Genomic DNA, 113,909 nt, shown 5'->3' on the forward strand with positions numbered 1-113,909 from the left:
CAGGCTGATACCGACGTCGAACAGCACGGTGCGACCCAGGTTGCGACGCAGGAATTCCGGCGCGTCGCGATGGGCGAACAGCACCCGTGCGTAGTTGGGGCCAACCAGTGATAGCGAGCGCCAGCCCTGACGCAGGTATTCACTCGGGGGTGGAAAGGAGCTGTTGAGGTCTAGCATCTCACGCTTGAGGCTGATGTAGGCGAGTAGGTCCAGTTCGCCCAGATCGAGGCCGCGTTCGAGGTAGTTGTGCGCCTTCTTGCGCAGTGTTGGTCCTAGGCGTGCCTGAAGTTCCGAGGCTGGAATGCGTCTGGGACGAGGCTCGCGACGTAGCAGTTGACTGAGCGAGAGCGCGCTGCGCCTGCGTTGCAGTTCTTCTTTCCACTCGTCGTTGAGGCGGCGTCCCTTGTCGAGGACGAAGAACACCTCGAAGCTGGCATCGTGAAACAGAACGTCTGGCGGCTCGTTGCCGGTGCTGAACTCTTCCAGGCGATGGCGCAGGTTGAGCGCCGTCAGCAAGCGCTGACAGACCCAGCGCTCGCGTTCCCACTTGCGTGCATTGGACAGGAAGTCATTGGCCTGTTCCGCCTGGCGAGTGAGCAGGCGCAGATAGTCGGAGTCGTCCATGGGCGCAGCATAGCGTAAAAGCCCTCGCGGACTGGCCGGTGTAGACTGCGCCTGTCAGACATGAGGGCTCCATGCAGATACGTGCCATCACTCCTGCCGATCACGCGGCGCTGCTCGATCTGTGGCGACGTACACCGGGTATTCAGCTGCGTACCGATGACGAGTACGAGCCGTTCTGCCGCTATCTGGCGCGGAACCCCGAATTGAGCCTGTTGGTCGAGAGCAAGGGTGCCGTTGTCGCCAGCCTGCTGGTTGGTCACGATGGGCGCCGCGGTTACTTGCAGCATCTGGCGGTGGATTTGCCCTGGCGCGGCCGGGGCCTGGCCAGCGCTTTGCTGGATGAGGCGTTGCAGCGCCTGCAAGCACTTGGTGTGGGCAAATCCCATGTCTTTGTGCTCGGTGCCGCGCCTGAGGCGCTTGCCTTCTGGCGCAATCGTCCGGGCTGGAGCGAGCGCGAGGATATCGAAGTGTTTTCCACGAGGAGCGAATGAACATGAGGCAATGGCGCTGGTGGCTGGTGCCCTTGTTGTGCGGTTGGCTGGGCACGGCCCTGGCGCTCGAGAACGGCGAGCATCTGGCACCCTGGACCCTGCTGGACCAGCACGACAATGCCTACACCCTCGATGGCAATCTTCAGGTCCTGCTGGTGGCGCGCGGGATGGAGGCTGCCGATCTATTGCAGGTGGCGCTGAGCGAGCTTGAGCCAGGTTACTTGGAGGCACACCGAGTGGTCTTCCTTGCTGACATCAGTGGCATGCCGGCGCCAATCGCCAGCTTGTTCGCCATTCCTGCAATGCGTGACTACGGCTATCGGGTCATGCTCGATCGCACGGGGCGTGTTGCATCACGTTATCCGGGCGCCAAGGCCCAGTTGCTCTGGTTGCAGCTGGATGCCGGTCGGTTGCAGGGGCAGCGCCGCTTTGCCAATGCAGATGAGTTGCGCCTGGCATTGGAGGGGCTGGCACGTTGATCGCCGCTGATCTGCTGCAGCCTCTTAGTCATTGGCTGGGCTGGATTCTTTATGCCTCCGTCCTGCTCTGGGCAGTGTGGCGTATGCCATGGGTCGAGCTGTTCAGTGATCAGCGCCGCCAGCACCTGCTGTTCGGCACGGTGCTGGCGTTGTTCCTGCTGTGGTTGGTGCGGCGCGATTTTGCCTCGGGCCTGTCCTTCCATTTCATCGGCATGACGGCGGTGACCCTGTTGCTTGACTGGCCACTGGCGCTGCTCGGTGGTTTTGCTGCCCAGCTTGGTCTGCTCGCGTTCGGTCGTCTGGATCTGGCAGCGCTTGGCGTCAATGGCCTGTTGCTGGTGGCCATTCCGGTGGCGATTGCCGAATTCTTTGCAGTGCAGGTAGAGCGCCGTCAGCCGCGCAACCTGTTTGTTTACATCTTCTGCTGCGGCTTCTTCCCTGCGGCGCTGACCGCCCTGGTCTGCCTGCTCGGGGGGCTGGCGTTGCTCTGGCACGATGGCCTCTATGTCATGCCCCCCTGGCTGGAGGATTTCATCGGCTATCTGTGGCTGGTGATGTTCCCCGAGGCTTTCATCAACGGCATGCTGGTTACCGGCCTGGTGGTGTTCTATCCGGACTGGCTGGAAACCTTCAATCGCACGCGCTACCTGTCGGCGCCCTGGAAGGACAGTGACACGGATCGACATCCATAAGCGCGACTTATCTCGGTGGCGCAACTGACCTGGGTCAAGGCTCCATGCTCTACAGACTCCATGCTGGAGAAAACACGGAGGGCATGGATATGAGTGTGCATCTATGGGCGCGGCAAGAGCTCGAAAGCAGCCTGGAGCGGGCGCAGACAAGGGGCTTCGACCCGCTGATGAGTCTGCGAGCGCTGCTTAGCGAGGCGGTGGAGCTGAATCGTCTGGAACGTGAGGTGGCAGACTTGGCGCAGGAACTGGAGTTTCTCGCTGACAATCTGGACCCAGAGCGCGACTATGCCTTCATGCGCCCCTAAGGGCGCGTGCTCAATGCTCGCGCGGTGGCAGGTCGTCGGAGAAGGGCGAATCCTCCAGCGGGTCGCCGGGAATGACGTGCGCCTCGGACGCCCACGCGCCTAGATCGATCAATTTGCAGCGCTCGCTGCAGAAGGGGCGGTTGGGGCTCTGTGGCCCCCATTCGACCGGGGCTCCGCAGGTCGGGCATTCCACTGTGGCGCTCATGGTTGGCCTCCGCGCAGGGTCAGGTAGAAGTTATGCAGTCGTTCGACCTCGCTTTTCAGCCAAGTCAGATCGCGGTCGTTGGTCAACACGTCATCGGCATGGCGCAGGCGCTCTTCGCGACTGGTCTGCGCCTTGAGGATGGCGCGGATTTGCTCTTCCGTGCTGCTATCCCGGGCCATGCTGCGTTGCAGTTGCAAGTGCTCGGGGGCATCTACGACCAACACTCGCTGGGTCATGCTGTGCTGGCCGGACTCCACCAGCAGTGGTGACACCAGAACCGCGTAGGGCGACTCGGCTCGCGCCAGTGCTTGGTTGATCTCCTGGAATATCAGCGGGTGCAGCAGGCTTTCCAGCCAGCGGCGCTGCTGTTCGTCCTGGAATACTTGTTGGCGAAGGGTCGCTCGGTCCAGGCTGCCATCGGCCTGCAGCACGTGTTCGCCGAAGCGCTCGGCAATCTTCGCGAGGGCAGGGCGCCCTGGCTCGACTACCCAGCGGGCAGCATGGTCGGCATCCACCAAGTGGATGCCGAGGTCGATGAAGTGCTGGGCGACAGCGCTCTTGCCACTACCGATGCCGCCCGTGAGGCCAAGAATCCAGGGTTTGATCATTTAAAACCGGCGAACTGTAGATAGGTCCCGGTTATTTGATCACCCCAGAGCAATGCAATCCAGCCGGCAATGGCCAGGTAGGGGCCAAAGGGGATAGGGGTACTGGTTTCCTGGTTGCGCAGGCGCAACATGATCACGCCCAGTACGGCGCCAACCAGTGACGACAGCAGGATGGTCAGTGGCAGGATCTGCCAGCCACCCCAGGCGCCGAGCATGGCCAGCAGCTTGAAGTCGCCATAGCCCATGCCTTCCTTTCCTGTCAGCAACTTGAATACCCAGTACACCGCCCAAAGGCTCAGGTAGCCCGCAGCTGCGCCCCACAGGGCATCCTCCAGGCTGGTGAGCAGGCCGTCGTGGTTGGCGATCAGGCCCAGCCAAAGCAATGGCAGCACCAGAGAATCTGGCAGCAACTGATGATCGCAATCGATCATGCTCATCGCCAGCAAGCCCCAGGTCAGTACCAATATTCCGGCGGCTTGCCAGCCAAATCCGAAGTGATAAGCCACGTAGCCGGATAGCAGGCCGCAAGCCAGTTCCACCAGCGGGTAGCGTGCGCTGATCGGTGACTTGCAGCCAGAACACTTGCCTCGCAGAAACAGGTAGCTCACTACCGGGATGTTCTCCCAGGGGCGAATCTGGTGACCGCAGTTGGGGCAGCACGAGTGAGGCAGGATGAGATTGAAGGTGCCCTGCTTGGGCTCTTCGGGCAACTCGAGAATCTCCCGTGCCTGTTGACGCCAATCACGCTGCATCATGACCGGTAGGCGATAGATCACCACATTCAGGAAACTGCCGATGAGTAGGCCGATTAGGGTGGCCAGCAAAACAAAGGCCGGCAAATTGCCGGCCAGAGTATTGATCAGTTGCATGATTAGACGACGTTGCCCAGCTGGAAGATTGGCAGGTACATCGCAATGATCAAGCCGCCAACGAGTACTCCCAGTACCGCCATGATCATCGGCTCCATCAGTGCAGTCAGGTTGTCCACCATATTGTCTACTTCGGTCTCATAGAACGTGGCTACCTTTTCCAGCATATCGTCAAGTGCCCCCGACTCCTCGCCAATGGCTGTCATCTGCAAAGCCATCGACGGGAATGCACCAGTGGTGCGCATCGAGAAGTTCAGTTGCATGCCGGTTGAAACGTCTTGCTTTATCTTGTTGACGGCATTGCGGAACACCACATTCCCAGTCGCTCCTGCTACCGAGTCCAGCGCCTCGACCAATGGAACACCCGCCGCAAATGTAGTGGATAGTGTGCGCGCATATCGAGCTACGGATGACTTGTAAACAATGTCGCCAACGATGGGAAGCTTGAGCGTGCTGCGGTCAGTCCAGTTTCTAAACTTTTCGGACCTTTTATAGGATTCTTTAAGTGCAAAAGCGGCTGCGAACATTCCAATAAGAACGATAAACCACCAGCTTTGGAGTATCTCGGAGAGATTGATCACCATCTGGGTGAAAGCAGGAAGCTCTGCGCCAAAACTACTAAAAACTTCCTGAAATTGGGGGACGACTTTAATCAATAGAATGGCAGATACTATGATTGCTACCAAGACCACTGCTATAGGATAGGTCATCGCTTTCTTGATCTTTGCCTTGAGGGCCTCGGTCTTTTCCTTGTATGTGGCAACTCGATCTAGGAGTGTCTCTAAAGCACCAGCCTGTTCGCCTGCGTCAACGAGGTTGCAGTAGAGATCGTCGAAAAAGAGAGGCTTCTTCCGTAGCGATGATGCGAAGCTGTTGCCGGCCGCTACTTCCTGCTTGATATCGTCTACCAGCTTGCGCATGTTCGGGTTGTCGAATCCCTCCGCAATGATGTCAAAAGAGCTCAGTAGTGGAACCCCGGCCTTCATCATCGTTGCCATTTGTCGTGTGAACAGTGCTATATCCATGGGCTTGATCTTCTTGCCCGCACCGAAGATCGAAGCAGATTTTTTACGCACCTTGGTGGGGTTGATGCCCTGCTTGCGCAACTGAGCTTTGATCAGCGCAGGGCTTTGACCGCCCATTTCACCCTTTACTTTGGTGCCTTTCTTGTCAGTGCCTTCCCAGCTGAACAGGCTGGTCTTCAAAGCTTTTTCCGCCATGGTGGATTAGTCCTTGGTCACGCGGTTGATTTCCTCAAGGCTGGTGACGCCTTGCATGGCCTTGGACAGGCCGGAAGTGCGCAGGTCATTGAATCCATCCCGAACCATCTGCTCGGCGATTTCAATGGAGTTGCCTTCTTCCATGATAATGCGTTGTAGCGCAGGCGTGTTTTTAACCACTTCATAAATGCCGACCCTGCCTTTGTAGCCACCTTTGCAGTTCTCGCAGCCTACGGGGCCATAAATCTTGAAGGTGCCGATCTTATCCTCGGGGAATCCTTCTTGGATCAATACATCTTTGGGAACATCCACCACCTTCTTGCAGCTATTGCAGAGTTTGCGTGCTAGTCGCTGGGCGATGATCAGGTTCACGGAGGTCGCGATATTGAACGCGGGCACACCCATGTTGCGTAAGCGGGTCAGTGTTTCCGCCGCGCTGTTGGTGTGTAGGGTAGACATCACCATGTGGCCGGTCTGCGCAGCCTTGATGGCGATCTCTGCAGTTTCAAGGTCGCGAATCTCTCCCACCATGATGATGTCAGGATCCTGGCGCAGGAACGCGCGAAGGGCCTGGGAGAAGTCCATCCCCTGCCGCGGGTTGACGTTGACCTGGTTGATGCCTTCCAGGTTTATCTCGACCGGGTCTTCGGCTGTCGAGATATTCACGTCCGCGGTATTGAGGATATTCAGGCCGGTATAGAGTGACACCGTTTTGCCGGATCCGGTGGGGCCGGTTACCAGAATCATGCCCTGAGGCTGCCTGAGTGCGTTCAGGTACAGCTCTTTCTGATCCTCTTCGTAGCCCAGTGCATCGATGCCCATCTGTGCGCTGGTGGGGTCGAGAATCCGCATCACGATCTTCTCGCCCCAGAGGGTGGGCAGGGTGTTGACGCGGAAGTCGATGGCTTTGGACTTCGATATTTGCATCTTGATGCGGCCGTCCTGAGGCTTGCGTCGCTCCGATATGTCCAGGCTAGCCATGACCTTGAGGCGGGCTGCAATCCGAGGTGCAAGCTGAATCGGTGGCTTGGCTACCTCATGCAGGATGCCATCCGTCCTGAATCGAACCCGGTAGGCGCGCTCATAAGGTTCGAAGTGAAGGTCCGAGGAGCCTCCTCTGATGGCATCCAGAAGCATCTTGTTGACGAAGCGGACGACCGGGGCATCGTCTGCATCGCCGGTTTCTTCAGTTTTTTTATTATCGGTAACTGCTTCGATACTGGTGTTATCGAGGTCCGAGTCATCAATCCCCTCCAGCCCTCCGGTGGGGTCGTCAAACAACTTGTCGATTGCGTCGCCGAGCCTGTCGTCCTCGACCAGAATCATCTCGGTGTTCAGGCCGGTACTGAACTGAACATCGGTTACGGCCTGGTGGTTGGTCGGGTCAGAGCAGGCGATGAACAGTTTGTTATTGCGCCGCCACAGGGGAAGCACCCTGTGTTGGCGGGCCAGTTTCTCACTGATCAGATCTTTGGGCTGGTTTTCCAGATCCAGTGCGGAGAGGTCCATGTAAGCGATTCCGAACTGATCCGACGCCAGCTCGACAAGCGCCTTGCTTTTCACCAGTTTGTTCTGGACCAGGTATGTCACCAGGGGCAACTGGTTACGCTGAGCCTGGAGGCTGGCTTGCTGGGCCGTCTTAGTGTCCAGCAGCTCGGCAAGCACCAGCTGCTTTGCCAGGCCGGTCAGGTTGACGATGTCGTTCATGGAGTTGGCAGCTCGCTATGGTGTCCGCTTATAAGCGGGCTTATATAGCGTGTTTGGGGGTGGCTGCCAAATGGCGCGTCGTCGCGTGTCATTTTTTGTCACTTGCGGACCTGTTATGCCGTCGCTCAGTGCAGAAGGGCGTCGTGTCGGGCAAGAGAGTAAGCGTTTTAGTAGTTGGCATGAGTTCTGCTTTCTAAATTTCAGGTCTTGAGGCCTGCCAATAGCTCTCTAGGAGAAAAGAATGAAAGCTCAACTGCAAAAGGGTTTCACCCTGATTGAATTGATGATCGTGGTTGCGATCATCGGTATCCTGGCCGCCGTTGCTCTGCCGGCATATCAGGATTACACCGCTCGCTCCCGTGTCTCTGAAGGCTTGCTGCTGGCCAGTGAGGCCAAATCGCTGGTTGCGGACAACGCTGCTAACGTGATGCCAGCTATTGCTGGTGGCTTGGCCACCGGTTACCCGGCGATTGCCACTGTTGGTGGCGCTGCTACACCGTGCAACGCGCCTGGAGTATGTGTTCAGGTCGTAGGTAATGCTACTCAGGGTTCTGTCAACGTGCTGCAGTTGTCTATCGACTCGGTAGTGGGTGAAATTGAAATTCGATACTCCCCTCGTGTTTCAGTTGCCCCTAACAACGTCGTTGTTCTCAAGCCTACCGCCAACAACGCTGCTCTGGCTGCTGGTACTCGCCCGACTGGTCCGGTCATCTGGACTTGCCACGCTGCTGGTCGTGTCGGTGGTGTTGCTCCGACTGTCTTTACCGCTACTCTGCCGCTCAACCTGGCACCGGCCGAGTGCCGCGGTTGATTCTGTAGCACTGCTTCAACACAATGCTCTCATTGTGAAACAACGCCCGCGTCATGCGGGCGTTGTCTTTTCTGGTGGTTTCGATGCCTGCTCGATTTAAAGCCTTTCTAATTCATCTCTCCCTGTCTGCGGCCGTCGCAGGCCTGGTTCTGTTGCTGGTCTTCGGTCTGTGGTATCCCGCTCCTCTGCAGGTTGCGACCGGCGTTACCGGTATCTTCATGCTGTTGCTGGCGGTTGACGTGACGCTTGGGCCGGTGCTTACCCTTATCGTTTATAAGGTGGGCAAAAAGAGTCTGTTCTTCGACATGCTGGTTATCGCCTGCCTGCAGCTTGCTGCACTGAGCTATGGTCTATGGAGCGTGGCAGATGGGCGCCCGGCCTGGTTGGTGTTCAATGTCGATCGCTTCGACCTTGTACGCGTCCCCGACATAGATGACCGCAAGTTGCAGCAGGCTGAGGAGCGCTATCGAAGTCCCTCTTGGCTTGGGCCTCAGTGGGTCGCAGCCGTTTCCCCTGTGGATATCGATGAGCGTAATGCGCTGGTACTCGAGTCCACTCGAGGTGGAAGCGATCTGCCTCATCGCCCGAACTACTATCAGCCCCTGCCGGATCTGCGGGAGAAGGTGCAGGCCCGATTGAGGTCGCTGAAGGAGCTGGAAAGCTTCAACTCCTCTGATGCTGTTGAGAAGGTTAAACGGGAGTGGCCAGACGCGGATACTTGGTTGCCATTGAAGGCCAGTGTCCAATCCATGGTTGTTCTTATGCGTAGCGATCGGGCAGAAGTGGTTTCTGTTGTGGATTTGCGTCCATGGAATTAGCGGATGGGAAATCCGGGTAAGGCTAATCAGGCTTCCTGCTTTAGGTTTCTCTTTTCTGCAGTTTGATGGTTATTGCCGGTGTAGCTCAGTTGGTAGAGCAGCGCATTCGTAATGCGAAGGTCGCAGGTTCGACTCCTGTCTCCGGCACCATTAAACAGATTCATGCAGTGCCAAGCAGTGTCATGAATCTCTCAGGAAGCCCGCCTAGTGCGGGCTTTTTGTTTCATGCGGTGCCATTCGGTCTCATCCAAGCACTTGTCTTCTGAGTACCTCCGCGAGTACCTTTGGATTGTTCAATAATCTATGGGTACTCAGCATGCCATTGACGGCTCTGCAGGTGAAGAATGCTGCACCACGCGAGAAGGACTATGGCCTTGCAGATGGCGGCGGTCTGTTCCTCTGGATTCGTGCGGCAGGTGGCAAATCCTGGCGCTTCCGATTCCGCCTGGATGGCAAGCAGTCGCACATTTCCCTTGGCACTCTCGACAAGGTGACGCTCGCACAGGCAAGGCAGCTTGCTTTTGACGCTCGCCAGCTAGTGGCGCAGGGGCGGCATCCTGGGCTTGAGCGGAAGGTTGCGCGCGCCCAGGCGGCAATATCTCGCGCCAATACATTCAAGAGCCTTGCATTGGAGTGGCATCAGCATAAGTCGTCGCGCTGGTCGGCAGGTTATGCCGGTGACGTTATGGAGGCTTTCGAGCTGGACATATTTCCCCAGGTGGGGAACTTGCCGCTAACCGAAATCAAGCCTATGCACTGGCTACAGGTTTTCCGTCGCATCGAGGCGCGCGGAGCCCTGGAGAAGCTGCGCAAGGTTCGGCAACGTTGCCAAGAGGTTTACCGTTTCGCGATTGCCACGGGACGCGCTGAGTACAACCCAATCGCGGACGTGGGAGGGGCGCTGCAGACCCCTACGTCCCGACACTACCCCTTCTTGCCCATTGCTGAAGTTCCGGAGTTGATACGCAGCATTCAGGCGTGTCCGGGGCATGACGTCGTAAAGATCGCTACCCGTCTGCTAATTCTGACAGGGGTACGAACGGCCGAGCTGAGAGGGGCACCATGGGCTGAGTTTGACCTCGATAGGGAACTCTGGCTGATCCCCGCTGCGCGTATGAAGATGCGCCGTGCTCACCTTGTCCCGCTCTCCAGGCAGGCGGTCGCCGCGTTGCGTGAACTGCAAGGCATCACTGGCGGCTACACGCTGGCATTCCCGGGCCGTAACGACCCAGCAAAACCTATGAGCGAGGCTGCCATCAACCAACTGTTGAAGCGTTCCGGCTACGACGGGCGCGCTACTGGTCATGGATTTCGCCATACGATGTCAACCACCCTGCACGAACAGGGGTACCCCAGCGAGTGGGTCGAAACCCAGTTAGCGCATGTGGACAAGAACAGTATTCGCGGCACCTACAACCATGCTCAATATCTGGAGGGGCGACGAGAGATGCTGCAATGGTATGCCAACCATCTGGATGAGCTGCATGACTAGCCCTCAAGCCGCCCCCATTAAGCGCCGGCCACTTGTCACGCGTTGTGATCCGCTTCGGCTGTGCGATTTCATTGGCTACTACAGGCAGGAGTTGGGCTGCAGCCATGAGGAGGCAGCCTTTGCGACAGCAGATATCTTTCGGAGGCTTGAGACCAAATATCCGCAACTGAGCGCTAACACATGCTGGGCTGCAGAGGTGCTCGACCCAACCGCTCGACGCAGCTCCCGGGGATTTCAGACCGCCCGGATCGTCAGGTACTTTGAGCTTCAGGCTCTTAGTAAGAGCAAACGCGAGCCGTTTATCTTGATCGAAGACGATCTGGACGAGGAGTGCCGTGCCTCTGATGCAGCTGTCTACTTTTCACCATCGGTGTTGACCAGGCTAATCGAGGAATATTGGGGCTGGGATCAGATACCTCGCTTCATTCACTCGGATGTATCAGGCAGCAAGCAAGGTGAAAACGCCCAGCCAGTAGCAAGAGCGCACCTGAACACACGAGAGCTACTCACTGTGCAGCGACTCACTGGGGCTCTCATGGCGATGCTTACTGCGAGCGCCAACCAAGAGAGTGCGCGGCGCACGATCTTGAACTCGACACTTTGCTCAAAAGGAGTCCAGAACCAGGGGCCTTTCTCAGCCGCTCAAGGCCTTACATACATTGCCGATCGACTGGGTATCAGCGACTTCCCCGACACCGATACGGTGGCGAAGTACCTTCCGACGAAACAGGGTGAGACATAGAGCATCGCATCTGTTTTCCCGAATTCGGTTTTTTCTGCCGGCGCGTGCCATTCAATCCAGAGCCATCTCAACAGGACTCATGGAGACCTCGAATGGCACTGGCATCCCCCTTAACTCCCGCACTGATACGCCTCCCCGGTGTTTGCACACAGGTTGGTTTGAGCAAGTCACAGATCTACCGACTCATCCGTAGTGGCGAGTTCCCGCCCCCGGTACGGCTTGGCCCGAATTCGGTCGCCTGGCCTGCTGAGCATGTCCATGCTTGGATCGCAGACAAGGTTCTTGCGTCAGCTGGACAAAGGCCTTGATGAGTCGTCATGAGGAGCGCATTGCAAAGATTCGTCGCGGGCCTGGGAACGCTGCCAAATCCGCGCAGGTAGCGCCCCGCTCACGCCAAGAGAGCTCTCATGACGGGAAAGGAGAAGCTGCTTCCCGCCACATGTTCTTGCCCGGTTTTGCCATCGGGGCCTTTCCAAACCACCTCAATCGGTCGAGCCTGATTGCCCCGATCGCTCGCAATAAGCGGAAAGAACACTCGAAGACCAGGATGGTGACACGCCGAGATTGCGTCCTGGAGTACAGGGGAGAGCAGCTGGATGAGGCGGATGGAGACTTAATCATGGCGTTGATCGCGTTCGCCCAGCCGTTCCCGCTTGGCGACCCCGTTCTGCTGAATCGCAAACAACTGCTCAGGAAGATCAAACGTGGAGTCATCGGCAGCTCGCAATACGAGTGGCTTTATCGAAGCATGAAGCGTTTACGCCAGGCCACGTTGTTCCTCGAGGCGCTCAAACCAGATGGGTCTACCCGATACACGGTTGGGATGATGGAGTCATTCAACATTCTTAAGAGCCTCAGCTATGACAACGAGACCTACTGCTACACGCTCGACCCGCATTGGATTCTGATGTTCGGAAATCGGGAGTACAGCCTGATTGACTGGGGAAAGCGTTTACAGATCCGCCGCGGGCTGGACATGGCCAAAACGCTGCAGCGACTGATCGCCACGTCCTCTGACCGAGTGCAACGTTACGCACTTGAGGGACTCAGGGCCCAAATGGCATATGGCGGGCGCCTAAGAGACTTCCGTGACAGCCTTGGTCGAGCTGTATGCGAGCTGGAGCGTCTGAAGATCATCGTAAGGGGCTGCATTCAGGACAGCAGCCGGGGCAAGCCACAGTTGGTTCTATGGCTGCCTCCCGAGCGTTTTGACGCAGCGGCATAGCGCCGCGCTTCTGATGGCATAGCGTCGCTCCAGGGTGGCATAGCGTCGCGCAGCAGTGGCATAGCATCGCAGAGAGCGCTTATAACAATTTGATTTTATTAATAAAAAAAGAGAAAAACTGGCTACTACCTTTTATCTACCTTACTTCTACGCACAGAGCCTGTGGATAATATCCTCCTCCTTCGGCTCACTTGCCCAAGACGCAATGAAAGGCCTCGAAGCACGCGTTTATTCGCGTCGAACCTTGTCCAGCAAAGCCACGACCTGCTCTTCCGTCATGTCTGCCAGGGCAGCTACACCGGCACGGACAACGTCCGAACGAGAGGCCCGGAATCCACGCGGAATCAGACTGAGGCGATCAATTTCCTCACTGATTTGGTCTGTCAGCGAGAAGGTGACGCGCTTAAAGACTGCTGCGCTCTGTGTTGGGGTATTCGGTTTGACCATCGTGTTGCCCCTGATTGTTATTTAAGAGCAGCAACTTACGTAAGTGAGGTGCGCTTTTCAACCTGTGAAGGCCTTAGCTCGGTTGATCGCACCGCGACAGACAGGCTTCAGGCCAAGCGGGTAGCATGTTGAAAACAACACGCTTACGTAAGTTGCTTAAGTTAAGCGGATCACCTATGATTCCTCTACAGCAGGTCGCCCCATGTCTGCTCGCCGGAATCTGCCAGCCAGGAGGCGCATCATGGTTGTTGCTGAGTTCACGCTTGATGCAGGGCTCGTCGTGTCTAACGAGTTGCCGATCCTGGATGAAGGTGAGTCGATCATGTTCCGTAGGTGCAGCTACAAGGGTCGGACCTCAATGCTCATCGAGGTACTGAGCGATGGGCGCGTAGCAGACTCAATTGTCTTTCCGGGACTGGTCGCCGGCCCGTTTCCGATAGAGCTGTCTCCGTTGTAGGCGCGTTGGCTAAGTGGAGCGGACGGTGGCCCTGAATTCGCAGTTTCACGACATCTACCTGTCCATGCCGATGGACGCCACCCTGCTGCCCGAGCTCCAAGGCCTTTCGTACTGGGGGCGGACAGTCCACGAGATTCTTCAAGAGGTTAATCCGCGCCTCATGGGTCAACTGGCAGAAGGCCAGAGGCTGCGGACGTATATCGAGCGGAAGCAGGGCTATCTCCAGATTGAGGCTGCTCGGCTTGAACGGCAGTGGCGGCGGCTGCACCCGCTGAGTGCTGATGCCGGCTACCTGGCTCGCGCCAATTGGCAGCGACACTGCAAGCTGGCTGTGCGGGAAATGCTGATCGATGAGCTCGCCAAGAGCCTGAGCGGCAGCACAGCCGATATGTAGGAATCGATCGTTCAAATCCATTGATGGCAAAGGAGTTGCGGCTATGTCGGCAGTCAGGTCTTTCCTTGGGGCGGTTTGGTCGTATGGCGTTTCACTGCCGCTGTACGTGATGTGGAGCCTCATCGTCAGTTCCGTGAGAGCAGCCTTCGATTTCTTCTACCCGCGTGGCTACAGGCCTTGCAATGAGCTGGCGGATGCGTTCGTCGAGGAATGCGCCAATCGCCCTGCCGGGCAGTCCGTCCGTTTGCCTTGGGTGGATAGCTCGGCAACCCACTCGGTGGTGATGAACAACACGGGGCGCCTGCTCTCCTATGTGGCTATCGCCCGCGGCTGGTTTGGGGTGGCAGTGAAGAATTCCGGTACCCAGTACCAGCCCAAGCGTACCTATCGCTACTACTACCGCCGCAGCCTGACCGGTAACTGGTTTGCCGAAATCTGGTCGGTGCCGAAGTCCGGCTTCATTGCTGCCGCGCTGGCCATTCCGTTCGTGGACATGGCGCGGGACGTGATGCGGGGGCGCACCTTCGTCAAGCAGGACTCCTTTTCCATCGGAGAGTGGGTGCCGCTGCCTGGATATGAGGGGCTGATGCTGTTGATGGCCGGGTTGCTGCTGGTGATCTGCTTCCTGCCTCGGGCCCTCCTGGGGCGTGGCACTCACTTCGCGGCGATAGCGCCGATCAATGGCGGTGCCTTTGGTGGTTATGGCTGTGCCCAGGTCATCAACTGGGCGGCGGCAATGGCGGGTCTTTCCTACCTGTGGCTGGCGATGGGCGCCGAGTGGGATGTGGGGGCGGTGGTGAGCTTCATCACCAGTGGCTTCTCGGCCTTCGTGAGCGAGTTCATGGCGAGCATGGTCAATCCGGGACCGCAGGTTCTGTTGATGATCCCTGTCGTGATTGCGGTGGGAATCCTGTTTGGCATGGCCTGGACGGTGATCCCGGCAGCAGCTTTCTGGTACGTCTCCCTGCGCTTTATTGCTGCACGCAACGCCAAGGCACAGCTTGAGGCTCTGCCGTTCAACTCTACCCAGGCTGCCATGTACCTGGGCAGCGACTTCGAGAAGCTCGCCGAGCTGCGTGCTCCGCAGGTAACCCTCGGCTACCTGATGTACATAGGCCTGATGGTCGGCATCATCCTCTACCCCATCCAGACTTGGGTGCGCTCGCTTTTCTGATCTCTCCAGACGCGCTATGCGATGAAAGCCCCACACAGTGGGGCTCTTCCCGGGCTCACTGGCTCGGAAAATCAGCACCTTAGCCGGTCCCGGCTACTGGCCCGAAGCTATCCAACCGGTTAAGGTGCGGCATCGATCACACATAGCTCGCAGGGAAGTGTCGCGGCGCCGCCTTCCCCGCACAGTGGAAGGAATACAGCGTGAACCAGCAAAACCTCGCCGACTTCATCTGGAACGTGGCCGACGTGCTGCGCGGCGACTTCAAACAGTCCATCTACGGCCGCATCATTCTGCCCTTCACCTTGCTGCGCCGACTGGAGTGCGTGCTGGAGCCGACCCGCGACAAGGTGCGCAGCCAGTACGAGAGCATGAAGGCCAGTGGCGTGGACATGGACCTGATCCTGCCAACCACCGCAGGTGCCACCTTCTACAATGTCTCGCAGTTCTCGTTGGCGAGCGTGGGCTCCACCAGTACCCGCGCCAACCTGGAGGACTACATCGCCAAGTTCTCCGCCAACGCCCGCCAGGTGTTCGAGCACTTCGCCTTCTCCGATTGGCTGGTTCAGCTCGACAAGGCCAACCTGCTGTACTTGGTGACGCAGAAGTTCGCCAGCATCGACCTGCACCCGGAAACCATCAGCAACCACGAGATGGGCCTGGTGTTCGAGCACCTGATCCGCAAGTTCGCCGAATCCGCCAACGATACCGCCGGGGAGTTCTTCACCCCGCGTGACGTGGTACGCCTGGCCACCACCCTGGTGTTCGCCCCGGATCATCAGGCGCTCAATGGCGAAGGCGTGGTGCGCACCGTGTACGACTGCGCCGCCGGCACCGGCGGCTTCCTGTCATCGGCCATCGAGCAGGTGGCCGAGTGGAACCCCAATGCCCGCCTGGTGCCTTACGCCCAGGAACTGAACCCCGAGACCTACGCCATCTCGGTGGCGGACAAGCTGATCCAGGGCTTCGAGACCCGCAACATCACGCTCGGCAACACCCTGTCCAACGACCAGCTGCCCCATGAGCAGTTCGACTACTGCCTGGCCAACCCGCCGTTCGGCGTGAAGTGGGAGAAGGTGCAGAAGCAGGTGCAGGGCGAGCACAGCCAGCAAGGCTACGCCGGCCGCTTCGGCCCCGGCCTGCCGCGCGTGGGCGATGGTTCGCTGCTATTCCTCATGCACCTGCTGTCCAAGCGCAAACCCATCGAGCTGGGCGGCAGCCGCATCGGCATCGTGCTGTCCGGCTCGCCGCTGTTCAATGGTGGCGCAGGCTCCGGCGAGTCGGAGATCCGTCGCTGGATTCTGGAGAACGACTGGCTGGAAGCGATCATCGCCCTGCCCACCGACCTGTTCTACAACACCGGCATCGGCACCTATATCTGGGTGCTGTCCAACCACAAGGACGCGCTGCGCAAGGGCAAGGTGCAGCTGATCGACGCATCCAGCATGCATGCCCCTATGCGCAAGAGCCTCGGTAGCAAGCGCAAGTACCTGTCGGACGAGCAGATTGCCGATATCGCCAAGCTGCACGAGGCCTTCGAGGAAGGCCCGAACTCGAAGATCTTCGCCACCACCGACTTCGGCTACCGCCGCATCACCGTCGAGCGTCCGCTACGCCTGCGTTTTTCGGTGACGCCGGACAAGCTTGCCGTTTACCGGGACACCAAGGGCGCCGATCAAGTCGAAGCCTTTGCCGCCGTGCAGGGCGAGTTCGACAACCTGCCGGCCTTCCTCAAGGCCGCCGGTATCAAAAAGCTCGGCAAGGGCGCACTGAAAGCCGCGCTGGCCTGCTTTGGCGAGCGCGACGCCAACGCCCAGTCGGTGCTGGACGACAAGGGTAATCTGCAGGCCGACTCCGACCTGCGCGAGTTCGAGAATGTGCCGCTCAGCCAGAACATCGAAGACTACTTCGCCCGCGAAGTGCTGCCCCATGTGCCGGATGCCTGGATCGACACCGGCAAGACGGACGAGAAGGACGGTCTGGTCGGCATCGTCGGCTACGAGATCAACTTCAACCGCTACTTCTACGTCTACCAGCCGCCGCGCCCGCTGGTCGAGATCGATGCCGACCTCAAAGCCGTGGAAGCCGAGATCGCCGCACTGCTGGGCGAGGTCACGGCATGAGTCATTACAAGCCCTATCCGGCCTACAAGGACTCCGGAGTGGAGTGGTTGGGGCGGGTTCCGGAGCATTGGCAGATCAAGCGCCTCAAGCACATTGCCAATGTGCAAACTGGCGTAGCCAAGGGCAAAGATAACGAAGGCAAAGACACCATCGAGGTTCCCTATCTGCGCGTCGCCAACGTGCAGGATGGATATTTGTCGCTGGATGACGTGGCCACCATCGAGATTCCTCGGGAAGACCTGACGCGCTACAGCCTGCAGCCCGGCGATGTGCTGATGAACGAGGGAGGCGACTTCGACAAGCTGGGGCGTGGCAGCGTCTGGCAGGGAGAGATCGAGCCCTGCATCCACCAGAACCATGTTTTTGCTGTAAGACCTACTGCTGTGTCATCGGCCTGGTTGAACGCCTTCACCGGATCACTAGCTGCTCAGTTCTACTTCATGGGACGCGCCAAGCAGAGCACCAATCTGGCCTCCATTTCCTCCAGCAATATCATGGAGCTGCCGGTGGCAATACCGCCTGCAAATGAAGTTGATCTGCTGCTTGCCCACCTCGACCGCGAAACCGTCCGCATCGATGCGCTGATCGAAAAGAAAACCCGCTTTATCGAACTGCTGCGTGAAAAGCGCCAGGCGCTGATCACCCATGCCGTCACCAAGGGGCTCGATCCTAACGTGAAGATGAAAGACTCCGGCGTGGAGTGGTTGGGGGAGGTGCCGGAGCATTGGCGGGTAATGGCTATCAAGCATATTGTCGCGACGCCCATTACAGACGGGCCTCATGAAACACCCGAGTTTCTCGATGAGGGGGTGCCATTCGTTTCGGCCGAGGCTGTCTCCTCTGGCAGGGTCGATTTCGCGAAGATCCGAGGCTTCATCTCCCAAAATGATCATGAACGCTATTCGCAGAAATACTGCCCTAAGCGTGGCGATATCTTCATGATCAAGTCTGGTGCGACTACTGGTGTCACTGCGATTGTGGAGACTGACGATGAATTCAACATCTGGTCGCCCCTTGCCGTCATTCGCTGCGGAGAAAGCGCTGATCCTTACTTTGTGCTGAATTTCATGCGTTCCCGAAGCTTCCAGGAGGCTGTTGCCTTGAGCTGGAGCTACGGAACACAGCAGAACATCGGTATGGGGGTCATTGGAAACTTGGCCGTAACAGTGCCTCCTCTTGACGAGCAGAAACGTATCGCTCTTTCGGTTCATGCCCAGTGCGTTCGTCTGGACGATTTGATTGATAAGACTGAATGCAGCATCGCTCTCCTGAAAGAACGCCGCTCCGCCCTTATCACCGCCGCCGTCACCGGCCAGATCGATCTGCGGGAGGCGGTATGAGCCAGGGTCGCAGTCTGCGTCTGTTTCTGGTGGACGGCACGCCCAATGGCCTGCTGACCGCCGAGATCATGAACTGGACCGGCCATGTGCTGACCGGCCCGCGCTCCAAGTTGGCCGAACTGGTGCAGCGCCCCGAATGCGCGCGTACCGGCGTGTACTTTCTGGTCGGCCCCGACCCGGACAACAGCCTGCGCTCCAGGGTGTATATCGGCGAGTCGGACGACGTAGCCAAGCGTCTGAAAACCCATAACCGCCCTGAAGAGGCTGGCGGCAAGGACTTCTGGGAGCGCGTCTGCCTAGTCACCAGCAAGGACCAGAACCTGACCAAGGCCCATGTGAAGTACTTGGAAAGCCTGCTGATCGGCATCGCCGGCAACCTCGGCCGCTGCGAGCTGGTCAACGGTACCGCGCATGAATACGTCAGCCTGCCCGAATCCGATCGCGCCGATATGGCCTTTTTTCTGGAGCAGATCCGCACCGTGCTGCCGGTGCTGGGCTTCGACTTCCTGCGTGAGCTGACCAAACCTTCCGCGCCCGCTGCTGCCAGCACGGCGGCACCGGTCAGCCGCTCCCCGCGCTTCAGTCTGGAGGTTCCACGCTACCGCTTGAGCGCCCAGGGCCAGGAAATCGACGGTGAATTCTTCGTACTCAAAGGCTCCAAGGCTCGCGCCGAGTGGGTGGGCACCGAGCGCGGCTACCAGGGCTTGTTCAAACAACTGGTCGACGAGGGTGTTCTGGTCGCCGATGGCGGTGAGCACCTGACTTTCAGCGACGACTATGCCTTTAGTAGTCCCAGCGCGGCAGCGGCCGTGGTCTGTGGTCGCGCCGCGAACGGGCGTACTTCCTGGGTGGTTGAGGAAACCGGGCAGACTTATGCTGCCTGGCAAGAGCAGCAGTTGAATATCTCAGAGCTGCCGGCGGGGGCTGAAGCCTGTGAATGAAGCCAGACTGCAACAGTACCTGCTTGAGCATTTCCCCAAGGAAAATGCCGCCTGCGAGTGGAAGGAGTTCAAGAACCTGCGCCATGCCCTTACGGGCGCCGAAGGTAAGGATGTAATCAGCTACCTGTCGGCTATCGCCAATATGGAGGGCGGGCATCTGGTGATCGGTGTGGAGGACGCCACGCTGCGCATCGTGGGCATTCAAGACTTCAACAACCAGACGGTCGATAATGTTCGCCAGCGGCTGCTGGAGCGCTGCCGCGCACTCGACTCGGAAGCCTTCCGCGTCGAGCCCTTTACCACGGACGACACCGGCAAGACGGTGTGGGTGTTCCATATCCCCAAGCACCGGCCGCGTATGCCGGTGTATGCCCATGACAAAGCCTGGCAGCGCCTGGATGACTCCTTGGTGGAAATGCGCCAGGAACGCCTGGAGGCCATTCTGCACGAGCCGCTGGATACCAGCGACTGGTCTGCGCAGATTGTAGAAGGGGCAACGCTGAACGATCTGGACCCTGCCGCGCTTGCTCTTGCCTGCGAGAAATTCGCCGAGAAACACCGTAATACGGCTTTCGCCCAGGATATAGCCGGCTGGGATGTGGCCACCTTTCTCGACAAAGCCAAACTCACCATACAGGGCGGTGTAACCCGTACGGCTCTGTTGCTGCTGGGCAAGCCAGAGGCCAGCCATTTCCTGCCGGCACTGGCGCAAATCACCTGGAAACTGATGGGTGAGGAGCAGGCTTACGAACACTTTGGGCCGCCGTTTCTGCTGAGCACCACTCAGGTGCTGCACCGCATCCGCAATATCGGCTACAAGCTCTTCCCGCAGAATCAGCTACTGGCCACTGAGGTCAGCAAGTACGACACTCGGGTGATTCTGGAGGCTCTGCATAACTGCATCGCGCACCAGGACTACCAGTTGCGCTCGCGCATCCTGGTGACCGAGCGGGTGGACCGGCTGGTGTTCGAGAATGCCGGTGGCTTTTTCGAGGGTAAGCCTGAGGACTACTTCAGTGGTGAGGTCACACCGAGTCGCTACCGTAACCCCTGGTTGGCACAGGCCATGGTCAGCCTGAGCATGATCGATACCATGGGCTTTGGTATCAGCACCATGACCCAGTCCCAGCGCAAGCGCTATTTCCCGCTGCCCGACTACAGCAAGTCGGGGCCAGACAAGGTGGTGCTGGAGATCTACGGGCATGTGATCGACGAGAACTACACCCGCCTGCTGCTGGAACGACAGGATCTGCCGTTGAACACGGTAATGCTGCTGGACCGGGTGCAGAAGAAGCTGCCGATCACCGACGACGCCGCGGCGCTGTTGCGCAAGCAGGGGCTGATCGAGGGGCGCAAGCCCAACTACTACCCGGCTGCGCAAGTGGCTCAGGCCACCGGAAACAAGGGCGAATACATCCGCAATAGAGCCTTTGATAACGCTTACTACAAGGATCTGATCCTCGACTACCTGCGCAAGTTTGGCTCTGCCAGCCCGGATGACTTGAAAGTACTTGTTTTAGACAAGCTTTCGGATGCCTTAGACGAGAAGCAGAAGCAGAACAAGTTCCGTAACCTGCTGAATGCCATGTCGCAGCGTGATCAAACCATTGAAAAACAAGGCAGTCGGCAAACGGGGCGATGGGTGCTGTCCGGCTCCGATCAAGACAAGGTTTAGACAAGGTTTAGACAAGCTCCGCACTATTGGGCCTCATGATTTATTTGACGGGTATTTGATCGGAGGCCTGCCGCAAGGTGCATTGCTCCAGCGTAAGCCTTCTGTCTCGCGGGTTTGCGGTCTTGGCAGGAGCTGTTTTTTATTTGATGGGTATTTGACTGGCCGCCCGGCAGCTTCGATTACGCTGCTTTGCCAGGTCGGTAATACCCCGCAGTCCAAAGGAATGACCATGAGCCACATCCACCACGAATGCGAACTGGAACGCCATATCGTCGAGCAGCTTGAGGCTGCCGGCTGGCGGGTGGGTAAGTCTGCCGACTATGACCAGGGAAGGGCGCTATTTCCCGAGGATGTGCTGGGTTGGCTGGAAGACAGCCAGCCGCAGGCTATGGCCAAGATCCTTGCCATGAATGGCGTCGGAACTCGTGATGTGGTGCTGGATCGCCTGGCCAAGCAGCTGGAGAACAAGGTCGATGGCGGCACGGTGAATGTGCTGCGTTATGGCTTTGCCGTGGCGGGTGGCGGCACTCTGGCTATGAGCCAAGCACTGCCTGAGGACGAGCGCAACGACACTGTCATTGCCCGCTATGCGGCCAACCGCCTGCGTGTGGTGCCGCAGCTGCGCTACTCGCTGGATAAGGCTGACGAGATCGACCTGGCCTTTTTTATCAACGGCATCCCGGTGGCTACGGTGGAGCTGAAGACCGATTTCACCCAGTCGGTGCAGGCTGCTATGCAGCAGTACCGCATGGATCGCCGACCTGAGCGCAAGAGTGGCGGCCTGGAGCCGCTGCTGACTTTCAAGCGAGGCGCGGTGGTGCACTTCGCCATGAGCGACAGCGACATCCGCATGACCACCAAGCTGGCCGGGGATTCGACCTTCTTCCTGCCGTTCAACCGGGGTAACGATGGCGCTGCTGGCAACCCGCCGGGCGAGAACGGCCACTACCCGGTGAGCTATTTCTGGGAGCGGGTGCTGCAAAAGGACAACTGGCTGCACATCTTCCACCGCTTCGTGCTGCAGGAGCGCAAGGAAGCCCAGGACGTCAACGGCAAGACCTATTTCAAGGAAGGCCTGATCTTTCCGCGCTTCCATCAGTGGGAAGGCGTGACCAAGATGATCGACGCGGTGCGGGTTGAGGGGGCCGGGCAACCGTACCTGATCCAGCACAGTGCCGGCTCGGGTAAGACCAATACCATCGCCTGGACCGCGCATTCGCTGATTCGCGTGCGCCGCCCGGATGGCGAGCCGTATTTCCACAGCGTGATTGTGGTGACCGATCGGCAGGTGCTGGACCAGCAGCTGCAGGACGCCATCCAGCAGATCGAGCACCAGGCCGGCGTGGTCTGCGCCATCGACCGCCAGCAATCGAGCCTGCCCAAGAGCCAGCAACTCGCCAAGGCCATGCTGGATGGCGTGCCGATCATCGTCTGTACCCTGCAGACCTTCCCTTATGCGCAGAAGGCCATCCTTGGCGAACAGAGCCTGCGTAACCGCCGCTTCGCCATCATCATCGACGAGGCGCACAGCTCTACCGGGGGCAGCACAGCGGACGATCTGCGCTATGTGCTAACCGGGCAGAGCGAGGCGGAGTGGGAGAAGCTTTCCAAGGAGGAGCGACTGTCCGTATGGCAGAGCTCGCGTTCGCGTCCCGGAAATGCCAGCTATTTCGCCTTCACCGCCACGCCCAAGCATTCGACGCTGAGCCTGTTCGGCCGCCCGCGCAATCCGGCGCAGCCCGTCAGCACAGACAACCCGCCGGCACCGTTTCACCTCTACACCATGCAGCAGGCCATCGATGAAGGCTTCATCCTCGATGTGCTGAAGAACTACACCAGCTACGAGGTGGCGTTCAAAATCGGCAGCGAGATGGTTGATGACAAGCGCGTGGATGAGAAGAGCGCCGGGCGCAAGCTGGCCAAGTGGCTCTCGCTCAACCCGGTGAATGTGGGGCAGAAGGTCGAGCTGGTCGTCGAGCATTTCCGCAAGAACGTGGCGCACCTGCTCGGTGGCCAGGCCAAGGCCATGGTGGTGACCAGCTCGCGTGCGGCGGCTGTGAAGTACCACCTGGCGCTGGAGGATTACTGCAAGCGCAAGGGCTACGACAACGTGCAGGCGATGGTGGCCTTCTCCGGTGAGGTGCGCAACACGGATGTGCAAGCACCTAGTCTGCCGGCGGATCACCAGTTCAGTGAAACCAACCTGAACCCCGGCCTGCATGGCCGCGATATGCGCAAGGTGTTCGACACCCCGGATTACCGGGTGATGATCGTTGCCAACAAGTACCAGACTGGCTTCGACCAGCCCAAGCTGGTGGCCATGTACCTGGATAAGAAGATATCCGGCGTGGAGGCGGTGCAGACGCTGTCGCGCCTGAACCGCACCTTCCCCGGCAAGGACAAGACCTTCGTCATCGACTTCGCCAACAAAGCCGAAGAGATTCTCGCGTCGTTCAAGACCTTTTACCGCGATGCCCAGGTGGCGGACATCCAGGATCCGAACATCGTCTACGACATCAAGCAGCGTCTGGATGGCATGTTCATCTACGAGCAGGCCGAAGTGGAGGCCTTCGGCGATGCCATCGTCGATCCGAAGGTGACGCACCAGAAGCTGTTCTCGCTGACCCAGGCACCCACCGACCGCTTCAACGGAAAGCTGAAGACGCTCAACGACGCCATCGACCAGTGGGAAAAGGCCTGGGAGAAGGCCCACGACGAGGGCAACGACAAGGACATGGAGTACGCCGACGTCCAGTGCTCGGAGTACTGCAAGGCCCGCGACGAGCTGATGATCTTCAGCGAGAGCCTGACCAAGTTCGTGCGCAGCTACGAGTACATCGCCCAGCTCATCGATTTAGGCGACCCGAGCCTGGAGGCCTTCGCCAGCTATGCCCGCCTGCTGCGTAAGCGGCTCAAGGGCATTACGGCGGAGCAGGTGGATCTCGGCGACCTCAAGCTCAGCCACTACAAGATCAAGAAGGGCGGCAACCTCAGTGGCGTTGGTGTGCAGGCGGAAACGCCTGGACTCTACGGCATGACCGACAACGGCCTGCGCGATGCCCGTGACCGCGAGAAGAAGTACCTCACCGAGTTGATCGAGAAGCTCAACAACGCCTTCGGCAAGGACATCACCGACACCGACCAGGTGGCGTTTGCCGTGCACGTTTCCGAGAAGCTACGCGCCGACAGCATGGTGATGGCCCAGGTGCAGAACAACACCATGGAGCAGGCCATGAAGGCCGACCTGCCCACGAAAGCCATCTCCGCCATCGCCGCCGCCATGAACAGCCACACCAGCATGGCGACCAAGCTGCTCAGCGACGAGTCGACGCGGGATGTGTTCTTGACGGTTGTCTACGAGTTGCTGAAGAAGGATGCGGGAACGGATTTGCTGGGTGCTGCGCGAGATTGATTGCGTACGCACTCGCTCTGCTAGGGAAGGATGGCTCTTCGTTCTTAGAGATCAGCTCACCCATGACATCTGTGTCCGCAAGCCTACTGTCACGCGCTGTGTGAATCAGTCTCTCGCGGCCTGTACTCGCCCACCCCTTAGCGTCGCCATCGATAGCTAGGTGGTACTCCGTCGAACTCGGGGATCAGCAGTCGCTTCAAGAATGAGGTAATGCACGGCGGGATTTCATAGTGTTACGGAGATAACCTGCCAATCATTGCCATTTAATGGCAATGATTGGCAGGTTATGGCGCAATTGTGGATCTTCAGGAAGTAATTAGATGGCAATCATTGGCAATGATTGGCTTTCATTGCCAATGATTGCCATCAATTCGGCTGCCAGCAGCTGTCTTGCTCGCGCCTGAGCGCGGCTCTTCGCTTACCAGGGCTGCTCTGTCGATAAATGTCTTCGAGGCTGGCCGAATTGCCGTGTTTAGGCGGCATAAATGCCGCTGTATCACAGGCTGAACGCTGTTGGTGTATCACACGTTGCACGCGGTCCCTGTATCACACGCTGCACGCTCAAAAATCAGTGCGAGACTATTACGGGTAGACAAATAGGGTGATACACCGAGACCTGAAAATGGCCGCTCAGCGTAGGAATGAGATCGGGTTTACGTGTCGATCCCGGCTGTAGAGTTTGTGTTGTCGGCAGTGAAGCGAAATCCGCGTCTTGGTGTGTCATCCATCGATCCACGGCCGGCCGCACTGACTACAAAACGAAACCCTCGGCCAGCTGTGTCAGCAGTTCCTCGACGAGCCAGGCCCCTGCCGTAGATTTCAGCATCTGAATTGGCGAGTTGCCGGAGAACCTGTCTTGGGGCTTCGAGAGCCAGCGCTGCGCCTTATCACGAGAGCCAAAAAGGATCTCGGCCACCACGGTCGTATGCACGACGCGAAAGAGTCGGTCGCTCTCATCTGCAGACAGTCGATTATCTGGTGAAGCGTCCGGAACCGTAATTCTGTCTATTGGGCGTTGCTTTTGCCCAAGGGCTGGCGTGACTTGCTCACACGCATGGGCATTGATGTCACCGTTCCTGAGCAGCGTTGCCAAGTGAGCTACAGGGATGCCGTTGATGATGTGCGAATGCACGTCTACATCAGTTGCGTGCTCTGGTAGGCCTAGCAGCCTCGCCCTGCGTTGGCGGTAATCCTCCGCCTGGATTCCTAAAAGCATGGAGCACCTCAGATGGCAGAAATCACGCGTCCTACGTAAGCCAGCTCGTTGAGCTGGATATCAAGAGGCTCGTGCAAATCGGGCAGTAGCGGGTGCAGTAGCTGCTGAGACTCACCCGGATGCTCGACCCTGCCGATATAGGCTGTGCCAGCCTTGTGGCTGAAGTAGCAATGGATCTGATCCCGCCGCTCGTAGAAGTCGTCGACGTTCATCGCGTACACATCGGTGCTGATCAAGAACAGCATCGCCGTGTGATGTACTCGATAACCAGGCCTCAGCCAGAATCCGCGCTTGCGTACGACCTTGCCAGGCGGCACCTCCAGATATTCCGCGAAGCTCGGGACGGCCCCTTGATCCAGATAGGGCCCAATCTGTGTCGCCATCAGCACAGGGCATCCGCTATAGGTGCGCTCTCGGTTTCGCATGAGTCCCTCACTATCGGAGCTTTCGGTGAAAGGCTAAAGCGTTGCTATTCGCTCACAGCTCGGTGTTTTGGTCGCCCCCCAAGCCCCCGTGAACAGTCTTATCACTGGGGACGAGAGACGTTGCTTTCATCCAGGCAATCACGCCACCGATGATGAGGCTGGCGATCGCCGCCAAAGGAAAAGGAATCATCCTGGTGAGCAGAACGAGGGCGAGCGCGCCGGCAGTGCCGCCCCCGGCAATTGCCCCAAGCACAGGGGTTCTGCGAAACGCAGCGATGAGGCAACAAATGCAGTCAACCAAGAGCAGCAGCGCGCCAAGATAGAGCACCTCCAGTTCGGTTTCGATCACGCTTTGCTGGCCTGTTGGCGATACTTGTAGAGGGTGCTTCGGCTGATCTTCAGTGCCTTGCATATCTCGTCGGGCGTACGATTCTGATCACCTGCCAGGGCTTGTATCGCAGCAATCGTTTCTGGCGGCACACCAGGCCGCCCGCCTTGCCGCCCCCTGGCACGTGCCGCTTCGAGGCCGGCAAATGTGCGTTCTCGAATCAGGTTTCTCTCGAACTCCGCCATCGCAGCGAAAACATGGAAAACCAGGCGGCCGGCAGCGCTGGTGGTGTCGATCTGTTCCTTCAGGCTTTCCAGGCCCACGCCAGTGGATTCGAGGTTGGCAGTGAGGCGCAGCAACTCGGACATCGAGCGGCCCAGGCGGTCAAGCCGCCAGACAACCAAAACATCGCCCGGCCTGGCAAATGCCAGCGCTTCATCAAGACCGGGGCGCGATGCTTTGGCACCACTCATCTTGTCGCTGAAGATCCGCTCGCAACCGGCAGCGGTCAGCGCGTCATGCTGAAGATCGAGCTGCTGATCATCCCGTGATACTCGCGCGTACCCAATCTTCATTGTCCGAATTCTCGTCAGCATGGAAGGTTTACGTATTTTGATTTAAAGACGAGTTTAAATCAATCGTAAGCGCTGACTATTGGGCGCCGAGAGAGGTAGCTGTACGTGTCCGTAAAACAACCGTTTTGAGGACTTGGGGTTCCCACCTTTGACCGAATTCAAGGAATGCTATCGGCCAAAAGCAGCAGCTCGGACGCCTCTACAAAGGGGGCGATTCAACCTTGAACTGGGTGCAGTGGTATAACCATCAACGCCTGCTGAGCTCAATCGGGTATGTCCCGCATGCGGAGGCTGAGGCAAACTTCCACCTGAAACAAACAGCTCAGGCCATGACGGCCTGACTTAAGCGAAGCGACCTCCACGAAACCCGGGGCGATTCAATTTCCCTAAGAACTCGACGCGTTGTTCACTTCATTGAGGATGTTATGGGGCATCAGCTATATGCACATCCCTATCAAGACCGGTACCTAACAACAGCCAGTGGTGTGGCTCTTGTTTGGCCTTTCGTAAATATTGCGCGAGGTGATGGGCCGTATGAGTTATTTCTGGATACCAATGCTCTGACGAAGTCGAATTGGGTGACCCAACTGCCAAGGGAGGTGCGAGAGCGAGCAATTCTAAATCCGCTTCCTGCGCTCATGGAGCAATGGCTATCCAATCCTGCGTTCCAAGATCAGGCCGCATCTCGAATAGCCTCGATGACTGCTCCGCTGATCGAGGCGGGAATGCGGTTTAGGAAGGGGTTTGCCGAAAAGCAGGCTGAGCTCCTCAGGAGGAACGAAGCCCAGCTGCGAGCTCAAGCTAGCTTGCTTTTCCCCTATGTGGCCATCATGAAGTCTCTGACCCGGGAAAAAATCCGACCCGAGGAGGCGCTCGCGCGCTTGAGTGAGCTTGTGCTGGAAGAAATTCCCAGGTTCTCTGGCAGCATAATGCTTATAGCACTCGCACTACTGCTAAAGGCGCGGCAGTCATTGAGGCTTGCGGGTGATAGCAAGCCTGCGTATTCCTTCCTGGATTCGTTCCTAGCGTTTCAATCTGGCAAAAAGGACGAAACTGACCGGATCAGTATCCCCTACTTGCGAAACCGAGCTGGCGATCTCTCATTGTGGTACGTCATCCCAATGCTGCTACAGAACGGCTACAAGTTTGTTGGCGAACCCGTAGTCGTGACCGGGGATAAGGCGCTACATCGAGTCATTCTTCGAGTGCTTCCTGCTGGAGCGAGCCAAACGGGCCATGCAGCCTTCACGGTCGCTCCGGGGGAGCTGGATCAAAGTATGGAGTCTGAAATTCTTCGCATCGTAAGTGCTGTGAGGGTTCGGCAATCGATGTCTCCCGATGACCGAGAAAAGCAGGTGGAAAACCTCTTTCAGCTTGCTGAGGGTTTCTGTGAGCATGCTGAGGAGAGGGCAGCCCTGAGGGCTGCGTGGAAAGAGTGGTGTCAGCCGGGCCTTGGTAGGCGAATGGTGCTGAGCTGAGTTAAAGCTCAGGCAACGTGCAGCCTGGATTGAGGGGGCTGGTCGATGCCTTTTCGTTTGGCGCTAACCTTGCCCTGCGGTGGGCCAAAGCCCCGATCCCAAGAGGGAGCTCGGTGATCGCAAATGCGCGCGCGAAATGGCTGGGAATCCGTGACCTCTAACTCCGAGGAAATCTGTAGCTTCTCTACGCGGGCTATATCAGAGTGTGACGCCGATTTATGTCGGCACTTGGGTGTGGGCCTGCGTAGACGACGGCTATGTAATTTCTCCCGCAGTAAAGAAAGTCTTGATAGTAGATGCGAACAGCTGCCTGCGGGGTTGTATGGTCCCCTTGCTTCAGATGAACGTTTGAGGGCGTGCAACGGATTATCTCCCCGGGGCACGTGACTTCTAGAGTTGTGGTTATTCCACCTGTTTGTGCATGAGTGATACCACGCTGTCGGAAGAAGTCATCGACTCGACCCTCCGTTCCGATGCTTACCAGCTCAAGTAAGGCGTCCGCAGCATTCTTGAGGAAGGGGTATCTATGCGGCGCAACCATGTCGCAAAGATCTAGGGCGCCCTCGGTAATGATGAAGGTGTCGCAGTCTGCGCTGAGCGTGCGGAAATATTCAGATGGGAGGGTGGAGTCATTGTCCAGCAATGCTTCGCAGAGCTTTCTGTGGAGCGTGTTAAGGAAGGCGGTGTCAGGCTTCTGCCGCTTCTGAAGCTCTGGCCATCCATCTGTACCGGCTTGGGGATATTCAACATGCCCACCCAGTTCGACAAAGGTGTCTAGCTCGGTGACCAAGTCGTCGGGTAGCGGCGCGTAAGGCAAAACGATTACGCAGGCGTTTTCCAGTCCGTCGACACAGCTATTCCAAAAGCTGTTTAGCTTGAAGACCGCATGAGATGGATCTGGCTGAAGCTGGAACGTACCTTTTTTTCCGAGTCCTGCTGGAATGCTTGTTAGGCGCACGTCGTTTTGCCGCATGGCGGCTTCGGTCTTCGCGCGAAGCTCTACAGGGAGGCCTACAACACAGACGCCAGTCACTTGTTATCTCACTCAGAGGCGTGATTTCAGTAGCAGTGAGCTGAGAAGGGTTGGAATAACGATGCGAGCTATGTCCTCGTCATCCATGAGCTCAAGCAACTTGATCGCTTTATGGCGATTGAGGGCTTCCGGGGCGCGCGCTGTTTGTAGTGGCGGCGGGCTAGCTGATACTGATTGCGGTGCGCATAGATTGTCCATTGACACACTATGCGAGTCGGCCCAGGAGCGCACACGAGCAATGATGTGATTGGTACGGTAATGTCTCCAAGAGTTGCTGTGTTCCCCGAGGGCTCGAGTAAATGCTGCATTCACTCCGCTGGTGTACGTCTGCGCAGCTATTGCCTCTAGCGGTGTTTTGGTATCGTCGTTGAGCCTAAGTTGCTCTAGGAAGGCATGCATCCAATTTTGTTGTTGATCTCCGCCAATTGGGGTGATTTCTAACAGTGAATTGGTTATGCGCCCTGCAGGCTCGCCTTGGTCGCTTTCAAGATAGCTAACCACTTCTTGGGAGGCTGGGTCATAGAAGTGCTTGCGTTCTGGATTCGTGCTGGTAAAGGCCTGCCAGACGTCGCTGCGGATTGCACGGTGCTGTGACTTAACCGGTGCTTGCGAGTACTGGGATTGGGCTTTAAGGCGGACCAGGATATCCCCCGATGATGCGGGATGCTCGACAGTCACCTTCTCAGCCAGTGCGCGAGTGAGGTATTCACCGAATTTTTTGTAGCCGAAGGCGGTCTCGTCGAAGCGATTATGTCCTTCGCTGATAAGAAGCTTATTGAGTTTTTGCTTTAGACGGGCGCCTAGCTCTGGCGATTGGTCGGTAAGCAGGCGTAGGACGAATTGCTCAACCAAGCTGAGCTCAGTCATGAATCTCTCCTTGAAGCAGAAGCCATAAAATAAATAACCCGCCACATGAGTGGCGGGTATTCGCTTAAAGTGCTTCTGGTTCCCTAACTTTAGCCACGTCGTCTAACAAACAGAACCAAAACGAATGTCTGATAGCACACTGGCGCTGCTAAAGCCCTCAAGATGCGTTGCGGATTCACTTGATCCGACGGATCTCTCAGTTGCCACCTCATCCGAGGGGGCCGCTTTCATCATAGGCACTGATCCGAGCTCAGGTCAACGTGCATATGAAATCCCGCCTTAGTAGGTGGGAGGCGAGATTCTAGAGGTGTACCAGCGGTTCTGCAACCCCTGATGGATCTCCTTTTATCGTCTTAGGGGTTGAGTGCCTTAATGAGTACCTATCTCAAGACTTAAACCTAAGAATTCCCCTAATAAGATGACCTTGAGCGAGCGGGTTCGATTCCTGTCTCCGCACCATAAATGAAAAGCCCCGCATGTTCGGGGCTTTTCATTTACTGGGTGGCTACTACAGGCTCAGTCGCATCGACAGATCTACAGCCTTGATGTCCTTCGTCAGGCTGCCGATGGATATATAGTCAACACCTGTTTCGGCAATGTTGCGCAGAGTGGCTTCGCTGACTCCGCCGGAGGCCTCCAGCTTGGCTCGACCTGCTGTGATGGCTACGGCCGTTCGCATGTCGTCCAGGCTCAGCTCGTCGAGCATGACTATGTTTGCGCCGGCCGAGAGCGCTTGCTCCAGTTCTGCCAGGCTTTCAACTTCTATCTCCACCGGTTTGCCTGGGGCTATCTGGCGTGCGGCGCTGATGGCTTGAGCAACTCCACCGCAGGCTGCAATGTGGTTCTCTTTGATCAGGAAGGCGTCATAGAGACCGATGCGGTGGTTGTGGCATCCCCCGCAAGTGACGGCGTATTTCTGCGCTAGGCGCAGCCCGGGCAGGGTCTTGCGCGTATCGAGCAGTTTTACTCCGGTGTCGGCCACCTGGTCTGCAAAGTACTGGCAACGGGTGGCCACGGCGGAGAGGGTCTGCAAGAAGTTCAATGCACTACGCTCTCCACTGAGCAAAGCGCGTGCCGGACCTTCGAGATGAAATAGAGGTTGATTGGGGAGCACCCTGTCGCCGTCGCCCACCTGCCAGTGAACTGCCACTCGGGCGTCCAGTTGACGAAAAACCGACTCTACCCAGGCCGTGCCACATATGATGGCAGTGTCTCGAGTGATCACCGTGGCTCGGGCCAGGCGCTCTGCCGGGATCAGCTGTGCGGTGATGTCGCCGCTGCCGATGTCTTCGCGCAAAGCACCCCGCACGTTGGCTTCGATTTCGGCGCCAAGTTCGGCGAGGGTGAGGTTGGGCATGATGGCCTCCTTTATTAGTGGCGCGATTATAGGGAAGGCGATCAACACGGTGGAGAGAAAGCGCCGTTGGGCTGTCCGATAGGTGTCCGTCCAGCCGGCGGCGTGACCGTTCGTAACCGCACTTGCGCGCTCTGTGATCTGGGTCATGTCTTCCACAAGGGGTATTTGGTCATGCTGCGCTCGCCCCTATACTGGATTAAGCATTAACTTTGACGCCGCCCTTTTGACGTGCTGGCGTTCAGCCGATTGTGTGCAGGCCTTATCGAGATTGGATAGCCTGTGGGAGATGTGCAATGAAGACCGACGCGAAAGTGGTGCACCTGAGCAAGGTCGTTTCCGAACACTCGCAGACTCCTCCGGCAGGAAGGCTTCCCGTGGCCCTCATTTCCTTACGTGACAAAGCGGCCCAGCAACTGAAGCAGGCGATGCAAGGGCTGTTCGATAATGCGGACGACACGCTGTTCGAGATGGCTGACAGGGCCACCAGCAACGCTGAACAGAATGCGTTTTTCGAAGCTATGCGGGACCTGCGTCTTAAGCGCAAGACGATCGAGCGTGGCTTTCTGCAACGTGTCTTCGAAACCTTCGCCACTCTTAATCAGTATGAGATCGGCCGGACTCCGGCGCTTGAGGCGCTCTCGTCCGATTCATTGAGCCTGGTTCATAACGATACTCTGGAGGAAAACGTGGCGCTGGACGCCATGGTCTCCCGCGTCATGCACCGTGACGCACTGGCTTTGGGGCATCTGACTACTCGCCTGAACGCCGTCATCAGCAAGAAACTGGAGGACAAGACCAATCCTCTAGGGCCGCGGGCGCTGTGTGAGCAGTTTCTCGGTGCTTGCGAAGGGCTCGGTGTTGAGATTCGCGTCAAGCTGATCATTCTCAAGCTTTTCGAGAAGCATGTTCTGGGCGAACTCGACGAGTTGTATGCCAACGCCAACCAGCTCTTGGTGGAGGCGGGAGTCTTGCCGGAGCTGAAATCTGCTCCACCGGCACGTCGTCAGACAGGGCGGCAGCCCGCAACCGCGGCCAGGTCCGCCCGCGAAGGCTCTGCTCCTGCGAGTGTCGACGGTGGCTACAGCGGCGAGGATGTCCAGGAGGTATTTGGCGCCCTGCAGGAGTTGCTCTCTCAGGTCCGGGGCAGTTCGTTGCTGCCGCGTCGTGACATACCGGCTGATGCGATCCCGATCTCCAGCACTGATCTGATGCGCCTGCTCTCGCATATCCAGCAGCACCTGCCTACCCCTGGTGGCGCCTCGGTAGTGGATGACTTCGATCTGCGCAACCAGCTGGAAACTCTGTTGGCTCGTGCCAGTGCCCGTAGCGGTAAGGCGAGGGTGGTCGGTGAAGTCGATGAGGATGTGATCAACCTGGTTGCTATGTTGTTCGACTTCATTCTCGATGACCGTACGCTGCCCGACTCACTCAAGGCGCTAATCGGCCGTCTACAGATTCCGATGCTGAAGGTCGCGGTGCTGGACAAGGCCTTCTTCAGCCGTGGCAGCCATCCGGCTCGGAGGCTGCTCAATGAAATCGCTTCGGCCGCGCTCGGCTGGAGCGCTCAAGGAGATGAGCAGCGCGACACGCTATACCAGCGTATCGAGCAGGTGGTGCAGCGCCTGCTCAATGATTTTACCGACGATCCAGCGATCTTCTCCGATGTACTGGCTGAGTTCCTGGCATTTACGGGTGATGAGAAGCGTCGTAGCGAATTGCTCGAACAGCGCACGCGCGATGCGGAAGAAGGGCGTGCCAAGGCCGAGCTGGCTCGCCAGCAGGTTGAGCAGGCACTTAACTCGCGGCTGTTTGGTAAGACACTTCCTGAAGTAGTGGTGCGTCTTCTGCAGGAAGGGTGGAGCAAGGTTCTGCAACTGACCTGCCTGAAACATGGCGCCGAATCTCAGGAGTGGAATTCGGCCATGGCAGTGATGGATGACTTGATCTGGAGTGTAGAGCCCCACGAGTCCGCTGAAGACCGGCTGCGTCTGCTCGAGCTGGTGCCGAGCCTGCTCAAGTCGTTGCGTGACGGCCTTGCCAGCGCTGCAATCGATCCATTCGTTACCAGTGAATTCTTCAGCCAACTGGAGGCCGTGCATGTACAGGCCTTCCAGAGATTCAAGCGCGAGTCCGTGGCGCCTCTGGTTTCTCCTGCTCCGCAGGCCGAGGTCGAGGCCGGAGTTGTTACTGATGTGGCCTCGGAGGCACTGACCGCGGAGCCTCTGCTCGAACTGCCTCCATTCGAACCGGAGCCCGAAGCAGATGCTCCGGCGATGGTCGAGGTGGTGGAAGAGATCGTCCTGCTGGCACCTGGAGAGAACCGTGTTCAAGAGCCAGAAGTCAGTCTGCCGGACGACGATGAAGCCTTGGAGAAGGTCGATGGCCTGCGTGTCGGTAGCTGGGTGGAAATTCACGAGGACGAGGAGCACAAGCTGCGTGGCAAGCTGGCTGCGATCATCAAACCCACGGGCAAGTTCATCTTCGTCAACCGCACTGGCATGAAGGTGATGGAGAAGACCCGCATGGGCCTGGCCGTGGAGTTTCGCCGCGGAGCCATTCGCCTGCTCGACGATGCGCTGCTGTTCGACCGAGCGCTGGAGTCCGTGATTGGCAATCTGCGCAAGCTGAAGGGCGCCTGAGGTTCTCCAGGTAAACAAAGCGCCCGGCTCTAAGCCGGGCGTTTTCGTTCATACACTTCTGCTAGAGTGGGGCCAGTCTTCAAGGAGCCTGTGATGCGGCTGGACCCTGCCAGTGGCTGGTGTGACGAAGTTCGTCACTGCCCCTCGCCGAATTTCAATGAGCGCCCGCTGGGAGAGGTTTCCCTGCTGGTGATTCACAATATCAGCCTGCCTCCTGGGCAGTTCGGCACGGGCAAGGTGCAGCAGTTCTTCCAGAACCGCTTGCCGGTCGATGAGCATCCCTATTTCGCCGGGATCGCGCAGCTTACCGTGTCCGCCCACTTCCTGATCGAGCGTGATGGTGACGTCACCCAGTTCGTCTCCTGTAATCAGCGCGCCTGGCATGCGGGTGTGTCCTGTTTCGATGGACGGGAGAATTGCAACGACTTCTCGATCGGCATCGAACTGGAGGGCACCGACGAGCTGCCATTCAGCGAGGCTCAGTACCAGGCGCTGGTAGAAGTGACTCTGGAGCTACTGAGCGCCTACCCCGATTTGAGCGTGGAGCGTATCTGTGGCCACTGCGATATTGCTCCGGGGCGCAAGACCGATCCGGGGCCTTTTTTTGACTGGCAGCGCGTTCGCGCAGCCCTGCGATCCAAGGAGAGCGGCGAATGAATTTTCTGGTACTTCTGCTGGTGCTCTGGATCGAGAAGCTCTCATCCGGGCGCGCTCGTATTCAGCAGGACGGCCCCTGGTTGCGCTGGTTGGCTCGCAATGAGGGGCTGTCGCCCTGGCGGTCCCTGTTGCTGGTCGTGTTGCTGCCAGTCGTGCTGGTAGGCCTGGTGTTGCTGGCTCTCGAGCCTCTGGCCTACGGCTGGCTGGCCTTTCCGGTACATCTGCTGGTCCTGGTCTACAGCCTGGGACGCGGCGACGTACTGGCTGCTCTCGGGCCGTTTCGAGATGCCTGGCGCCGCGGTGACGATCAGGCGGCTCTGCATGTCGCGGAGCGGGATATGGGGGTGGCAGCCGATGGTGAGTCCGAGTTGCTTGAGCGAGTTCAAGACTACGAGCTGTGGCAGGCCTATCAGGGCTTCTTCGCCGTCATTTTCTGGTATGCGTTGCTGGGGCCGCTGCCGGCACTGGCCTATCGACTTCTCGCGCTGACGGCCGAGCACTCGGAGCGGCCTGGTGTTGCCGAGCGGGCTGCACAGCTACGCCATGCACTGGACTGGCTGCCGGCGCGAGTGCTCGCGGCCAGCTTTGCCTTGGTCGGCAATTTTGCCGCTGTCAGCCAGGCGGTTCTGCACGATCTGTTGGCCTGGGAGCTGCCTGCGGCCCGGTTGGTCGCCAGCGCTGGCCGGGCCGCCTGCGAGTTGGGCGAGCCGCAAGCGGGAGAGCAGGGGGTCATGTCTCTGGATGAGTTGTGGCAGTTGCTGATTCGCTCCGCCGTGCTTTGGTACGCCGCTTTCGCCGTGTGGATACTGCTGCTCTAGTACGATCCTGGCCACAGCCAGGCGGCGCCGCGAACTCCGCTGGAGTCCCCATGCCGGGCTTGTACCAGGCGCGTGTTGACCTGGTCCGAAAATACATGGCGAGCCAGCAGGTTGGGTACTTCCTGGTACAGCGCCGGCATGTTCGAAAGGCCCCCGCCCAGCACGATGACTTCCGGGTCGATGATGTTGATCACTGAGGCCAGTGCTCGCGCCAACTGCTCGCAGTAGCGGTGCACGGCCGAGCTGGCGGCGGGATGCCCCTCCAGTGCTGCCCTGGCCAGTTGTGACGCGTCCAGGCCCAGGTTGCTGCGCGCGGCCCAGGCAGGGCCACTGAGAAAGGTTTCGATGCAATCCTCCAGCCCGCAGTAGCAGGGTCGCGTCGGTCCGTCCGCCGGAGTGCGCCAGGGCAGAGCATTGTGTCCCCATTCGCCCGCGATGGAATTTGGGCCGCTCAGTAGTCGCCCGTGGATGACGATACCGCCGCCCACGCCCGTGCCGAGGATCACCCCAAACACGGTAGCGGCGCCGGCTCCTGCGCCGTCGGTGGCTTCCGACAGGGTGAAGCAGTCGGCATCGTTGGCCAGTCGGACCGGGCGTTCTAGCAATCGCTCCAGATCGCCCTGCAGGTCCTGGTCGATCAGGCAGGTGGAGTTGGCGTTCTTGATTCGTCCATGATCGGGCGAGCGCGTACCGGGTATACCGATGCCAACGCTCCCTGCCCCTCCCAGCTGTTGTTCGGCATCCTGCACCAATTGCACGATGACCCGCAGAGTGGCCTGGTAGTCACCCTGGGGCGTTGGCAGACGCCGGCGCAGCCGTTCGTCGGAGCCCGCGAGCGCAACGATCTCGGTCTTTGTCCCACCCAAATCAATGCCGAAGCGAAAAGGTATGCGCATTCTTAACCTTAAGTTACAAAGGCCGGGGCCGATATCCGGTATACAGGCTGTGGGGGGACTGCGCCTGGCAAATGGCCATTCCCACTAGTTACCCGGAAACACCGACATCTTGCCGTTCAATAGACCAGCCTGCTCCCGGCTGGCATACAACAATAATGGCAACAGGAGACGTCTAGTGAATAGCGTGTTGTACCCTGCCATCGCGCTGATGAACCGCCTCAGCTTCGGCATGAAATTCAGCCTGATCAGCGTGCTGTTCTTCCTGCCCATGCTGGTCACCAACTACTTCCTGGTGCGCGACTCCTACGACGCCTTCGTCGACACGCGTACCGAGCTGCAGAGCCTGACGTTGCTCAAGCAGAGCATGAAGATGCGCCAGGACCTGGAGCGTCTCAACGATCTCTACGAGATCAATGCTGTGCTGGGCCAGTCCGGTGAGGCGGACAAGCTGGCGGCGCTGATCGGTCCTCTGGAGTCTGGCATTAGCGAGACGCTGGGCGCCATCCAGTCCCCCAGCGAGGGCGCGCAGAAGACCGAGGAATTCAACGTTCAGCGCGATGCCATCAAGACTGCGCTGGATGCTGTTCAGGCCGAGAGCTCGTTACGTAGCAAGGCGGGCCTGGTGGTCAAGGCGCTGGATAACGCCGAAGTCTTCATCAAGTTCGTTGCCAGCCAGTCCGGCCTCAGCCAGGACAGCGATCTGACCGTACGGCAGATGGCCGAGCTCATGACCACCGTCACTCCGCCGGTAACCAAGGCACTGAGTACCGGTCGTGCGCTGGGCTCCTATTCTCTTGGCCAAGGTATTCTCGGCTCCTCCGACAGTACCAAGCTCGACGAACTCCTGCTGCAGCTGGAGAAGCTGCACGCCGAATATGGTTTCAAGATCCAGAATGCCCTGGAGGACAACGCCCGTGCCCAGCGCGATCTGAGCCAGCTCGCCGAGGCCAGCCGCAATAGCCTGACCGAGATCAGCTCCGTGCTCGAAGAGCAACTGCTCATGGCTGACAGCCTGGACACGCCCTGGCAGGGTTTCTTCGACCAGACCAGCGCGGCCATCGACAAGACCTACGCTTTGAACGGCGCCGTGCTCGACTTCCTCGAGCAGGAGCTGAGTGAGCGTCTGGGCGAGAAGCGCACCCAGATGGTGTTGCTGGTGGTAGCCCTGGTCGGTCTTTTCATTGCCATCGGCTATCTCTACGGCGGCTTCTACGTTTCCACCCGTGCAACCCTGAAAGGCTTCGGCAAGACCCTCAACCAGGTGGCCGGCGGTGACATGACCGTTAGCGTCAATGTGAGGAGTCAGGACGAGCTGGGCGAATTGGGCGAGGTGTTCAACGGTACCGTGGCGAAGATCCGCGACCTGATCGAGTTGGTCGGTCAGACCGTCACCGAAGTCGAGCGGCAGGCCGACCGCGTGGAGTTGGTTTCCGGTTCCAGTAGCCAGGCGGTGACTGCTCAGCGCGGTCAGATCGAGCAGGTCGCCACGGCAATGAACCAGATGTCCGCCACAGCCCTGGAGGTGGCACGCAGTGCCGCCGCCGCAGTCGGAAGTGCGCAGAGCGTCAACCAGGAGACGGTCAGTGGTCGCGAGTTGGTGGAGGCCCAGGTGGCGCGCATCCAGCGTCTGGCCAGTGAGATCGACCAGTCGGTGAGTGTCATCAACCAACTGGCTGCCGACAGCGCCGCCATCAGTCAGGTGCTGGAAGTCATCAAGGGCATCGCCGGGCAGACCAACCTGCTGGCGCTCAACGCGGCCATCGAGGCGGCGCGTGCCGGCGAGCAGGGTCGCGGCTTCGCCGTGGTCGCCGACGAGGTGCGCAACCTGGCCAAGCGTACTCACCAGTCCACCGAGGAGATCGAGCAGATGATCGGTCGCCTGCAGAACGGCGTGGGCGCCACCGTGACCGCCATGAACGGCAGCCACCAGATGGTGGAGAGCACTGTCAGCCAGTCGACCCAGGTGCAGCAGGCGCTGGAGAATATCCTCGGCGCGGTCGGCATGATCGTCGACCAGAACCAGCAGATCGCCGCCGCCGCCGAGCAGCAGACTGCCGTGGCCCATGATATCGACATGAACATCGTCGAGATCAACCAGGCCGGTGAGCGTACGGCTGAGGGGGCGGTCGAGACCGAGCAGGCCAGCCGCGAACTGTCCGACCAGGTCGCGCGTCTGAAGGAGCTGATCAGCGCCTTCCGCGTCTGATCCTCAGCCTGCAAGCAACGAGGCCCGCCAATCGGCGGGCCTCGTCGTTTCTATCAGGATCAAAGCTGCCAGCCGAACAGCTCGGCGGCGTTGCGGCTGCTGGCGCTGGCCAGCTCCTCGGGCGAAATACCGCGCAACTCGGCCAGCGCCGCGCAGATGGCCGGCAGATGCTCAGGGCTGTTGCGCAGGCCTGGGTACATGGCTGGCGCCATGTCAGGCGCGTCGGTCTCCAGCACAATGGCTTCCAGCGGTAGGCGCGGGATCACCTTGCGCAGGCGCAGGGCTTGCGGCCAGGTCGGCGCGCCGCCCAGGCCCAGCTTGAAATCCAGGCGGATGTACTCGCGGGCTTCCTCGTAGCTGCCGGCGAAGGCGTGAATCACCCCGCCGCGCGCCGGCTTGAGGCGCTTCAGCGTGGCGATGGTGGCGGCATGGGCGCGGCGCACATGCAGCAGGACCGGCAGCTCGCATTCGCCGGCCAGCTTCAACTGCGCCTCGAACAGCGTTTGCTGCTGCTCGCGGTCGAGGTTTTCCACGTAGTAGTCCAGACCGAACTCGCCCACCGCGCAGAGCTTGGGGTGGCCGGCCAGGCGTTGCAGCCAGTCGCGCAGTTCGCCCAAGTGTTCGGGGCGATGCTGCTCGAGATAGACCGGATGCAGGCCGAAGGCGGCGTACAGACCCTCTTCCTTCTGGCACAGGTCCCACAGGCGCTGCCAGTTGTCGCGGTACACGCCGAGCACCACCAGACGCTCCACGCCCAGAGCGCGGCTGCGTGTTAGCAGCTCGCCGCGGTCGGCGTCGAAGTCGGGAAAGTCCAGGTGGGTGTGGGTGTCGATCAGTTGCATGGCGGCGTCCGCATCGGGGCAGTCAGCATCGGACATTTCATTCGAGTGCGCCAGTTGGGGAGCATTCCCGCGTTTCGTCAGTCGAACCAGCATGGAGTAGATGCACGCCGGAGGTGAGGGTGCGGGTACGCAAGTGGTTGAGTGGGGCGTTCGCGGTACTGCTTCTGTCGTTGGCGGCACTGATGTTGCTGCTCGTGTTGTTCGACTGGAACCTGCTACGGCCGACTATCAATGAGAAGGTCTCGGCGGCGCTGAACCGACCGTTCGCCATAGAGGGCAACCTCAGCGTGGTGTGGCAGCGCGAACCCGAGGAGGGCGGCTGGCGCGCCTGGCTGCCGTGGCCGCACTTCGCCGCCGAACAGCTGGTGCTGGGCAATCCGGAGTGGGCCGAGGGCGACACCTTCGTCAGCCTCGACCGTGTGCGCTTCCGCCTGGCGCCGCTGCCGCTGCTGTGGAAGACCGTGAGCATCCCGCGCATCGAACTCGGTGCGCCGTTCGCCAACCTGCAGCGCCTGGCCGACGGCCGCGCCAACTGGACCTTCGACCTCGGCAGCCAGCAGCCTGACCAGACTGCGGAGCCGAGCCCCTGGACCCTGGATATCGGCACCATCGGTTTCGACCAGGGCGTGGTCAGCCTCGACGATCAGGTGTCCAAGACCCGCATCGAGGCACAGATCGACCCGCTTGGCGCGCCCATTCCCTTCGCCCAGATCGTCGGCGAGAACGCCGCCCAGCGCCTGGCCGAGGAACACACGGCGGCCCAGGACTACGCCTTCGCCTGGCGTGCCAAGGGGCGCTTCCAGGGCCAGGCGGTGAGCGGCAGCGGCAAGGTTGGTGGTCTGTTGGCGCTGCACAGCGCCAACCTGCCGTTCCCGCTGCAGGCCGATGTGCGCATCGGCGCCACGCGCATTCGCGTCGCCGGTAGCCTCACCGATCCGCAGCGCCTGGGCATCCTCGACCTGCGTCTGCGCCTGGCCGGAGCCAGCCTCAGTCAGCTCTACCCGCTGACCGGGGTGACCCTGCCGGACACGCCGCCCTATGCCACCGATGGCCGCCTGCAGGCGGACCTGCGCGATGCCGGTGGCGCCAGCTTCCGTTACCAGGACTTCAACGGCCGCATCGGCGACAGCGACATCCATGGCGACCTCACCTTCGTCACCCGTCAGCCGCGGCCCAAGCTGTCCGGCCAGCTAACTTCCAACCAGCTGCTGTTCGCCGACCTGGCGCCACTGATCGGCGCCGACTCCAATGCCGAGAAGCAGGAGCGCGGCGCTGCCGCCAGCCAGCCGGCGAACAAGGTGCTGCCGGTGGAGCAGTTCCGTACCGAACGCTGGCGCAGCATGGACGCCGACGTGCGCCTCACCGGCAAGCGCATCGTTCACTCCGATCAGTTGCCGATCAACGATCTGGATACCCACGTGGTGCTCAACGACGGCCAGCTCAGCCTGGAGCCGCTGCGTTTCGGCGTGGCCGGCGGCAGCCTGGATGCGCAGATCCGTCTCAACGGCGCGGTCGCGCCGATGCAGGGCCAGGTGCGCCTGAGCGCCCGCGAGTTGAAGTTGAAGCAGCTGTTCCCCACCTTCGCACCGATGCAGACCAGCCTCGGCGCGCTGAATGGCGACGCCAAGCTGAGCGGCACCGGCAACTCGGTGGCGGCCTTGCTCGGCACCGCCAACGGCGAGCTGAAGATGCTGATCAACGACGGCGCGGTGAGCCGTGGCCTGCTGGAGATCGCCGGGCTCAACGTCGGCAACTACCTGGTCGGCAAGCTGTTCGGCGACGACGAGGTGACCATCAACTGCGCGGCCGCCGACCTCGGCATCAAGCAGGGCCTGATGAGCACGCGGCTGTTCGTGGTCGATACCGAGAACTCGGTGATCCGCGTCGATGGCAGCGCCAACTTCGCCAGTGAGCGCCTGGACTTCGACGTGACCCCGGCGAGCAAGGGCCTGCGCATCTTCTCCCTGCGCTCGCCGCTCTATGTGCGCGGCACTTTCAAAGAGCCGAATGCCGGGGTGCAGGCCACGCCTCTGGCGCTGCGCGGTGTCGGCCTGGTGGCGCTGGGCGTGGCGGTGGCGCCGGCGGCCGGTCTGCTGGCGCTGGTAGCGCCCAGCGGTGGCGATGAGCCCAGCCAGTGCGCTCCGCTGCTGCGGCAGATGCAAAAGAGTGGTGGCAAGGGCTAACGCGCCACGCTGGCGGAGATGGCCACCGCCGCGGCGGCGGTGCGGGTCTCCACGCCGAGCTTCACATAGACGTGCTCCAGGTGCTTGTTCACCGTGCGTGGCGACAGGCCGAGGATGTCGCCGATGTCGCGGTTGGTCTTGCCGCAGGCCACCCAGCGCAGCACTTCCACCTCGCGCTCGGTGAGCTGGAAGCGCGCCGAGAGGGTCTCGAAGGTTGGCTCGTTGCTCAGGGTCAGGTCCACCGGCTGCGCGGCGGCGCGTGCCGACTGCAGGGTGCGCGCGGTGCGCAGGTGGGCGGCGACCCGCGCCAGCACCTCGTCGGTGTGGATCGGCTTGGTCACGTAGTCGCTGCCGCCGGCGGCGAAGCCTTCCACCACGTGCTCGCTGTCGGTCAGCGCGGTCATGAACAGCACCGGGATGTCGGCGCTGTCCGGCTCGGCCTTGATCCGTCGGCAGGTCTCGAAGCCATCCAGGCCAGGCATCATCGCGTCGAGCAGGATCAGGTCGGGGCGCCGACGCTGGATGCGGTTCAGCGCGCTTTGGCCGTCCAGCGCCACCAGCACCATGTAGCCCTGGGCGTCGAGGGCGTCGGAGAGCAGGGCGAGGTTGTCCGGCGTGTCGTCGACGATCAGCACGGTGCCGCGCTCAGCAAGCTGCGTGGCTGCATTCATGTTCGGCCTCCTTGAGTTGGCGGTTGAGTTCATCCAGGCGGAAGCCCTTGGCCAGGGCCCGCAGGCGTTTGGTGAAAGGCGCGCAGGCCGGGGTCTGGCGTTCGATGGCGTCGAGCTTGTCCTGGATGCCGCGCATGTAGCCGAGCGCCGCCAGCTCGCGCAGCTCGGCCAGTTCGCTGGCGCTGGGCAGTGTCTCGACCTGCGGCTGCGGCGCTTCCGGCTCGGCCGCGCGGTGCAGCCACTGCAGGTCGAGCTGCTGCTGGATGCGTTCGAGCAGCGCCGGGGTGTGCACCGGCTTGGCCAGGTAGTCGTTGCAGTAGGCGGCGATGCTGCGTTCGCGGTCGTCGGCGAAGGCGTTCGCCGAGATGACGATGATCGGTGCCTGGCACAGGGCGTTGCGGCGGATCAGGCGGCTGGTCTCGAAGCCGTCCATTTGCGGCATCGACAGGTCCATGAGGATCAGGTCGGGGCTGAGCAGCGCGGCCTGGCGGATTGCCTCCTGGCCGCTGGCCGCCTGCTCGACGCGAAAGCCCAGCGGTTCGAGCATGCCGGCCAGCACGCGGCGGTGTTCCAGGTGGTCATCGACCACCAGCACCAGGCGGCGCGGCCCCTGGTAGCCGATGATGTCGTGCGCCACGTGCACCACCGCCTGCGGCGCGCGTACCTCGGAGAGGAACAGGCGCACCTGGAAGCGCGTGCCCTTGCCCGGCTCGCTGTGCACCGACAGCTCGCCGCCCATCAGCGCGGTGAGCATGCGGGTGATGGTCAGGCCCAGGCCGACGCCGTTGTCCTGGCGCATCAGGTCGCCGCGCTCGAAGGGCTGGAAGATGCGCTCGATCTGTTGCGGGTCGATGCCGATGCCGGTGTCGACGATCTCGAAGCAGGCCGTCTCGCGCAGGTAGCTGACGCGCAGGCGCACCTCGCCCTGCTCGGTGAAGCGCACAGCATTGCCGAGCAGATTGATCAGGATCTGCCGCACGCGCTTCTCGTCGCCGCGCACCACTGCGGGAATCCGCCCGGCCGTCTCCAGGCGGAAAGCCAGGCCCTTCTCGGCAGCCTGCGGGGCGAACATGCGTTCGAGCTGGCCAACGAACTCGGGCAGGGCGATTTCCGATAGCTCCAGGTGGAGCTTGCCGGCCTCGATCTTGGCCACGTCGAGCAGGCCGTCGATCAGCGACAGCAGGTGCGAGCCGCTGCGGTAGATGGTGGCCAGGGCGTCGTGGTGGCGCTCGGGCATGGCCGCGTCGCGCTGCAGGATCTGCGTGTAGCCCAGGATGCTGTTGAGCGGCGTGCGCAGTTCGTGGGACAGGCCGGTGACGTAGCGGCTCTTCGCCGCGTTGGCACTCTCGGCCAGCACCTTGGCCTTCTGCAGCGCCTCGTCGGTCTTGCCGTGGGCCTCGATCTCCTGCATCAGCAACAGGGTCTGGCGGTCCGACTCCTGCTGCGCCACCTGGCGGCTCTCGCGGGTCAGGACGATCCACCAGGCGAGCATGCCGGCGAACAGCGAGAGGGTGAGGAAGGCCTTGAGGAAGGCCTGGTACAGCGTCTGCTGCACCTCCGGTGAGTGCGGCACCAGACCGTGGGAGACCTGGCTGTAGATCAGCGCCAGAGCGCCGAACAGCATCAGCACCAGTAGGGCGAGGAAGCCCAGGTACTGCGCCAGGCGGCTGTGCAGGCGCGGGATGCTGGCCCAGGGCAGCAGCCAGTGCAGCAGCGCGTCGACCTGCCGGCTCAGCCGCGCATGGGGTTTGCAGGCGTCGCCGCAGCGCGCGTCCAGCGAGCAGCACAGCGAGCAGATCGGCGTGCTGTAGGCCGGGCAGAAGGCCATGTCCTCGCTCTCGAAGGCGTTGTTGCACAGGCCACAGCGTGGTGCCTCGCGAGCGCCTGGCGGGTGGATCAGCACCGCCTCGCTCTGCCGCGCGATGTAGAAGCGTCCGCCGGTGAGCCAGGCCAGCAGCGGCGCGCAGATAAACGCCGAGAACAGCGCCACCAGTGGCGAGGCGGCCTGGGCCAGGGCGCCGAACAGGCCGAAGTGGGCCAGCACCGAGAGCAGCGAGGCGAACAGCATGGCGCCGACGCCAACCGGGTTGATGTCGTACAGGTGCGCGCGCTTGAACTCGATGTGCTTTGGCGACAGGCCCAGCGGCTTGTTGATCACCAGGTCGGCCACCAGCGCGCCGATCCAGGCGATGGCGATGTTGGCGTAGAGGCCGAGCACCTCCTCAATCGCCTCGAACACGCCCAGCTCCATCAGCATCAGGGCGATGGCCACGTTGAACACCAGCCACACCACGCGCCCCGGATGGCTGTGGGTGACGCGGGCGAAGAAGTTGGACCAGGCCAGCGAGCCGGCGTAGGCGTTGGTCAGGTTGATCTTCACCTGGCTGACGATGACGAACAGCACCATGGCGCCGAGCGCCCACTGCGGCGAGGCGAACACGTAATGGAAGGCCACCAGGTACATCTGCGTCGGCTCGGCGGCGCGTTCGATGGGAATCTCATGCTGCAGGGCGAGGAAGGCGAGGAAGGCGCCGGCGAGCATCTTCAGCGCGCCGGGGATGATCCAGCCGGGCCCGGCCATGAGCAGCGCGGCCCACCAGCGCTTGCGGTTCTGCGCGGTCTTCTCCGGCAGGAAGCGCAGGTAGTCGACCTGCTCGCCGATCTGCGTGACCAGGGCCAGGGCCACGGTGCAGGCGGCGCCGAAGTGCAGCAGGTTGAAGTTGCCGGCCTCGCCCTCGCGGCCGGCGAAGCTGGTCCAATCGCCGATCGCCTCGGGATTCTTGGCGATGACGAAGATGTAGGGCAGGAACAACAGAACCAGCCACACCGGCTGGGTCCAGGTCTGCAGGCGGTTGATCAGGGTGATGCCGTAGGCCACCAGGGGAATGATGATCACCGAACAGATCACGTAGGCCAGCGCCAGCGGGATGTCGAAGTACAGCTCCAGGGCCAGGGCCATGATCGCCGCCTCGAGGGCGAAGAACAAAAAGGTGAAGCTGGCGTAGATCAGCGAGGTGATGGTCGAGCCGATGTAGCCGAAGCCGGCTCCGCGGGTCAGCAGGTCCATGTCCACGCCGTAGCGCGCCGCGTAGTAGCTGATCGGCAGGCCGGTGAGGAAGATCACCAGGCTCACCGCAAGGATTGCCCACAGGGTGTTGGTGAAACCGTAGGACAGCGCCAGGGCGCCGCCGATGGCCTCCAGGGCGAGGAACGACACCGCACCGAGGGCGGTGTTGGCGATGCGCAGCTCCGACCACTTGCGGAACGCCCGCGGGGTGAAGCGCAGGGCGTAGTCCTCCATGGTCTCGTCGGCGACCCAGCTGTTGTAGTCGCGGCGAATCTTGACGATGCGCTGGGTTCCGGTGGGTTGCACGCCATGGCTCCTAGGGTCTGTTGACGTTTCGCTGCGATCGCGACGGAGCCAGTTTTGGCGCGGAGCTAGGCGCGAGACGCGAAGTTTGGTGGTCCAAATGAGCCGTCGAGTAACGACGATCCGCGCCAAAACTGGCCCGTCCCTTCGGGTTGCGTGCCAAATCGCGCCATGCGTCGTTGCAGGACTTGGCAAGGGAATGACCATTGCCTGCGTCCCGCGCCTAGCCTGGCGCGATTTTGCTCAGCAACGCGGTTCGTATCGAAACGCCAACAGACCCTAGTGGTGCTGGTCGATCTGCGAATTTGCAACATCCATGCCCCCAACTGCGGACCTCGTGCGCGTGCGCCCAGGCTTCTGTCTGGCTTCCTGCTCGGGCCCGAGAGTGCACCAGACTGGTGCCTGGCGCTGTACGTCAGATGACGTATGCGCTTACGTCATGCTGCGTATACCCCGGCGGGGAGGGCGCCCGCATTCTTGCGGCGAACCCGGAGCAGACCTGCGCAGACAGGCCGGCAACGACCCAACCGCACGAGGAGCACGACGATGGATGCACAACCGACCCGACTTCTACCCCGCCGGCTGGCGCTGGGCGCCGCCGCGCTCTCGCTGCTGGCCGCCAGCGTATTCAGCCAGGGCGTCATGGCCGATAGCGCCAACACCACCGGCCTGGCCGTGACCGACACCGAAGTGACCGTCGGCCAGCTGCACTCGGCCACCGGCACCATGGCCATCTCGGAAACCGGTTCGATCCAGGCCGAACGCCTGGCCATCGAGCAGATCAACGCCTCCGGCGGCATCCTCGGCCGGCAGATCAAGGTGATCCAGGAAGACGGCGCCTCCGACTGGCCGACCTTCGCCGAGAAGGCCAAGAAACTGCTGGTAGGTGACAAGGTCGCTGCCGTGTTCGGCTGCTGGACCTCGGCCTCGCGCAAGGCCGTGCTGCCGGTGTTCGAGAAGGAAAACGGCCTGCTCTACTACCCGACCTTCTACGAGGGCCTGGAGCAGTCGAAGAACGTCATCTACACCGGCCAGGAAGCGACCCAGCAGATCCTCGCCGGCCTCGACTGGATCGCCAAGGAGAAGGGCGCCAAGACCTTCTACCTGATCGGCTCCGACTACATCTGGCCGCGTACCTCGATGAAGATCGCGCGCAAGCACATCGAGAACGTGCTCGGCGGCAAGGTGGTGGGCGAGGAGTACTACCCGCTGGGCAACACCCAGTTCGGCTCGCTGATCAACAAGGTCAAGCTGAAGAAGCCTGACGTGGTGTTCACCGCCGTGGTCGGTGGCTCCAACGTCGCCTTCTACAAGCAGATGAAGGCCGCCGGCGTCACCGCCGCCAAGCAGAACGTGCTGACCCTGTCGGTCACCGAGGACGAACTGCTCGGCATCGGAGGCGAGAACATGGAAGGCTTCTACGCCTCCATGAAGTACTTCCAGAGCCTGGACAACCCGAACAACGCCGCCTTCGTCGAGGCCTTCAAGGCTAAGTACGGCAAGGACGCGGTCATCGGTGACGTGACCCAGGCCGCCTACCTCGGCCCGTGGCTGTGGAAGGCCGCCGTCGAGAAGGCCGGCAGCTTCGACGTCGACAAGGTCGCCGCCGCCTCGCCGGGCATCGAGCTCAACAGCGCGCCGGAAAGCTACGTGAAGGTCCACGACAACCATCACCTGTGGAGCAAGACCCGCATCGGCCAGGTGCAGAAAGACGGTCAGTTCAAGGTGGTCTACGAGTCCGGCCTGATCGAGCCGAACCCCTTCCCGAAAGGCTACCAGTAAGCCCAACCGCACCCCTCTCCAGCCACGCGGGGGAGGGGCTCCCGCATTCTTCCCGCCAGGAGACCATCAACATGGAATGGCTATCGGAATTTGGTGCCATCGCGGCCATGCAGGGCTTCAACGGCTTGTCCGTGTTCTGCGTCCTGCTGCTGATGGCTCTGGGGCTGGCGATCATCTTCGGCCAGATGGGCGTGATCAACATGGCCCACGGCGAGTTCCTCACCATCGGCGCCTACACCACCTTCGTGGTGTCCTCGCTGACCGAACAGTACGCCCCGGCCTTCGGGCCCTATTACTTCTTCTTCGCCATTGCCCTGTCCTTCCTCATCGCCGGCGCCATCGGCTGGCTGGTGGAGTGGGCGATGATCAGCAAGCTGTACCAGCGTCCGCTGGATACCCTGCTGGCCACCTGGGGCCTGTCCCTGGTGATGCAGCAGGCGTTCCGCTCGATTTTCGGTGCACGCGAGGTCAGCGCCACCCTGCCGGAGTGGCTGATGGGTTCGTGGAACCCCACCGAGGCCATCGACATCCCGCGTAACGGCCTGTTCGTCATGGGCCTGACCATCCTCCTCACCGCGACCATCTTCCTCATGCTCTACCGCTCGCGTTGGGGCCTGCAGGTGCGCGCCACCATGCAGAACCGGGTGATGAGCCGCGCGGTGGGCATCAACACCAAGCGCGTCGACCGCATGACCTTCGCCCTCGGCTGCGGCGTGGCAGGCGTGGCTGGCGCGGCCTTCACCACCATCGGCTCCACCGGCCCGACTGCCGGTTCGCTGTACATCGTCGACACCTTCCTGGTGGTGGTCTTCGGTGGCGCGGCCAGCCTGTTCGGCACCATTGCCTCGGCGTTCTCGATCGCCCAGGCCCAGTCGATCATGGAGTTCTTCATGAGCGGCTCGATGGCCAAGGTGCTGACCCTGTCGGCGGTGATCCTGATTCTGATGATGCGCCCGCAGGGGCTGTTCTCGATCAAAGTGCGTAAATGAGGAACCGCCCATGAACCCGACTCTCGACAAACTCCTGGGCGGCAAGCAGGGCGCCATCGGCATGGCGGTGCTCGCCGTGCTGATCCTGGTGGTGTTCCCGCTGCTGCTCGACGCCTTCCGCCTGAACATGGTCGGCAAGTACCTGACCTACGCCTTCGTCGCCGTCGGCCTGGTGCTGTGCTGGGGCTACGGCGGCATCCTCAGTCTCGGCCAGGGCATCTTCTTCGGCCTTGGCGGCTACTGCATGGCGATGTTCCTCAAGCTCGAGGCATCCGACCCGGAGAGCACCAAGATCCAGTCCACCCCCGGCATCCCGGACTTCATGGACTGGAACCAGATCACCGAACTGCCGATGCTCTGGCAGCCGTTCCACAGCTTCGGTTTCACCGTGCTGGCGGTGATCGCGGTGCCGGTGCTGCTGGCCCTGGTGATCGGCCTGACCATGTTCAAGCGCCGCGTCGGTGACGTGTACTTCTCCATCGTCACCCAGGCCATCGCGCTGATCCTTACCGTGCTGATCATCGGCCAGCAGGGCTACACCGGCGGGGTCAACGGCATCACCGACCTGAAGACCCTGATGGGCTGGGACATCCGCACCGACGAGGCCAAGCTGATCCTGTACTTCATCAGCGCCTTCCTGCTGTTCGGCTGCATCCTGCTGGCGCGCTTCATCATCGCCTCGAAGCTCGGCCGCCTGCTGCTGGCCATGCGCGACAAGGAGGAACGCGTGCGCTTCTCCGGCTACGACGTGGCCAGCTTCAAGATATTCGTGTTCTGCGTCGGCGCCGCCTTCGCCGCCATCGGCGGGGCGATGTTCACCCTGCAGGTCGGCTTCATGTCGCCGAGCTTCGTCGGCATCGTGCCGTCGATCGAGATGGTCATCTTCGCCGCCGTCGGCGGGCGCCTGTCGCTGCTCGGCGCGGTGTACGGCGCGCTGCTGGTCAACTTCGGCAAGACCTACTCCTCCGAGAGCTTCCCCGAACTGTGGCTGTACCTGATGGGCGGCCTGTTCATCGCCGTGGTCATGTACTTCCCCAACGGCCTCGCCGGCCTGTGGGACAGCCACGGCAAGCGCTGGCTGGCGCGCCTCAAGCCGAAGGCCAAGGCCCCGGCGAAGGCTGAACCGGTGGCCAAGCCGGTCGCCAAGGCCGCACCCACTCCCGAACTGGAGACCACCCCATGAGCCCCAATCCCGCTGGCTTTCAGATGCCCAAACCGGTGCTGGCCATCGAGGGCCTGACCGTGTCCTTCGACGGCTTCAAGGCGGTCGACGACCTCAACCTGTACATCGACCGCAACGAGGTGCGCGTGGTCATCGGCCCCAACGGCGCCGGCAAGACCACGGTGCTCGACCTGATCTGCGGCAAGACCAAGGCCACCGCCGGCAGCATCCAGTTCGAGAACCGCGAACTGACCAAGATGCGCGAGTTCGACATCGTCCGCGCCGGTGTCGGGCGCAAGTTCCAGAACCCGTCGATCTACGAGAACCTGACGGTGTTCGAGAACCTGGAAATGTCCTACCCGGCTGGGCGCAAGGTGTTCGGTGCGCTGTTCTTCAAGCGCTCGCAGGCGGTGATCGAGCGGGTCGAGCAGGTGGCCACCGAGATCATGCTCGGCGAGCATCTGCACATGCAGGCCGACCTGCTCTCGCACGGCCAGAAGCAGTGGCTGGAGATCGGCATGCTGCTGATGCAGGACCCGCAGCTGCTGATGCTCGACGAGCCGGTGGCCGGCATGAGCGTCAGCGAGCGGGTGGCCACCGCCGAACTGCTCAAGCGCATCAGCCAGGGCCGCTCGGTGCTGGTCATCGAGCACGACATGGAGTTCGTCAAGAGCATCGCGCACAAGGTCACCGTGCTGCACCAGGGCAAGGTGCTGGCCGAGGGCAGCATGGACGCGGTGCAGAGCAATCCCAAGGTCATCGAGGTGTACCTGGGGCACTGAGCCCCGGGTCAAGGAGTCCAGCATGTTCCAGATCAACAACCTCGTCTCCGGCTACGGCCAGAGCCAGATCCTCCACGAACTCAACCTCGACGTGGCGAAGAAGGAAATCGTCGCCGTGATGGGCCGCAACGGCATGGGCAAGACCACCCTGTTCAAGAGCCTGATGGGCGTGCTGCCGCAGTGGGGCGGGCAGATCAGCGTAGACGGCCAGGATATCTCCAAGCTGGAGACCCACCAGCGCGTCGAGGCCGGCATCGCCTACGTGCCGCAGGGGCGGATGATCTTCCCCAGCATGACCGTGCTGGAGAATATCCAGACCGGCCTGCCGGCGTCGGCCAAGGGCAAGGTGCCGGACGACCTCTATGCGCTGTTCCCGGTGCTGCAGGAGATGCGCCACCGCAAGGGCGGCAACCTCTCCGGCGGCCAGCAGCAACAGCTGGCCATCGCCCGCGCGCTGGCCACCAACCCCAAGGTGCTGCTGCTCGACGAGCCGACCGAGGGCATCCAGCCGTCGATCATCAAGGACATCGCCCGCACCCTGAAGGAGATCCGCAACCTGCGTGACCTGACCATCATCGTCTCCGAGCAGGTGCTGTCCTTCACCATGGAAATCGCCGACCGCTTCCTGGTCATCGAGAAGGGCAAGTTCGTCATCGAGGAGGCGCGCGACAAGGTCGACGAGGCGACCATCAGCCGCTACCTCTCGGTGTGATTTCAAGCCCTCTCCCGGCCGGGGGAGGGCAACGCTTCACCTGTTTACGGCCGGCGTGTTCTCCATGCGCCGGCCGCTTTTTCGTGTCTGCGCAAAAGCTGCCGCAAGCCGCGCCATTGCTGGCGCCACGCATACGTCATCCAACGTATTTTCGCCCTCGCTGCGCTCCCCGAGACTGGCCACCGTACCCCGGCGCATCAATGCGCCAGGCACCCACCACAGGTCCCAGGAGCACTGCCATGACCGACACCCTGATCAAGGTCGACCTCAACCAGGCCGCCACCGAGAACGAACAAGTCCACAACCGCTGGCACCCGGACATCCCGATGGCCTGCTGGGTCAAGCCGGGCGACGACTTCATCCTGGAAACCTATGACTGGACCGGCGGTGCGATCAAGAACGACGACGACGCCAGCGACGTGCGCGACGTCGACCTGTCCACCGTGCACTACCTGTCCGGCCCGGTCGGCGTGCATGGCGCCCAGCCGGGCGACCTGCTGGTCGTCGAGCTGCTCGATATCGGCGCCAAGGCCGAGTCGCAGTGGGGCTTCAACGGCTTCTTCTCGAAGAACAACGGCGGCGGCTTCCTCACCGATTACTTCCCGTCCGCGCAGAAGTCGATCTGGGACTTCGAGGGCATGTTCACCAAGAGCCGGCACATCCCCGGCGTGCGCTTCGCCGGCCTGATCCACCCCGGCCTGATCGGCTGCCTGCCGGACCCCAAGATGCTCGCCGAGTGGAACCGCCGCGAGCAGGAACTGATCGACACCAACCCGACCCGCGTACCGCCGCTGGCCAACCCGCCGTTCGCCAGCACCGCGCACATGGGCAAGATGACCGGCGCCGCGCGCGACATGGCCGCCGCCACCGGCGCGCGCACCGTGCCGCCGCGTGAGCATGGCGGCAACTGCGATATCAAGGATCTGTCGCGCGGCTCGAAGATCTTCTTCCCGGTCTACGTCGACGGCGCCGGCCTGTCGGTGGGCGACCTGCACTTCAGCCAGGGCGACGGCGAGATCACCTTCTGTGGCGCCATCGAGATGGCCGGCTGGGTGCACATGAAGGTCGAGCTGATCAAGGGCGGCATGGCCAAGTACGGCATCAAGAACCCGATCTTCAAACCCAGCCCGATCGTGCCGACCTACAACAACTTCCTGATCTTCGAAGGCATCTCGGTCGACGATGCCGGCAAGCAGCACTACCTGGACGTCAACCTGGCCTACCAGCAGGCCTGCCTCAACGCTATCAACTACCTGACCAAGTTCGGCTACTCGCCGGCCCAGGGCTACTCGCTGCTCGGCTCGGCGCCGGTGCAGGGGCATATCAGCGGCGTGGTCGACATCCCCAACGCCTGCGCCACCCTGTGGCTGCCGACCGACATCTTCGAGTTCGACATCAACCCCAGCGCGAGCGGCCCGACCAAGTACCTGGACGGCAGCATCGACATGCCCATCGCCTACGACAAGTGATGCACCTGCGCACGGCGCCGCGTGCGCCGTGCGCTCCGCTTCCCAGGAGGTCGATATGCCGATCTACGAATACGACTGCCCGCAGTGCGGCGACTTCACCGTGCTGCGGCCGATGGCCGAGCGCGACACGCCCTGCGCCTGCCCCTACTGCGAGACCACCAGCGAGCGGGTGATTCTCAGCGCTCCCGGCCTGGCCACCATGCCCGGCAGCCAGCGCCGCGTGCACGAGACCAACGAGCGCTCGCGCCACGCGCCGCAGACCCTCGAAGAGTACAAGGCCAACCGCAAGCACCCGGCCGGTTGCAGCTGCTGCGGCCCGAGCAAGCCGGTCGAGCGGACCAAGGCCAACCCCCATGGCCTCAAGGCCAGCCCCTCGGCGCGGCCGTGGATGATCAGCCACTAGTTTCCAGCCTCAACACAGGAGTTCCGTCATGCGTCACGGCGATATTTCCAGCAGCCCCGATACCGTCGGCGTCGCCGTCGTCAACTACAAGATGCCGCGCCTGCACAGCAAGGCCGAAGTGCTCGACAACGCGCGCAAGATCGCCGAGATGATCAAGGGCATGAAGCTCGGCCTGCCGGGCATGGACCTGGTGGTGTTCCCCGAGTACAGCACCATGGGCATCATGTACGACAAGGACGAGATGATGGCCACCGCCGCCACGGTGCCCGGCGAGGAGACCTCGATCTTCTCCGCCGCCTGCCGCGAGGCGAAGACCTGGGGCATCTTCTCGCTCACCGGCGAGCGCCACGAGGAGCACCCGCACAAGGCGCCGTACAACACCCTCATCCTGATCAACGACCAGGGCGAGATCGTGCAGAAGTACCGCAAGTGCATCCCCTGGTGCCCCATCGAGGGCTGGTATCCGGGCGACCGCACCTATGTCTCCGAAGGCCCCAAGGGCATGAAGATCAGCCTGATCATCTGCGACGACGGCAACTACCCGGAGATCTGGCGCGACTGCGCGATGAAGGGCGCCGAGCTGATCGTGCGCTGCCAGGGCTACATGTACCCAGCCAAGGAGCAGCAGGTGCTGATGGCCAAGACCATGGCCTGGGCCAACAACTGCTACGTGGCGGTGGCCAACGCCACCGGCTTCGACGGCGTGTACAGCTACTTCGGCCACTCCGCGCTCATCGGCTTCGACGGCCGCACCCTCGGCGAATGCGGCGAGGAGGAGATGGGCATTCAGTACGCCCAGCTGTCGGTCTCGCAGATCCGCGACGCACGCGCCAACGACCAGTCGCAGAACCACCTGTTCAAGCTGCTGCACCGTGGCTACACCGGCGTCTACAACTCCGGCGACGGCGACAAGGGCGTGGCCGACTGCCCGTTCGAGTTCTACCGCACCTGGGTGCTGGACGCGCAGAAGGCCCAGGAGGACGTGGAGAAGCTGACCCGCTCGACCATCGGCGTGGCCGATTGCACGGTGGGCGAGCTGCCGCACCCCGGCAAGGAAAAGGTCGCAGGCTGAGCCATGCCCTTCGCCAACGACCTGCTCGAGCACAACCGCCAGCGCCTGGCCGAAGCGGCGCCGGCCACCCTGCAGTCGCGCTTCCTGTTCGAGCCGGGCAAGGTCATGGTCCTGCTGCGCGAGCGCATCGTCGGCCAGGACGCGGTGCTGGAGCAGGTCGAGGCGCTGCTCAAGGTGGTCAAGGCCGACATCGGTGAGCGTGAGCGGCCGCTGTCGGTCAACCTGTTCATGGGCCCTACCGGCGTCGGCAAGACCGAGGTGGTGCGCCTGCTGGCCCAGGCCATCCACGGCCGAGCCGATGCCTTCTGCCGCATCGACATGCACACCCTGGCTCAGGAGCACTACGCCGCCGCGCTGACCGGCGCGCCGCCGGGCTATGTCGGCAGCAAGGAGGGCACCACGCTGTTCGACGCCGAGGCCATTGCCGGCACTTTCGGCCGCCCCGGCATCGTGCTGTTCGACGAGCTGGAGAAGGCCAGCCCCGAGGTGCTGCGCAGCCTGCTCGGCGTGCTGGAGAACGGTCGCCTGACCCTTACCGCCGGCAGCCGTACCCTGGATTTCCGCAACAGCCTGATCTTCATGACCAGCAACGTCGGCGCACAGCCGGTGCAGCGTTTGCGTGAGCGCTTCGCCCGCGGGTGGCGCAGCTGGCTGGGCCTGCGCGCTGACGAGGCCGGCGAGCGCGAGCGGGCGCTCACGCGCAGCTTTGACCCGGAGTTTCTCAACCGCATCGACCGCATCCTCGACTTCCAGAGCCTCGACGACGACTGGCTGGAGGCGCTGCTGGAGATCGAGCTGACCAAGCTCAGCCAGCGCCTGGGTCGCCAGGGGCGCTCGCTGTGGCTGGAGGAGGGTGCGGTGGAGTGGCTGTGCCGCGCCCACGACGCCCGCTACGGCGCCCGTGCCCTGGCACGGCGGGTGCGTACCGAGCTGGAACCGGCCATCGCCGACTGCGTGCTGCAGGACCCGGCGGCGATTCGCCTACGCGCGCAAGCCAGTGATGACGGATTGCGCGTGGTGGTCGAGCACGACTGAGCGAACGGTTAAACTTGCGTCTTTCCGTTTCTGGTTGCTCCGCCATGTCCTTCGAACCCCTCGGCCTGATCGAACCCCTGCTGCGTACCTTGGAGGCGCTCGACTATCGCGAGCCCACGCCGGTGCAGAAGCAGGCCATTCCCGCCGTGCTCAAGGGGCGTGACGTGCTCGCCGCGGCGCAGACCGGCACCGGCAAGACCGCCGGATTCGCCCTGCCGCTGCTGCAGAAACTGACCATGGAAGGCAGCCAGGTGGCCGCCAACTCGGTGCGCGCGCTGGTGCTGGTGCCGACCCGCGAGCTGGCCGAGCAGGTGGCGCAGGCGGTGCAGCAGTACGGGCAGAACCTGCCGCTGCGCACCTACACGGTGTACGGCGGGGTCAGCATCAACCCGCAGATGATGAAGCTGCGCAAGGGCATCGACCTGCTGGTGGCCACCCCCGGTCGCCTGCTCGACCTGTACCGGCAGAACGCGGTGCGCTTCGACCAGTTGCAGGCGCTGGTGCTGGACGAGGCCGACCGTATGCTCGACCTCGGCTTCGCCAAGGAGCTGGACGAGCTGTTCAGCGCGTTGCCGCGCAAGCGCCAGACCCTGCTGTTCTCCGCCACCTTCTCCGACGCGATCCGTCTGATGGCCAAGGAGCTGCTGCGCGACCCGCTGTCCATCGAAGTCAGCCCGCGCAACGCCGCGGCCAAGAGCGTCAAGCAATGGCTGGTAACGGTGGACAAGAAGCGCAAGAGCGAGCTGCTGCTGCACCTGTACCGCGAGCGTGGCTGGGACCAGCTGCTGGTGTTCGCCAAGACCCGCAAGGGCGTCGATGAACTGGAGCAGCTGCTGCTGGCCGAGGGCATTTCCGCCGACTCGATCCACGGTGACAAGCCGCAGCCGTCGCGCCTGCGCGCGCTGCAGCGCTTCAAGGCCGGTGAGGTGCGCGTGCTGGCCGCTACCGACGTGGCCGCGCGCGGCCTGGACATCAGCGAGCTGCCGCGGGTGGTCAACCTCGACCTGCCGATCGTTGCCGAGGACTACGTGCACCGCATCGGCCGTACCGGTCGCGCCGGTGCCACCGGCGAGGCGGTGTCGCTGGTCTGCGCCGACGAAGTCGAGCTGCTGGCGGCCATCGAGACGCTGATCGGCCAGATCATCCGCCGCGAGGACGAACCGGGCTTCGAGCCGGATCACCGGGTGCCGCAGACCGCCCCCGGCGGCGCGGTGTTGAAGAAGCCGAAGAAGCCCAAGGTCAAGGTGATCCCCGGCGCCGGCAAGGGCAAGATCCACATGGGCAACTGGTTCGAGGCCGACGACGACAAGCCCAAGGCCAAGGCCGTGCGCGCGGTACCCAAGTTCGGCGAGAAGCCGCGGCCGAAGAAGAAGTAACGCCGCTGCGCCGACCGTTCATGGTCGGCGCCCGCGTTGTTACGGCTCGCTGGTCTGGCGCAGTTGCGCCTCGGCCGCCTCGGTCATGTCGTAGATCACCATGCACACGTGCTGCACGTCGCCACCGGTGGCGGCCAGCGGCAGGATGGTCAGGTTCTGGTACATGAAGTCGGCCTGGCCGGTGATCGGTCGGTAGGTCTCGAAGCGCAGCAGGTACGGGCGTTGCTGCCACAGGCTGAAGGCACGGGTGCCCAGGCGCAGCACGGTGCCGACCTTGCGCTCGAGCCAGGGGCGGTCGATCTCGGGGAACAGCTGGAACAGGCTGCGGCCCTGCACCTGGTCGGCGCCGAGCCCTGAGTGGTTCTCCATGAAACTGTTCCACACCTCGACGCGGAAGTTGCGGTCCATCACCAGCACGCCGACGTCCAGGCACTGGACGATGTCGAGCAGCCAGTGCAGTTCGCGCAGGTCGATCTGGGCTTCGCTGGGCATGGCTTACTCCATCAGGTACTGAATTTTGGCGGTCAGCCGGGGCACCGAGTTCTCGGTGAACAGGATCAGCAGGTCGAAGTTCACCGCGTGATCCTCCAGGCCGTAACTGATCTCCACCGCCAGGGTCTTGCGCCAGCGCGCGCCGTTGAACTGGATCAGCTCGTCGATGCTGCGTGCATGCTGGCCGAGCAGTTGCGGGTGGCCCTGGGAGAAACGGATGTCGAGCTGCTCGGCGATGCCCGATAGGCAGGCGCCGATCAGCACGCTGGCCAGATCCAGCAGCATCTCCGAGGTGGCGACATCGCCGCCAGGGCGCAGGCCGAGCAGGTGGGCGATATCGGCCACCTGCGAGTCGTGGAACAGCAGCAGCGCCTCGCCGGCAATGGCCTCGCCGACGAAGCCCTGGCACACCGCGCTGAGCTGCTCGCCACGGTTGGCGTCGGCCAGGGCCATGTGCAGCTCGCTGGCCTCGAACAGGTTCACCGCCGGGATCGGCAGCTGCACGAATACGCCCAGCTCCTCCGCCAATAGTGCGGCGGCACGGCCCATGGCGACGTTGCTGACCTCGCGCAGGGCATCGCGGAAACCGACCTTGGTATCTACTGGGGCAGCTGGGGCGGGTACGGCTGCGGTAGCAGGCGCCGCGACATCTGCATCAGCGCTGAGCTGCAGCAGGCCGAGCTCGTCGAGGATCGCGCGCAGTTCTTCGGCCGGCGCCGGTTTGCGGATGAAGGCCAGGGCGCCCAGCTCGGTGACGCGGCGGCGCGCCTCGTCCTGCACGTCGCCGGAGACCACCAGAATGCGACAGCTGTGGCCTTCCTCCTGGACCTTGGCCAACACCTGGTAGCCGTCCATCACCGGCATGGTCAGGTCCAGCAGCACCACCTGACCCAGGCCCTGGCGGATTGCGGCCATGGCCTCTTCGCCGTGGGCGGCCTGGGTGATGGACACCGGCCAGTCGGGGGGCAGGGCGCGGATCAGCTGCTTGCGCGCCATGGTCGAGTCGTCACAGACCAGCAATGGAAGCACCGGATTCTCCAGATCGAGAGGGATTGCGATAGCGAAAGCATAGACGCCGCGAGAACGCCGGAGGTTTCGTGAACGCCTGGTGAGTGGCGGGTTAGGTCAGCGGCGCGAGTCGTGAGATTCGTAGCTGTAGGTGTTGCGCCCCGCGTTCTTGGCCGCGTACATGGCCCGGTCGGCCTGCTGCAGCAGCGATTCGATGTCTTCGCCGTCACGTGGAAAGAGGCTGACGCCCATGCTGGCCTGCACCTGCACCTCATGCCCCTCCAGCAGCATGGGCAACTGGAAGCGCTCGTGCAGCTTGTGCAGCACCGCCAACACCCGCTGCGGGTCTTCCATCTGTTCGATGAGGATGACGAACTCGTCGCCGCCCAGGCGCGCCACCGTGTCACTCTCTCGGGTGGCCGAGCGCAGCAGGGTAGCGACCGCCTGCAGCACGCGGTCGCCGACGCCATGGCCGAGGCTGTCGTTGAGCGTCTTGAAATGATCCAGATCGACGAACAGTACTGCCAGCGGCTTTGCGCTGCGTCGGGCGGTAGCCAGCGCATGTTCCAGGCGCTCGAAGAACATGCGACGGTTGGGCAGACCGGTGAGGGGGTCGTGGCGCGCCAGGTGTTCAAGTGCGTTGCGACTCTGATTGAGTTCGTCCAGCTGCTCGAGAATTTCCTCCTGCATCTGCGCGAAGCTGCGTGCCAGCTGCCCGAGCTCGTCGTGGCGACCGGTCGGTAGGGGGCCGATACGACGTTCTCGGGAGAACTGCTCCACGGCCAGGGTGATGCTTTTCAGCGAGTGGGTCATGGCGCGCGATGCGACGATGGCGATGCCCACTGCCAACAGACTGGACAGGATCACTACCTGGATGATGCGCTGGCCGAGGCGGTTGGTTTCCGCCAGCACATGTTCCTCCGGCTGGGCCAGGCCGAGGATGATGAAGCGCTCCGGCGTGCCGGTATTGATCCCAAGGCGGACGAAGGAGGCGACCAGATCATGCTCACTGCTGGCAGAGCGGCTTACCAGGCTGCTGTCGTTGTTGCTTTCCAGCAGGCTTGCGACTTCGGGGAATTCGTCCTGGATGAACAGTCGCCTACCCTGATCGAAACCGAAGGTGCGGCGATGGTCGGGATGGATCAGCAAGTCTCCCCAGCGGTTGCTCAGATAAACCTGATAGTGCTTCGGCAGGTCGCTCTTGAGCTGGTCGAACAATTGGTCGAGGTCGACGTTGATCACGATCAGGGCGAACACCTTGCCGTCGGCACCGAAGAGGGGAGTAGACACGTGCAGCGTCGGTTTGCCGAGGCCGGAGTGGGCCCCCAGTTCGTGATTGATGACGATGGGCGAAAGGCGTACTTCACCCGGTTGCAGGCGCAGGGTATCGAACACGTAGGCGTAGTGGCCTTTCTCTTGCAGCTTGGCATCGTCGATGCGCACCAGGCGTTTGCCATCGCGGTCTATGCGAACCTGCTCCAGGCCATGGCCGGCGGCGCTGATCAGGCGGATCTGCATGTACTCCGAATGCACATCCATCAGCGCGCGGAACAGCTCGGCCAGATCATGCTCACTGTGCTGGCGCACCTCCTCGGCTTCGGACTCGTGCAGGTGGCGGGAGGCGCTGACCGAAGCCAGCAACAGGGCATCGCGGGACACGCCGTCGATGCTGCCGCGCAGGTTGCGCCCGAGCACCTGGGTAGCGGTGAGCAGGTCGCGCTCGGCGGCCTTGAGCAGTGTGGTGCGGCTGCTGCTGTAGGAGTAGTAGCCGGTGAGGCCGCAGACCAGCACGCCGAACAGGGCGAGCAGGCAGCCGAGCTTGAAGGCGATACCGAATTTCATGGCGCCTCCACCAGCGGCGGGCGTTCGCCGGACAGGATGCGCTCCCACAGGTGCGCGCGGCGGTCCGCGTCCTCCACGGGCCGCAGCCAGATCAGGCGTCCGGCCACGTCGGTCCCCTCCGGCTCTTCGATGGTATTGGACAGGCCCTGGCGCTCGACCAGGGCACGGCTCATCGGCGGCTCCAGGGTGAAATCGATCCAGGCTTCGGCGAGCGCCACGTCACGGGCACCGCGGCTGATTGCCCAGCAGTCCAGCCACGCCAGTGCTCCCTCGCGCGGAATCACGTAGCCGACATCTGCGCCGGCATCACGAATCTGCTTGAGCTGCTGGCGGCCGTAGTTGGCGAACAGCAGCGCCACCTGGTGCTCCTTGAACAGGCTGGCGGCCTCCTCGGGCAACGAGTAGAAGGTCAATACGTTGCGCCGCAGGGCGATCAGCTGTTCGGCCAGCGAAGAGAAGTCGTCGGCGTCGATGCGGAACGGATCACGCCCGCGTGCCTGGCTGGCCAGGGCGAAGTTGTGGCTGCTGCCATTGAAGGCCAGCACCCGGCCACGCCACTGCGGGTCCCACAGGCTGGTGATGGATTGCGGCGGACTGGGAAACTGGCTGCGATCGTAGATCAGGCCCATTTCCGAGTAGGTATAGGGCACGGCGTAGACCTTTCCGTCGTGGCTGATACCAGGAATCTTCGGATAGTCACGGAAGCGCCAGAGCTGGCGCGTGGTGTTGGCGATGCGCGAGGGTTGCAGGGGCTGGAGCAGCCCCTGCTCGATGTAGTGGTCGATCTCGGCGGTATTGGCGGCGATCAGGTCATAGTCGCTGCCGCCGTTGGCGCTCAGCTTCTCGCGAAGAGCGTCGTCGTTGCCGACCAGTGTGACTTCCACCCGCACGTCGTGGCGTTTCTCGAACTCCGCCACCAGGTCTGGGTCGGCGTAGCCCGGCCAGGTCAGCAGGCGCAATGCATCTGCACCGGAGGCGGCGCCCGGAACCAGGGGAAGCAGAACTGCGAGCAACACCAGGAGCGGGCGCATGGGATGCAACCGAGGAGAATGAGGCGCCTACCCAGTGTAGATGACGGCAAAGTGCCCTGCAGCTCCGGCCCGGCGTTTCGCTGACGGCGTGCTAGCGTTCTTCCAGTCATTCACCGCATGTGGGAAAGCGCCATGGAAGAGGGACAAGAACTGATCACGGTGGGTACCACCAAGGTCAACCAGCTGATGGACGTGGTGGCGCAGTACGGTGCCGAATTCGCGGTGAAGATCCTGGCCGCCATCGCCTTCTGGGTGATCGGCCGCTGGCTGATCGGCTTCGCCGTCGGCCTGCTGCAGAAAGCCCTCGGCAAGCAGCGCGTCGACCCGACCGTGCTGCGCTACCTGGGCAACTTCGTCACCGTTACCCTCAACATCCTGCTGGTGATCGGCATCCTCGGCTACTTCGGGGTACAGACCACCACCTTCGCCGCGCTGATTGCCGCGGTTGGCCTTGCCATCGGCATGGCCTGGTCGGGGCTGCTGGCCAACCTGGCGGCGGGTGGCTTCATCATCGTGCTGCGACCATTCAAGGTCGGCGACTTCGTCACTGCTGGCGGCGTTACCGGCACGGTCACCGAGATCGGCCTGTTCGTCACCGCGATCAATACGCCGGACAACGTGCTGACCCTGGTGGGCAACAACAAGATCTTCAGCGACACCATTCAGAACTACTCGCACAACGCTTTCCGCCGCGTCGACCTGACCGCGCAGCTGTCAGGAGCAGCCGACTGGAAGGGCGCCGCCGCCCTGCTCAAGCAGCGCATTGCGGCGCTGGACAACGTGCTGGCCGAGCCTGCGGTGGATGTCGAGATTCTCGAGTTCAACCTGGTCGGCCCGGTGCTAGCGGTGCGCCCGTACTGCCATACCGACCACTACTGGCAGGTCTACTTCGACACCAACAAGGTGATCAAGGACGCCCTCGGCGAGGCCGGCTTCCCGGCCCCGATGCCGGCGCAGACGGTGATCGTCCAGCAGTCGGGCTGAGTCTGGCGGTTACTTCGGCTCGCGATCGACCCACTTGGGCGCGGCGGTAGGCTGCCAGGCTTCCAGACGGTCTAGCAGCTCGGCCGGGGACTCACCGACCTGCAGCATGGCGCGGTGCGGTTCGCGGACGAAGCGCTCGGCCACCAAGTGGTCGAGGAAGTCGGTCAGGCGGGCGTAGAAACCGTCGACTTCCAGCAGGCCCAGCGGCTTGGCGTGGTAGCCGAGCTGGCCCCAGGTCCAGACCTCGAACAGTTCTTCCAGGGTGCCCAACCCGCCGGGCAGGGAGATGAAGGCGTCGGATAGCTCCGCCATGCGTGCCTTGCGTGCGTGCATGCCGTCCACCACCTCCAGACGCGTCAGGCCCTTGTGGCCGATCTCGGCGCGTTCCAGACTCTGCGGAATGATGCCGATCACTTCGCCACCGGCGGCCAGGGCTGCATCGGCGACGACACCCATCAGACCGACGGCTCCACCGCCGTAGACCAGTGTCAGGCCGCGTTCGGCCAGGCTGCGGCCGAGGTTTTCGGCGGCTTCACGGTAGATCGGACGGGCGCCGGGGCTGGCGCCGCAGAACACGCAGATGGACTTCAGGCTCATGCCGGATGCTCCCAGAATCGAAAGGGCGCACAGGTTAACCCTGTCCGATCGGTCAGGCGAGCTCTTCGGGACAGGTGCCACACGCTCCTGCGGCGTAACTGGCCAGCAGGGTGCGAAGGAAGTCGTGGATGGACATGGTGGCGCCTCCGATTGGGTGGGGTGCCAGGTTAGGTAGAAGTGGAACAGCAGGCCCGTTGATTGTCTCGATGGCCGCCATAGCTTCAGTGTGGCAGCGAGGTCAGGTCCTTGTGCGGCCGCTCGGCGAAGAAGTGATCCAGCCAGTTCCGATAGTGGGCAAGGGTGGCGGGTGGGATGTAGGCCTTCTGCGCCTCGATGAACAGGGCGATCACCTCTGGCTGGCGGGCAATCCGGTCGATCCGGTGGACCAGTTCGGCACCCTCGGCGTTCCTGCTGCAGTAGATACCGCTGAGGTAGGGCGAGCTGGCCTCGGCCAGCGGTAGCAGGCTCAGGCCCTGGGCTAAACCCTGCTCGCGCTGCACGTACTGCACTACTTCGGCGTAGTCCAGCAGGTAGTCGATACGCCCGTGTTCGAGCATGCCGTAGAGGTTGCTGCCGGCACTGCTGGTCTGGATGCGCTGTAGTTGTGGGAGGGCCTCGGGGGCTTGCAGCAGGGGGTCGAGGATCGGACCGTAGCTGCGATCACGCACCAAGCCGCCGCGGAGGTGGTTGTCGCGCAGGAGTTGATGCAGCGATACCTCGCCACCGGTGGTCGCGAAGCGCGGCAGGTCGTGGGTGCGTACGACCAACTGGTGTGGCATGGCGACGAACAGGCCGACGTAATAGCCGTGCTGGTCGCGCTCGGGCGTGGGGAAGGTGGGCAGGAAGCAGCTCAGCGGCTCACGTTTGAGTTGTTCGAGGCCACGGGTGAGGTTGTTCATGCGGTAGTGGTGTCGGTACTCCGGCAGTCGTTGGACGATCTGCTGCAGCACATCGACGATGATGCCGTCGCTGGGACGGCCATCCTTCACGTTGATCAGGCCCGGCCAGGGGCTCATGTTCCAGGTCACTTCCTGGCCCCGGGACTCCGCGCGGCTGGCGAGCGATGAGCACAGCATCAGCAGGGCGAGCAAGGCGGGGAAGGAGCGAGCGACCATGGATGAAACCGCGAGGATGGATGCCTTCAGTCTAGCAAGAGCCCACCTGGTCAACCCGTGTGCACCGTCTCAGTCGGAGCCGCGGTTCAGTCGCGACCCTGGCCGAGGCCGCGCCAGTGCTTGGCGCCGATGAAGATGAAACGCAGCTGCTGGGTCATCTTGGCTTCGGGAGTGAGGTGCGCGGGCAGTGCCTCGGACGGCGGGTCGATCAGCTCGGGCAGGGTGGCGAATACGGTTTTCACCACCAGGTCGGAGACTACGTCCAGCGCCGAATCGTCCAGGTGCGGCGTGCGGTGCATCAGCTTGAGGTCGGCCGCCAGGTCGTCGGTGATCTGCTGGCGCAGCCGGCCGATGGCCTGGCGCACCGGTTGCGAGCCACCGTACTGCTCGCGAGCGAGGAAGAGGAACTGGCTGCGGTTGTCGCTGACCGCATCGAGGAAGATACGTGCGCTGGCTTCGATGATGCTGCCCATCTCGAACTGGCTACGGCGCACTTCGCGCAGGGTGCTGCGGAAGGTGGCGTCGACCTCGGCCACCAGGGCCAGGCCCAGTTCGTCCATGTCTTGGAAATGCCGGTAGAAGCCGGTCGGCACGATGCCGGCTGTGCGACTGACTTCGCGCAGGCTTAGGCTACCGAAGCCGCGGCCGCTGTCCATCAGGCTACGCGCGGCATCCATCAGGGCGTGGCGGGTCTGCTGTTTCTGTTCGGCGCGTGGCGACATGGCATTCGGGCGATGGCGGAATAGCGGCGCACTCTAGCAAATGCGTTTTGCCGGCGTCGAATGACAATCAGTGAACAAGTGTTGACTGAGATAAATGTGATCTGGCATTTTGTGAACACTTGTTCACTGAGATTGCTTCATGGCCGTGTTGCCTATTTTCTTGGTTCGTTTGCTGGCGCCGTTGCTGCGACCGGTGCGTGTGCTGGTTGCGCGGCGCTGGTTGCGCGAGGCGGAAGTGGATGCGGTGCTGGCCTTGCTGCATCCGGCTTGGCGGCTTAACCGTGTCTTCGCCCGCGTGACCGGGCGCGAGTGGGTCAGTGATGACCTGCTTGCCTTGCACCTGCGCTGCAATGGCAACGCTCGGGGCTGGCTCCCTGGCCAACATGTGCAGCTGTATTTGCAGATGGAGGGTGTGCGCTATGGTCGCAGCTACAGCCTGACCCGGGTCGGGCCTGGTGGGCGCGTCGAACTGGGCATTCGCCGCCAGCCCGCCGGGCGGCTTTCCAATCGGGTGCTCGATCACCTGCCGGTGGGCGCATGGGTGGAGCTGGGGGCTGCCGAAGGCGACTTATGCTGGCCGGAACAGGCCTCCGGTGTCGGCCTGCTGGCGGCTGGCAGCGGCATCACCGCCTTGCTTGGCTTGCTGCGCGACGCGCTGGATCGGGGCTACTCGGCACCGGTGATGCTGCTGCACTACGTGCGCGAGTCAGGGCAGCGTGCCTACCAGGCCGAGCTGCAGCAATTGATGCTGAGCCATCCCAACCTGCAGGTTCGTTGGCTACTCACCGGTCCGGATGCTTTAGTGGGCGCTCACGGCGGCCGTTTCCAGCCGGGGCATCTGCTCGGCATGGCGAATTTCAACCTGCTGGCCTGTGGCCCGGCCGGCTTCGTCGAGGCGGTACGCAGTTGCTGGGGCGGAACGATGCAGAGCGAAGCCTTCAGTCCGTTACGCCGGGTTGCCGAACCTGGCCAACCGGTGCAGCTGGACTTCGCCCGTAGTCGCCAGCAGGCAACCGGCGATAGCCACCGGAGCCTGCTGGAGCAGGCTGAGGAGCATGGGTTGCGCCCGGCCCACGGCTGTCGCCAGGGTATCTGCGCCAGTTGCACCTGCACTCTGCTCGGTGGCGCGGTGCGCGATCTGCGCAGCGGTGAAGCCTTCGCCGAGCCTGGCCAGCCCATTCGTCTGTGCGTCAGTGCCCCGTTGGGCGATGTGCAACTCGATCTTTAGGACTACCGCGATGCGACTGGACCGTGAACTCAACGCCGTTGAACTGGATGCCTTCGCCGCCGAGCTGGATAGCCTGCGGCGCAGCACCCTGGCCGACCTGGGCGATGTCGATGCCCGCTATATCCGTCGCGTACGCACCGTTGTGCGCCTGTGCTGCTGGAGCGGCCGGGCTCTGCTGATGCTTGGCTGGTTTCCGCCCACCTGGCTGCTCGGTACCTTGCTGCTGGGGTTGGGCAAGATCCTCGAGAACATGGAGTTGGGGCATAACGTGATGCATGGCCAGTACGACTGGATGAACGATCCGGAGCTGGCTGGACGCCGCTATGAGTGGGATATCGCTGGGCCGGCCGACTTCTGGCGGCACACCCACAATCATGTGCACCACACCTGGACCAACGTATTGGGCATGGATGACGACGTCGGCTATGGCGTGGTGCGGCTGTTTCCCGAGCAACGCTGGAAGCCCTTCTACCGCTGGCAGCCGTTGTGGGTGACCTTGCAGGCGCTGCTGTTCCAGTACGCCGTGGCTATCCAGCACCTGCGCCTGGACAAGCTGTACAAGGGCAAGATCGAGGCTGCCGAGGTCAAGCCGCTGGTCCGTCAGTTCGGTGCCAAGCTGCTGCGCCAGTGGTGCAAGGACTACCTGCTGTTTCCGCTGCTTGCCGTTGTCGTCGGTGCCAACGCCATGGCGGTGCTGGCAGGCAATGTAGTGGCCAATTTGCTGCGCAATCTGTGGACCTTCCTTGTGATCTTCTGCGGTCACTTCACCGAACGCGCTGCGGTGTTCCCGAAGGAGTCGGTGGAGGGAGAAAGCCGTGGCCACTGGTACCTGCGCCAGCTGCGCGGTTCCAGCAATCTGGAAGGCGGCACGCTGTTCCATATTCTCACCGGCAACCTCAGCCACCAGATCGAGCATCATCTGTTTCCCGACCTGCCGGCACGTCGCTACGCCGAGCTGGCGCCGCAGGTACGTGAGATCGCCAAACGCTATGGCCAGTTGTACAACTGCGGGCGATTGTCGACGCAGTTCGCCACCGTGTTGAAACGTATCTGGATCTACCGTCTGCCTCCGACGGCCACTGCTATCTGAGCGAATGCCACAGGCTGGCGTCAGCGGATTTCGGTCAGGCTGCTGGCCGGTTTTGCTTCTACCAGTGGTGGTTGCTCCTCGCCGGGCAGGGCGAAAGCCATGTGCGACAGCGCGGTGAGTATCAGGCCGATCAGGAGTGAGTGTTTCATGGCGGGCTTCCTCCGTGGAGGATGGTTGGGGACGCCGCTCATGGTACTCGGGGCCTGGTCAGGGGGAACTCAAGCCGGCCGATAGTGCACATCGATGTTGGCGATAGCAGGCGTGTCTAGTCGCTACTTGAGGGTGAAAAGACAAGTCAGATAGCGGTTGCTGAAGCCATAGCGCAGCATCGCCGCGATGCGGGATATCAGATAGGCCGGGTGGCGCCGGTAGTAGTCAAGCACCGCATTGCCTACACCTTCCGATCGGTGACGCTTGGCATGATCGGGGCGGCTCGAGAACAGCCCACGAAACTCCCACCACTGGATCTGTTCCAGATGCTGCGTTCCCGGAAGCAGGCGATGCCGGCGGAACAGGGCAAGGAAGGACCTGCGGCTGAAGTCGTGCAGGTGATGCGGGTTGCCATCCAGTGTCGGGGTAATGGGCACCGAGGCGATGACCTGTCCCCCGTCTGCCAGCAGACGAGCGTAATTGGCTATCAGGCGTGGAGGATTTGGCAGGTGCTCGATCGTTTCCAGGCTCACGATAGTGTCGAAGCAATGGTCGGCTTCGAAGTGCTCGGCATCGGCGCACAGGTAGCGCAAGTTGGGCAGCTGGTAATGACGCTGGGCGTAGGCGATGGCCGTCGGGTCGATGTCGACGCCGACGACCTGCTTTTCTGGGTGGCGTTCGGCCAGCAGGGCTGTGCCGTAGCCACAGCCGCAGGCCATGTCCAGCACGCACGCTCCGCTCAGGTGCTGTGCCGCGAACTCGTAGCGCTCCATGTGGATGCGCAGAGTTGCCTGGTCGCTGGGGCTCGCGGGGTCGAGGTCATGGGGATAGATCCTTTCGATACTGTGCATGCTTCCTGCTTTGCCCCCGTTCATGTCAGCTCCGCCTGTGTCGTCTCTGGCTCCACTGACCCCACTCGAAGCCGAGTACCACCAGCAGAGAAAGGGCGAAGGGTAGCAGCAGATAGAACATGCGGAACACGATCAATGCAGCGAGAACGTCTGCCTTGGGTAGCTCGGGCATGGCGGCGAGGAACGTCACTTCCAATACCCCGAGCCCGCCAGGTGCATGGGAAAGCAGCGCCAGGGAGAAGGAGGCGAGAAATACTCCCAGCACCACCAGATAGCCCGGATTGCTCTCCCCTGGTAGAGCGAAATAAATGATCGCCGCCGCACAGGCCAGCTCCAGCGGGCCCGCCAGCAATTGCCGGCCGACGATTCCCAGTCGCGGGTATTCGACGTGCAGCTTGCCCCAGGTCCAGGGTTTGAACTGGCGCCAGGAGCCCAGCACATAGAGGGCAACCAGCCCCAGGAGCAGAAGGCCGATGCTCACCGACAACCACGGCCCGACATCGGCCACGCGCTTGATCAGGTCGGGCTGGCATACCAGTACGGTGCCACCGGAAAGCAGCACACCAAGTGCGAAGGTGAACGAGCAGAAGACGATCAGAACGCCAATTTCAGAGGGCACCAGGCCCTTGCTCGTGTAGGCCCGATAGCGCACGACCGCTCCAGAGAACACCGATGCCCCGATGTTGTGGGCCAGGGCATAGGTGGTGAAGGAGCAGAGGGTGATGAACCACCAGGAGATTTTCTTGCCCAGATGGGCGATGGCAATGCGGTCGTACCAGGCCAGCGCAACGTAGGCACCCAGCGTGGCACCAGCGGCCATCAACCAGTTGTGCAGCGAGATCGCGTTGAGGCTGTCCTGCAATTCGTCCAGGGAGATCGTACGAATCTCCTTGTAGAGCAGATAGCAGGAAAATACGACTGCGGCCAGACCGATGAGAGTCCAGATCCAGTCGCTTCTTTTCATCATCGACGATGGCTCCCGTCTTTTTGCTGAAGGCAATCCATTGGCCATTGGGCGCATTCGCCGGATGAATGGTCAGGCGCTGCGCAAATCGGCGTGCAGTATCACGGAGCCGGGCGCTCGGCTCAAGCCGTGCGTTTTCAGCTGGCGTAACTGGCTGTTACAGAGCGTGACGGCATCAGGTGATATGTCGCGGTGCCGTACTGGGCTCCAGGCGGACGGCGATGAACTTGGAAGTGGGAGTATGGCTGCCGTCTCCCACGCTCTCCAGCGGTACCAGCGGGTTGGCTTCCGGGTAGTAGGCGGCCGCCTGGCCAGGAGGAGTGTCATAGGCGATCAGGGTGAAACCTCGCACGCGCCGTTCGATGCCATCGTCCCACTGCGACACTATGTCCACCCTTTGACCTACCTCGAAACCGAGGCGGTAAATGTCCAGGCTATTGATGAACAGCACCTCGCGCATGCCGTGCACGCCACGATAGCGATCGTCCAGTCCATACAGGGTGGTGTTGTACTGGTCGTGCGAGCGCAGGGTCTGCAGCACCAAGTGCGTGGTGTCGGCCTGGCTGCGTACCTGGGGCGGTAGAAGTTCGTCGGGCAAGGCATTGGCGACGAAGCGCGCGCGGCCACTCACGGTGTTCCAGCGACGGCTTCCGGCGGCATTACCCAGATGGAAACCACCGGGTTGGTCTAGGCGGTCGTTGAAGTTGGTGAAGCCAGGGATGGTGCTCGCGATCAGCTCGCGGATGCGACCGTAGTCCTCGATCAGGCGCAACCATTCCACAGGGTGCGGGCCGAGCAGGGCATGAGCGATACCGGCGATGATCGCCGGCTCGGAACGCATTTCCCGTGATAGCGGGGCGAGTTGCCCGCGCGAGGCATGGACCATGCTGAACGAGTCTTCCACCGTCACGGCCTGTGGGCCACCGACCTGCAGGTCGAGATCGGTGCGTCCCAGGCACGGCAGGATCAGCGCCTGACGGCCGTGCATCAGGTGGCTGCGGTTGAGCTTGGTACTGATCTGCACGGTCAGTCGGCAGCGCTGCAGCGCGGCGTGGGTGCGCGGGCTGTCCGGCGTGGCCTGGGCGAAATTGCCACCGAGGCCGATGAACACCTTGCTACGGCCTTCTTGCATGGCGGCGATTGCCTCCACGGTGTTGTGCCCCACCTCTCGCGGTACGCTGAAAGCGAAGTGGCGTTGCAGGGCATCGAGCAGACTGGCCGGCGGGCGTTCGTTGATGCCCATGGTGCGATCACCCTGCACGTTGCTGTGGCCGCGAACCGGGCACAGGCCGGCGCCGGGCTTGCCGAGATTGCCGCGCAGCAGCATCAGGTTGGTGATCTCCTGAATGGTCGCCACCGAGTGTCGATGCTGGGTGATGCCCATGGCCCAGCAGGCGATCACCCGCTCGGCACGCACATAGAGGCGCGCCGCCTGCTTGATCTCGGCGCGGTTCATACCTGATTGCCGTTCGATCTGCGCCCAGTCGGTGTGCTCTACCGCAGCGATCCAGTCGCGCAGTCCGTCTGTATGCTCGGCGATGAAGGCATGATCAATCACGCTGCCAGGAGCCTCCTGCTCCCATTGCAGGAGAAGCTTGGCCATGCCACGGACCGCAGCCATGTCACCACCCAGATGCGGACGGAAGTAGGCGCTGCTGGTCGGCTTGGAGCCGTTGCCGAGCATCTCCAGCGGGTGCTGTGGGTGCTGGAATCGCTCCAGACCTCGCTCTCTGAGCGGATTGAAGCAGACCACACTGGCGCCACGCTCCACTGCTTCGCGAAGCGGCTCGAGCATACGTGGATGGTTGGTACCCGGGTTCTGGCCGAACACGAAGATGGCGTCGGCATGGGCGAAATCGGCAAAGGTCACCGTGCCCTTGCCGACGCCGATGCTCGCTCCTAGTGCTACTCCGCTGGCCTCATGGCACATGTTCGAGCAGTCAGGAAAGTTGTTGGTGCCGAAGGCGCGCACCATCAGCTGATAGAGGAAGGCAGCTTCGTTGCTGGCTCTTCCGGAGGTGTAGAACTCCGCCTGATGTGGGCTCTCTAGATCACGCAGTGTATCGGCGATCAGGGTGAAGGCATCGTCCCAGGCAATGGGTACATAGCGATCACTGGTGGTGTCGTAGCGCAGCGGCTCGATCAGCCGGCCCTGGTGTTCCAGCCAGTAGTCGCTCTGCTCGCGCAATTGGGCCACGCTGTAGCGGGCGAAGAATTCTCGCCCTATGCCGCGCCGCGTCGCCTCCCAGTTCACGGCCTTGGCCCCGTTCTCGCAGAACTTCACCAGGTGATCTTCAGGCGAGTCACCCCAGGCGCAGCCTGGGCAGTCGAAGCCATGGTCCTGATTGGTCTTGAGCAGCGCCCGCAGGTTCTTGATCGGCTGTTTGCTGTCCAACCAGTGCTGGGTGACGCTGCGCAGCGCTCCCCAGCCGGCGGCAGGGCCCTGATAAGGCTGATAGCGGGGCTCTGCACTCATGGATGTTCCTCGAAGCTTGGCTCCGGACTGTAGATTCGCGGAGCGCTGTGATGGGGCAGGTGGATCAGGTTCAGGTGATGGCGTCGCGCCCAGTCCACCGTGAGGGCGGTGGGCGCGGAGAGACTGACCAGCGTGGCGAAGCCAGCGCGCACGGCCTTGTGCAGTAGCTCCAGGCTGCAGCGGCTGGTGACGACGGCAAAGCCGCCATGGGGCGCCAGTCGCAGGTGGGCCAGCGCTCCGATCAGCTTGTCCAGGGCGTTGTGTCGGCCAATGTCTTCGCGGCATAGGCGCAAGGCACCGTGCTCGTCGACGAACAATGCACCGTGCAGCGCGCCGGTGTCCTGTGCTCGTAACTGGACTTTGGCGATGCGCTCGCGCAGGCCGGCCAGGTGGGCGGCTGGCGGTAGTGGGCGCGGTGGCAGTGCTGGCAGATTCGGCAGCGCCTGTTCCAGCGCTGCCACTCCGCACAGCCCGCAGCCGCTGGTGCCAGCCTGATGCCGGCGCTGGCGCTTGAGTGCCCAGAAGGCGCGGGAGCTGATCTGGACCTCAGCCTGAAGGGCTTCGCCGATGCCACTCAGCGCAATATCCCGGATATCGTCGATGGAAGTCACCAGGCCTGAAGTGAGGCTGAAACCTCGAACGAAGTCTTCGAGGTCGCTGGGTGAGACCATCATTACCGCGTGGTTCAGGCCGTTGTAGCCGACGGCCAGGGCGCATTCTTCCGCCAGCGCGGCCGCCTCGTGCACGAAGGGGGCACCGAGTTCGGTATAGATGTAGCCACGCGGGGTGCGTGGCAGGTGGGGCACGATAGGCATCAACAACCCTTCTCGGTGAGGGAATGGCCCAGCCTAGGCCTATTGAAGACGTCTCGTCTAATGGTCCGTATCGGTGCCTGTCCGATGTCGTATCCGACAACAGGTGCTAAGTGCGCTCGCCCGTCTCATGCCCGCATGTGTCCACCGTGGCCTAAGGTGTGGAAGTGGTCGTGCTTTCCGTCCGTCGATTTCATTTCGTGGGCGTCGATCTCTTGAGATCCTTCCGGGGGCATCCACCCGTTGATATCTCGCCGCCCCGTCCGCAATCGAAAGGCATGTAATGAACGATGACCTAGAGGCAGCTCTGGAGCGCCTGTATCGCGAGGAATCGCGCCGGGTACTGGCTACCCTGATCCGCCTGCTGGGCGATTTCGACCTGGCCGAGGAGGCCCTGCACGAGGCCTTCCGCGCCGCCCTGGAGCAGTGGCCCGCGCAGGGCGTGCCTGATAATCCGCGTGCCTGGCTGGTGTCCGCTGGGCGCTTCAAATCTATCGACCAGTTGCGTCGCCAGGCGCGCTTCCAGGCCCTCGACGAGGTGGACGAGCCAGTCGGTGGCGAAGCCTGGGATGGCGAGCTGCTGGAAGATGACCGCCTGCGCCTGATCTTCACCTGCTGCCACCCGGCCCTGGCGCCCGACGCCCAGGTAGCGCTGACCCTGCGCGAAGTCTGCGACCTCACCACCGAGGAAATCGCCAGCGCCTTCCTGGCTACGCCGCCGACCATCGCCCAGCGCATCGTGCGCGCCAAGAACAAGATTCGCGATGCACGTATTCCTTATGAGGTGCCGGGCCGGCGCGAGCTACCCGAACGCCTGGAGGCGGTGCTACGGGTGGTCTACCTGGTGTTCAACGAGGGCTACTTCGCCAGCAGCGGCGAGAGCCTGACCCGCCAGCATCTATCCGCCGAGGCCATCCGTCTCGGTCGACTGCTCTGCGAGCTGCTGCCCGAGGCCGAAGTGCGCGGCCTGCTGGCGCTGATGCTGCTGCAGGAGTCGCGCCGCGCCGCGCGCAGCGATGCCGAGGGCCAGCCGGTGCTGCTGGAGGAACAGGACCGCGGCCTGTGGGACCACGCGCTGATCGCCGAGGGCGAGGCGCAGGTGCAGGCCGCCTTCGCCTCCGGTGAGATCGGCCCTTACTGCCTGCAAGCTGCCATCGCCGCCGTGCATGCCGAGGCGCCGAGCGTGGAGGCCACCGACTGGGCGCAGATCGTCGGCCTGTACGACGTGCTGCAGGGCGCCGCGCCGTCGCCGGTGATCGAACTCAACCGTGCCGTGGCCCTGGCCATGCGCGACGGTGCCGAGGCCGGCCTGCGCCAGGTGGAGGCCATACTCGAACGCGGCGAGCTGGGCGACTACCACCTGGCCCACGCCGCCCGCGCCGATCTCAATCGCCGCCTGGGCCGCTGGGGCGAGGCGCGCAGCGCCTACCAGCGCGCCCTGCAACTGAGCCAGCAGGGCGCCGATCGCCTGTTTCTCGAGCGGCGTCTGGCGGAGCTGCCGAGCGCCTGAAAATTTTTCTCGCGGCCCTGTCGAATTGTCGATGCGCCGCTCGACCAATGGATGACCGCAGCGAAAAACGCTGCCAGGGAGGAGAGCGATGAAATACCTGTGCCTTATCTATAGCGACGAGAAAGTCCTGCACGACTCACCGGACAGCCCGCGCGATGCCGAATGCCTGGATTACGCGCAAACCGTGCAGCAGAGCGGGCGCATGCTCGCCGCCGAACCGCTGGAGCCGGTCGCCACCGCCACCACCGTGCGCGTGCGCGGCGGCAAGCTGAGCATCACCGACGGCCCCTTCGCCGAGACCAAGGAGCAACTGGCCGGCTTCTATCTGATCGAGGCGCGCGACCTCAACGAAGCGCTGCAGATCGCCGGTGGCATCCCGGCCGCACGGGTCGGCAGCGTCGAGGTGCGGCCGGTGCGCCAACTGCAGGTCTGAGGCTTTCCCTCTTCTTTAGGGAGAAGGGCGCCACCCATCTAGGGAGGAATTGCGATGAATCCTGAGTACCCGAAAATCGCCAGCCACGAGGAGTGGCTGGTCGCACGCCGCCAACTGCTGGAACAGGAGAAGGCCCTGACCCACCAGCTCGATGCGCTCAACGTACAGCGCCGCGCGCTGCCAATGGTGGAAGTCACGGCCGACTACCGCTTCACCGGCCCGGAGGGTGAGGTCGGCCTGGCCGAGCTGTTCGCCGGGCGCCGCCAGCTGATCGTCTACCACTTCATGTACCACCGCGACAAAGGCGAGGGCTGCCCCGGCTGCTCCTTCCTCACCGACAACATCGGCCACCCGGCCCACCTGCATGCCCGCGACACCAATCTGGTGCTGGTCTCCAACGCGCCACTGGCGGAGCTGGAGGCCTTCAAGCAGCGCATGGGCTGGAAGCTGCCCTGGTACTCCTCGTTCGGCAGCCGCTTCAACTACGACTTCCACGTCACCATCGACGCCAGCCAGGCGCCGGTCGAGTACAACTACCAGAACGAAGCCGAACTCAAACGCATGGGCCAGCTGGACATGGTCAAGGGCGAGCTGCCCGGCGCCAGCGTGTTCCTGCGCGATGGCGAGCAGGTGTTCCACACCTATTCGACCTACGCCCGCGGCCTGGACATCCTGATGAACGCCCACCACTTCCTTGACCTTACGCCTTTCGGTCGTGGCGAGGGCTGGGACGGCATGGCCAACCTGGAAGGCAAGGGCCTGAACTGGGTGCGCCTGCACGACCAGTACGACGGCGCCAAACCCACCAAACACGATTGCTGCGCCTGAGCGCGAGGAGCGAACCCATGAGCAACGTACAGAGCGAACTGAAAGCCCTGGTAGGCAGCTGGGAAGCGGCCAACCAGGCCCGTGATGTCGACGCCATCCTTGGCCACTACGCCGACGATCTGGTCGCCTTCGATGCCATCCTGCAGCTGCAGTTCAAGGGCCGCGAGGTCTACAAGGCGCACTGGAAGGCCTGCCTGGAAATGTGCCCGGGGCCGGTGACCTTCGAGGTTCACCAGCTGCAGCAGTGGGGCGAGGGCGATGTCGGCTTCGGCCACTTCCTCTGCCACTGCGGCGGCAGCGATGCCGAGGGCAACACGCACAACTGCTGGATGCGCGTGACCCAGGGCTACCGGCGCATCGGCGGGCAGTGGCGCATCGTGCATGACCACTTCTCCGCGCCGTTCGACCCGGAGAGTGGCCAGGCGCTGTTCGAGCTGCAGCCCTGAGCCGGGTGCGGCCTCCCAGTGGAGGCCTCCAGGGAGATAACAACTATGCAAGGGAAGAGAAGCATGAGCATTTTGATGATCCTGGTATTGCTGGTCGCCGGCCTGGCCGTGTTCATCGCCACGCGCCCCGACCAGTTTCGCGTCGAGCGCTCGGCGCTGATACAGGCGCCGCCCGCCGCGCTGCAGGCGCAGATCGAGGACTTCCACCAGTGGCCACACTGGTCGCCCTGGGCCCGTCGCGACCCGGCGATGCGGGTGGATTACGCGGGTGCCGAGCGCGGCGTCGGCGCCACCCAGCACTGGGCTGGCAACAAGGAAGTGGGCAAGGGCAGCGCGACCATCCTGGAAAGCGTGCCGGGCGAGCGAGTGCTGATCCAGCTGGAGTTCCTCGAACCCTTCCGCGCCAGCAACCTGGCCGAATTCAGCTTCCAGCCCGAGGGCTCCGGCACGCGGGTGAACTGGAGCATGACCGGCCACAACGGCTTCATCGGTAAGGCCATGGGTCTGGTGTTCAACATGGACAAGATGGTCGGCGGCGACTTCGAGCAGGGCCTGCAGCAGCTGCGTATGCGCGTGGAGGAGAGCTGATCGGCGTACAATCGCGCCTTTGCCATTACTGCCTGGCTAAGGAGTAACCGTGGAATCGGTGATTTCCGTCGAGAACCTGAGCAAGACCTACAAGTCCGGCCATCCGGCGCTGAGCAACATCAACCTGAACATCCGCCAGGGCGAGATCTTCGCCCTGCTGGGGCCCAACGGCGCCGGCAAGACCACCCTGATCAGCATCATCTGCGGCATCGTCAATCCGGGCTCCGGCCAGGTGCGCGTGGCCGGCAACGACATCAAGGCCGACTACCGCGCCGCGCGCTCGGCCATCGGCCTGGTGCCGCAGGAACTGGTCAACGACGTGTTCGAAAGCGTCTGGGCCACGGTCAAGTTCAGCCGCGGCCTGTTCGGCAAGAAGCCGAATCCCGAGTACCTGGAGCAGCTGCTCAAGGATCTGTCGCTGTGGGACAAGCGCGACGCCAAGATTTTTGAGCTGTCCGGTGGCATGAAGCGCCGGGTGATGATCGCCAAGGCACTCTCCCACGAGCCGTCGATCCTGTTCCTCGACGAGCCCACCGCAGGCGTCGACGTCGAGCTGCGTCGCGATATGTGGAACATGGTCCGCCGCCTGCGCGAGCGTGGCGTGACCATCATCCTCACCACCCACTACATCGAGGAGGCCGAGGAGATGGCCGACCGCATCGGGGTGATCCGCAAGGGCGAGATCATCCTGGTGGAGGACAAGCACGTGCTGATGCACAAGCTGGGCAAGAAGCAGCTGACTCTGCAGCTCAAGCACCCGCTGTCCTGCGTGCCGGCCGAGCTGGCCAGCCACGGCCTGGAGCTGGCCGACGAGGGCCATGCGCTGGTCTACACCTTCGACGCCCAGCGCGAGCACACCGGCATCGCCGAACTGCTCAAGGACCTGGCCCAGCACGGCATCGACTTCAAGGACCTGCAGTCCAGCGAGAGCTCGCTGGAAGACATCTTCGTCAGCCTGGTCCACGAAAAGGAGCGCGTATGAATCTCTACGCCATCAAGTCCATCTACCTGTTCGAGCTGCACCGCACCTGGCGTACCCTGCTGCAGAGTATCGCCACCCCGGTGATCAGCACCTCGCTGTACTTCGTGGTGTTCGGCTCGGCCATCGGTTCGAGCATGACCGAGGTGCACGGCGTCAGCTACGGCGCCTTCATCGTGCCCGGCCTGATCATGCTGGCGCTGCTCACCGAGAGCATCGGCAACGCCTCGTTCGGCATCTACATGCCCAAGTACTCGGGGACCATCTACGAGCTGCTGTCGGCGCCGGTGTCGTTCTTCGAGATCCTGCTCGGCTACGTCGGCGCGGCGGCGACCAAGTCGATCATTCTCGGCCTGATCATCTTCGCCACCTCGCGTCTGTTCGTCGATTTCGAGGTGGCGCATCCGGTCTGGGCGCTGGTCTTCCTGGTGCTGACGGCGGTCACCTTCTGCCTGTTCGGCTTCATCATCGGCGTGTGGGCCGATGGCTGGGAAAAACTGCAGGTGGTGCCGGCGCTGATCGTCACGCCGCTGGCCTTCCTCGGCGGCAGCTTCTACTCGATCAGCATGCTGCCGGAGCTGTGGCAGAAGCTGACCCTGTTCAACCCGGTGGTGTACCTGATCAGCGCGTTCCGCTGGGCCTTCTTCGGCGTCGCCGACGTCAACCTCGGCCTGAGCATCGGCATGATCCTCGGCTTCCTGCTGGCCTGCGTGCTGGTAGTGAGCTGGATCTTCAAGACCGGCTATCGGCTGAGGCAGTGACCGCTGGTTTCAGTTGCACGCATGCCTGGGCTGGCCACCGGTCTCATCCAGGCATGCTTGATGCCTGGGTCGTTCAGCCGAACAGCGCGAGGTGATCGCCCCGTCGGCCGCAGGTGAATCCGCGTGCGAAGTTGCACTCCGCGTGGACCTTTTCAAGGAGCTTCATGCATGCGTTTCCCGCTTGAGAAAATCCTGCGGATGCAGTGATTTTCGTTATTGCTAGAATTCCCTGCAGCCCAGTATCCATGCGGCTTTGCGCTAATGCGAATCGCTCAGGTAAGCGCGACGTTTTGTTGCTTGACCAATGTGCTTCAAGAGCCGAAGCTGCCGCCCTGAGAGATCTTTTTAGCGGGAGCCGAGTCATGAAGGGCGCGACTGAAGTCGTCGATTATCTGAAGGATCTGCTGCGTGGCGAGTTGGCCGCGCGCGATCAATATTTCCTCCATTCGCGGATGTATCAGGACTGGGGCTTCGCCAAGCTCTATGAGCGGATCAACCACGAGATGGAGGAGGAGACCCAGCATGCCGACGCTCTGCTGCAGCGCATCCTGTTCCTCGAGGCCACCCCGGACATGACTCCGAAGGCGGTGCGCCCCGGTGCTACCGTGCCGGAAATGCTTCGCTCGGATCTCAATCTCGAATATGAGGTACGGGCCGCACTGGCCAAGGGTATAGAGCTGTGCGAGAAGCACGGCGACTACATGAGCCGCGACATTCTGGTGCTGCAGCTCAACGACACCGAGGAAGACCATGCCTACTGGCTGGAGCAGCAACTCGGGCTGATCGACCGCATCGGGCTGCAGAATTACCTGCAATCGAAAGCCTGATCGGTAAGACGCATGAAAAAAGGGAGCTTCGGCTCCCTTTTTTCATGCCTCGAATTCCTGCTCGATGGGATAGGAAATTCGTGTCTGCCCGGGCCCATATGCCCCATCTAAAGCCATCCGAGGAATGGAGGCAGTGAGCATGAAGAAATATGGCCTCTCGCCACTAGCAGAGTGAAATCTCATTTGCAATTCTTTCGCAATAAGACATATCCGATTATTATGATAATTATTCTCACCAGCAACCTCTGAATCCCTCGGAAGCACTTTCATGTCCCTGACCACCCTGCGTCATCAAGACGCCGCTGTTGTGCGCTCGCCCTTGGCCCTACGTCCGCTGGCTCTGGCTGTGCATATGCTGGCAGTCGGTACCGCCGCCGTCGCTCTGCCCGCGTATGCGGAGCAGGCCAAGACCGAAGAGGCCGTCGTTCTGGATGCCGTATCCATCACTGGCGAGGCCGAGCGCCGGCTCGATGACGTTACCGAGGGTACTCAGTCCTACACCACGGGGGCGGCGCGTACGGCGACTCCTCTGAAGATGTCGCTGCGCGAAACCCCGCAGTCGGTCAGTGTCGTGACCCAGCAGCGCATGCAAGACCAGGATATGCAGACCATCACCGATGTGATCAACAATACCACCGGTGTGACGCTGAACCGCTACGAAACCAGCCGCGGCCAGATCAACGCTCGCGGCTTCGAACTCAACTCGCTGATGGTCGACGGTGTGCCGACCATCTGGGAGCAGCCGTGGAGCTCTGGTGAAATCTTCAACAGCCTGGCCATGTATGACCGTGTCGAGGTTGTACGGGGTGCCAACGGCCTGATGACGGGTGCTGGTGATCCTTCCGCTTCCATCAATATGGTGCGCAAGCGCGCCAACAGTCGCGACCTGAAGGGCTCGGTGGAGCTCAGTGCCGGTAGTTGGGATACCTATGGCACCGAGGGTGACGTGTCCATGGCGTTGAACGAAGCCGGTACTGTGCGTGCGCGCCTGGTAGGCGAGTTCAACGATGGTGATAGCTGGATCGACATGAATTCGACCCAGCGCGAGACCCTGTACGGCACCATGGATATCGACCTGACCGAGAACACCACCCTGTGGTTCGGCATGAGTCGCCAAGAGACCAAAACCGATTCTCCGATGTGGGGCGGCCTGCCAGTCTGGTATGCCGATGGCAGCAAGACCCACTGGAGTCGCTCCAAGACCACTTCCGCCGACTGGAGCCAGTGGGACAGCACCTACGAGACCTACTTCGTCAATCTGGACCACACCTTCGACAATGACTGGCAGGTGAACCTCAGCTACAACCGCGGTGAACGTACTTCCGACTCCTCGCTGCTGTATCTCTCCGGCAATCCGGGCAAGAACGGCTCGAGCGGCATGTCGTCCTTCCCTGCGACCTACAAGACCGAAACCACGCAGGACGACTACAGCCTCCGCGTGAGCGGCCCTGTTGCGCTGTTCAGTCGCGATCACGAGCTGGCCTTCGGTTACATCGACAGCCAGCAGGACTTCACCGCCGACCAGGTACCGGCCCTGAGTGGCTTTGGCGGCCTGGCCAACTTCGATAGCTACAATGGTGGTTTCCCCGAGCCGATCTGGGGCCCGCGTAGCGACTACGGCTATGGCGAGGTCGAGCAGAAGGGCATGTATGCCGCCACTCGTCTGAACCTGACCGACGATCTCAAGGTGATCCTCGGTGCTCGTGACAGCAGCTACGAGAAGAAGAGCGACGATATCTATTCCCAGCCGAGCAAGGTCGACGTCGACCATGAGATCACACCGTATGCGGGTGTCGTCTACGACCTCACCGAGAATCTCTCGGCCTATGCCAGCTACACGGAGATCTTCCTGCCGCAGTCCGTACGTGACAGCAGTGGCCAGCAACTGGACCCGATCGTCGGCGAAAGCAACGAGCTCGGCCTCAAGGCCGAGTTCTTCGATGGCCGCCTGAATACCTCCCTGGCCGTGTTCAAGATCAAGCAGGACAATCTCGGCAAGAGCACCGGCGTGCTGATCGACCCGGCTAACCCGCAGGGCGGCTACGCCTATGAGGCAACCGAGGGTGCCACCAGCAAGGGCTTCGAACTGGAGGTTTCCGGTGAGCTGGCCGAGGGCTGGAACCTGACTGCGGGTTATACCCAGTTCAACGCCGAGGATGCCGAGGGTGACGACGTCAATACCCTGTATCCCACCAAGCTGTTCCGCACCTTCACCACCTACCGCCTGCCGGGCATCTTCAACAACAAGCTGACCATCGGCGGTGGTGTGAACTGGCAGGACTCCATCTACACCTACGCCACCAACCCGGCGGGTAACCGCGAGAAGATCGAGCAGGACTCCTACGCCCTGGTCAACCTGATGGCGCGCTACGAGATCACCGAGAACCTCTCGGCTCAGCTGAACGCCAACAACGTGACCGACGAGAAGTACTTCGACATCTTCGATGCCTACGGTGCCCTGACCTATGGTGCGCCGCGCAGCTTCACCGCTTCGGCTAAGTACAGCTTCTAAGGCAACACCGTTACGAGGCTCATCGCCTCGTGCAAGCAAAACGCCGGCCCTGGAGGCCGGCGTTTTGCTTTCTACCATTCCGTCACCGCTGACACCGCGCTTCCTGGGTGCAGGCATGTCCTCCGGTCTGGCTGCCGGACTCCAGGTCCCGCAGGATAGGGCAGTCCGGGCGATGGTCTCCCTGGCAGTGCTGCACCAGTTCCCCCAGCGTGTCGCGTAGCGCCGTCAGCTCGGTGATCTTGCGGTTCAGTTCCTCGACGTGGGCCAGCGCCAGCGCCTTGACGTCGGCGCTGGCTCGGCCTCGGTCCTGCCAGAGTGCGAGCAGCTTGCCGACTTCCTCCAGCGAGAAACCGAGGTCGCGGGAGCGTTTGATGAAGGCCAACACATGCAGGTCCTGCGGGCCGTACAGCCGATAGCCACCCTCGCTGCGCCCGGCCGGCTGAAGCAGCCCGATGGACTCGTAGTAGCGGATCATCTTCGCGCTCAGCCCGCTCTGCTTGGCTGCCTGGCCGATATTCATGGGCGTTTCTCCAGTTCGGGTTTCCAGGTGTTGAGCAGCAGGGCGTTGCTCACCACGCTGACGCTGGACAGGGCCATGGCGGCGCCAGCCACCATGGGATTGAGCAGGCCGAATGCGGCCAGCGGGATGCCGACCAGGTTATAGACGAAGGCCCAGAACAGGTTCTGCTGGATCTTGCTCCAGGTGCGACGGCTGATGGCCAGGGCGGCGGGGACCAGGCGCGGGTCGCCGCGCATCAAGGTAATGCCGGCGGCATGCATGGCTACGTCGGTGCCACCACCCATGGCGATACCGACATCGGCAGCGGCGAGCGCGGGGGCGTCGTTGATGCCGTCGCCGACCATGGCGACGGTGGCTCCGCCCTTCTTCAGCTCGGAGACATGGGTGGCCTTGTCCGCCGGCAGCACCTGGGCATGGATGCTGTCGATGCCCAGCGTCTTGCCCACCGCACCAGCGCTACCGGCGTTGTCGCCACTGATCAGGTGGCTCTCGATGCCCCGTTCGCGCAGCGCGGCAATGGCTTCGGCAGCGCCTTCCTTGAGGCTGTCGCCGAACGCCAGCAGCCCCAGTACTCGTACTGGTTCACTCTGCTCGATCAACCAGGATAGGGTGCGCCCTTCCGCCTCCCACTCGCTGGCCTGGCGCTGTAGTTCACTGCTCAGGCTCAGCTCGTCGAACAGGCGCTGATTACCCAGGACCAGGCTTCGGCCCTCCACCTCGCCGCGAATACCTCGCCCTGCCAGGGCTTGACTGTTGCTCACCGTCGGTACGATCAACCCTCGCTCACTGGTCGTGGCGAGCACGGCGCGGGCCAGAGGGTGCTCGCTGCCCTGCTGCAAGGCGCCCGCCAGCGCCAATAGCTGGTCTTCATCGATGCCCGCCGTGGCCAGATGGACGATGCGCGGTCGGCCGGAGGTCAGCGTGCCGGTCTTGTCGAATGCCACCACCGAGACCCTGTGCGCCAGCTCCAGGGCTTCGGCGTCCTTGATCAGGATACCGTGGCGGGCCGCCACGCCAGTGCCGGCCATGATCGCCGCCGGTGTGGCCAGGCCGAGCGCGCAGGGGCAGGCGATGACCAGCACTGCCACCGCATTGATCAGCGCCTGTTCTGCACCGGCACCGGCCAGCAGCCAGCCGCCGAGCGTGGCAAGGGCGATCAGCAGCACGACTGGGACGAACACCGCGCTGACACGATCCACCAGCTTCTGGATGGGGGCCTTGGCCGCCTGGGCGTCCTCCACGAGACGGATGATCCGCGCCAGTACCGTTTCACTGCCGAGTGCCGTGGCACTTACCACGAGACGGCCTTCGCCATTGATGGCGCCGCCGGTGACCTTGTCGCCCGCCGTCTTGGGAACCGGAAGGCTTTCACCACTGATCAGGGCCTCGTCGGCCTGGCTGTGACCCTCGAGCACTTCCCCATCCACCGGGAAACGTTCGCCGGGGCGTACCACGATGCGGTCGCCCAGGCGCAGCGCGGCTATGGCCACTTCCTCCTCGCGTCCATCCACCAGGCGGGTGGCGTGTTCGGGGCGCAGTGCTTCGAGAGCGCGGATGGCTGCACTGGTCTGGCGTTTGGCGCGACTCTCCAGATATTTACCTAGCAGTACCAGGGCGATGACCACCGCTGAGGCCTCGAAGTACAGGTGCGGCGTGTGGTGGCCAGCGGTGGCCCACAGGTAGAGGCTGAGTCCGTAGCCGGCACTGGTGCCGAGCGCCACCAGCAGATCCATGTTGCCGCTGCCGGCCCTTACGGCCTTCCAGGCGGCGACATAGAAACGGGCGCCGAGCACGAACTGCACCGGCGTGGCCAAGGCGAATTGGACCCAGGCCGGAAGCATCCAGTGCAGGCCTGCCCATTCCGCGAACATCGGTAGTGCCAATGGCATGGCCAGCAGCAGCGCGATGATCACTGTCCAGCGCTCGCGGCGCAGAGCGGACTGTGGGTCGACCTGCGGGGCACGAACCAGCAGCGAGGCGGAGTAGCCGGCGCGAGCCACTGCGGCGATCAGTTCGGCACCATCGGTACTGTCGATCAGCTGTACATGAGCGCGCTCGGTGGCCAGATTGACGCTAGCGCTGTGCACCCCTGGCACCTTGTTCAGCGCACGTTCGACGCGGCCAACACAGCTGGCGCAGGTCATTCCTTCGATGGCCAGCTCTAGGGTGGTCAGCGGCACGTCGTAACCCGCCTGCTTTACGGCGTCGATCAGCGTTGCCAGCTGGCTGCCGCCGACCTCGACATGGGCGTGCTCGCTGGCCAGGTTCACGCTGGCGCCTATCACCCCCGGCACCTTGCCGAGGGCTCTCTCGACGCGGCCGGCGCAACCGGCGCAGGTCATGCCGCGGATGGGAAGATCGAAGGTCTGAACTGTGCTCATGGGGCGACTCCATCGGATTCGCCCCTAGGATCAACCTTAACCTCGGGTCAAGGTCAAGTGCTTGTTCGCCGCATCGCCTCAATAGTTGAGTGGTGCCGGAATCAGGCGCAAGCCGACGGTATCCATGGAAATACGGTACTTGGCTACCGCGCCGGCAGTGATGTGCAATGTCTGGCTACGCAACTGCTCGAAGCGCGGCTGGCAATGGCCGCCACCGAGTTGGCCGAGGCGCACCAATATTTCTCCCGGTGGCAGGTTGAGGGTGACCGACTGTCCCTGATACAGCCGTGCCGCCAGGTTGCCCTCCAGGTACAAGCCTATGTCGCAAGGCGTGGAGACCTCCAGGCGCTCCCGGGAGACGGTCAGCACGCCATAGTCGATGGGTGCACCGAGGGTCATCGGTGCCATCGGGACTTCCGCTGGCGGCGGGGTGGGGGCAGGCGCCGGCATCTCGGTCGGCGCAGTCGCGGGTTCGGGGACCGATTCGTCCGCCAGGGCCGGCAGGCAGAGCAGGGCGAGCAGGGTAAAGGGCAAGCGCATGAGCAAACCTCCGAAAGCTGTTTGCAGCTTGGTCCAGGCCGGGCGCGACGACAAGTCACCGACCCTTGACCCTGACACGGTGGCAAGCTCGACACTGATGCCATCAGCCATTGATAAGGAGTACGACATGCAGATCCTGAAAGTATCCGGCATGAGTTGTGGTCATTGTGTTCGCGCCATCACTCAGGCGCTGCGTAATGGAGATCCAGCGGCCGAGGTGCAGGTCGACCTGGGGGCTGGAGAGGTGCGAGTGGCCAGTCGCCTGAGCCTGGAGCAGATGCTGGCGGCGATACGCGAAGAGGGTTACGTCGCCGAACCCGCCTGAGTTCAGGTCGGCGGGTTCCACTCGCGCAACAGTCCGCGCAGCTGGGCATCTATCAGTGGTGCGGTATCTTGCAGCGGGTCGAACAGTTGCTGGTCGCGGGTCCAGTCGGTGAACAGACCGACGATCTGCGCGTGCAACGCCCGGGCCGCGAGGCGCGGGGTCACGCCTTGTCGCAAGCGCTCGCGACAGGCAGGGCGAGAGAAGAGATTTTCCACCAGGTCGATGAACTGATTGATGAAGGCATTGTGCCGTTCCTCGGCCTCTCGCAACTCGTCGGTGAATTCGCAGCGATGCAGCAGGATGGTGAAAATGCGCCGGCGCTGTTCATCAATGGCCAGGTTGGCGATCGCCTCGATGCACAGGTCCCTCAGCGACAACAGTGGGTCCATGCCCCCGCATCCACTGAGGCGCTCGGTCATCTGCTCCGTGGGCAGCCGCACCTGGCTGAGCATCTCGTGGAACAGGTGAGCCTTGTTCTCGAAGTGCCAATACACGGCGCCACGCGTCACCCCCGCGGCCCGCGCGATCTGGTCCAGGGTGCTGTGGGCCACCCCTTTTGCCAGAAACAGCTGCTCGGCAGCCGTCAGGATGGCAATGCGGGTTTGTTCCGCTTGTTCTTTGGTTCTGCGCATGGCGGGCCGGTGGAATCGGTCTAGGCTCTGTTTGGGGAACTCAGTGTAACGATTTCAGTGCCGTAATCGTTATATACAGACATTTGTGTATGTATCTAGCATGGCACCGTCCCAAGCCCTTGCCTATTTCAAGACGTCACGGAGATGACCATGCTTGCTCGCTTGTTTCCTTTCGCGCTGAAAATTCTTGCTCTGGGCATGCTGTTGGCTTCCCAGTCGCAGGCCGCCGAATCTGGTGGACAACAGCAGATGCCGCCGCCTGAGGTGGTGGTGGAGGCGGTCAAGGTCGAGTCGCTGCCATTGCAGTTCGAGTATCCGGCACGTACCGCCGGCTACCGCGAGGTCCAGGTTCGGGCCCAGGTCAGTGGCATCCTGCAGGAACGTACCTATCAGGAAGGTAGCCAGGTCAAGCAGGGCCAGGTGCTGTTCCGCATCGACCCTCGCCCATACCAGGCGGCGCTGTCGCGTGCCAAGGGCACGCTGGCTCAGGAACAGGCGCGCTATCGGCAGACGGAGCGCGACCTCAAGCGCATCCGCGAGTTGCAGAAGAAGGGCTTCGCCAGCGAGAGCGAACTGGACAACGCCATCTCCAACTTCGAGCAGAGCAAGGCCAACATCGAGGCAGCCAAGGCCGAGGTGCAGTCCAAGCAGATCGATCTCGACTACACCACGGTGGAGGCGCCGATCTCCGGCATCACCAGCAAGGAGACGGTCTCCGAGGGCAGCTTGATGGTGGCGGGCGACCCCAATGCCAGCCTGCTTACCCAGATTACCCAGCTCGACCCCATCTACGTCAACTTTGCCGCCCCGGATCGCGAGGTATCCAATCTGCGTAGCGGTCTGCAAAGCGGCAGCCTGGTGCGTGAAGGTGGCAAGCAGATGAGTGTCGAGATCAAGTTCGGCGACGGCTCAAGCTACCCGGTAGAGGGCAAGGTCGACTTCACCGACAGCCTGATCGACCGCAGCACCGGCACCGTCAGTGCCCGCGCCGTGGTGCCCAACCCTGATGAGGCGCTGATGCCAGGACAGTTCGTGCGCGTGGTGGTCAAGGGCATCAGCAAACCGAACGCCATTACCGTGCCGGAGCGCGCCATCTCCCAAGGTCCCAATGGCACCTTCGTTTTCGTGGTGGATGACCAGGGCATGGCCCGAGCCAGGCCGGTCAGCACCGCGCATACCGCGGAGGGGCGCTGGGTGGTCGAAAGCGGCATCAGTGCCGGCGATCGGGTGATAGTCGAGGGCCTGCCCAAGGTGCATCCGAACGCGCCAGTGAAAGTCGTGGAGGCATCCTCCTCGACTGCTCAGCAGTAAGGGGCGCGTGCCATGATCTCGAAGTTCTTCATCGACCGGCCGGTGTTCGCCGCCGTCATTTCCATCGTCATCATCCTGGCCGGCCTCTCGGCTATGAAGGCGCTCCCTGTCGCCCAGTACCCACAGATCCTGCCGCCGCAGGTGTCGGTGTCGGCCAGCTATCCGGGGGCCAGCGCCCAGGTCATCGCCGAGACCGTCGCCGCGCCGCTGGAGCAGCAGATCAACGGCGTCGAGGGCATGATCTACCAGCTGTCCAACTCCGCAGCCAGCGGCGCCATGAGCCTGTCGGTGTACTTCGAAGTAGGTCGCGATCCGGATCAGGCCACCATCGACGTGAACAACCGGGTGCAGGCTGCCCTGGCCAAGCTGCCGGAGGAGGTGCGCCGGCAGGGCGTGAAGGTGGAGAAGAAGTCCTCGGACATCCTTCAGGTGGTCACCCTCTATTCGCCGGATAACTCCAAGGACCCGGTGTTCATCTCCAACTACGCGCTGATCAACGTCATCGACGAGCTCAAGCGCCTGCCCGGCGTTGGCGACGTCAGCCAGTTCGGCTCCAAGGACTACTCCATGCGCATCTGGCTACGGCCGGACAAGCTGGCCCAGTACGATCTGACGCCGACCGACGTGGTCAACGCCATTCGCGAGCAGAACTCGCAGTTCGCCGCCGGCAGCTTCGGCCAGCAGCCGCTGCAGACCGCCCAGGACTTCACCTACACCGTGACTACCCAGGGGCGCTTCAAGGACCCGAAGGAGTTCGAGAGCGTGATCCTGCGTTCCGATCCAACGGGTGCCAGCCTGCTGCTTGGAGACGTGGCGCGCATCGAGCTGGGCGCCCAGGATTACTCCCTGGTGACCTCGCTCAACGGCCAGCAGAACGCTGCTTTCGGTGTCTATCTACAGCCCGGTGCCAATGCCCTGGATACCGCCGAGGCAGTGCAGAACACCATGGCGCGCCTGGCCAAGCGCTTCCCCGAAGGCATCACGTACAAGATTCCTTACGACACCACCAAGTTCGTCAAGGTATCCATCGAGGAGGTGATCCACACCTTCTTCGAGGCCCTGTTGCTGGTGGTGCTCGTGGTGTTCGTCTTCCTGCAGAACTGGCGGGCCACGCTGATTCCGGTGCTGGCCATCCCGGTATCGCTGGTCGGTACATTTGCCGGCATGTATGCCCTGGGCTTCTCGATAAACCTTCTGACGCTGTTCGGCATGGTGCTGGCGATCGGCATCGTGGTGGATGACGCCATCGTGGTGATCGAGAACGTCGAGCGGGTGATGAGAACGAAGAAGCTCAATGCGCGCGAAGCATCGATCGAGGCGATGGAAGAGGTTACCGGGCCGATCATCGCCATCGTTCTGGTGCTGTGCGCCGTGTTCGTTCCGGTGGGTTTCCTCGGTGGCCTGGCGGGCGAGATGTACAAGCAGTTCGCAATTACCATCGCAGTGTCGGTGGTGATCTCCGGCATCGTCGCCCTGACCTTGTCTCCGGCACTGTGCGCGTTGCTGCTGAAGCCGGACCACAGTGAGCCGGCGGCGCCGTTCCGCGTCTTCAACCGCTTTTTCGACAAGGTCACCGACGGCTATGGCGCCGGTGTGGCCTTCTTCCTCAAGCGTTCGATCATCGGCCTGCTGCTGTTTGGTGGAATGATCGCGCTGATCGTCGTGCTGTTCGCCCGGGTGCCCGGCTCGCTGGTGCCGGACGAGGACCAGGGCTATGTGATCAACGCCTACTTCCTGCCGCCGGCCGCGTCGGTCAATCGCACCGATGCGCTGACCCACGACTTCACCGAACAGCTGATGCAGCACCCGGCCGTGCAGGACGTGGTGACCTTCGCCGGTTTCGACGTGCTGACCTTCGGCCAGCGGACCAACGCCGGGGTGAGCTTCGTACCGCTCAAGGACTGGTCCGAGCGCACCACCGAGGAGACCGATGCGCGCAACCTGACGCATACGTTCATGGGCATGGGCCTGAAGGAGAAGGATGGCGTGGTGATGAGCTTCAACCCGCCACCCATCACCGGCATGAGCACTACCGGCGGCTTCGAGGGCTATATTCAGGATCGTGCCGGCGGCAGCGTCGAGCAGTTGTCGGAGAAGGTCCAAGCCTTTGTAGCTGCTGCGGCCAAGCGACCGGAGCTGGCCGGGGTGCAGAGCACCTTCAATGCCAGCGTGCCGCAGTACTACATTGACCTCGACCGCACCAAGGCGCGTGCCCTGGGCGTGTCGATCAGCGATGTATTCACCGCCATGCAGTCGACCTTCGGCAGCTACTACGTCAACGACTTCACCCTGTACGGCCGTACCTGGCAGGTCAGCCTGCAGTCCGAGTCGGAGTTCCGCCGCAAACCGGAGGATTTGTCGCAGGTCTATGTGCGTGCCAGTGGTGGCGACCTGGTGCCGTTGACCACGCTGATCAAGGTACGGCGCATCCTTGGTCCGGACACCTACGCCCGCTTCAACGTTTACCCGGCGGCCAAGGTGCTTGGCGGGCCGGCGCCGGGCTACAGCTCCGGGCAGGCGCTGGCGGCCATGCAGGAAATCGCCGACAAGGAACTGGGCAACGACTACACCCTGGGCTGGATCGGTTCGGCCTACCAGGAGGTGGCGACCCAGGGCTCGGGCAGCACCGCGTTTATCTTCGGCCTGATCATGGTGTTTCTGATTCTCGCTGCCCAGTACGAGCGTTGGACCCTGCCATTGGCGGTGGTCACCGCGGTGCCTTTCGCGGTGTTCGGGGCCATTCTCGCCGTTTGGCTGCGGGGTATCCAGAACGACGTGTACTTCCAGGTCGGCCTGATCACGCTGATCGGTCTGGCGGCGAAGAACGCCATCCTCATCGTCGAGTTCGCGGTAATGCTTCGTGCCGAGGGCAAGAGCATCTTCGACTCCGCGTTCGAGGCAGCCAAGCTGCGCTTCCGCCCCATCGTGATGACCTCGCTGGCCTTCATCCTCGGTTGCGTACCGCTGGCCATCAGCTCCGGTGCCGGTTCTGCGAGCCGCCACTCCATCGGCACCGGGGTCATCGGTGGCATGCTCGCGGCAACTCTGCTGGCCACGTTCGTGATTCCCATGTTCTATTTACTGGTGGAATCTCTAGGGCAGAAGCTGAGTCGCAAGAAGAAGGTGGAGGCCGTGGAGCCTCACTGACCGACAACAGCCTGTGGTCGATTGCCGGCCGATGTGATTACCGGGCGCCCCACGGGGCGCCCTTCGTTTTCCGGGGTGCGCCCCGTAGTGGATAACTCATGAGCTTTCGCATCCTGCTGATACTCGGCACCCTCAGTGCCTTCGGGCCCATGGCCATCGACTTCTACTTGCCGAGTTTCCCGACCCTGGCGCAGGTGTTCGGTACCGATGTCGACCATGTGCAGATGTCGCTGGCCTCTTACTTCGCCGGTACCGCCCTGGGCCAACTGATCTACGGTCCACTGGCGGATCGCTTCGGGCGGCGCAAGCCACTGGTCGCGGGCCTTGTGCTGTTCACCCTGGCGTCGCTGGCCTGTGCCCTGGCGCAGAGCCTGGAATGGCTGATCATCGCGCGCTTCGTCCAGGCCCTCGGTGGCTGTGCCGGCATGGTGATTTCGCGTGCGGTGGTGCGCGATCTGTGCGACCCGCTGGCCTCGGCCAAGGTGTTTTCCAAATTGATGCTGGTGATGGGGGTGGCGCCCATTCTCGCGCCGCTGGGCGGCGGCCTGCTGTTGCAACTTTTCGGCTGGCAGTCGATCTTCCTCGGCCTGGTGTTGTTCAGCGCCCTGTGCCTAGTGGCCGTGCTGTTGTGGCTGCCGGAGACGCGCTCGGCGGAGTTTCCCATTCAGCCTCTCAACGGTGCGGCAGGGCGTTACCTGATGCTGCTGCGCGATCGCCTGCTGATCGGCTACGGCCTGACTGGCGGCGTGGCCATGGCTGGCATGTTCGCCTATATCTCTGGCTCGCCCTTCGTCTTCATCGACCTGTATGGCATCCCGGCGGAACACTACGGCTGGCTGTTTGGCGCCAACGCCGCCGGATTCATCCTCACCGCCCAGCTCAACGGCTGGCTGTTGCGCCACCACGGTCCGAACTACTGGCTCAAGCGCACGGTGTGGGTCTACTGTGCGGCGACCTTGGCGCTGCTGGCCGTGGCGATGGCTCGACCGGAGCAGCTGTGGCCGCTGCTGATTCCGCTGTTCATCAGCACCGCCAGCCTTTCCTGCGTGCTGCCCAATGCCACCGCGTGTGCGATGGCAGGGCAGGGGGCCCATGCCGGCAGTGCGTCGGCGCTCATCGGTTCGTTGCAGTTCACGGTGGCAGCGGGTGCTTCAGGACTGGTAGGTGCGCTGCATGACGGCAGCGCACGCCCCATGGCCATGGTCATCGCCGTATGTGGCGTGATCACGGTAGTGCTGGCACTGCTCAGCGCGAGCCATGCCCGGCGTCAGTCGCTGGAGTTCTGAAGGCCTTTCAGCTCGCCGTTCGCACCGCATTGGCGTTGCGCCAGGGCAGCGGGTGGGGCGCCTTGAGCCGTTTCTGCAGCACGTCGACGAAGTCGAGTGCCTCGGCCTCGCTACGGAAACTCACGCCCTGCTGGTCCAGGCATACCTGCCAGCGGGCACCTTCGGCGGTCTTTACCTGACGAATCTGGATGTTCATCGCAGGCCTCCACAAAAAGGGTGAAGCTCCAGTGTAGACCTGCGGTTTCGCTTTTCCCTGACCTGGGTCAACCGACCGACTGGTGGTCGCTGCGCAGCCAGTGGGCCAGTTGTACGGCACTCAGCGGGCGACTGAACAGGTAACCCTGGCATTGCTCGCAGCCGAGTTGACGCAGGGCCTGCAGCTGTTCGACGGTCTCCACCCCTTCGGCCAGCACGCAGAGCTTGAGGTTGCGCGCCAGGCCGATGATGGTCGCCGCGATCTCCAGGTTGGCCTGGTCCTCCGGTACGCCACGCATGAAGCTCTGGTCGATCTTCAGCTTGTCCAGCGGGAAGCGTCGCAGGTAGGCCAGTGAGGAGTAGCCGGTGCCGAAGTCGTCGATTGCCAGGCGCAGGCCCAGGCCTTTGAGCGCGGCCAGGGTGGCCTGGGTTTGTTCGATGTTCTCGATCAGCGCTCCCTCGGTGATTTCCAGCTCCAGGTGCTCGGCCGGCAGGCCACTGTCCTGCAGGGCTTCACGTACCTGTTGAAGCAGGTCCGCCTGGCGGAACTGGCGGGGCGACAGGTTGACCGCCAGTGTGTGCAGCTCCAGGCCCTGCTGGCGCCAGAACTGCATCTGCCGGCAGGCCTCGCGCAGCACCCAGTTGCCAATCGGCACGATCAGCCCGGTTTCCTCGGCCAGCGGGATGAACTGCGCCGGGGAGATCATTCCCTCGCTGCTGTTCCAGCGTAGCAGCGCCTCCACGCCGATAGGCTGGCCGTCACCGGCCCGCAGCAGCGGCTGGTAATGCAGCACGAACTCGTTGCGCTTGAGAGCCTGGCGCAGCTGGCCCTCCAGGGTCAGGCGAGTGTGTGCCTGCTGGGTCAGGCCCTGGGTGTAGAAGCGGAAGGTATTGCGGCCCTCCTGCTTGGCCTGGTGCAGGGCACTGTCGGCATTGCGCAGCAGGTCATCGCCGGACAGGCCATCGTCTGGGTACAGGCTTATACCGACGCTCGCGCCCAGGTAGACCTCATGCCCGCTACCCAGTGGCAGCGGGCGCTCCAGCAGCTCGATCAGCGTGCGGGCGATGCCGGCTGCCTCTTCGGGGCGCTGCAGGTTCTCCAGCACCACCAGGAATTCGTCACTGCTCAGGCGCGCCAGGGTGTCTTCATTGCGCAGGCGTTGCTGCAGCCGCCGGGCTACGGCTACCAGGAGCTCGTCTCCGACCTTGTGGCCTAGGCTCTCGTTGATGGTCTTGAAGTTATCCAGGTCGAAGTACAGCACCGCCACTCGCTCCTGGTGGCGCTGGGCATGCTCGAGGGCGTGGCCGAGGCGTTCCATGGCGTAGAGGCGATTGGGCAGGTCGGTGAGCGTGTCGAAGTGCGCCAGGTGCGCCAGGCGCTCCTGGCTGTCACGGTACTGGCTGAGGTCGGTGAAGGTCAGCACGTATTGCGGTTGCTGCGGATCGCAGTCGCGTACCCGGCTGACGGTGAGCCAGAAGGGAAAGTGCGAGCCATCCTGCCGCCGGCTGTTCATCTCTCCCTGCCAGTGGCCGCTGTCCTGGACCTTGCGCCAGAGCGTGCGGTAGCGCGCACGCTCCGGGCTGTTGCCGGGCAGCAGTGGCAGGCGGCGGCCGAGTGCCTGTTGCTGGCTGAGCCCGGTGATATGGCTGAAGGCCGGGTTGCTGGTGAGGATGCGCCGGCGGGCATCGACGATCACCACCGCTTCCTGGGTACTTTCGAATACCGTGGCGGCCTGGTGCAGGGCTCGTTCCTGCTGCTTGCGCAGGCCGATGTCCTCGACCACCGAGATGAAATAGTGCGGCTCGCCATTGGTGTGGCGTACGAGGGTGGCGCTGAGATTGGCCCAGAGCACGCCGCCGTCACGGCGCAGATAGCGCTTTTCCAGGGTCAGCCGGGACAGTTCTCCATCCAGCAGGCGGCGGGTCTGCTCCAGATCCTCCTGCAGGTCGTCGGGGTGGGTGATGTCCTGGAAGGTCAGCTCCAGCAGTTGCTCGCGATCGTAGTCGAGCATCTGGCACAGGCGCTGGTTGACTCGCAGCCAGCGGCCATCGGGTGCCAGGTGGGCGATGCCGACGGCGGCCTGTTCGAAGGTGGCGCGGAAACGCAGCTCGCTCTGCAGTCGTTCGGCGTCCCGCTGCTGCTGGCGCACGGCGAGCCCGGCCAGGCGGGTGAATTCGGTGACCAGCTCGATATCCTCGTGGCTCGGCAGTGACGTGCGCCGGTAATAAATGCCGAACACCCCGAGCACCTGGTTCTGGTCGTTCTTGAAGGGCAGAGACCAGCAGGAGCGCAGTCCCGCCTGGCGTGACTGTTCGCGAAACTCTATCCAATTGGGGTGGGTGCGGATGTCCTCGACGATGGTCAGTTCCCCACTGGCGGCGGCATGGCCGCAGCTCCCCAGTTCGAGGCGGGCGGGCATGCCGTCGACCGCGTCGGCATAGCTGGCCGGCAGGCTTGGCGCTGCCAGGACGCGCAGTACGCCACCCTCCATCTGCAGGATGGACACCAGCATCTCGGGATTGATGTGTTCCAGCCGTTTGGCCATGTCGCGGAGGCTTTCCCGCAGCGGGCGCTGGGCCAGCATGCGGTCGAGCACTGCATTGCGTGCCTCTTGCAGGGCCTGGGTGTGGCGCCGCTCATGCACATCGCCGAGGCTGCCTCGCAGCCCCAGTCCGTATTGCGGGCCGGCGGCCAGGCGCAGCATCACCCAGTGCGGCCTTCCGCTGGCATCACGCAGGCGCAGCTCGCCAAGCCAGCTGCTCTGCTGGTGCATGAGTACGGTGGACAGGTGCAGCCCGACTTCCTCCCGTTGGTCTTCCTCGACGAAGTCCAGCAACGGGCGGCCGACGCTTTCGCGGATGCTGTAGCCGGTGATGGTCTGCCAGGCCGGGTTGACGAAGGTCAATCGACCGGCACCGTCGGTGAGGAAAATCGCCTCGTGCAGCTGCTCCACCAATTCCCGGTAGCGCGCCTCGCTGGCCTCAAGTTCCTGATGCACGGCTTTTTGCTGGCCGAGGTCGATGTCCACGCAATACAGCTCCAGCTGGTTGCGTGTGTTGCGCAGGATCAGGTGGCTGGAGTAGACGTGCACGTTGCTGCCGTCGCGATGTTGCAGCGTCAGCTCTGCGGCGGGAATGGCCGGCCCTCCGAGCATCCAGCTCTGGATATTGGTCACCACCTGGGCGCGCATGGGCGGGGGGATGATCAGGTCTTCCAGGCGCCTGCCCATGGCGTCGGCCACGTCGTAGCCATAGAGCTGGGCGCTGGCCTGATTCCAGAAAATCACCCGGCGATCACGGTCGTAGCCCTGCACGGCGATGCGCGGCGTCTGCTCGAACAGCTGGCGAAAGCGCTGCTCGCTCTCGCGTAGCGCCTGCTCGTCACGCTTCTGGCTGCTGATGTTCTGCACCGTGCCATGGGCACCTCCGCTCGACTCCAGTGTGCCTCTGAGCATGAGCCATACCGGTGCCTCTTCGATCGGCCTGTTCAGACGGGCATTCACCAGCAGAGGGGCACCTACCTCGAACAGAGCGTTCAGGGCGCGCTGAACGGCGCCGCGGTCGGCGGGGTGGAGCCAGGTGAGCAGATCCTCGATTTGCCCGGTGTTGTCGCTGTCCGGGCGAGCGAACAGGCGCAGCGATTCGGGGGACCAGTGGAAGCGGTCGTCGTAGTCCCAGGTGCCGAGCCCCGCATCGCGCTGCGCCTGCTGCAGCTTCAGCGCCTGTCGGCGCAGACCTCGCTCCATGTCGTGCTGGGCGCGCTGGTCGTGGCGACAGATGAGGAAGATCAACAGGCCGTTGAGGCTGATAAACAGCAGCCCCTTGACGGTCTGTAGCCCGGCATTCAAGTCGGGCGACAGGTTCAGGGCGAGCAACAGCAGGTCGCCGCAGAAAATCCAGCCGAGGCTGAACATCAGGTAGACGGCGGTGACACGTAGGGGGCGGGAGAGTGTCGGGTGCATCCTGAACCCTCGTCATTCTCGATTACGGTCCGGCCAGGATCAGGTGGTCCTGACACCTGTGCAGTCTAGCTACTCGCTGCGCAAACGCTGCATGGCCGGTGTCTCTGTCGCAGCGCAGCTGGCAGCCCCGCTCGCTGTCATACCGGGACATATGCGCATCTCAGTCGGATCGTCGAGCGGCCTAGATCAGCATTTTCCCGTTGCGAAAAAGCGCTTTTCCTCCCAGGCAAAAGATTTGTCCTGTGTCACAAAATTGCTCATTGATTGCCCCTGTCAGGATACGGCCATAGCGCAAGGAGCGCCGCGGGCCCGAACAACTACATAAGCCAGGGGAATCTGCCAATGATCCATCCAACCCTAAAACTGCCGTCCCGTTACTGGGGGGAGCGCTCGCAGGGGAGGGGCATGCAGCTCTCCCTGGCCGCCTGTCTTGTCACAGGCCTGTTCTGTGCAGGCCAAGCGGGTGCTGTGGGTAGTCGCAGTCTGTATCCGGAGGGGTATTTCTCCGGAGAGACCGGCTACGACGCCGTACTCAATGCCAATGCCGGCCGCGCCAAGATGAATTTCACCGGCAACATTTATGGCGGCTCGGCCATCAGCGCACGTACCTTCATTTACGTCTATGCCCTGGCGGGCGAGCGCATCCTGCTGGGGCGTAGCGGCAACGGTGGCACCGCCACCATCTATGCGCCGGATAACGACCACGGCCCAAAGGGTAACGAGGCTCCCACCGGGGGAGCTTCCTCGAACTGTTCGATTGCCTCGGGTAACGGTCTGATCTCTAGCCGTGCGGCCGAGCTGGCCGGCCCGGGCCCCGTGGTAGGTGCGATGACATCCGACCAGTACCGTCCTTGCGCCTATTCGGTCACCCAGTCCGGCGTATACGGCGTGCTGATGAGCACAACCAACACCGAGCTGGACTACTGGGAAGTGGCGGTGCGCGCCGATGACACCAGCACAACTGACCTGTCCGGCCGTGTTTTCACCTATACCTTCGCGGGGCGGACCGGCAGTAACAACACCGATCCCAGTACCGGCGGTACGCCATATCGGTTGTATTCGACCTTCCACTACGTCACCCAGGATGGCTACCGCTACCGGCAGCAGATGAAGGGCCTGGACCCCAACGCCTTCGCCATCTATGCCAACGCCCGCGGCTTCCTTGATGCGGGCGAACCGCTCTACAAGAACGCGGTGGGTACTTCCGACTATCTCAACAGCGGCATCGAGGGCGGTGTGACGCTGGAGGCACCCGCCTACCCGATCTTCTTCGAGGATATTTCCGGCAGCCAGGCGGATGCCACTCTGACGGAGCTGGGTATTCCCCTGGTTCCGCCGGAGCCGGTGATCGACAACGTCGTCTTCAGCTACCCGCCGGGCGGCACCCCTCACAGCTATGTGGGACGCGGCGGTGTCATCAGCTTCGATGCCACCGACGTGATGAGCTACCAGATCGTGATCAGCGCGGGCGGCGACTACGATGTGGCCAACCCCCTGAACCGTGTGCTCGAAGGCTCGGCCGTGCCGGGGCGCAACGAGGTGCTCTGGGACGGTCTGGCCAACAACGGCTCGCCGGTGCCGGCCAATGCTGGTGGCACACCGTACAACTTCCAGGTGGTTGGCCGTAACGGTGAGGCGCACTTCCCGTTGCTGGATGCCGAGAAGAACTTCAACGGCGGCCCCGTCATTACCCAGCTCAACGGCCTGGGGGTGAACGGGACCACCATCTATTACGATGATCGCGCCTACAAGACCCGAGCAGGGGTAGAGGTGGGTACCATTGCCGCGGATGGCACGCCAGAACACCTGTGCGGCGGTACTCTGGACAGCCGTCATGTTACGACGCCCGTCGAGGGCCTGAATGGCCTCGACAGCTCCTCCACTGCGGGCTACGGCACCACCTCGAACGGCGCTCCGCGCTATCCGCGCTATTGGGGCGGCAATGCCGGGAATACTGGCGGCTGCGGCAGCTCCACCGAGTTCGCTGACAAGCTGGGCCTGGACCTCTGGGTGCTGCAGAAGTCCGATCCCGAGCAGCCGGCCATGGGTATCCTGATCTACGCCAGTGCCGACGTGACGGCTCGCGTTTCCGCGCCGACCAGCGTTGCGCCGGGCGCCCCCGTGATCGCGCAGATCGAATTCGGCAACGTCGGTTCCTCGACGGCTGCGGGCGTGAATTACAGTGCCAACCTGCCTGGCGGACTCTCCGGTGTCAGTTGCTCCGGAGCCACCTGCAGCTACAACCCGGTCACCGGTGCAGTGACGATCTCGGGCCTGCCGCCCACCCTGACCTCCGGCCAATGGGTGCCTCCGGTGACGCTGAGCTATAACGCTCCGGCCGCCGGCAGCGCATTGATCCAAGCGACCATCGCCACATCCAGCTCGCAGGAGCCGAACCCGGGGCATGCGCCGGATAGCGCTGGCGCCCTTACAGCAGTCGGCGTCGGCGGAAGCGTTGCCGACGTGATGGCCAGCGTTTCCGCACCTGTCCAGGCCGTGGCCGGGCAGTCGGTGAACGTACCGGTGAGCTTCCGCAACTTCGGTCCGCTGGATGCTGCCGATATCAGCTACGTGGTGCAGCTGCCGCCCGGAACCACCGGCGTGAGCTGCGGTGCACCGGCCACCTGCGGTGCGCCCGATGCTTCCGGGCAGATGCTGGTGACCTTCCCGTCGGGCAACACCCTGGCCGCGGGGCAACAGCAGTCCTTCGTGCTGACCTACACCGCGCCATCCGTGGGCAGCACCGTGCCGGTGTCGGCTCGGGTCACTACCAGCACCGACGAAGGTGGCAGCACCGCCAACAACAATGCCAGCGGCATGACCACGGTGATCGATCCTGGCACCGCCCTGGCCGACGTGACCGTCAGCATCTCCCCGCCTGCCAGCGCCACTGCAGGGCAGCCGGTCAGCGTGCCGGTGGTCTTCGAGAACAAGGGGCCGAACGAGGCTAGCGGCGCGAGCTACGCGGTGAGCATTCCGAGTGGCCTGACCAACGTCACCTGTGCGCCGGCGGTCTGCTCGGTATCCGGAGGCAGCATCACCTGGACCGGCCCGGCCACGCTGGGCAACGGCCAGCGCTTCAACGCGAGCTTCAGCTACACGGCACCGTCCACCGGTCCGGTGAACCACACCGCCACCATCGGCACCTCGTCCTCGGAGAGCAACACCGGCAACAACCTGGCGTCGGCATCCACCAGCATCATCGCGCCGGACATGCGCGTCGATCTCGGTGGCCTCACCCCGCCGGCGGCACAGGTGCCCTATAACGGCAGCTTCACCTGCACCAACATCGGTTCTTCCGCTGCAACCGACAACACCAGCTGCTCGGTGAGCGGTCTGCCATCGGGCCTCAGCCAGGGTGCATGCACCCTGACGCCGGGCGGTGGAGCCTGGAGCACCGGTGACGCCGTTCCGGTAGGTGGTGTGGTGACCTGTGCGGTGACCGGCACGCCGGCCGCTCCGACCAGCTCGACCACGGTAACTGGTAACACCGATACCGATGACGATGCCGACCCGAGCAACAACCAGGCGACTGTCAGCCTTGCCGTCCAGGCGACCACGGCGGCGCCGACCCTCTCGGGATGGGCGTTGATCCTGCTGTCCAGTCTGCTTGCCTTCATCGGCCTTAACAGGCCGCGGGCCAGACCTGCAGTGTGAATCGAAAACGCCCGGCTTGTGCCGGGCGTTTTCTTTGGGCCTCAGAAACCTTCGAGCACGATCTTGCCGCGTGCCTTGCCGCTCTCCAGCAGCGTGTGGGCACGGCGCAGGTTGGCGGCGTCAATGCGGCCGAAATGCTCGCCCAGAGTGGTCTTGAGCACACCGTCGTCGATCAACTGGCTGACCCGATTGAGCAGGCGGTGCTGCTCGATCATGTCGTCGGTCTGGAACAGCGACCGGGTGTACATGAACTCCCAGTGCAGTGACAGACTCTTGCGCTTGAGCTTGGTCACATCGAGCTGGGCCGGATCGTCGATCAGCGCCAGCTTGCCCTGGGGGGCCAGGGCTTCGATCAACTGATCCAGATGCTGATCGGTGTGGGTGAGGCTGGCGACCATGCTCACCTGGTCGATGCCCAGTGCCTTCAACTGTGGCTGCAGCGGCTGGCTGTGATCGATTACGTGATGTGCGCCCAGTTCGCGCACCCAGTCCTGGGTCTCCGCGCGTGAGGCGGTGCCGATCACGGTGAGGCCGGTGAGCTGCCGGGCCAGCTGCACGAGGATGGAACCGACGCCACCGGCGGCACCGATGACCAGCAGGCTCTGGCCGTCATCGCCCTTGCCTTCGCGCACGCTGAGGCGCTCGAACAGCAGTTCCCAGGCGGTGATGGCGGTCAGTGGCAGGGCTGCGGCGCGGGCGAAGTCCAGCGCACCGGGCATGCGTCCGACGATGCGCTCGTCCACCACGTGCAGCTCGCTGTTACCACCGGCACGGTCGATGGCACCCGCGTAGAACACGTTGTCGCCGGGGCGGAACTGCTTGACCTCGGCACCGACCTCGACCACCACGCCTGCCACGTCCCAGCCCAGCACCTTGGCCTGGCCGGCCTCCGGCGAGACGCGCTGGCGGATCTTGGTGTCCACCGGGTTGACCGAGATGGCGCGGACCTCCACCAGCAGGTCACGCGGGCCGGGTGTCGGAGCAGGCAGCTCGACATCGAGCAACGCCTCGGCATGATCGATGGGCAGGGACTGGTGATAGGCGACGGCTTTCATGGGCGGCTCCTCGGATGAAAATCGGATGTACCAGCTTAGCCGGCGTACCGTGCTGGCGTTGGGCGCATGTTCGTTTAATCGATTGGCAAGAAAAACCAGCCTGCCATAGAGTCTCCTTCAATATTTCTTTGAAAATGGCCCTCAATGCTGCGTCTCGATGATCTCTCCCTGTTCGTTAGAAGCGCCGAGCTGGGCAGCCTGTCGGCAGCAGCGCGCGAGCTGGACTGTTCGCCCGCAGTGGCCAGCGCCGCCCTCAAACGCCTTGAGGCCGAACTGCAGGTCCGCCTGTTGCTGCGCTCCACCCGAAGTCTGCGGCTGACGGCCGAAGGCGAGCAGTACCTGAGCCATGCCCGCGCTGCGCTGGCGAGCCTGGAGGTCGGCCGTCATCAGCTGGAGGGCGCCCGAGCAGAGATCAGTGGGATGATGCAAATCGCCGCGCCTTCAGATTTCGGCCGCAACGTCCTCCTGCCCTGGCTCGACCATTTCCAGACGGAGCGTCCGCAGATGAGCCTGCGGCTACTGCTGAGCGACCGCAACGCCGATCTGTTTCGCCAGCAGGTCGACATCGCCCTGCGTTACGGCGAGCCGGAAGACTCGAGCCTCGTCGCCTTGCCGGTGGCGGCGGGCAATCGTCGGGTCCTGTGCGCCGCGCCGAGCTATTTCACCCGGCATGGCAGGCCGCGCCAGCCGGAGGAACTGCTGGGTCACAACTGCCTGCTCTACATGCTCGGGGGGCGGGTACATGATCGCTGGAGCCTGGGGCAGGGCAAGCGGGCCCTGGCGCTGACGGTTTCCGGTGATCGGGTCAGCGATGATGCAGACGTGGTTCGTCGCTGGGCGGTGGCGGGGCGCGGGCTGGTGTACAAGTCGTGGCTGGATGTGGCCGACGATGTGCAAGCCGGCCGGTTGGAAGTGGCTCTGGCCGATTGGGAGGGCGAGCCGGCGCCGTTGAATCTGATCTGTGCCCATCGCGATCAGCTCAGCGGTCCGGTCCGTCTGTTGCGCGAGTTCCTGCAGGAGCGCTGCGCCGGGCTGTTGGCCCGGGCGCCTTGGCAATGAGCGGCGCCCGGAATCGGCTCAGTTGCTCTGCGGCGGAGTGAGGCCGCAACCCTTGAGAATGATGCGTTCCAGATTGCTGGCGGCCAGCTCGAAGTCGGTCTTCTTCAGGCCGTTCTTGCCAGTGAACATACAGATCTGGCTGGCGAAGTCGGCATAGTGCTGGGTGCTGCCCCAGAGCAGGAAGATCAGGTGCACCGGGTCGATGGGCTCCATCTTGCCTGCGTCGATCCAGGCCTGGAACACCGCAGCGCGCTGGCGGAACCACTCGCGGTAGTCCTGGTTGTAGTGGGCGGTCAGGTGCTGGCCGCCGCTGATCACTTCCATGGCGAAGATGCGCGAGGCCAGTGGCTGGGTGCGCGAGTATTCGATCTTGGCGCGAATGTAGCGACTCAGCGCCAGTGCCGGGTCATCGTCGACGTTGAGACTGTTGAAGGTGCTGTCCCACTGATCGAGGATGTTGTTCAGCACTGCGATATACAGCCCCTGCTTGCTGCTGAAGTAATAGTGCAGATTGGCCTTGGGCAGCCCCACCGCCTGGGCGATGCTGTTCATGCTGGTGCCTTTATAGCCGTGGCGAGCGAACTCCACTTCCGCGGCGGCGATGATGGCTTTTTCGTTCTTCTGGCGGATGCGGCCGGCGGGCTTGCCGGTGCCGGGAGCGGCTGCTGACATCGGGAGGGGTCCGTACTGATAATCGGTTTTGAGTGCGAACTGATACCCCACGGCGGGTCACTAAACAACCCTCCTGCGTCAAAAACGTGTGTTATTCAGACGAAGAAGCGGTTTTGAGCGAATTTTGCCCAGAAAAGCGCCATTAAAATGTCTTTTCAGTCAGCTTTTGTCATGTTGCATGAATGGCGGAACCTTAGTGGTACGGGCGTTCCAGCATGACTGGCCAGTCCGGAGGCGGATGCTCAGCCAGTCTTGGCCAGCGCCTCCAGGAAGGTCTCCAGTACCAGTTGCGGACGTCGCCCCTTGCGTGTCACCGACGCCAGGGTCAGGTCATAGAAGCGGCTGTCTGGCTTGAGCACGCGCAGGCGCCCCTGCTGTACCCATTGGCGGGCGTAGTGATCCGCCAGGTAGCCGATGTAGCGCCCGGTGAGGATGAGGAAGGCCATGCCCTCGCGGTCCGAGGCGCTGGCCGTGCAGTTGAGCACCTGGTACTGGCTCTGGATTTCCGGGGGCAGGCGAAAGGTCGGGGCGATAGCGTCCTGGGCATTCAGGCGAGTGTCGGAGAGCTGATCGTCATCCACATAGAAGAGGGGATGGCCCACCGCGCAGTACAGCTGCGAGCGCTCGCCATATAAAGGTTGGTACTCCAGGCCGGACAGCGCATGGCTCTGCGGCACCACGCCGACATGCAGGCTGCCGTCGAGCACGCCCTGTTCCACCTCCGAAGGTGGCGTCATGCGGATCTGGATGCGCACCTCCGGGCCCAGCTCCTTGAGCCGCGCCAGCGCATGGGTGATGCGCATGTGCGGCACGGTCACCAGGTTGTCGGTCAGGCCGATGTGCAGCTCGCCGCGCAACTCGCGGTGCAGGCCGTTGACCCCGTTGCGGAAGCTCTCCAGCGCGCCGAACAGCTGCAGCGACGACTGATAGACCTCGCGGCCTTCTTCGGTCAGGGCAAAGCCGGCGCGGCCGCGCTGACACAGGCGCAGGCCCAGACGCTGCTCCAGATCGCTCATCTGCTGGCTGATGGCCGAGCGGCCGATGCCCAGCACGCTCTCGGCGGCAGAGAAGCCGCCACACTCGACCACGCTGCGAAACAGCCGCAGCAGGCGGATCTCGAAGTCGCTGACCTGGGCCAGAGGGTCGGAACGGCGGCTGCTCATATGTTTAGTCTTGGCTGAACTTAAAGTGAGAAGATTTGGATTTTCGTGACTTTATGCCCGTGGCACCTTGCATGGCAACAAGACCCGAGTGCCGCTCTGGAGAGCCACGATGAACATGCCGCAGTCCGCCACCCCGTCCCTAGCCAGCCAGCTCAAGCTGGATGCCCACTGGATGCCCTTCTCCGCTAACCGCAACTTCAAGCGCGACCCGCGCCTGATCGTCGCCGCCGAAGGCAACATCCTCATCGACGACCAGGGCCGCCGCGTGTTCGACAGCCTCTCCGGCCTGTGGACCTGCGGCGCCGGCCACAGCCGCAAGGAAATCCAGGAAGCCGTGGCCAAGCAGCTCGGCACCCTCGACTACTCGCCGGGCTTCCAGTACGGCCACGCGCTGTCCTTCAAGCTGGCCGAGAAGATCGCCGACCTGCTGCCGGGCGAGCTCAATCACGTGTTCTTCACCGGCTCCGGCTCCGAGTGCGCCGACACCGCGGTGAAGATGGCCAAGGCCTACTGGCGCCTGAAAGGCCAACCAGCCAAGACCAAGTTCATCGGTCGCGCCCGTGGTTACCACGGCGTGAACATCGCCGGCACCGCCCTGGGCGGCATCGGTGGCAACCGCAAGATGTACGGTCAACTGATGGACGCCGACCACCTGCCGCACACCCTGCAGCCGGGCATGGCGTTCACCAAGGGCATGGCCGAGACCGGCGGCGTGGAGCTGGCCAACGAGCTGCTCAAGCTGATCGAACTGCACGATGCCTCCAACATCGCCGCCGTCATCGTCGAGCCGCTGTCCGGTTCCGCCGGCGCGCTGATTCCGCCGAAGGGCTACCTGGAGCGCCTGCGCGAGATCTGCACCCAGCACAACATCCTGCTGATCTTCGACGAAGTGATCACCGGCTTCGGCCGCATGGGCAAGTGGAGCGGTGCGGAATACTTCGGCGTCACCCCGGACATCCTCAACGCCGCCAAGCAGATCACCAACGGTGCCATCCCGCTGGGCGCGGTCGTGGCCTCCAAGGAGATCTACGACACCTTCATGCATCAGGCCATCCCTGAGCACATGATCGAGTTCACCCACGGCTACACCTACTCGGCCCACCCGGTTGCCTGTGCCGCCGGCCTGGCCACCCTGGAGCTGCTGGAGAAGGAAAATCTGATCCAGCAGTCCGCTGACCTCGCGCCGCACTTCGAGAACGTCCTGCACGGCCTCAAGGGCAGCAAGCACGTCATCGACATCCGCAACTGCGGCCTGGTCGGTGCCCTGCAACTGGCCCCGCGTGACGGCGACCCGACCATCCGTCCGTTCGAGGCCGGCATGGCCCTGTGGAAGGCGGGCTTCTACGTGCGCTTCGGTGGCGACACCCTGCAGTTCGGGCCGACCTTCAACACCAAGCCGGAAGAGCTGGACCGCCTGTTCAACGCCGTTGGCGACGTGCTGAACAAGCTCGACTGACAGGCAACTTCCTTCCCCTCTCCCTGTGGGAGAGGGAGCTTGATCGAGTAGGGTGGATGCCGCGGTTCGCATCCACCAGACCGGCAACCCCAATTTGCGGTGGATGAACAAGGCGTCATCCACCCTACGTGATACCAACGAGGAGTTTTCATGAGCACCGTCGCCCACTTCATCAATGGCGAAATCGTTCTGCGCAATGGCCGTACCGCCCAGGTCTTCAACCCGTCCATCGGCGAGCCGGTGCGTCAGGTCGAGCTGGCCGACCGCGCTACCATTCAGGCTGCCATCGACGCCGCCAAGGCCGCCTTCCCGGCCTGGCGCAACACCCCGCCGGCCAAGCGCGCCCAGGTCATGTTCCGCTTCAAGGTCCTGCTCGAAGAGAACAAGGACAAGATCGCCGCGATGATCAGCGAAGAGCATGGCAAGACTCTCGAAGACGCCGTCGGCGAACTCCAGCGTGGCATCGAGAACGTCGAGTACGCCTGTGGCGCTCCCGAGCTGCTGAAGGGCGAATACAACCGCAACGCCGGCCCGAACATCGACAGCTGGAGCGACTTCCAGCCGCTGGGCGTGGTCGCCGGTATCACCCCGTTCAACTTCCCGGCCATGGTGCCGCTGTGGATGTACCCGTTGGCCATCGCCTGCGGCAACTGCTTCATCCTCAAGCCGTCCGAGCGCGACCCGAGCTCCACCCTGTTCATCGCCCAGCTGCTGCACGAAGCCGGCCTGCCCAAGGGCGTGATCGGCGTGATCAACGGCGACAAGGAAGCGGTGGACGCGCTGATCGAAGCGCCGGAAGTCAAAGCCATCAGCTTCGTCGGCTCCACGCCGATCGCGGAATACATCTACACCGAGGCCAACAAGCGCGGTAAGCGCGTACAGGCCCTGGGCGGCGCCAAGAACCACGCCGTGGTGCTGCCGGACGCCGACATCGACAACACCGTCAACGCCCTGATGGGCGCGGCGTATGGCTCCTGCGGCGAGCGCTGCATGGCCATCTCCGTGGTGGTGGCCGTGGGTGACCAGGTTGCCGATACCCTGGTGGCCAAGCTGACCCCGAAGATCACTGCTCTGAAGATCGGTGCCGGCACCTCCTGTGGCCTGGACATGGGGCCGCTGGTCACCGGCGCGGCGCGTGACAAGGTCAAGGGCTACATCGACGCCGGCGTGGCGCAAGGCGCCAAGCTGGTGGTCGACGGCCGCGGCATCTCGGTCGCAGGCAACGAGGCAGGCTTCTTCGTCGGCGGCACCCTGTTCGACCACGTCACCCGCGACATGAGCATCTACCAGGAAGAGATCTTCGGCCCGGTGCTGTGCATCGTCCGCGTCGGCAGCCTGGAAGACGCCATGCAGCTGATCAACGATCACGAATACGGCAACGGCACCTGCATCTTCACCCGCGACGGTGAGGCCGCACGCCTGTTCTGCGACGAGATCGAAGTCGGCATGGTCGGCGTCAACGTACCTCTGCCGGTGCCGGTGGCCTACCACAGCTTCGGCGGCTGGAAGCGCTCGCTGTTCGGCGACCTGCACGCCTACGGCCCGGACGGCGTGCGCTTCTACACCAAGCGCAAGACCATCACCCAGCGCTGGCCGCAGCGCGCCAGCCACGAGGCGGCGCAGTTCGCCTTCCCGAGCAACAGCTGATGTAACCCGAGGGCCGGTCGCAAGACCGGCCCTTTTTGTTCTGTTTTACGCAGTAAACCAGCCGCGCGGGCGCGGCGTTGGTGCAGTAACTCGCAGGCGTCCTGCCGGCGGGAAACGGCACCCCTTGGGTGAGCGGGTTCACGGTTATTGTGACCCGGTAGCCCGCTGTCCCAAGGGCAGCCCACTTCAATTAAACAGAACCGACATAGGGTTGAGCGAGCTAGAGAAGAACAAGGCAGAAACGGCTGAGGACGCGGAGTTTACGTGTTGTAAATGAGCAGTCCGAAGCCGCTTCTAACGCAGTTTTTCCGACGCGCAGCCGACCCTAATAGGTTCTCAGAAGAGGACACCCTTGCAATGACTAAACCCATGATTGGCCTTCCCCTGTGCCGCTGGCAACTGACTGACCGCGACATCGGCTGGTTTCATCTGGTGGGCGAGAAATACATTCAGTCCGTCACCGGCTTCGGCGCCTTCCCGCTGATGATCCCGGCCTTCGGCGACGACCTGGACATGGAGACCGTGCTCGACAGCGTCTCCGGCATCATGTTCGGCGGCTCCCTGTCCAACGTGCACCCCAGCTTCTACGGTGACGACCATCCCGGCCTTGGCCTGGCCGACAAACCCCGCGACGCCACCGTGCTGCGCCTGATGCGCGCCTGTATCGACCGCGGCATTCCCTTCCTCGGCATCTGCCGCGGCGTGCAGGAACTCAACGTGCTGTACGGCGGCACCCTGCACCGCGAAGTACACAACGTGCCGGGCCGCCTCGATCACCGCGAGGTGAAGGACGTACCGGACAACGTGGCCTACGGCCCGATCCACGGCGTGACCCTCACTGAAGGCGGTGTGCTGCACCAACTGCTTGGCGAACGTGAACTGCGCGTCAACTCCCTGCACGGCCAGGGCATCGACCGCCTCGGCGAAGGGCTACAGGTGGAGGCGGTGGCCGAGGACGGGCAGATTGAGGCGGTCAGTGTGATTGGCGCCAAAGCGTTTGCCGTGGGGGTGCAGTGGCACCCGGAGTATCGCTATTGGGAGAAGGACGATTACAACGCGCTGATTGGGGCGTTTCATGAGGCGGCGAGGGAGTATCAGAAGACTAAGATCACCGGGCGGCCGGAGTTGGTAGCCTGATGTATCGTGTAAGGCCCGCTTTTTTGGCGGGCCTTTTTTTAAGCTTGAAGTTCGGCTAGTTGATTTTTCAATCGCTCAAGCTCCTCGCGGAGCTCTGTGTTTTCTTTTTCTAGTATCTTTGTTCTGGCAGCTTTTTTGTTTGCGTTGCCCGGTATTGATAGTAGTGTTTCGAGCTCGTCTTTGTAAGGCATTATTGGCTGGTAAAGTTGATGATAGGCTCTGCCAACAGCTCCCCTGTAAAGCTGCAGTTCTGGGCTTTGGCTTCCCACTAAAAGCGTGTGTTTAGTGGCAATTCCTGGGTATGGATCAATGTATATGATTTTGCTGATGCCAAGCTGGTAGGCTTTCTTTGAGCAAAGCTCGCAGGGGCTAGCTGTGGTGAAAAGAATTCCATTCCGTAGCTTCATCCCACCGTGCTTTGCAATTTGAAGAAACGCATTCTCTTCTGCATGTAGGGAGCGCGTATGTACCTGGTTCTTCTCGCCGTCAATTTCGTTTTGTAAGTCTTTAAAGCAAAATGATAAATTTCGACCATTCAGTAGATTTGATTTTCTTAAATCATTAAATTTTCCGTGCAGCGTTTCTCTGAATTTACTGTCGTTCCTTTCGTACTCACTATATGCGTATGTATCCTGCCCGAGCAGTAAGTCTTCAGCGTTTCTGAGCAGGCATGGCACTTGCCCTTGTGGTGTGTTATTCCATCCGACGGACTTGACGGAATATTCTTCGTCAGTTACGGCTGCACCAACCTGCCTTGATATACAGCCAGAGCTTTGCTTGACCGTATAGGCAATTTGCATACAGCTTTCTAGTGACGTGGGCATAACCAGGCCTGGATGTTGTATCAAGGAAACATACCAGGCGAGCTGACATTTAAGCTCAACGTTGTTGAATTGCTCTTTTCTGGGGTTGTGTACATGTATGTCGGATATTTCAATGCACTTCTGTATGTTTTGAGAGATAAATTTGTTGTATCCGATAAGTTTGTTTGGATATTCCTTTTCGTCCAGCTCTTTTATTTGGGATTCGGAGAACTTGTGTGTGCTGCGAAGATGTGTGAGCCTATTTTCGTTTTCTGTATTTATTGATACTAAGTAAAATCCGGCATATCGCTCTTTGAAGAATATTGCTTCGTATGGATTTCTGATGGCATCTATAACTATGAAGCATGATTCATTGTTTTTTCTGGCAGTATGGTGTGCTGCTTTTATTATTTTGTTTATGGTTCGTGGGAAATGGAAGACTTTTGAGTCGTCAAATTTTGAGCTATTGGCATGGCCGGACGCTCTAATATTGTCTCCGGCTCGCTGATAGATTTTTGTATATGCGTCAAGAGACAATTTTTTAAGAGTGTCTCGTATTTTGTTTGAGAAGATCGGCAATCTATTGAAGTAAAGGGCGAAGGCGAAGTCTTGTTTTTCTTCTATTTCTTTGAGTGTGGTTTCTGGGCTATTAAGATATTTTGATATTTCTATGTGAAATTTGTCGTATTCCTCTTTGATTTCTTTCATGGTCTCGGATACGACAGGTATTTCTCGATCTATTACATCTGAAATGAAGCGGCAAAACTCTGGAAAATTCAGTGTGAGGATGTATCTTGTTATCACGGTTCTTACTTGCAGGCATTTGAATGGCTGCCACCGATTCCCAATAAATTTTTTGATTATGCGATGCTTTCTAAGCTCATTTTTTGTTATTCCTGCGTAGGCGTTCTCTGGTAGTTCAATAGACGCTCCGCAAAGAATTTCTGCTGAAGTAGAGCAGCCGGAACCCGTTCTTCCTGTCAAGCCAATGACGACAAATCTTTTATTCTCTTTATAAACGCTTTCAATTGCTCTCGATGATGGATTTCCTGAGAGCTCTGGCATGTTGTTTTCCATTTATTTATTACCAGTTTTTTTGAGTTGATTGTCGCGAGTGAGAGGTTTTTTGCAGCTATGTGTAGCGCCTTGGCAATGCTTTTCGCCTTTCCGGCGAGTCACTTTCTCTTTGCTTGTGCAAAGAGAAAGTAACCAAAGAGAAAGCACACCCGACATCCGGGTCTCGCTGCGCGAGACTTCCTTCGTTCCATCATTATTGCTCCAGGGGCCCGCCGCGAAGGGCCATCCCTGGCCCATCGCGGCTCTCGCGGCATCCATGCCGCTCAACCCCTTACGCAACGATTCCACTCAGCCTCCTGACGGGACTCGGTCCCGGCCCTACCTGTTGGCGCAAGGGCGGCAGTGTGGTGTTGGCGTTTGAGTTCGTTTTACCGATGGTTCCCACGCTCTGCGTGGGAACCCCTCCTGGGACGCTCTGCGTCCCGCAGACGCGGAGCGTCTGTGGATGCATGCCCACGCGGAGCGTGGGAACGATCGAGTAGGGCGGGTGAAACCCGCATGGATCGGCTGCGCGGGTTGCATCCGCCCTACGGCGAGGCATACCGGCAGCTCCGAGCGGCTTGAAACTCAAAACCTGCATGCGCGCAAACTCCCCGTCAGCAGGCCGAGCGGAGGTGTTGCGTAGGGGGACGAGCCGCATGGATGCGGCGAGAGGACTAGGCGTCCCAGCATAAAGGGCCATGGAGGGTCCTTGTAAGCCGGCCCCCGGAGCGGCACCGGAGGGAGGGAAGTCGAGCGCAGCGAGACCCGGATGCCGGGGTGTGTTTCTTTGCTTACTCTTCTTTGCACCGGGCGGCGATCCGCAAGCAAAGAAAGTAAGTCGCCCAGCAGGGCGAAACCATGGCGCCAGGCACCTTCAACAATGAGCGAGCGCACCGCATGGGGCGGCACCAGAGCAGTCCATTGGCGAGGAATCGTGGCAGCGAAGGCCATGAATGCATCCTTGCAGTTCGATGCCCCGACCATACTTCGAATGCTGGCCCAACGCCATAGTCTCTGGCTTGGTCAATTTGTCGCGACATTCACTCGACGACCACAGCCGGAAAATCCAGGCATGATGCCGCGCTGGTTTCTCTTGCCGCGCACAGACCAAGGACTCCCCATGCCCACGCTCGACTGGCTCCGCAACCACCCCCAACACTGCGCACAACTGGGCGAGTGGCTCTACCGCCAATTCCCCTACGAGTTCACCGAACAGCCGCTGGCCGACTGGCAGGCCGAGTTCGCTGCCGGGCAACACAATGGCGAGTGGGACATGCTGATCGCCCAGGAAGACGGCGAGCTGCTCGGGAGTGCCGGGCTGGCACGGGATGACCTGCCGCAACGCCCCGAGCTGGGGCCCTGGCTGGCCTGTGTGTACGTGCGCCCGGAGGCACGTGGCCAGGGCCTGGCCGAACAGTTGATCGAGGCGATCTGCACCACCGTCGGGGAGCGTGGCCACGCGCGACTCTACCTGCACACCCATGACCGCGCCGACTATTACGCCAGGCGCGGCTGGACGTTGCTGGAGCGGTTTGAAAGCTGGGGTGCGCCGCAGCACCTGATGGTGCGTGAGCTGTAGGGCCGCTGCCCTGGCAGGCCGAGCGACTTGTGGTGAGACGCTGCTATGCCTCTACCGCTCGTTGGTCGCTACGGGCCGAGGCCCTGTAGCGGGCTGCCGGCCACTAGGGCGCCCATAGGCCGCCGCTAGGCTCGACCATTCACCGTGACGCTGATGGCAGCCAAACCTCGCCGATCAGCGCTACAACTCGCTATCTCCGGATTCGAGGAATGCCAATGCAGGCCCCCAGTCAGAAACGCCTGTTCCAACTCTCCAGCCTGGTCGCTCTCGGTGGCTGGGGCGTTCTCATCTTCCTGCCGGGATGGGCACAGGGGCCCGGCGTGGTGCTGGGCGTGGCGGTGTTGCTGCTCTGCGTGCTCTACGGCATCAGCCTGTACCTGGCCATGACCAGCCGCGGCGAGCGCAGCATGGGCAAGCCGGGCTTCTTCACCCTGCGAGGGGTGCTGGCACTGTTCAGCAACCCGAAGGCAGTGCTGGCGGGATGGATTCATATCCTGGCGTTCGACCTGCTGGCCGGTCTGTACATCCAGCAGCAGGGCGTGGCCCAAGGCATCGGCCACCTCTGGCTGGTGCCGTGCTACCTGCTGGCGCTGATGTTCGGCCCGCTGGGCGTGCTGCTGTTTCTTCTGATCGGTTTCCTGCACAGGCTCTGAGCCGCCGTGGCGAATCCGGCCGCCGCTGTTGGGCGCCACCCTCGATCACCTTCGCTATCGCATCCGCGATGCGGGTTAGCGCAGGCTCAGCACGCTGCGCTCCGGCTTTTCCGGGTCGTAGTACACCTTTACTTTCTTCCGCGCCGGATACTGGGCCAACTCGTTCTTGGCGGTTCCCTCCGTGCGGTATCGATTCGGGCGGATGCGTAGGCGGTTACTGCTGTAGTGGGTTCCGTTCGCTGAGTACGAATACAGGACGCGCACCTCATGCACCTGATCACGGCCGCCGAATTTGGTCGAGGTTTCGAGGGTGCTGAAGATGTGGGATTCGATGATGACCCCCTGGGTAGTGGGCCAGTCCCTCGAGTCGTCCATCTCCATCGCCTGCTGGATGCCGAAATACATCACCACGGCGAAGACCGCCGCATACAGCAGGTACTTCATTGGTTGTGCCACAACAGAAGCAGAGGGGGCATGGTTTCCATCCTTGGATCGGGCGCGACGCATCGGGACGGCGAAGCTAACTCAGTGCTCGGGCACGGCACAAGGCTGTAGTGCACGATGCCTATGGGCTGAATTTACCGAGGCTCTTTCCCTATACTCAGGCTTTATGGCCCATGGCCACTGCCTGGGCCGTTGAGGCCCGCCGCCAGGATCACGAGCAATGTTGTGGATTCGCTGTCTGCTGTGCCTGTTGATGCTTTCCGTCCCCGGAGCCTCGTTGCTCGCGGCGTCCGTTGTACTGGGGCCAGGCAGCAGCGGCCAGGGCCTGAATGGCCAGGTCGATCTGCTGGAGGACCCTTCCGGAAAGCTGGGTATCGCGGACTTGCAGCGCGCGGATGTGCAGGCCGGTTTCCGTCCGGCCGATGGGCGCGAGAGCGCCGGGCGCTCCCCCAGTGCCTGGTGGCTGCGCGTCACTCTGCAGAAGGGGACCGACGCACCTGCGCGCTGGTGGCTGGAGCTGGGCGGCATGCTGGTGCTCGATGCACGGTTGTATCTGCCGGACGGCCAGGATGGCTGGATCGAGCGGGTCAGTGGCGAGCGTGTGCCGTTCGCCGAGGGGCGTGACTATCCGTATCGGCGCGGCCTGTTCGAGTTGCCGGAGCTGGGTGACCAGCCGCTGACGATCTATGTGCGCAGCTACGATCCGGCGGGCAATCTCTTCCCCCTGCGCATCTGGCAGCTCGGCGACCTGCAGTTGATGAGCGGTGAGGAGAACTTCACCTACGGCCTGATCTACGGCGTGGTGCTGGCGCTGCTGCTGTACAACCTGTTCATCCTCTTCAGCCTGCGCGACCGGGCTTACTTCTGGTACGTGCTGACCACGGGTTGTTCGCTGCTGATGATGCTGGCCATGTCCGGGCATGCGCAGCAGTACCTCTGGCCGAATATCGCCACGCCGGTCTGGCTGGATCGCATGACGATGCCGTCGCTGTGGAGCGTGTTGCTGATGCGCTTCACCATTGCCCTGCTGTCGCGCCCCGGTGGTTCGCCCTGGCCGACGCGGGTGCTCAACGTGGTGTGTGGGCTGTACGGCGTCGCCATCCTGATCAATGCCCTGGGCATGCGCCATGAGGCGTCTCTGCTGATTGCCCTGCTGCCGGTACTGACCATGCCGATCGCACTGGGCTGGGCGGCCTTGCGTAGCTGGCAGGGCTTCGTGCCGGCGCGCTTTTACCTGATCGGTTACGGCTTCGTGCTGGTCAGTGCGGTGATTCTGCTGTTGCGTGCCGGCGGGGTGATTCCTCCGCTGCCACTGATCGGCTACTTCTTCCCTCTGGCCGTATCGCTGGAGGCCATCCTGTTCTCCTTTGCCCTGGCCTATCGCATCCAGATGCTGCGCCAGGAGAAGGCCGTGGCGTTGCGACTTGCCGACCGCGAGAAGAGTGCGCGCCTGGAGCAGATACAGCGCAGCGCCGAGGAGTTGCAGGGCGCGGTGGAGCTGCGTACTGCCGAGCTCGCGGACGCCAACCGCCAGCTGCAGCATGCGGCCTTCCATGATTCGCTGACCGAGCTGCCGAACCGTCGCTACCTGCTGGAGCGCCTGGATGCGGCGATGGCGGACAGCCTTCGGCGTGGCGAATCGCTGGCTCTGCTGTTGCTGGACCTGGATCACTTCAAGCCGATCAACGACCAGCATGGGCACGATGCTGGCGATTTCGTCCTGCGCGCGCTGGGGCAACGCCTGCAGGCGCACCTGCGGCGCGGGGATTTCGCGGCGCGCCTGGGCGGGGACGAGTTCGCCGTGCTGGTGACGGGGCCGGGGGTGAAGAGCGAGCTGCCGCAGATCGTGGAGCGCCTGCTGCAGGCGCTGAACCAACCGGTGGAATATGGCGGTGTGTCGCTGCTGGTGGGCGTGAGCATCGGCACGGCCCGTTTCCCGGACGATGCCGACCAGCTGACCGAGTTGTACAAGGCCGCCGATTCGGCTTTGTACCAGGCCAAGCAGCTGGGGCGCGGCACATACGTGATCATGCAGTAGCGATAGAAGGCGCGTCTCCGAATGAAGAAGCCCCGCATCAGCGGGGCTTCGACTTACCAGCGATAGTCATGGTGACGGTGGCGCGGGTGATGCCGCCAGGGCTTGTGGCGCGGCGGCGGTGCCGGCACGTAGTACACCGGGCCAGGGGTGTAGTAGACGGGCGGCGGCTGGTAGTAGACGGGACGGGGTTGGTAGTAGACCACCTGCGGCGGCGGAGCCTGGTAGACCGGAGCGGGCTCGTAGGCGCGGCCGGGGCGCTGGCTGGCCAGTACGCCGCCGATGATGGCACCGACCGCGACACCCGCGGCCACATCGCCGCCGTCCGCTGCTTGTGCCTGCTGCTCGCCGACC

The 113,909-nt window shown here is 62.3% G+C and carries 101 protein-coding genes, 1 tRNA gene and 1 pseudogene (3 of these 103 running past the window's edge); 60 read left to right on the plus strand and 43 right to left on the minus strand.

Going from position 1 to position 113,909, the window contains the following annotated elements:
* On the minus strand, position 1 holds a 1-nt sliver of the coding sequence (locus IB234_RS05775) for an MOSC domain-containing protein (protein ID WP_192315241.1). It extends 482 nt beyond the left edge of the window; a 1-nt sliver of its 483-nt coding sequence is all that appears in the window; only part of the start codon is in view: it crosses the left edge, with 1 base visible at position 1; the stop codon falls past the left edge of the window.
* A protein-coding gene (locus IB234_RS05780) for a DUF1780 domain-containing protein (protein WP_192315243.1) crosses the window boundary here: on the minus strand, positions 1-624 show its 5' portion. It extends 3 nt beyond the left edge of the window; 624 of the gene's 627 nt are visible here — the first part of the coding sequence; it begins with the start codon at positions 622-624; its stop codon lies beyond the left edge, outside the window. The genes IB234_RS05775 and IB234_RS05780 overlap by 4 nt, the downstream gene beginning before the upstream one ends.
* A 71-nt stretch (positions 625-695) precedes the next feature.
* Here IB234_RS05780 and IB234_RS05785 point away from each other — a divergent pair, with 71 nt between their 5' ends.
* The 4 genes from IB234_RS05785 (at position 696) to IB234_RS05800 (ending at position 2,591) form a co-directional block, all read left to right on the plus strand.
* Positions 696-1,115, plus strand: a complete 420-nt coding sequence (locus IB234_RS05785) for a GNAT family N-acetyltransferase (protein WP_192315245.1) — start codon at positions 696-698, stop codon at positions 1,113-1,115.
* Between the two features lie 2 nt (positions 1,116-1,117).
* Complete coding sequence (locus IB234_RS05790; protein WP_192315247.1) at positions 1,118-1,594, plus strand: FAD/FMN-containing dehydrogenase; 477 nt, start codon at positions 1,118-1,120, stop codon at positions 1,592-1,594.
* Positions 1,591-2,286, plus strand: a complete 696-nt coding sequence (locus IB234_RS05795) for an energy-coupling factor ABC transporter permease (protein WP_192315256.1) — start codon at positions 1,591-1,593, stop codon at positions 2,284-2,286. Before IB234_RS05790 ends, IB234_RS05795 begins: the two co-directional genes overlap by 4 nt.
* Before the next feature lie 89 nt (positions 2,287-2,375).
* Positions 2,376-2,591: a hypothetical protein gene (locus tag IB234_RS05800; protein ID WP_192315258.1), complete on the plus strand. Its 216-nt coding sequence runs from the start codon at positions 2,376-2,378 to the stop codon at positions 2,589-2,591.
* A gap of 10 nt (positions 2,592-2,601) precedes the next feature.
* Here IB234_RS05800 and yacG read toward each other — a convergent pair whose 3' ends face one another.
* The 5 genes from yacG to pilB are packed head-to-tail and all read right to left on the minus strand — an operon-like array spanning position 2,602 to position 7,200.
* Positions 2,602-2,796 carry a DNA gyrase inhibitor YacG gene (gene yacG, locus IB234_RS05805; RefSeq protein ID WP_192315260.1) on the minus strand — a complete coding sequence of 65 codons (195 nt, stop codon included), beginning with the start codon at positions 2,794-2,796 and terminating at the stop codon, positions 2,602-2,604.
* Entirely contained in the window at positions 2,793-3,404 is a 612-nt protein-coding gene (gene coaE / locus IB234_RS05810; protein ID WP_192315262.1) for a dephospho-CoA kinase, read from the minus strand. The genes yacG and coaE overlap by 4 nt, the downstream gene beginning before the upstream one ends.
* The gene (locus tag IB234_RS05815) at positions 3,401-4,273 is read right to left on the minus strand and encodes a prepilin peptidase (RefSeq protein ID WP_192315265.1); all 873 of its coding nucleotides are present in this window, start codon (positions 4,271-4,273) and stop codon (positions 3,401-3,403) included. The genes coaE and IB234_RS05815 overlap by 4 nt, the downstream gene beginning before the upstream one ends.
* Before the next feature lie 2 nt (positions 4,274-4,275).
* A complete protein-coding gene (locus IB234_RS05820) occupies positions 4,276-5,493 on the minus strand; it encodes a type II secretion system F family protein (protein ID WP_192315267.1) in 1,218 nt (405 codons plus the stop codon).
* Between the two features lie 6 nt (positions 5,494-5,499).
* Entirely contained in the window at positions 5,500-7,200 is a 1,701-nt protein-coding gene (gene pilB / locus IB234_RS05825) for a type IV-A pilus assembly ATPase PilB (protein WP_192315268.1), read from the minus strand.
* A 241-nt stretch (positions 7,201-7,441) separates the two neighbouring features.
* On the opposite strand from pilB, the gene IB234_RS05830 reads away from it, so the two are divergent.
* The 7 genes from IB234_RS05830 (at position 7,442) to IB234_RS05860 (ending at position 12,288) form a co-directional block, all read left to right on the plus strand.
* Positions 7,442-8,011, plus strand: a complete 570-nt coding sequence (locus tag IB234_RS05830) for a pilin (RefSeq protein ID WP_192315270.1) — start codon at positions 7,442-7,444, stop codon at positions 8,009-8,011.
* Positions 8,012-8,064: 53 nt separating this feature from the next.
* Positions 8,065-8,829 carry a TfpX/TfpZ family type IV pilin accessory protein gene (gene tfpZ, locus IB234_RS05835; RefSeq protein WP_225580253.1) on the plus strand — a complete coding sequence of 255 codons (765 nt, stop codon included), beginning with the start codon at positions 8,065-8,067 and terminating at the stop codon, positions 8,827-8,829.
* A 74-nt stretch (positions 8,830-8,903) separates the two neighbouring features.
* A tRNA-Thr gene (locus IB234_RS05840) sits at positions 8,904-8,979 on the plus strand.
* Between the two features lie 166 nt (positions 8,980-9,145).
* On the plus strand, positions 9,146-10,321 hold the full coding sequence (locus IB234_RS05845; protein ID WP_192315272.1) for a tyrosine-type recombinase/integrase: 1,176 nt from the start codon (positions 9,146-9,148) through the stop codon (positions 10,319-10,321).
* Positions 10,314-11,063 carry a hypothetical protein gene (locus IB234_RS05850; RefSeq protein WP_225580255.1) on the plus strand — a complete coding sequence of 250 codons (750 nt, stop codon included), beginning with the start codon at positions 10,314-10,316 and terminating at the stop codon, positions 11,061-11,063. Before IB234_RS05845 ends, IB234_RS05850 begins: the two co-directional genes overlap by 8 nt.
* A gap of 92 nt (positions 11,064-11,155) precedes the next feature.
* Complete coding sequence (locus IB234_RS05855) at positions 11,156-11,371, plus strand: helix-turn-helix transcriptional regulator (RefSeq protein ID WP_192315274.1); 216 nt, start codon at positions 11,156-11,158, stop codon at positions 11,369-11,371.
* Between the two features lie 311 nt (positions 11,372-11,682).
* Complete coding sequence (locus IB234_RS05860; protein WP_225580257.1) at positions 11,683-12,288, plus strand: hypothetical protein; 606 nt, start codon at positions 11,683-11,685, stop codon at positions 12,286-12,288.
* Positions 12,289-12,516: 228 nt separating this feature from the next.
* Here the strand turns inward: IB234_RS05860 and IB234_RS05865 are convergent, their stop codons facing one another.
* Complete coding sequence (locus IB234_RS05865) at positions 12,517-12,735, minus strand: hypothetical protein (RefSeq protein ID WP_192315275.1); 219 nt, start codon at positions 12,733-12,735, stop codon at positions 12,517-12,519.
* Positions 12,736-12,976: 241 nt separating this feature from the next.
* On the opposite strand from IB234_RS05865, the gene IB234_RS05870 reads away from it, so the two are divergent.
* The 8 genes from IB234_RS05870 (at position 12,977) to IB234_RS05905 (ending at position 24,248) form a co-directional block, all read left to right on the plus strand.
* The gene (locus IB234_RS05870; protein ID WP_192315277.1) at positions 12,977-13,192 is read left to right on the plus strand and encodes a hypothetical protein; all 216 of its coding nucleotides are present in this window, start codon (positions 12,977-12,979) and stop codon (positions 13,190-13,192) included.
* Positions 13,193-13,217: 25 nt separating this feature from the next.
* Positions 13,218-13,586, plus strand: coding sequence for a hypothetical protein (locus IB234_RS05875; RefSeq protein ID WP_192315279.1), 369 nt, complete (start codon positions 13,218-13,220; stop codon positions 13,584-13,586).
* Positions 13,587-13,629: 43 nt separating this feature from the next.
* On the plus strand, positions 13,630-14,760 hold the full coding sequence (locus tag IB234_RS05880; RefSeq protein WP_192315281.1) for a hypothetical protein: 1,131 nt from the start codon (positions 13,630-13,632) through the stop codon (positions 14,758-14,760).
* A 200-nt stretch (positions 14,761-14,960) separates the two neighbouring features.
* Entirely contained in the window at positions 14,961-16,880 is a 1,920-nt protein-coding gene (locus tag IB234_RS05885) for a type I restriction-modification system subunit M (RefSeq protein WP_192315283.1), read from the plus strand.
* The gene (locus IB234_RS05890; RefSeq protein ID WP_192315285.1) at positions 16,877-18,220 is read left to right on the plus strand and encodes a restriction endonuclease subunit S; all 1,344 of its coding nucleotides are present in this window, start codon (positions 16,877-16,879) and stop codon (positions 18,218-18,220) included. The genes IB234_RS05885 and IB234_RS05890 overlap by 4 nt, the downstream gene beginning before the upstream one ends.
* Entirely contained in the window at positions 18,217-19,161 is a 945-nt protein-coding gene (locus IB234_RS05895; protein ID WP_192315288.1) for a GIY-YIG nuclease family protein, read from the plus strand. The genes IB234_RS05890 and IB234_RS05895 overlap by 4 nt, the downstream gene beginning before the upstream one ends.
* Positions 19,154-20,836, plus strand: a complete 1,683-nt coding sequence (locus IB234_RS05900; RefSeq protein WP_318651978.1) for an RNA-binding domain-containing protein — start codon at positions 19,154-19,156, stop codon at positions 20,834-20,836. Before IB234_RS05895 ends, IB234_RS05900 begins: the two co-directional genes overlap by 8 nt.
* Positions 20,837-21,065: 229 nt before the next feature.
* Positions 21,066-24,248, plus strand: coding sequence for a type I restriction endonuclease subunit R (locus IB234_RS05905; RefSeq protein ID WP_192315290.1), 3,183 nt, complete (start codon positions 21,066-21,068; stop codon positions 24,246-24,248).
* Between the two features lie 751 nt (positions 24,249-24,999).
* Here IB234_RS05905 and IB234_RS05910 read toward each other — a convergent pair.
* The 4 genes from IB234_RS05910 to IB234_RS05925 form a co-directional block, all read right to left on the minus strand.
* Positions 25,000-25,380, minus strand: coding sequence for an antitoxin Xre/MbcA/ParS toxin-binding domain-containing protein (locus IB234_RS05910; RefSeq protein ID WP_318651979.1), 381 nt, complete (start codon positions 25,378-25,380; stop codon positions 25,000-25,002).
* A gap of 92 nt (positions 25,381-25,472) precedes the next feature.
* Entirely contained in the window at positions 25,473-25,847 is a 375-nt protein-coding gene (locus tag IB234_RS05915; RefSeq protein ID WP_225580258.1) for a hypothetical protein, read from the minus strand.
* A gap of 94 nt (positions 25,848-25,941) precedes the next feature.
* The gene (locus tag IB234_RS05920) at positions 25,942-26,238 is read right to left on the minus strand and encodes a hypothetical protein (RefSeq protein ID WP_192315296.1); all 297 of its coding nucleotides are present in this window, start codon (positions 26,236-26,238) and stop codon (positions 25,942-25,944) included.
* Entirely contained in the window at positions 26,235-26,792 is a 558-nt protein-coding gene (locus IB234_RS05925) for a recombinase family protein (RefSeq protein ID WP_041109349.1), read from the minus strand. Before IB234_RS05925 ends, IB234_RS05920 begins: the two co-directional genes overlap by 4 nt.
* Positions 26,793-27,007: 215 nt before the next feature.
* Between IB234_RS05925 and IB234_RS05930 the strand changes: the two are divergent.
* Positions 27,008-27,133 (plus strand): annotated as a pseudogene (locus IB234_RS05930) (IS3 family transposase); the annotation flags it as partial.
* Between the two features lie 357 nt (positions 27,134-27,490).
* Positions 27,491-28,270: a hypothetical protein gene (locus IB234_RS05935; protein ID WP_225580260.1), complete on the plus strand. Its 780-nt coding sequence runs from the start codon at positions 27,491-27,493 to the stop codon at positions 28,268-28,270.
* Between the two features lie 193 nt (positions 28,271-28,463).
* On the opposite strand, the gene IB234_RS05940 is transcribed toward IB234_RS05935, so the two are convergent.
* The 3 genes from IB234_RS05940 to nadC all read right to left on the minus strand — a co-directional run bounded on the left by IB234_RS05940 (position 28,464) and on the right by nadC (position 31,527).
* Positions 28,464-29,243 carry a hypothetical protein gene (locus IB234_RS05940; protein WP_192315298.1) on the minus strand — a complete coding sequence of 260 codons (780 nt, stop codon included), beginning with the start codon at positions 29,241-29,243 and terminating at the stop codon, positions 28,464-28,466.
* 72 nt (positions 29,244-29,315) lie between these two features.
* Positions 29,316-30,170 carry a hypothetical protein gene (locus IB234_RS05945; RefSeq protein ID WP_192315300.1) on the minus strand — a complete coding sequence of 285 codons (855 nt, stop codon included), beginning with the start codon at positions 30,168-30,170 and terminating at the stop codon, positions 29,316-29,318.
* Positions 30,171-30,678: 508 nt separating this feature from the next.
* Positions 30,679-31,527 carry a carboxylating nicotinate-nucleotide diphosphorylase gene (gene nadC, locus IB234_RS05950; protein ID WP_192315589.1) on the minus strand — a complete coding sequence of 283 codons (849 nt, stop codon included), beginning with the start codon at positions 31,525-31,527 and terminating at the stop codon, positions 30,679-30,681.
* A gap of 293 nt (positions 31,528-31,820) precedes the next feature.
* Here nadC and IB234_RS05955 point away from each other — a divergent pair, with 293 nt between their 5' ends.
* From IB234_RS05955 to ampE, 3 genes are all read left to right on the plus strand, one after another.
* Positions 31,821-34,166, plus strand: a complete 2,346-nt coding sequence (locus IB234_RS05955; RefSeq protein ID WP_192315302.1) for a DUF1631 domain-containing protein — start codon at positions 31,821-31,823, stop codon at positions 34,164-34,166.
* A gap of 93 nt (positions 34,167-34,259) precedes the next feature.
* Entirely contained in the window at positions 34,260-34,823 is a 564-nt protein-coding gene (ampD, locus tag IB234_RS05960; RefSeq protein WP_192315304.1) for a 1,6-anhydro-N-acetylmuramyl-L-alanine amidase AmpD, read from the plus strand.
* On the plus strand, positions 34,820-35,641 hold the full coding sequence (gene ampE, locus IB234_RS05965) for a regulatory signaling modulator protein AmpE (RefSeq protein WP_192315306.1): 822 nt from the start codon (positions 34,820-34,822) through the stop codon (positions 35,639-35,641). Before ampD ends, ampE begins: the two co-directional genes overlap by 4 nt.
* Here ampE and IB234_RS05970 read toward each other — a convergent pair.
* On the minus strand, positions 35,638-36,537 hold the full coding sequence (locus IB234_RS05970; RefSeq protein ID WP_192315309.1) for an ROK family protein: 900 nt from the start codon (positions 36,535-36,537) through the stop codon (positions 35,638-35,640). The genes ampE and IB234_RS05970 overlap by 4 nt on opposite strands.
* A 1,501-nt stretch (positions 36,538-38,038) precedes the next feature.
* Here IB234_RS05970 and IB234_RS24345 point away from each other — a divergent pair.
* Positions 38,039-38,743, plus strand: coding sequence for a methyl-accepting chemotaxis protein (locus IB234_RS24345; RefSeq protein ID WP_412547903.1), 705 nt, complete (start codon positions 38,039-38,041; stop codon positions 38,741-38,743).
* Positions 38,744-38,802: 59 nt separating this feature from the next.
* Here the strand turns inward: IB234_RS24345 and IB234_RS05980 are convergent, their stop codons facing one another.
* Positions 38,803-39,585 carry a TatD family hydrolase gene (locus IB234_RS05980; RefSeq protein ID WP_192315320.1) on the minus strand — a complete coding sequence of 261 codons (783 nt, stop codon included), beginning with the start codon at positions 39,583-39,585 and terminating at the stop codon, positions 38,803-38,805.
* A gap of 119 nt (positions 39,586-39,704) precedes the next feature.
* Here IB234_RS05980 and IB234_RS05985 point away from each other — a divergent pair, with 119 nt between their 5' ends.
* A complete protein-coding gene (locus IB234_RS05985; RefSeq protein ID WP_318651980.1) occupies positions 39,705-41,768 on the plus strand; it encodes an AsmA family protein in 2,064 nt (687 codons plus the stop codon).
* On the opposite strand, the gene IB234_RS05990 is transcribed toward IB234_RS05985, so the two are convergent.
* Both IB234_RS05990 and IB234_RS05995 read right to left on the minus strand, forming a co-directional pair.
* A complete protein-coding gene (locus IB234_RS05990) occupies positions 41,765-42,439 on the minus strand; it encodes a response regulator (RefSeq protein ID WP_043308876.1) in 675 nt (224 codons plus the stop codon). The genes IB234_RS05985 and IB234_RS05990 overlap by 4 nt on opposite strands.
* On the minus strand, positions 42,414-45,812 hold the full coding sequence (locus IB234_RS05995; RefSeq protein ID WP_192315322.1) for an ATP-binding protein: 3,399 nt from the start codon (positions 45,810-45,812) through the stop codon (positions 42,414-42,416). Before IB234_RS05995 ends, IB234_RS05990 begins: the two co-directional genes overlap by 26 nt.
* A gap of 543 nt (positions 45,813-46,355) precedes the next feature.
* Between IB234_RS05995 and urtA the strand changes: the two genes are divergently transcribed.
* The 10 genes from urtA (at position 46,356) to IB234_RS06045 (ending at position 56,591) form a co-directional block, all read left to right on the plus strand.
* Positions 46,356-47,591: an urea ABC transporter substrate-binding protein gene (urtA, locus tag IB234_RS06000; protein WP_043308874.1), complete on the plus strand. Its 1,236-nt coding sequence runs from the start codon at positions 46,356-46,358 to the stop codon at positions 47,589-47,591.
* Between the two features lie 71 nt (positions 47,592-47,662).
* On the plus strand, positions 47,663-48,580 hold the full coding sequence (gene urtB / locus IB234_RS06005; RefSeq protein ID WP_192315324.1) for an urea ABC transporter permease subunit UrtB: 918 nt from the start codon (positions 47,663-47,665) through the stop codon (positions 48,578-48,580).
* A gap of 10 nt (positions 48,581-48,590) precedes the next feature.
* Complete coding sequence (urtC, locus tag IB234_RS06010) at positions 48,591-49,763, plus strand: urea ABC transporter permease subunit UrtC (RefSeq protein WP_192315326.1); 1,173 nt, start codon at positions 48,591-48,593, stop codon at positions 49,761-49,763.
* The gene (urtD, locus tag IB234_RS06015) at positions 49,760-50,524 is read left to right on the plus strand and encodes an urea ABC transporter ATP-binding protein UrtD (RefSeq protein ID WP_137970933.1); all 765 of its coding nucleotides are present in this window, start codon (positions 49,760-49,762) and stop codon (positions 50,522-50,524) included. Before urtC ends, urtD begins: the two co-directional genes overlap by 4 nt.
* Before the next feature lie 22 nt (positions 50,525-50,546).
* Complete coding sequence (urtE, locus tag IB234_RS06020; protein ID WP_192315328.1) at positions 50,547-51,236, plus strand: urea ABC transporter ATP-binding subunit UrtE; 690 nt, start codon at positions 50,547-50,549, stop codon at positions 51,234-51,236.
* A 239-nt stretch (positions 51,237-51,475) separates the two neighbouring features.
* Entirely contained in the window at positions 51,476-52,705 is a 1,230-nt protein-coding gene (fmdA, locus tag IB234_RS06025; protein WP_192315330.1) for a formamidase, read from the plus strand.
* A gap of 55 nt (positions 52,706-52,760) precedes the next feature.
* On the plus strand, positions 52,761-53,108 hold the full coding sequence (locus IB234_RS06030) for an FmdB family zinc ribbon protein (RefSeq protein ID WP_043308868.1): 348 nt from the start codon (positions 52,761-52,763) through the stop codon (positions 53,106-53,108).
* 28 nt (positions 53,109-53,136) lie between these two features.
* Complete coding sequence (locus IB234_RS06035) at positions 53,137-54,180, plus strand: aliphatic amidase (protein WP_192315332.1); 1,044 nt, start codon at positions 53,137-53,139, stop codon at positions 54,178-54,180.
* A gap of 3 nt (positions 54,181-54,183) precedes the next feature.
* Positions 54,184-55,215: an AAA family ATPase gene (locus IB234_RS06040; protein ID WP_192315337.1), complete on the plus strand. Its 1,032-nt coding sequence runs from the start codon at positions 54,184-54,186 to the stop codon at positions 55,213-55,215.
* A 44-nt stretch (positions 55,216-55,259) separates the two neighbouring features.
* The gene (locus IB234_RS06045; protein WP_192315339.1) at positions 55,260-56,591 is read left to right on the plus strand and encodes a DEAD/DEAH box helicase; all 1,332 of its coding nucleotides are present in this window, start codon (positions 55,260-55,262) and stop codon (positions 56,589-56,591) included.
* 39 nt (positions 56,592-56,630) lie between these two features.
* Here the strand turns inward: IB234_RS06045 and IB234_RS06050 are convergent, their stop codons facing one another.
* The 4 genes from IB234_RS06050 to IB234_RS06065 form a co-directional block, all read right to left on the minus strand.
* Positions 56,631-57,083, minus strand: a complete 453-nt coding sequence (locus tag IB234_RS06050) for a PAS domain-containing protein (protein ID WP_192315341.1) — start codon at positions 57,081-57,083, stop codon at positions 56,631-56,633.
* A 3-nt stretch (positions 57,084-57,086) separates the two neighbouring features.
* Positions 57,087-58,112 carry a response regulator gene (locus tag IB234_RS06055; RefSeq protein WP_192315343.1) on the minus strand — a complete coding sequence of 342 codons (1,026 nt, stop codon included), beginning with the start codon at positions 58,110-58,112 and terminating at the stop codon, positions 57,087-57,089.
* Positions 58,113-58,208: 96 nt separating this feature from the next.
* The gene (locus IB234_RS06060) at positions 58,209-59,933 is read right to left on the minus strand and encodes a GGDEF domain-containing protein (RefSeq protein WP_192315345.1); all 1,725 of its coding nucleotides are present in this window, start codon (positions 59,931-59,933) and stop codon (positions 58,209-58,211) included.
* A complete protein-coding gene (locus IB234_RS06065; RefSeq protein WP_192315347.1) occupies positions 59,930-60,964 on the minus strand; it encodes an extracellular solute-binding protein in 1,035 nt (344 codons plus the stop codon). Before IB234_RS06065 ends, IB234_RS06060 begins: the two co-directional genes overlap by 4 nt.
* Positions 60,965-61,096: 132 nt before the next feature.
* Here IB234_RS06065 and IB234_RS06070 point away from each other — a divergent pair, with 132 nt between their 5' ends.
* Positions 61,097-61,948: a mechanosensitive ion channel family protein gene (locus tag IB234_RS06070; protein WP_192315349.1), complete on the plus strand. Its 852-nt coding sequence runs from the start codon at positions 61,097-61,099 to the stop codon at positions 61,946-61,948.
* A 9-nt stretch (positions 61,949-61,957) separates the two neighbouring features.
* Here IB234_RS06070 and IB234_RS06075 read toward each other — a convergent pair whose 3' ends face one another.
* The 3 genes from IB234_RS06075 to fabR all read right to left on the minus strand — a co-directional run bounded on the left by IB234_RS06075 (position 61,958) and on the right by fabR (position 64,382).
* Entirely contained in the window at positions 61,958-62,545 is a 588-nt protein-coding gene (locus IB234_RS06075; RefSeq protein ID WP_192315351.1) for a TIGR00730 family Rossman fold protein, read from the minus strand.
* 221 nt (positions 62,546-62,766) lie between these two features.
* Positions 62,767-63,660, minus strand: coding sequence for a hypothetical protein (locus IB234_RS06080; protein WP_192315359.1), 894 nt, complete (start codon positions 63,658-63,660; stop codon positions 62,767-62,769).
* Between the two features lie 86 nt (positions 63,661-63,746).
* Positions 63,747-64,382, minus strand: a complete 636-nt coding sequence (gene fabR, locus IB234_RS06085) for an HTH-type transcriptional repressor FabR (protein ID WP_192315361.1) — start codon at positions 64,380-64,382, stop codon at positions 63,747-63,749.
* A gap of 139 nt (positions 64,383-64,521) precedes the next feature.
* Here fabR and IB234_RS06090 point away from each other — a divergent pair, with 139 nt between their 5' ends.
* Positions 64,522-65,610 carry a flavin reductase family protein gene (locus tag IB234_RS06090; protein WP_192315363.1) on the plus strand — a complete coding sequence of 363 codons (1,089 nt, stop codon included), beginning with the start codon at positions 64,522-64,524 and terminating at the stop codon, positions 65,608-65,610.
* Positions 65,591-66,700 carry a fatty acid desaturase family protein gene (locus IB234_RS06095; protein WP_192315365.1) on the plus strand — a complete coding sequence of 370 codons (1,110 nt, stop codon included), beginning with the start codon at positions 65,591-65,593 and terminating at the stop codon, positions 66,698-66,700. Before IB234_RS06090 ends, IB234_RS06095 begins: the two co-directional genes overlap by 20 nt.
* A gap of 20 nt (positions 66,701-66,720) precedes the next feature.
* Here IB234_RS06095 and IB234_RS24110 read toward each other — a convergent pair whose 3' ends face one another.
* From IB234_RS24110 to fdhD, 5 genes are all read right to left on the minus strand, one after another.
* Positions 66,721-66,849, minus strand: a complete 129-nt coding sequence (locus IB234_RS24110) for a hypothetical protein (protein WP_263864181.1) — start codon at positions 66,847-66,849, stop codon at positions 66,721-66,723.
* 123 nt (positions 66,850-66,972) lie between these two features.
* Positions 66,973-67,701 (minus strand): class I SAM-dependent methyltransferase, encoded by a 729-nt coding sequence (locus IB234_RS06100; protein ID WP_192315368.1) that lies wholly within the window; start codon positions 67,699-67,701, stop codon positions 66,973-66,975.
* A gap of 25 nt (positions 67,702-67,726) precedes the next feature.
* On the minus strand, positions 67,727-68,668 hold the full coding sequence (locus tag IB234_RS06105; RefSeq protein WP_192315370.1) for a lysylphosphatidylglycerol synthase transmembrane domain-containing protein: 942 nt from the start codon (positions 68,666-68,668) through the stop codon (positions 67,727-67,729).
* Positions 68,669-68,840: 172 nt separating this feature from the next.
* The gene (locus tag IB234_RS06110; protein ID WP_192315372.1) at positions 68,841-71,141 is read right to left on the minus strand and encodes an FdhF/YdeP family oxidoreductase; all 2,301 of its coding nucleotides are present in this window, start codon (positions 71,139-71,141) and stop codon (positions 68,841-68,843) included.
* A complete protein-coding gene (gene fdhD, locus IB234_RS06115) occupies positions 71,138-71,956 on the minus strand; it encodes a formate dehydrogenase accessory sulfurtransferase FdhD (protein WP_192315374.1) in 819 nt (272 codons plus the stop codon). Before fdhD ends, IB234_RS06110 begins: the two co-directional genes overlap by 4 nt.
* Positions 71,957-72,236: 280 nt before the next feature.
* Between fdhD and IB234_RS06120 the strand changes: the two genes are divergently transcribed.
* From IB234_RS06120 to IB234_RS06160, 9 genes are all read left to right on the plus strand, one after another.
* A complete protein-coding gene (locus IB234_RS06120; protein WP_192315376.1) occupies positions 72,237-73,463 on the plus strand; it encodes an RNA polymerase sigma factor in 1,227 nt (408 codons plus the stop codon).
* Between the two features lie 88 nt (positions 73,464-73,551).
* Positions 73,552-73,896, plus strand: a complete 345-nt coding sequence (locus IB234_RS06125; RefSeq protein ID WP_043308846.1) for a YciI family protein — start codon at positions 73,552-73,554, stop codon at positions 73,894-73,896.
* A gap of 54 nt (positions 73,897-73,950) precedes the next feature.
* The gene (locus IB234_RS06130; protein ID WP_192315378.1) at positions 73,951-74,724 is read left to right on the plus strand and encodes a DUF899 domain-containing protein; all 774 of its coding nucleotides are present in this window, start codon (positions 73,951-73,953) and stop codon (positions 74,722-74,724) included.
* Positions 74,725-74,741: 17 nt separating this feature from the next.
* Positions 74,742-75,170, plus strand: a complete 429-nt coding sequence (locus IB234_RS06135) for a YybH family protein (RefSeq protein WP_192315380.1) — start codon at positions 74,742-74,744, stop codon at positions 75,168-75,170.
* A gap of 63 nt (positions 75,171-75,233) precedes the next feature.
* Positions 75,234-75,758, plus strand: coding sequence for an SRPBCC family protein (locus IB234_RS06140; protein ID WP_192315383.1), 525 nt, complete (start codon positions 75,234-75,236; stop codon positions 75,756-75,758).
* Between the two features lie 49 nt (positions 75,759-75,807).
* Entirely contained in the window at positions 75,808-76,740 is a 933-nt protein-coding gene (locus IB234_RS06145) for an ABC transporter ATP-binding protein (RefSeq protein WP_192315385.1), read from the plus strand.
* The gene (locus IB234_RS06150; RefSeq protein WP_192315387.1) at positions 76,737-77,498 is read left to right on the plus strand and encodes an ABC transporter permease; all 762 of its coding nucleotides are present in this window, start codon (positions 76,737-76,739) and stop codon (positions 77,496-77,498) included. Before IB234_RS06145 ends, IB234_RS06150 begins: the two co-directional genes overlap by 4 nt.
* A gap of 362 nt (positions 77,499-77,860) precedes the next feature.
* Entirely contained in the window at positions 77,861-78,325 is a 465-nt protein-coding gene (gene bfr, locus IB234_RS06155) for a bacterioferritin (protein WP_192315389.1), read from the plus strand.
* A gap of 268 nt (positions 78,326-78,593) precedes the next feature.
* Positions 78,594-80,837, plus strand: coding sequence for a TonB-dependent siderophore receptor (locus IB234_RS06160; RefSeq protein ID WP_192315391.1), 2,244 nt, complete (start codon positions 78,594-78,596; stop codon positions 80,835-80,837).
* An 82-nt stretch (positions 80,838-80,919) separates the two neighbouring features.
* On the opposite strand, the gene cueR is transcribed toward IB234_RS06160, so the two are convergent.
* The 3 genes from cueR to IB234_RS06175 all read right to left on the minus strand — a co-directional run bounded on the left by cueR (position 80,920) and on the right by IB234_RS06175 (position 84,188).
* Positions 80,920-81,357, minus strand: coding sequence for a Cu(I)-responsive transcriptional regulator (gene cueR / locus IB234_RS06165; protein WP_192315393.1), 438 nt, complete (start codon positions 81,355-81,357; stop codon positions 80,920-80,922).
* Positions 81,354-83,738, minus strand: a complete 2,385-nt coding sequence (locus IB234_RS06170; protein ID WP_192315395.1) for a heavy metal translocating P-type ATPase — start codon at positions 83,736-83,738, stop codon at positions 81,354-81,356. The genes cueR and IB234_RS06170 overlap by 4 nt, the downstream gene beginning before the upstream one ends.
* Positions 83,739-83,816: 78 nt before the next feature.
* The gene (locus IB234_RS06175; RefSeq protein ID WP_192315593.1) at positions 83,817-84,188 is read right to left on the minus strand and encodes a hypothetical protein; all 372 of its coding nucleotides are present in this window, start codon (positions 84,186-84,188) and stop codon (positions 83,817-83,819) included.
* A gap of 217 nt (positions 84,189-84,405) precedes the next feature.
* On the opposite strand from IB234_RS06175, the gene IB234_RS06180 reads away from it, so the two are divergent.
* Positions 84,406-84,603 (plus strand): heavy-metal-associated domain-containing protein, encoded by a 198-nt coding sequence (locus IB234_RS06180; RefSeq protein WP_192315397.1) that lies wholly within the window; start codon positions 84,406-84,408, stop codon positions 84,601-84,603.
* A gap of 2 nt (positions 84,604-84,605) precedes the next feature.
* Here IB234_RS06180 and IB234_RS06185 read toward each other — a convergent pair whose 3' ends face one another.
* Positions 84,606-85,235 (minus strand): TetR family transcriptional regulator, encoded by a 630-nt coding sequence (locus tag IB234_RS06185; protein ID WP_192315399.1) that lies wholly within the window; start codon positions 85,233-85,235, stop codon positions 84,606-84,608.
* Positions 85,236-85,385: 150 nt separating this feature from the next.
* On the opposite strand from IB234_RS06185, the gene IB234_RS06190 reads away from it, so the two are divergent.
* The 3 genes from IB234_RS06190 to IB234_RS06200 all read left to right on the plus strand — a co-directional run bounded on the left by IB234_RS06190 (position 85,386) and on the right by IB234_RS06200 (position 90,979).
* A complete protein-coding gene (locus tag IB234_RS06190) occupies positions 85,386-86,546 on the plus strand; it encodes an efflux RND transporter periplasmic adaptor subunit (RefSeq protein WP_225580264.1) in 1,161 nt (386 codons plus the stop codon).
* Positions 86,547-86,558: 12 nt separating this feature from the next.
* Positions 86,559-89,693, plus strand: coding sequence for an efflux RND transporter permease subunit (locus IB234_RS06195; protein WP_192315402.1), 3,135 nt, complete (start codon positions 86,559-86,561; stop codon positions 89,691-89,693).
* Positions 89,694-89,791: 98 nt separating this feature from the next.
* Positions 89,792-90,979, plus strand: a complete 1,188-nt coding sequence (locus tag IB234_RS06200) for a multidrug effflux MFS transporter (RefSeq protein ID WP_192315404.1) — start codon at positions 89,792-89,794, stop codon at positions 90,977-90,979.
* Positions 90,980-90,986: 7 nt separating this feature from the next.
* On the opposite strand, the gene IB234_RS06205 is transcribed toward IB234_RS06200, so the two are convergent.
* Together IB234_RS06205 and IB234_RS06210 are read right to left on the minus strand one after the other, a co-directional pair.
* Positions 90,987-91,175, minus strand: a complete 189-nt coding sequence (locus IB234_RS06205) for a hypothetical protein (protein ID WP_192315406.1) — start codon at positions 91,173-91,175, stop codon at positions 90,987-90,989.
* A gap of 67 nt (positions 91,176-91,242) precedes the next feature.
* A complete protein-coding gene (locus IB234_RS06210) occupies positions 91,243-95,136 on the minus strand; it encodes an EAL domain-containing protein (protein WP_192315408.1) in 3,894 nt (1,297 codons plus the stop codon).
* 405 nt (positions 95,137-95,541) lie between these two features.
* Between IB234_RS06210 and IB234_RS06215 the strand changes: the two genes are divergently transcribed.
* Positions 95,542-98,793, plus strand: coding sequence for an IPTL-CTERM sorting domain-containing protein (locus IB234_RS06215; RefSeq protein WP_192315410.1), 3,252 nt, complete (start codon positions 95,542-95,544; stop codon positions 98,791-98,793).
* A gap of 41 nt (positions 98,794-98,834) precedes the next feature.
* Here the strand turns inward: IB234_RS06215 and IB234_RS06220 are convergent, their stop codons facing one another.
* Positions 98,835-99,848, minus strand: coding sequence for a zinc-binding alcohol dehydrogenase family protein (locus IB234_RS06220; protein WP_192315412.1), 1,014 nt, complete (start codon positions 99,846-99,848; stop codon positions 98,835-98,837).
* 144 nt (positions 99,849-99,992) lie between these two features.
* Here IB234_RS06220 and IB234_RS06225 point away from each other — a divergent pair, with 144 nt between their 5' ends.
* Entirely contained in the window at positions 99,993-100,907 is a 915-nt protein-coding gene (locus IB234_RS06225; RefSeq protein ID WP_192315414.1) for a LysR family transcriptional regulator, read from the plus strand.
* A gap of 18 nt (positions 100,908-100,925) precedes the next feature.
* Here IB234_RS06225 and IB234_RS06230 read toward each other — a convergent pair whose 3' ends face one another.
* Positions 100,926-101,579: a TetR/AcrR family transcriptional regulator gene (locus IB234_RS06230; protein WP_192315416.1), complete on the minus strand. Its 654-nt coding sequence runs from the start codon at positions 101,577-101,579 to the stop codon at positions 100,926-100,928.
* Positions 101,580-101,821: 242 nt separating this feature from the next.
* Positions 101,822-102,742: a LysR family transcriptional regulator gene (locus IB234_RS06235; RefSeq protein ID WP_192315418.1), complete on the minus strand. Its 921-nt coding sequence runs from the start codon at positions 102,740-102,742 to the stop codon at positions 101,822-101,824.
* Positions 102,743-102,851: 109 nt separating this feature from the next.
* On the opposite strand from IB234_RS06235, the gene IB234_RS06240 reads away from it, so the two are divergent.
* The 3 genes from IB234_RS06240 to IB234_RS06250 all read left to right on the plus strand — a co-directional run bounded on the left by IB234_RS06240 (position 102,852) and on the right by IB234_RS06250 (position 106,982).
* The gene (locus IB234_RS06240; RefSeq protein WP_192315421.1) at positions 102,852-104,198 is read left to right on the plus strand and encodes an aspartate aminotransferase family protein; all 1,347 of its coding nucleotides are present in this window, start codon (positions 102,852-102,854) and stop codon (positions 104,196-104,198) included.
* A 150-nt stretch (positions 104,199-104,348) separates the two neighbouring features.
* Complete coding sequence (locus IB234_RS06245) at positions 104,349-105,845, plus strand: CoA-acylating methylmalonate-semialdehyde dehydrogenase (protein WP_192315423.1); 1,497 nt, start codon at positions 104,349-104,351, stop codon at positions 105,843-105,845.
* Between the two features lie 369 nt (positions 105,846-106,214).
* A complete protein-coding gene (locus tag IB234_RS06250; protein WP_225580266.1) occupies positions 106,215-106,982 on the plus strand; it encodes a gamma-glutamyl-gamma-aminobutyrate hydrolase family protein in 768 nt (255 codons plus the stop codon).
* 38 nt (positions 106,983-107,020) lie between these two features.
* On the opposite strand, the gene IB234_RS06255 is transcribed toward IB234_RS06250, so the two are convergent.
* On the minus strand, positions 107,021-108,862 hold the full coding sequence (locus tag IB234_RS06255) for a hypothetical protein (protein ID WP_225580268.1): 1,842 nt from the start codon (positions 108,860-108,862) through the stop codon (positions 107,021-107,023).
* Between the two features lie 1,102 nt (positions 108,863-109,964).
* On the opposite strand from IB234_RS06255, the gene IB234_RS06260 reads away from it, so the two are divergent.
* Positions 109,965-110,423, plus strand: a complete 459-nt coding sequence (locus IB234_RS06260; RefSeq protein WP_192315427.1) for a GNAT family N-acetyltransferase — start codon at positions 109,965-109,967, stop codon at positions 110,421-110,423.
* Positions 110,424-110,638: 215 nt separating this feature from the next.
* Entirely contained in the window at positions 110,639-111,076 is a 438-nt protein-coding gene (locus IB234_RS06265; RefSeq protein ID WP_192315429.1) for an ABA4-like family protein, read from the plus strand.
* Positions 111,077-111,151: 75 nt separating this feature from the next.
* On the opposite strand, the gene IB234_RS06270 is transcribed toward IB234_RS06265, so the two are convergent.
* Positions 111,152-111,520: a DUF3592 domain-containing protein gene (locus tag IB234_RS06270; RefSeq protein WP_192315431.1), complete on the minus strand. Its 369-nt coding sequence runs from the start codon at positions 111,518-111,520 to the stop codon at positions 111,152-111,154.
* Between the two features lie 220 nt (positions 111,521-111,740).
* Here IB234_RS06270 and IB234_RS06275 point away from each other — a divergent pair, with 220 nt between their 5' ends.
* A complete protein-coding gene (locus IB234_RS06275; RefSeq protein WP_192315440.1) occupies positions 111,741-113,558 on the plus strand; it encodes a diguanylate cyclase in 1,818 nt (605 codons plus the stop codon).
* Positions 113,559-113,611: 53 nt separating this feature from the next.
* Here the strand turns inward: IB234_RS06275 and IB234_RS06280 are convergent, their stop codons facing one another.
* On the minus strand, positions 113,612-113,909 hold the 3' portion of the coding sequence (locus tag IB234_RS06280) for a hypothetical protein (protein WP_192315443.1). It continues 50 nt past the right edge of the window; 298 of the gene's 348 nt are visible here — the last part of the coding sequence; its start codon lies beyond the right edge, outside the window; its stop codon occupies positions 113,612-113,614.

This window comes from Pseudomonas sp. PDM16, assembly GCF_014851865.1.
Lineage (GTDB): Bacteria > Pseudomonadota > Gammaproteobacteria > Pseudomonadales > Pseudomonadaceae > Aquipseudomonas.

Excerpts from the sequence above, each read along its gene's own strand:
- IB234_RS05785 (WP_192315245.1), top strand. The coding sequence starts at position 696 with ATGCAGATACGTGCCATCACTCCTGCCGATCACGCGGCGCTGCTCGAT.
- IB234_RS05790 (WP_192315247.1), top strand. The coding sequence starts at position 1,118 with ATGAGGCAATGGCGCTGGTGGCTGGTGCCCTTGTTGTGCGGTTGGCTG.
- IB234_RS05800 (WP_192315258.1), top strand. The coding sequence starts at position 2,376 with ATGAGTGTGCATCTATGGGCGCGGCAAGAGCTCGAAAGCAGCCTGGAG.
- yacG (WP_192315260.1), bottom strand. The coding sequence starts at position 2,796 with ATGAGCGCCACAGTGGAATGCCCGACCTGCGGAGCCCCGGTCGAATGG.
- coaE (WP_192315262.1), bottom strand. The coding sequence starts at position 3,404 with ATGATCAAACCCTGGATTCTTGGCCTCACGGGCGGCATCGGTAGTGGC.
- IB234_RS05815 (WP_192315265.1), bottom strand. The coding sequence starts at position 4,273 with ATGCAACTGATCAATACTCTGGCCGGCAATTTGCCGGCCTTTGTTTTG.
- IB234_RS05820 (WP_192315267.1), bottom strand. The coding sequence starts at position 5,493 with ATGGCGGAAAAAGCTTTGAAGACCAGCCTGTTCAGCTGGGAAGGCACT.
- pilB (WP_192315268.1), bottom strand. The coding sequence starts at position 7,200 with ATGAACGACATCGTCAACCTGACCGGCCTGGCAAAGCAGCTGGTGCTT.
- IB234_RS05830 (WP_192315270.1), top strand. The coding sequence starts at position 7,442 with ATGAAAGCTCAACTGCAAAAGGGTTTCACCCTGATTGAATTGATGATC.
- tfpZ (WP_225580253.1), top strand. The coding sequence starts at position 8,065 with ATGCGGGCGTTGTCTTTTCTGGTGGTTTCGATGCCTGCTCGATTTAAA.
- IB234_RS05845 (WP_192315272.1), top strand. The coding sequence starts at position 9,146 with ATGCCATTGACGGCTCTGCAGGTGAAGAATGCTGCACCACGCGAGAAG.
- IB234_RS05850 (WP_225580255.1), top strand. The coding sequence starts at position 10,314 with ATGACTAGCCCTCAAGCCGCCCCCATTAAGCGCCGGCCACTTGTCACG.
- IB234_RS05855 (WP_192315274.1), top strand. The coding sequence starts at position 11,156 with ATGGCACTGGCATCCCCCTTAACTCCCGCACTGATACGCCTCCCCGGT.
- IB234_RS05860 (WP_225580257.1), top strand. The coding sequence starts at position 11,683 with ATGGCGTTGATCGCGTTCGCCCAGCCGTTCCCGCTTGGCGACCCCGTT.
- IB234_RS05865 (WP_192315275.1), bottom strand. The coding sequence starts at position 12,735 with ATGGTCAAACCGAATACCCCAACACAGAGCGCAGCAGTCTTTAAGCGC.
- IB234_RS05870 (WP_192315277.1), top strand. The coding sequence starts at position 12,977 with ATGGTTGTTGCTGAGTTCACGCTTGATGCAGGGCTCGTCGTGTCTAAC.
- IB234_RS05880 (WP_192315281.1), top strand. The coding sequence starts at position 13,630 with ATGTCGGCAGTCAGGTCTTTCCTTGGGGCGGTTTGGTCGTATGGCGTT.
- IB234_RS05890 (WP_192315285.1), top strand. The coding sequence starts at position 16,877 with ATGAGTCATTACAAGCCCTATCCGGCCTACAAGGACTCCGGAGTGGAG.
- IB234_RS05895 (WP_192315288.1), top strand. The coding sequence starts at position 18,217 with ATGAGCCAGGGTCGCAGTCTGCGTCTGTTTCTGGTGGACGGCACGCCC.
- IB234_RS05905 (WP_192315290.1), top strand. The coding sequence starts at position 21,066 with ATGAGCCACATCCACCACGAATGCGAACTGGAACGCCATATCGTCGAG.
- IB234_RS05915 (WP_225580258.1), bottom strand. The coding sequence starts at position 25,847 with ATGGCGACACAGATTGGGCCCTATCTGGATCAAGGGGCCGTCCCGAGC.
- IB234_RS05925 (WP_041109349.1), bottom strand. The coding sequence starts at position 26,792 with ATGAAGATTGGGTACGCGCGAGTATCACGGGATGATCAGCAGCTCGAT.
- IB234_RS05935 (WP_225580260.1), top strand. The coding sequence starts at position 27,491 with ATGACTGCTCCGCTGATCGAGGCGGGAATGCGGTTTAGGAAGGGGTTT.
- IB234_RS05940 (WP_192315298.1), bottom strand. The coding sequence starts at position 29,243 with ATGCGGCAAAACGACGTGCGCCTAACAAGCATTCCAGCAGGACTCGGA.
- IB234_RS05945 (WP_192315300.1), bottom strand. The coding sequence starts at position 30,170 with ATGACTGAGCTCAGCTTGGTTGAGCAATTCGTCCTACGCCTGCTTACC.
- nadC (WP_192315589.1), bottom strand. The coding sequence starts at position 31,527 with ATGCCCAACCTCACCCTCGCCGAACTTGGCGCCGAAATCGAAGCCAAC.
- IB234_RS05955 (WP_192315302.1), top strand. The coding sequence starts at position 31,821 with ATGAAGACCGACGCGAAAGTGGTGCACCTGAGCAAGGTCGTTTCCGAA.
- ampD (WP_192315304.1), top strand. The coding sequence starts at position 34,260 with ATGCGGCTGGACCCTGCCAGTGGCTGGTGTGACGAAGTTCGTCACTGC.
- ampE (WP_192315306.1), top strand. The coding sequence starts at position 34,820 with ATGAATTTTCTGGTACTTCTGCTGGTGCTCTGGATCGAGAAGCTCTCA.
- IB234_RS05970 (WP_192315309.1), bottom strand. The coding sequence starts at position 36,537 with ATGCGCATACCTTTTCGCTTCGGCATTGATTTGGGTGGGACAAAGACC.
- IB234_RS24345 (WP_412547903.1), top strand. The coding sequence starts at position 38,039 with ATGTCCGCCACAGCCCTGGAGGTGGCACGCAGTGCCGCCGCCGCAGTC.
- IB234_RS05980 (WP_192315320.1), bottom strand. The coding sequence starts at position 39,585 with ATGCAACTGATCGACACCCACACCCACCTGGACTTTCCCGACTTCGAC.
- IB234_RS05990 (WP_043308876.1), bottom strand. The coding sequence starts at position 42,439 with ATGAATGCAGCCACGCAGCTTGCTGAGCGCGGCACCGTGCTGATCGTC.
- urtA (WP_043308874.1), top strand. The coding sequence starts at position 46,356 with ATGGATGCACAACCGACCCGACTTCTACCCCGCCGGCTGGCGCTGGGC.
- urtB (WP_192315324.1), top strand. The coding sequence starts at position 47,663 with ATGGAATGGCTATCGGAATTTGGTGCCATCGCGGCCATGCAGGGCTTC.
- urtC (WP_192315326.1), top strand. The coding sequence starts at position 48,591 with ATGAACCCGACTCTCGACAAACTCCTGGGCGGCAAGCAGGGCGCCATC.
- urtD (WP_137970933.1), top strand. The coding sequence starts at position 49,760 with ATGAGCCCCAATCCCGCTGGCTTTCAGATGCCCAAACCGGTGCTGGCC.
- urtE (WP_192315328.1), top strand. The coding sequence starts at position 50,547 with ATGTTCCAGATCAACAACCTCGTCTCCGGCTACGGCCAGAGCCAGATC.
- fmdA (WP_192315330.1), top strand. The coding sequence starts at position 51,476 with ATGACCGACACCCTGATCAAGGTCGACCTCAACCAGGCCGCCACCGAG.
- IB234_RS06030 (WP_043308868.1), top strand. The coding sequence starts at position 52,761 with ATGCCGATCTACGAATACGACTGCCCGCAGTGCGGCGACTTCACCGTG.
- IB234_RS06035 (WP_192315332.1), top strand. The coding sequence starts at position 53,137 with ATGCGTCACGGCGATATTTCCAGCAGCCCCGATACCGTCGGCGTCGCC.
- IB234_RS06040 (WP_192315337.1), top strand. The coding sequence starts at position 54,184 with ATGCCCTTCGCCAACGACCTGCTCGAGCACAACCGCCAGCGCCTGGCC.
- IB234_RS06045 (WP_192315339.1), top strand. The coding sequence starts at position 55,260 with ATGTCCTTCGAACCCCTCGGCCTGATCGAACCCCTGCTGCGTACCTTG.
- IB234_RS06050 (WP_192315341.1), bottom strand. The coding sequence starts at position 57,083 with ATGCCCAGCGAAGCCCAGATCGACCTGCGCGAACTGCACTGGCTGCTC.
- IB234_RS06060 (WP_192315345.1), bottom strand. The coding sequence starts at position 59,933 with ATGAAATTCGGTATCGCCTTCAAGCTCGGCTGCCTGCTCGCCCTGTTC.
- IB234_RS06065 (WP_192315347.1), bottom strand. The coding sequence starts at position 60,964 with ATGCGCCCGCTCCTGGTGTTGCTCGCAGTTCTGCTTCCCCTGGTTCCG.
- IB234_RS06070 (WP_192315349.1), top strand. The coding sequence starts at position 61,097 with ATGGAAGAGGGACAAGAACTGATCACGGTGGGTACCACCAAGGTCAAC.
- IB234_RS06075 (WP_192315351.1), bottom strand. The coding sequence starts at position 62,545 with ATGAGCCTGAAGTCCATCTGCGTGTTCTGCGGCGCCAGCCCCGGCGCC.
- IB234_RS06080 (WP_192315359.1), bottom strand. The coding sequence starts at position 63,660 with ATGGTCGCTCGCTCCTTCCCCGCCTTGCTCGCCCTGCTGATGCTGTGC.
- fabR (WP_192315361.1), bottom strand. The coding sequence starts at position 64,382 with ATGTCGCCACGCGCCGAACAGAAACAGCAGACCCGCCACGCCCTGATG.
- IB234_RS06090 (WP_192315363.1), top strand. The coding sequence starts at position 64,522 with ATGGCCGTGTTGCCTATTTTCTTGGTTCGTTTGCTGGCGCCGTTGCTG.
- IB234_RS06095 (WP_192315365.1), top strand. The coding sequence starts at position 65,591 with ATGTGCAACTCGATCTTTAGGACTACCGCGATGCGACTGGACCGTGAA.
- IB234_RS24110 (WP_263864181.1), bottom strand. The coding sequence starts at position 66,849 with ATGAAACACTCACTCCTGATCGGCCTGATACTCACCGCGCTGTCGCAC.
- IB234_RS06100 (WP_192315368.1), bottom strand. The coding sequence starts at position 67,701 with ATGCACAGTATCGAAAGGATCTATCCCCATGACCTCGACCCCGCGAGC.
- IB234_RS06105 (WP_192315370.1), bottom strand. The coding sequence starts at position 68,668 with ATGATGAAAAGAAGCGACTGGATCTGGACTCTCATCGGTCTGGCCGCA.
- IB234_RS06110 (WP_192315372.1), bottom strand. The coding sequence starts at position 71,141 with ATGAGTGCAGAGCCCCGCTATCAGCCTTATCAGGGCCCTGCCGCCGGC.
- fdhD (WP_192315374.1), bottom strand. The coding sequence starts at position 71,956 with ATGCCTATCGTGCCCCACCTGCCACGCACCCCGCGTGGCTACATCTAT.
- IB234_RS06120 (WP_192315376.1), top strand. The coding sequence starts at position 72,237 with ATGAACGATGACCTAGAGGCAGCTCTGGAGCGCCTGTATCGCGAGGAA.
- IB234_RS06125 (WP_043308846.1), top strand. The coding sequence starts at position 73,552 with ATGAAATACCTGTGCCTTATCTATAGCGACGAGAAAGTCCTGCACGAC.
- IB234_RS06130 (WP_192315378.1), top strand. The coding sequence starts at position 73,951 with ATGAATCCTGAGTACCCGAAAATCGCCAGCCACGAGGAGTGGCTGGTC.
- IB234_RS06135 (WP_192315380.1), top strand. The coding sequence starts at position 74,742 with ATGAGCAACGTACAGAGCGAACTGAAAGCCCTGGTAGGCAGCTGGGAA.
- IB234_RS06140 (WP_192315383.1), top strand. The coding sequence starts at position 75,234 with ATGAGCATTTTGATGATCCTGGTATTGCTGGTCGCCGGCCTGGCCGTG.
- IB234_RS06150 (WP_192315387.1), top strand. The coding sequence starts at position 76,737 with ATGAATCTCTACGCCATCAAGTCCATCTACCTGTTCGAGCTGCACCGC.
- bfr (WP_192315389.1), top strand. The coding sequence starts at position 77,861 with ATGAAGGGCGCGACTGAAGTCGTCGATTATCTGAAGGATCTGCTGCGT.
- IB234_RS06160 (WP_192315391.1), top strand. The coding sequence starts at position 78,594 with ATGTCCCTGACCACCCTGCGTCATCAAGACGCCGCTGTTGTGCGCTCG.
- cueR (WP_192315393.1), bottom strand. The coding sequence starts at position 81,357 with ATGAATATCGGCCAGGCAGCCAAGCAGAGCGGGCTGAGCGCGAAGATG.
- IB234_RS06170 (WP_192315395.1), bottom strand. The coding sequence starts at position 83,738 with ATGAGCACAGTTCAGACCTTCGATCTTCCCATCCGCGGCATGACCTGC.
- IB234_RS06175 (WP_192315593.1), bottom strand. The coding sequence starts at position 84,188 with ATGCCGGCGCCTGCCCCCACCCCGCCGCCAGCGGAAGTCCCGATGGCA.
- IB234_RS06180 (WP_192315397.1), top strand. The coding sequence starts at position 84,406 with ATGCAGATCCTGAAAGTATCCGGCATGAGTTGTGGTCATTGTGTTCGC.
- IB234_RS06185 (WP_192315399.1), bottom strand. The coding sequence starts at position 85,235 with ATGCGCAGAACCAAAGAACAAGCGGAACAAACCCGCATTGCCATCCTG.
- IB234_RS06190 (WP_225580264.1), top strand. The coding sequence starts at position 85,386 with ATGCTTGCTCGCTTGTTTCCTTTCGCGCTGAAAATTCTTGCTCTGGGC.
- IB234_RS06195 (WP_192315402.1), top strand. The coding sequence starts at position 86,559 with ATGATCTCGAAGTTCTTCATCGACCGGCCGGTGTTCGCCGCCGTCATT.
- IB234_RS06200 (WP_192315404.1), top strand. The coding sequence starts at position 89,792 with ATGAGCTTTCGCATCCTGCTGATACTCGGCACCCTCAGTGCCTTCGGG.
- IB234_RS06205 (WP_192315406.1), bottom strand. The coding sequence starts at position 91,175 with ATGAACATCCAGATTCGTCAGGTAAAGACCGCCGAAGGTGCCCGCTGG.
- IB234_RS06210 (WP_192315408.1), bottom strand. The coding sequence starts at position 95,136 with ATGCACCCGACACTCTCCCGCCCCCTACGTGTCACCGCCGTCTACCTG.
- IB234_RS06215 (WP_192315410.1), top strand. The coding sequence starts at position 95,542 with ATGCAGCTCTCCCTGGCCGCCTGTCTTGTCACAGGCCTGTTCTGTGCA.
- IB234_RS06220 (WP_192315412.1), bottom strand. The coding sequence starts at position 99,848 with ATGAAAGCCGTCGCCTATCACCAGTCCCTGCCCATCGATCATGCCGAG.
- IB234_RS06225 (WP_192315414.1), top strand. The coding sequence starts at position 99,993 with ATGCTGCGTCTCGATGATCTCTCCCTGTTCGTTAGAAGCGCCGAGCTG.
- IB234_RS06230 (WP_192315416.1), bottom strand. The coding sequence starts at position 101,579 with ATGTCAGCAGCCGCTCCCGGCACCGGCAAGCCCGCCGGCCGCATCCGC.
- IB234_RS06235 (WP_192315418.1), bottom strand. The coding sequence starts at position 102,742 with ATGAGCAGCCGCCGTTCCGACCCTCTGGCCCAGGTCAGCGACTTCGAG.
- IB234_RS06240 (WP_192315421.1), top strand. The coding sequence starts at position 102,852 with ATGAACATGCCGCAGTCCGCCACCCCGTCCCTAGCCAGCCAGCTCAAG.
- IB234_RS06245 (WP_192315423.1), top strand. The coding sequence starts at position 104,349 with ATGAGCACCGTCGCCCACTTCATCAATGGCGAAATCGTTCTGCGCAAT.
- IB234_RS06250 (WP_225580266.1), top strand. The coding sequence starts at position 106,215 with ATGATTGGCCTTCCCCTGTGCCGCTGGCAACTGACTGACCGCGACATC.
- IB234_RS06255 (WP_225580268.1), bottom strand. The coding sequence starts at position 108,862 with ATGGAAAACAACATGCCAGAGCTCTCAGGAAATCCATCATCGAGAGCA.
- IB234_RS06260 (WP_192315427.1), top strand. The coding sequence starts at position 109,965 with ATGCCCACGCTCGACTGGCTCCGCAACCACCCCCAACACTGCGCACAA.
- IB234_RS06265 (WP_192315429.1), top strand. The coding sequence starts at position 110,639 with ATGCAGGCCCCCAGTCAGAAACGCCTGTTCCAACTCTCCAGCCTGGTC.
- IB234_RS06270 (WP_192315431.1), bottom strand. The coding sequence starts at position 111,520 with ATGAAGTACCTGCTGTATGCGGCGGTCTTCGCCGTGGTGATGTATTTC.
- IB234_RS06275 (WP_192315440.1), top strand. The coding sequence starts at position 111,741 with ATGTTGTGGATTCGCTGTCTGCTGTGCCTGTTGATGCTTTCCGTCCCC.